We start from the raw sequence: 113,323 nt of genomic DNA, 5'->3' as shown, positions 1-113,323 counted from the left end.
CCGTGCCCTGAACGCCATCACCAACCCCGGCACGAACAGCTACAAGCGCCTGGTGCCCGGCTTCGAAGCCCCCGTGAAGCTGGCCTACTCGGCCCGCAACCGCTCGGCCTCGATCCGCATCCCGTACGTGGCGAACCCGAAGGGCCGCCGCATCGAGGCGCGCTTCCCCGATCCTTCGGCCAACCCGTACCTGTGCTTCTCCGCACTGATGATGGCCGGCCTGGACGGCGTGGAAAACAAGATCCATCCGGGCGAAGCCGCCACGAAGGATCTCTACCATCTGCCGCCCGAGGAAGACAAGCTGGTGCCGACCGTGTGCCACAGCCTCGACCAGGCGCTCGAGTACCTGGACAAGGACCGCGCGTTCCTGACCAAGGGCGGCGTGTTCTCGGACTCCATGCTGGATGCCTACATCGAGCTGAAGATGGGCGAAGTCACGCGCTTCCGCATGGCTCCGCACCCGGTCGAGTACGACATGTACTACTCGCTGTGATCCACGTGGCCCCGGCGTCATGCCGGGGGCGCAGGATGCGACGGGGCGGCTTCGGCCGCCCTTTTTCATGGGCGCCGGCCCGGGCGAAGACCCTCCGGCCCGGGGCGGTCCGTGGCGGCGGGCGGGCGATTGGGGGATACTTCCGGACAGCTTCCGCATGCCTGCGGCATGCCCTGCGAGGACTTTGAATGACGAAAACTCTTACCGTGCTCCTGGCGCTGGCCGCCCTGGCGCCGGCAGCCTGGTCCCAGGACCGCATCTACCGCTGCGGCAACGAGTACACCAACAATGCATCCCAGGCCCGGGAACGGGGCTGCAAGCTCGTGGAGGGCGGCAACGTCACCGTGGTGCAGGGAACGCGCCCCGCATCGGCCGCCGCGTCCCCCCAGGGCGGTGGCGCGGCCACGGCGGCGCCTGCCGCATCGCCCTCCAACGCACCGCGCGTGGACGCCAACGACCAGCGGGCCCGCGATTCGGACGCGCGTGCCATCCTGGAGGCGGAACTGCGCAAGGCGGAAGCGCGTCTGGCCGAACTGAGCAAGGACTACAACAACGGCGAACCGCAGCGCACGGCGCTGGAACTGCGCAATCCGCAGGTCTACATGGAGCGGACGGCGGAGCTCAAGGCGGCCGTGGCGCGCGCCGAGAGCGACGTCGCCGGCATCAAGCGCGAACTCGCCCGCCTGCCGGGCGGGGCGGGCCGTTGAGCGTGGCTCCCGCATCCGCTGCGCGCCCGTCGGAGCGCTATCTCGCCCTGGATCTGGTGTCCACCCTGGTGGCGGTGCTCCACCGGGACGGTTCCGTGATGTTCGCCAACGCCTCCCTCGAGGACACGCTGGGCCTGTCCCGCCGCACGCTGGAGACGACCGACTTCTCGACCCTGTTCACCGATCCCGCGTTGCTGCAGACCGCGCTGGCGGGCGCCCGGGAGCAGGACTTTGCCGCCCTGCGCTTCGAGGCGGGCCTGCGGCGCGGGCCGCTGCAGGAGCAGATTCCCGTGCACGTGCATGTGGCGGTGGCCGAGCAGACGGGCGAGATCCTTGTGGAGATGTGGCCACTCGAGGCCCAGGCCCGGCAGGACCGCGAGGAGCGCCTGCGCGAACAGGCCCTGGCCAACAAGGAGCTGATCCGCAACCTGGCGCACGAGATCAAGAACCCGCTCGGCGGCATCCGCGGGGCGGCGCAGCTGCTCGAGATGGAGCTCGACAACCCGGAGATGACCGAGTACACGCAGGTCATCATCCACGAGGCGGACCGGCTGCAGAGCCTGGTGGACCGGCTGCTCGCGCCGCACCGGCATCCGCACCTCGTGGGCGACGTCAACATCCACGAAGTGTGCGAACGCGTGCGGTCGCTGATCCTCGTCGAGTACCCGCACGGGCTGCGCGTGCAGCGCGACTACGACATCTCGATCCCCGAGTTCCGGGGCGACCGGGCCCAGCTCATCCAGGCGGTGCTGAACATCGTGCAGAACGCCGCGCAGGTGCTGACCGACCGCATGGCGGCGGGCGATGCCACGATCACGCTGCGCACGCGCGTCGCGCGGCAGGTGACCTTCGGGCGGCAGCGGTACCGGCTGGCACTGGAATTGCATGTCATCGACAACGGACCGGGCGTCCCCGAAGCGATCAAGGAGCGGATCTTCTATCCGCTGGTCACGGGGCGTGATGGAGGATCGGGGCTGGGACTGACGCTCGCACAGACTTTCGTGCAGCGGCACGACGGCTTGATCGAATGCGACAGCATGCCGGGTCGCACCGATTTCCGCATCCTCATTCCCTTGCCTTGAGGTCCGGAGACATTCATTTCCGAGACAAGGTAGAACCACCACATGAAGCCGATCTGGATAGTAGACGACGACCCATCGATCCGCTTCGTCCTCGAGAAGGCGCTGGCGCGCGAGAACCTGCCCACGCGCAGTTTCACCCATCCCCGTGAAGTGCTGGACGCGCTGGCCGACGTGGCCGCGGGCGACCCCGCCCGGCAGGGGCCGCAGGTGCTGGTCAGCGACATCCGCATGCCCGGCGGCTCGGGCCTGCAACTGCTGGAGCAGGTGCGCCAGCAGTTGCCCGGCCTGCCCGTCATCATCATGACCGCGTATTCGGACCTCGACAGCGCGGTGTCGGCCTTCCAGCGCGGGGCTTTCGAGTACCTGCCCAAGCCGTTCGATCTGCCCAAGGCCGTGGAGCTGATCCGGCGCGCCGTGGAGGAGAGCCAGCGCGAGGAGGTGACCGAGGAGCGGCAAACCGCCACGCCCGAGATGCTGGGGCAGGCACCGGCCATGCAGGACGTGTTCCGGGCGATCGGGCGCCTGAGTCAGAGCCAGGTGACGGTGCTCATCACGGGCGAATCGGGCTCCGGCAAGGAACTCGTGGCGCGGGCGCTGCACAAGCATTCGCCGGTGGCCGAGGGGCCGTTCGTCGCCATCAATACCGCCGCCATTCCGAAGGACCTGCTGGAGAGCGAGCTGTTCGGCCACGAGCGCGGCGCGTTCACGGGCGCGCAGACGCAGCGGCGCGGCCGCTTCGAGCAGGCCGAGGGCGGCACGCTGTTCCTCGACGAGATCGGCGACATGCCGTTCGATCTGCAGACGCGGCTGCTGCGGGTGCTGTCGGACGGGCAGTTCTACCGGGTGGGCGGGCATGCCGCGGTGAAGGCGCACGTGCGGGTGATCGCGGCGACGCACCAGAACCTGGAGCAGCGCGTCAAGGACGGAGCGTTCCGCGAGGATCTGTTCCACCGCCTGAACGTCATCCGGCTGCGCCTGCCCGCGCTGCGCGAGCGGCACGAGGATGTGCCGATGCTCACGCGGCATTTCCTGCAGCAGAGCGCGCGGCAGCTCGGCGTGGAGCCCAAGCGCATCTCCGATGCGGCGCTGGCCCGCCTGGGACAGTTCGCGTTCCCGGGCAACGTGCGGCAGCTGGAGAACATCTGCCATTGGCTCACGGTGATGGCGCCCGCGCAGGTGATTTCGCTGCAGGACCTGCCGCCGGAAGTGCTGGAGGCGCCGATCGCGTCGGACCATGCCGCGACGGGGCTGGAGGTGCGGGGAGAAGCCCTGGCGCCGTCCTCCGGAGCGGGAGACGGTGCCGTGGCTTCCTCGGTGGCCCCGGGCCCGCGGGATGAGCGTCTCGCGGCCTGGCCCCCGGGGCTGGCCGCGGCGGGGCAGGGCCAGGTTCCCGGCAGCAGCAGCGGCTTCGCATCCGCCGGCTCGGTCGCCATTGCGGCGGCGGTGCCAGTGCCCCCCGGGGTTCCGGGCGTCGCTGTGTCCGACCTCGCCGGCTGGGAGCCGGCACTGGAGGCGGAGGCCCAGAAGCTGCTGGCGGCCGGCCAGGCCGAGGTCTGGGACGTGCTGACCCGGCGCTTCGAATCGCGCCTGATCCGCACCGCGCTCGCTGCCACGCACGGTCGGCGCATGGAAGCGGCGCAGCGCCTGGGCATCGGCCGCAACACCATCACGCGCAAGATCCAGGAACTGGGGCTCGACGCCGCCGAGGATCTGGGCGTTTAGACCCTCCATGCACCGCTGCCAGGGCAGCGTGTGCTATGGAATCTGGAGCAATGGAGCCAGGCGGGAAGCGCCCTGGCTCATCCACGCTGCTGGCTACGTCCTACAGGCCAGGAGTCTGCACGCCGACCCTCCGGAAAAACGGGACCTCCCAGAATGAAGGCACTGTTCAACCAACCGGAGCGAATTCATGTCGGATTTCAACGATGCAAACCGCGACCCCTTGACCAATGAACCCGGCGCCCATCCCGTGGGCACCGGCGTTGGTGCGGCGGGCGGCGCTGTGGCCGGCGCGGCAGCCGGGGCCTTCGGTGGCCCGATCGGCGCGGCCGTGGGCGGCGTCGCAGGTGCCGTGGTCGGTGGCCTGGCCGGCAAGGCGGCCGCCGAATCCGTGAACCCCACCGTGGAAGATGCCTACTGGCGCGAGAGCTACCAGCGTGAGCCCTACTACCGTGGCGGCCGCACGTATGACGAGTACCGTCCGGCGTACGAGCTGGGCTGGAGCTCCGTGGGCCGCTACGAAGGCGACTTCGACACGGTGGAACCGCATCTGGCACGTGACTGGGGCCAGGCCCGCGGCACCAGCGGCATGGAGTGGGACGAGGCCCGCCCCGCCACCCGCGCCGCCTGGGAACGCGCCGGCCGCGGCTATACCACCGACATGGACCGTGGCATGACCACGGCAGGCGGTGCCGGCGTTGGTGCCGCCGTGGGCGGCATGACGCAGTCCACCACGGGCGATACGGCCATGGTGGACAACGACGACGTCGTGGACGTGCTGGACGACCTGCTGGAATCCTGCCGCGACGGCGAATACGGCTTCCGCGCCTCGGCCGAGCATGCCGAATCGCCCGAGCTGAAGGGCATCCTGCTGCGCCACGCCAGCGAATGCGCCTCGGCCGCAGCGGAACTGGAGCGCGAGATCCGCAACCACGGCGGCGAGCCGTCGAGCGGCGGCTCCGTGTCCGGCGCGCTGCACCGGGGCTGGGTGTCCGTGAAGACGGCCCTCAGTACCAGCGACGACAAGGCCGTGCTGGAAGAGTGCGAGCGCGGCGAGGATGCCGCGGTGGCCCGCTACCGCAAGGCGCTGAAGTCGTCGCTGCCGGCCAACGTGCGCACGCTGGTGGAGCGCCAGGCCGAAGGTGCCCAGCGCAACCACGACGAGGTGCGCGACCTGCGGGATCGCTACAAGGCCATGCCCTGATTATTGGGGTTTCGTGCCCCACGTCAAAACGCCGTGGCAGTGCCACGGCGTTTTTCGTTGGGAGGCGGGCTTCGGGGTGTGGTACCGACCCGCTCAGAAGAAATGCAGGAACGCGTTACCCGAGGGTGACGACCACGGGCGCATGATCGCTGGGCTGCGGATTCTTGCGGGGTTGGCGGTCGATGCTGCAGGCACTCACCCGCGCCCTGAGAGCGTCACTCACGAGGATGTGATCGATGCGCAGGCCGCGGTTCTTCTGGAAGCCCAGCATGCGGTAGTCCCACCAGGAGAAGCTCTTTTCCGGCTGCTCGAACAGCCGGAAGGCGTCGGTCAGGCCCAGACCGAGCAGCGCCTGGAAGTGCGTGCGCTCCTCCACCGTGTGGTGGATCGTGTCCTTGAGGCCCACGGGATCGAAGGAGTCACGGTCTTCGGGCGCGACGTTGAAGTCCCCCACCAGCACGAGGCGTGGATGGGCCGCCATTTCTTCCTTCAGCCAGCGGTGCAGCGCGCCCAGCCACAGCATCTTGTAGGCGAACTTGTCCGAACCGGGCGCCTGGCCGTTGACGAAGTAGCAGTTGACCAGCCGCAACGGGCCTTCGGGCGTGTCGAGCGTGGCGGCGATGACCCGCGCCTGGGCGTCTTCGTGGCCGGGAATGTTGCGCACCACATCGCGCAGGGGCGAGCGGCTCAGGAGGGCGACGCCGTTGTAGGTCTTCTGGCCGAAGCTCGCGGCATGGTAGCCGGCGGCCTGCAGGGCGTCGAAGGGAAACTTCTCGTCGACCAGCTTGAGCTCCTGCAGGCCGATGGCGTCCACGGGGTTGTCGGCGAGCCAGGCCAGCACCTGCGGCAGCCGGACGGAGAGGGAGTTGACGTTCCAGGTGGCCAGCTTCATGGGGCAGTTCGGTGGACGGACAAAAGGGGCAGCGGGCGGCGTGCGAGCAGGGCTCAGCGCCGCCGGTAGCTCACGAAGGAGAACGGCAGGCCGCTGCCCGCCGACTGCTGCACGGGGCTGCGGGCGACTTCGTGCCATTCCGGCCCGAGGACGGGAGCGAACGCATCGCCGTCGAAGTCCTGGTGGATCTCGGTCACCTCGACGCCGTCCGCGAGCGGCAGCGCCTGCGCATAGATCTGGGCGCCGCCGATGATCCAGGCCACGCCGCCGTTCGCCCGGGCGATGCCGAGGGCTTCGTCCAGGCTGGCTGCGCGCAGCGCGCCGTCCGCGTTCCAGTCCGCCTGCCGCGTGACGACGATGTTGGCGCGGCCCGGCAGGGGGCGGAAGCGCGGCGGGAGCGAATCCCAGGTCTTGCGGCCCATGACGACGGTGGCGCCCAGGGTCAGCTGCTTGAAGTGCGCCAGGTCTTCGGGCAGATGCCAGGGCATGGCGTTGTCCCGGCCGATGGTGCCATTGGCGGCGCGCGCGTAGATGACTCGCAGGTCCATGGGGATGCGGCGCCGCTTCAGATGTGGAAGAACGCCAGGGCGCCGACGGCCAGGCCCACGGCCGCGACGCCGTACATGCCCCGCTCCAGCCACTTGCGGCGCGTGAGCAGGGCGATCGCGGCCAGCGCGATGGCGACCTGCAGCACGGTGGTGGCCTGGGCCCAGCGGTGGTGCTGGTGCATCTGCTCCTCGCTCTGGTGGTCGAGCGCGAGCGACTGCGCCTCGAGCGATTCGGCGCTCTTTCGGATGTCGTTCTTCTCCTGTTCGTAGCGGTCCAGCTTCGCCTGCAGCTCGGGTTTGCGGGCTTCGGGTGCCAGATCGCGCGCGAGTTCGGTCACCGACTGCTTGGTGCTCTTGGACTGGTAGTAGGCCCACTGGTTGGCCGCCTCGGTCTTGCGGATGGCGGCATCGTTCTTGATCAGGCCGGCATTGGCCTGCGTGGCGCCGCCCATGTACGAGAAGATGGCGCCCACCGTGGCGATGATCGCCGTGGCCATCGCGATGCGGCTGGTCATGGTGCCGTGCCCGGCATCGGAATGGGCGTGCTGGGCGGCGTGCTCGACGGCGTGGTCGTGCGGTCCATGGACGTGGAAGCCGTGGGAGGACATGGATGTTCGGAAGAAATGGCGGAGCCGGAAAGGCGGGAGGAAGGGGCCGGAGGCCTGCGGTCAGACGGCGACGGGAGCCTTGATGGCGGGATGGTGCTGGTAACCCGTGACCTCGAAGTCGTCGTACTCGTAGTCGAACAGGCTCGCCGGCCGGCGGCGCAGCTGCAGCGTGGGGTAGGGGTGGGGATCGCGCGACAGCTGGAGCTGCACCTGCTCCACATGGTTGTCGTAGATGTGGCAATCGCCGCCGGTCCAGATGAAGTCGCCGACGTCGAGGTCGCACTGCTGCGCCACCATGTGGGTGAGCAGCGCGTAGCTGGCGATGTTGAACGGCACGCCGAGGAAGATGTCGGCGCTGCGCTGGTAGAGCTGGCAGCTGAGCCTGCCCCGCTCGCCCGGTGCCTGCGGAGGCGCCACGTAGAACTGGAAGAAGGCGTGGCAGGGCATGAGCGACATCTGGTCGAGCTCGGCCACGTTCCAGGCGCTCACGATGATGCGGCGCGAATCCGGGTTCTTGCGCAGCGTGTCGATCACCTGCTGGATCTGGTCGATGTGGCCGCCGTCGGGCGTCGGCCAGCTGCGCCACTGCACGCCGTAGACGGGGCCGAGGTCGCCGTCCTCGCGCGCCCATTCGTCCCAGATGGTGCAGCCGCGCTCCTGCAGCCAGCGCACGTTGCGGTCGCCGCGCAGGAACCACAGCAGTTCCAGAATGATGGACTTGAGGTGGACCTTCTTGGTGGTCACCAGCGGGAAACCCTCGTTCAGGTCGAATCGCATCTGGTGGCCGAACACGCTGCGGGTGCCGGTGCCGGTGCGGTCTCCCTTGGCCACGCCATGCGTGAACACATGGCGCATGAAGTCTTCGTACTGGTGGCGGATGGGGCGGTCGGTCATGGCAATCCGGGCTGGGCGGGCAACCCGCGATTCTAGGGCGTCCGGCCCGGGCCCGCCCCGGGGCGGGCGGTTTCCCGTCAGGTACGCTGCGCCAGCACGCGGCCGGGGTTGAACAGGCCGCGCGGGTCCAGGGCCTGCTTGATCGACCGCATCATGGACAGCGCCACCGGCGACTGGTAGGCCTCGAGCGTGGATACTTTCAATTCGCCGATGCCGTGCTCGGCCGAGAACGAGCCGCCGAAACGCGCCACGGCCTCGTAGACGAGGTGGTTCACGCGCTTCTCTTCGTCGCGCAGGAAGGCCTTGGCATCACCCTCGGCCGGGGCCTGCACGTTGTAGTGCAGGTTGCCGTCGCCCAGGTGGCCGAAGTTGACCAGCCGCACGCCCGGGATCTCGCGCACGAGCAGGTCGTCGGCATAGGCGACGAATTCCGGGATGCGCGAGATCGGCACCGAGATGTCGTGCTTGATGTTCAGCCCCTCCTCGGCCTGGGCGAGGGGAATGTTCTCGCGGATGTGCCAGAGCTGGTGCGCCTGCGCGAGGTTCTCCGCCACGACGGCGTCGCTCACGCAGCCGTCTTCGAACGCGGTTTCCAGCAGGGCTTCGAACCGGCCGCGGGCGTGCTCTTCCGATTCGCTGTCGGCGTTCTCGAGCAGCACCGCATAGGGCACGTCCTCCTGGTCGACGAAGGGCACGCGCAGCTGCGGCATGTGGCGGGCCACGAGGCCGAGCGCGAAGCGGCCCATCACTTCGAAGCCGGTGAGACCGGCACCCAGGTGGCGGTGCGCGAGGCCGAGCAGGCGCACGGCCGCCTCCATCGACGGCACCGCGGCCCAGGCCGTGAGGCTCGCGGCGGGCCGCGGGTAGAGCTTCATGGTCGCGGCGGTGATGATGCCCAGCGTGCCCTCGCTGCCGATGAACAGGTCGCGCAGGTCGTAGCCGGTGTTGTCCTTGCGCAGGCCCTTCAGGCCATTCCAGACTTCGCCCTGCGCGGTGACCACTTCGAGCCCGAGGCAGAGATCGCGCGTGTTGCCGTAGCGCACCACCTGCGTGCCGCCGGCGTTGGTGGCCAGGTTGCCGCCGATGGTGCAGCTGCCTTCGGCCGCCAGGCTCAGGGGGAACAGCAGGCCCGCCTTTTCGGCCACGTCCTGCAGGTTCTGCAGCACGCAGCCGGCCTCGACGGTCATGGTGAGGTTGTCGGCGTCCACCGCGCGCACGGCGGCCATGCGCGACAGGCTGAGCAGGATCTGCGTGCCCGAGGCATCGGGGATCGATCCGACCGCGAGGCCGGTGTTGCCGCCCTGGGGCACGATGGGCACGCCGGCCTCGGCGCAGGCCCGCACGACGGCCGCCACCTCCGCGGTGGTGGCCGGTCGCACCACGGCGCGGGCCTTGCCGCGGGCGCGGCGGCGCCAGTCCTGTTCCCAGGCGGTAAGGTCGCCTTCGGTGAGTACGTGGGCATCGCCAACGATCTGGCGCAGGTGGTCGAGCAGGAAGGAGGGCATGGCGTTCGGTGGGAAGGCTGCGGAGCGGACGGAGAGTGTCGGTCGGCAAAACGGCGGGCCGCAGGGGCCCGCGGAGCGGATCAGTGGGAGGCGGCGGCCCCGGTATGGGCACGGACATGGCGCTGGCGCAGCCGCACGTGCAGCGCACAGGCCGTGAACAGGCCCAGGCAGAGCACGATCTCGGCGCAGGCCAGCCAGCGGCCGGGAGGCGCGTCGCTCCAGGCGCGCACCACCCCTTCGGTGAAGTAGAGCCACACCACCAGGCTGACCCAGCGGTAGGTGTACATGCGGTGCTTGAGCAGGCCCGCCAGCGGCAGGGCCAGCGGCAGGGCCTTGAGCGCCAGCCACGAGCCGCCGGGCCGCAGCGGCGCGAGCCAGAGCTCCCACGCCAGGCTGAGCACGATGAGGCCCAGCAGGCTGCCGACCGCGAGCCAGCGGGTGGCGGCCACGGTCGGGTCGGGGGCGGGCGCGGCCGCGGCCGTCGCGAAGGAAGATGTCATCGGAGTGGCATCATATCGGCCATGCCCATTGCCCCACTCGCGAAGCGCTTCGAAAGCGTGCTTTCGGACCTGTCGCGCTTTCCCTGGCGCACGACCGCGCAGACGCTGCGCGAGCGCTTCCGGGAAGACCGGCTGGGCCTGACGGCCAGCAGCCTCACGTTCACCACGCTGCTGGCGCTGGTGCCGTTCTTCACCGTGGCGCTGGCGATCTTCACCGCGTTCCCCATCTTCGGTGCCCTGCAGACGGGGCTGCAGCGCTGGCTCGTGGACAGCCTGGTGCCCGACAGCATCTCCCGCCAGGTGCTGGGCTACCTCACCCAGTTCGCGGCCAAGGCGAGCGGGCTGGGCGTGGCGGGCTTCTCGATCCTGCTGGCCACGGCGCTGGCGCTCATCCTCACGATCGACCGCACGCTCAACAACATCTGGCGCGTGCCCCGCCTGCGCCCGCTGGGGCAGCGGGTGCTGATCTACTGGGCCGTGATCACGCTCGGGCCGCTGGTGCTCGCGGCGAGCCTGGCGCTGACCACCTCGGTGGCGTCCAGCGCGTCCCGCGGCCTCGAAGGCGCGCTGCCGGACAGCGCCCGGCTGCTGTTCGATTCCATCGAGTTCCTGCTGCTGGCGGGCGGCACGGCGGCCCTCTACCGCTACGTGCCCAATACGCAGGTGCATTGGCGGCATGCGTGGTCCGGTGGGGTATTCGTCTCCGTGGGGATCGAAGTGGCCAAGAAGGTGCTGGGGCTCTACATCGCCTCGGTGCCGACCTATTCGGTGCTGTACGGGGCGTTCGCCACGCTGCCCATCCTGCTGGTCTGGATCTACGTGGCCTGGGTCATCGTGCTGCTCGGCGCGGTGGTGGCGGCCTATCTGCCCAGCCTGCTCACCGGAGTCGCGCGCAATGCCAGCCGGCTGGGATGGAGCTTCCAGATCGCGATCGAGGTGCTGCAGCAGCTGCACGCTGCCCGGGGCTCCGCGCGGCGCGGGCTGCCGGCGGGCGAGCTGGCCCAGGCGCTGCGCGTGGACGTGCTGCAGCTGGAACCCGTGCTGGAGGTGCTGACCGGCATGGACTGGGTGGTGCAGGTCAATGAGGCCGCGCACGGGGCGGTGGACGCCGAGGAGCCGCGCTACCTGCTGGTGGCGGACCCGGCCACCACGTCGCTGGAACCGCTGGTGCAGCGGCTGCTGATCGAGCGGGACGGCAGCCTGGAGCGTTTCTGGGGGAACACCGGCATGGCGGTGCTGAAGCTCGCCGACGTGCTGCCCCGGCCGGGCGGCGAGCCGGCCGTGGCGTTGGGCTTTTCGGGCTAGGCCGCGCGGCTTCAGGACGCCCCGAGCGGAGCCTGTGCCTGCGCCTGGCATCGCGGCAGCGCCCGGCCGGCCGCGGTGCCCGAGAGCACTGCGCCCTCCAGCGTGGCAGGGTAGGGGCCCGCCACGTAATCGCCGCAGGCCAGCAGCCCCGCGGCGATGGGGGCGCCCGGGCGCTCCAGCGCGGGCACGCAGGCGAAGGTCGCGCGTTTTTCCACCACCGTCTGCAGGATGCGCACGCCGGGCAGGGCCAGCTGGCGCGCAGCCTGCCTGACCACGGCGTCTTCCAGCGCAGCGCGTTCCCCTTCGAAGGCACTCGCGACGAAAGCGAGCTGCCCTGCGCCGGAGCCGAGGCGGCCCCGGTCGAACACGAACTGCGCCGGGGCATCCGGGCCGTGGCGCAGTGCCAGCATCGGTGCGGGCAGCGTGGCCGCGCCGGGGCCCGGGGCGGAGGCCTCGGCATACACCGTGGCGATGGCCGTGAACCGCAGGGCCCCGGCCCGTGCGGCCCAGGCCTGCAGGGGGCTGGCCGCCATGGCGGGAAGCGCCTGTGCGGCCCCTTCCACCAGCCGTGCTGCCTCGGTGCTGGGCGTGGCCAGCACCACGGCGTCGAACGCGTCGCCGTCCACCCGCCAGGGCGTGGCGGCATGCGCACCCGGCACGGCGACGGCTTCGAGGCGTTGCACGCGCCGGCCCGGGTGCACGGCATGCCCGCGCGCGCGCAGCCAGTCGGCGGCGGCCTCGGGCCACAGCGCGCTCAGGTCGCGCCGGGGCAGCAGGAGATGCGATCCGCCCCGGCCGCTGAAGAGGCTGTCGCGCAGCACCCGCAGAAACACCGTGCCGCTCGCTTCGCCGCACGGCGTATTGAGCGCGGACACGCAGAGCGGATCGATGAATTCGCGCAGCAGCCGCTCGGGGAGGCCCGCGCAGAGGTCCGCCACCGTGGCACGGGGATCGCACCGGAAGCCGCCGAGCCGCCACCGCGCCGCGCGCGCCAGCAGCGCCGCACGCTCGGACACGCTCCAGCCCCGTGCGGTGGCGATGCCCCAGAGCGCATCCCAGGGCGGAGGGGCGTCGGGAAAGCGCAGCCCCGAGCCGTCCGGGAAGGTGAGCGCGAGCGGCAGGCGCAGCAGCGCCTGTTCCGGATCGATACCGACCAGCCGCAGGAGCCGCAGGCATTCCGCATAGGCGCCGATGAGGATGTGCTGGCCGTTGTCGAGGCGGGTGGGGGCGTCGGCGCCAGCGGCTGGAGCAAGGGCGCGTGCGCGCCCGCCGAGCATGCGCGCGGTTTCGAACACCGATACGGCGTGCCCTGCCTGCGCGGCAGCGATCGCGGCGGCGAGGCCGGCCCAGCCCGCTCCGATGACGGCCACACGCATGGGCGTCAACCGTGTGCGGGAGGAAGAGGAGGGCAGGCCCGGGAGCCCATCACATCCGCCCGAGGGCCTGCATCTTCCAGGCCAGCCACAGCTTGCGCAGCGGCGTGAGCGCGATGCGCTGGTGCAGCACCTGGAACTGGTCGCGCTCGATCTCGCGCAGCAGCGTGCGGTAAATGCTCGCCATCATCAGCCCCGGCTTCTGCGCGCGCCGCTGCTCGGGCGGCAGGAGCGCGAGCGCCTTGTCGTAGAGGCCGTGGGCGCGCTCGGCCTGGAAGCGCATGAGCGCGGCGAAGCGGTCCGAGTACTGGCGCTTGGTGATCTCGTGGGCCTTCACGTCGAACTGCTGCAGCTCGGAGACGGGAAGGTAGATGCGGCCCATCATCGCGTCTTCGCCCACGTCGCGGATGATGTTGGTGAGCTGGAAGGCGAGGCCCAGGGTGTGGGCGTACTGCACGGTGCGCTCGTCGACCGGGCCGAAGATCCGCGCCGCCACTTCGCCCACGACGCCGGCCACCAGGTGGCAATACCGCGAGAGGCCGGCGAAGTCCAGGTAGCGGGTCTGCTCCAGGTCCATCTGGCAGCCGTCGATCACCGCCTGCAGGTGGCGCTCTTCGATGCCGTAGAGGGCGGTGTGCGGCATCAGTGCCTGCATGACGGGATGCGTCGGGGGCTGTCCGGCGAACGCGCGGGCCACTTCGGCCTGCCACCAGGCCAGCTTGGTGCGCGCCACACCGGCATCGGACACCTCGTCCACCACGTCGTCCACTTCGCGGCAGAACGCATAGAACGCCGTGATGGCCGCACGCCGGGCCGGCGGCAGGAACAGGAAGGCGTAATAAAAACTGCTGCCGGACGCCGCGGCTTTTTGTTGGACGTACTGTTCCGGTGTCATGGCGGGGGATTGTCCCATGCGGGAGACGGTGGACCCGGCCGGCGCCCGCAGGAGACTGCAGGCCCACGGACGGAGGGCGGGGGAGAGGGGGCCGGGCTTTCCCGGCATGCACCGACCGGGCAACAAAAAAGGCCCCGAAGGGCCTTCTTGTGTTGAACAGCGCATGTGCGTGTTCAGGAATTGGAGCGGGAAAAGAGTCTCGAACTCTCGACCTCAACCTTGGCAAGGTTGCGCTCTACCAACTGAGCTATTCCCGCGTTTGCTGTTGATTCGTTGCCTCGTCAACAGCCTTGAATTGTAGCACCATTTTCTGGTGCTTTTGCCAAGTGGCTTGTCACCCCGTGGTGTGCAAGCCGCTTTCAGTATCTGGAGGCGCGGGCCGGAGTCGAACCGACCTACACGGATTTGCAATCCGGTGCATAACCGCTTTGCTACCGCGCCGAAGATGCTTTCCTTGGCAAAAAGGGGAAGCGGTGGCTTCCCCTTTTTTGGAGTCTGGAGCGGGAAAAGAGTCTCGAACTCTCGACCTCAACCTTGGCAAGGTTGCGCTCTACCAACTGAGCTATTCCCGCATTTACCGAAGCCTTGCATTCTACAACGTTTGGCATCGATGGGATGAATTGTAGCGCACTTTTTGGGTGGTTCCCAAAAAATTCGACATCAAGGCATCAATGTTTCACGGAGCCCGCGGCGGCGGCCGCCTCGCGGCTTTCGCGCGCGGAAACGGATGCGGCGATCTCCTCTTCGGTGAGGGCGATCGGCTTGCGCTCCAGCGCCACCTCGAGCACCTTGTCGATCCACCTGACGGGCACGATCTCCAGGCCGCTCTTCACGTTGTCCGGGATCTCCTGCAGGTCCTTCACGTTCTCTTCGGGGATCAGCACCGTCTTGATGCCGCCGCGCAGGGCCGCGAGCAGCTTTTCCTTCAGGCCGCCGATGGCGGTGACCTCGCCGCGCAGGGTGATCTCGCCGGTCATGGCGACGTCGCCGCGCACCGGAATGCCGGTGAGCGCGGAGACGAAGGCGGTGGTCATCGCGGCGCCCGCGCTCGGGCCGTCCTTCGGCGTGGCGCCGTCCGGCACGTGGACGTGGATGTCGCGCTTCTCGAACGCCTCGTCCTTGATGCCCAGGCGGTGGGCGCGGCTGCGCACCACGGTGCGGGCGGCCTCCACGGATTCCTTCATCACGTCGCCGAGCGAGCCGGTGCGCGTGATGACACCCTTGCCGGGCATGGCCGCCGCCTCGATGGTGAGCAGGTCACCGCCGACCTCGGTCCAGGCGAGGCCCACAACCTGGCCGACCTGGTTCTGCTGCTCCGCGCGGCCATAGGTGTGCTTGCGCACGCCCAGGTAGTCGGCCAGGTTGTCCGCCGTGACCACCACCTGGGGCTCCAGCTTCTTGAGCTGCAGGCCCTTGACCACCTTGCGGCAGATCTTGGAGAGTTCGCGTTCCAGCGAGCGCACGCCGGCCTCGCGGGTGTAGTAGCGGATCACGTCGCGCACGGCGCTTTCCTCGACCCGCAGTTCCTCGTCCTTCACGCCGTTGTTCACCATCTGCTTGGGCAGCAGGTACTTGATGGCGATGTTGGCCTTCTCGTCCTCGGTGTAGCCCGACAGGCGGATCACTTCCATCCGGTCCAGCAGGGCCGGGGGGATGTTCATCGAGTTCGACGTGGCGACGAACATGACGTCGCTGAGGTCGAAATCGACTTCCACGTAGTGGTCGCCGAACTTGTGGTTCTGCTCCGGGTCGAGCACTTCCAGCAGCGCGCTCGACGGGTCGCCGCGGAAGTCCGTGCCCAGCTTGTCGATCTCGTCGAGCAGGAAGAGCGGGTTGCGCGTGCCGACCTTGTTGAGGCTCTGCAGCACCTTGCCCGGCATGGCGCCGATGTAGGTGCGGCGGTGGCCGCGGATCTCCGCCTCGTCGCGCATGCCGCCGAGCGCCATGCGCACGTATTTGCGGCCCGTCGCCTTGGCGATCGACTGGCCCAGCGAGGTCTTGCCGACGCCCGGGGGGCCGACGAGGCACAGGATGGGGGCCTTCACCTTGTCCACGCGCTGCTGCACCGCGAGGTATTCGAGGATGCGGTCCTTGACCTTGTCGAGGCCGTAATGGTCCTCGTTGAGCACTTCCTCGGCGTTGGCGAGGTCGTGCTTGATCTTGGTGCGCTTGCTCCAGGGCAGGCCCGTGAGCACTTCGATGTAGTTGCGCACGACGGTGGCTTCCGCCGACATCGGCGACATGAGCTTGAGCTTCTTGAGCTCGGCCTCGGCCTTCTTGCGCGCGTCGGCCGGCATCTTGGCGGCCTTGATCTTCTTCTCGATCTCCTCGATGTCCGCGCCTTCCTCGCCTTCGCCCAGTTCCTTCTGGATGGCCTTGACCTGCTCGTTCAGGTAGAAGTCGCGCTGGTTCTTCTCCATCTGCCGCTTCACGCGGCCGCGGATCTTCTTGTCGACGTTGAGGATGTCGACTTCGCGGTCGAGCTGCTCGAAGAGGTTCTCGAGCCGTTCCTTCACGTCGGCCAGGTCCAGCACCGCCTGCTTGTTCTCGAGCTTGAGCGGCAGGTGGGCGGCGATCGTGTCGGCCAGGCGGCCCGGATCGTCGATGCTGGCGATCGAGGTGAGAATCTCGGGCGGGATCTTCTTGTTCAGCTTGACGTACTGGTCGAACTGCTGCATCACCGCGCGGCGCAGCGCCTCGATCTCGCTCGGCTTGTGGTCGCCGTCGGCCGGCGGCACGGGCGTCACCGTGGAAGTGAAATGCGTCTCGTGGTCCTCGATCGAGGCGACCCGCGCGCGCTGCTGGCCTTCGACGAGCACCTTCACGGTGCCGTCGGGCAGCTTGAGCATCTGCAGGATGGTGGACACGCAGCCGACGTCGAACATGTCGGAGACGAGCGGTTCGTCCTTGGCGGCCGTCTTCTGGGCGACCAGCATGATGCGGCGGTCCGCGTCCATGGCCAGTTCCAGGGCCTTGATGCTCTTGGGGCGGCCCACGAACAGCGGAATCACCATGTGGGGGAACACCACCACGTCGCGCAGCGGCAACAGGGGCAGATCGATCGGTGTGTCTGGCAGGGGGGTATGTCCGGACATGGGAATCCTTGTGAAGCTGAGTGGAATATGGTCCACCCGCCGATATTTTCAACCCGCGGCGCGCCTCGCCGGCCGCCACGGTCCCGGCCGGCCCACCGGGCCGGCCGTCGCAGGAATATCTGCCCTTACCGGAACGCGAGGCTGCTTCAGGCCTTCTTGGCGGCTTCCCGGTACACGAGCAGGGGGGCCTTGTTCTCTTCGATCGTGGACTCGTCCACCACGACCTTCTCTACGTTGCTGGTGTTGGGCAGGTCGAACATGGTGCCGATCAGGGACTGCTCCAGGATCGACCGCAGGCCGCGGGCGCCGGTCTTGCGGGCCAGTGCCTTGCGGGCGATCGCCTTGAGCGCCGCCTGCCGGATCTCCAGCTCGACGCCTTCCATGGCCAGCAGCTTGCTGTACTGCTTGACGAGCGCGTTCTTGGGCTCGGTCAGGATCTGCACCAGCGCGTCCTCGCTGAGCTCGGCGAGCGCCGTGACCACCGGCATGCGGCCGACCAGCTCGGGGATGAGGCCGAACTTGATCAGATCTTCGGGTTCGATCTCGGTGAACACCTCGGTCAGCGAGCGCTGCTTCTTGCTCTTGACGGCTGCGCCGAAGCCGATGCCGGAGGCCTCGGTACGGTTCTCGATGACCTTCTCCAGGCCCGCGAAGGCACCGCCGCAGATGAACAGGATGTTGGTCGTGTCGATCTGCAGGAAGTCCTGGTTCGGGTGCTTGCGGCCGCCCTGCGGCGGCACGCTGGCCATCGTGCCCTCGATGAGCTTGAGCAGGGCCTGCTGCACACCTTCGCCCGAGACGTCGCGCGTGATCGACGGGTTGTCGGACTTGCGCGAGATCTTGTCGATCTCGTCGATGTAGACGATACCGCGCTGGGCGCGCTCCACCTCGTAGTTGCAGCTCTGCAGCAGCTTCTGGACGATGTTCTCGACGTCCTCGCCGACGTAGCCGGCTTCCGTGAGCGTGGTGGCGTCCGCCATCACGAATGGCACATCGAGCATGCGCGCGAGCGTCTGCGCGAGCAGGGTCTTGCCCGAGCCCGTGGGCCCGATCAGCAGGATGTTGCTCTTGGAGAGCTCCACCTCGTCCTTGCCCGCCTTGTCCTTGTGGCGCAACCGCTTGTAGTGGTTGTAAACGGCCACGGCCAGCGTGCGCTTGGCCACCTCCTGCCCGATCACGTAGTTGTCGAGGTTGGCCTTGATCTCGGAGGGCGTGGGCAGGTCGCCACGGGAGTCGCGCGCCCCTTCGGCGGCGGGAAGCTCGTCGCGGATGATTTCATTGCAGAGATCGATGCACTCGTCGCAGATGAATACCGACGGGCCAGCGATCAGTTTCTTGACCTCGTGCTGGCTCTTGCCGCAGAAGGAGCAATACAGGGTTTTTTCGCTGGAAGAGCCTTTTTTCTCGGCCATGTGGGCATTGCCTCGTGTTGCAGGACGTTGCAGGGATGATAACGAAATGGAAAACGGCGCCGTGCCGGAGGGAGCCGGCAGGCGCCGCCGGAGGCAACGCCGCCTCGGATCAGGGCCGCTGGGCGACGACCTGGTCGACGAGGCCGTATTCCTTGGCTTCGTCGGCGGTGAGGAAGTAGTCGCGCTCGGTGTCCGCCTTGACCTTGTCGAGCGGCTGTCCGGTGCGCTCGGCCAGGATGCGGTTCATCTGGTCCTTGGTGCGCAGGATGTCGCGGGCGTGGATCTCGATGTCCGTCGCCTGGCCGCGGGCGCCGCCGAGCACCTGGTGGATCATGATCTTCGAATTGGGCAGCGAAAAACGCTTGCCCTTGGCGCCGGCCGCCAGCAGGAAGGCGCCCATGCTGGCCGCGAAGCCCAGGCACATGGTGGACACGTCCGGCTTGATGAACTGCATCGTGTCGTAGATGGCCATGCCCGCCGTGACGCTGCCGCCCGGGGAGTTGATGTAGAACGAGATGTCCTTGTCGGGGTTCTCGCTCTCGAGGAACAGCAGCTGCGCCACCACGAGGTTGGCCGTCTGGTCGTTCACCTCGCCGATCAGGAACACGATGCGTTCCTTGAGCAGGCGTGAATAGATGTCGTAGGACCGCTCGCCGCGGCCCGACTGCTCGATGACCATGGGGATCATGCCCAGGGCCTGGGTTTCCAGTGCGCTCATTTTTTCTCCAGTCATGCAGATACTGTACCGAGAAATGAATTGGGGCCTGTGCTCGCCAGCACAAGCCCCATGGGGACGGGAGGGCCGGCGCGCCGAAAAGGGCGGCACCGGCGCCGGGGCATCAGCCCTGGCCCATCAGTTCGTCGAAGGAGATGGCCTTGTCGGTGACCTTGGCCTTGTCCAGCACGAAGGCTGTGACGTTGTTCTCGACCACGACGGCCTCGACTTCGGCCAGGCGCTGGCGGTCGCCGAAGTACCAGCGGACCACGTCCTCGGGCTTCTCGTAGCTGGCGGCCAGCTCGTCCACGTGGGCCTTCAGCTGCTCGGGCGTGGCGTGCAGTTCGTTGGCACGCACGAGTTCGGCCACCACCAGGCCCAGGCGCACGCGGCGCTCGGCCTGGGGACGGAACACGTCCTCGGGGATCTCGGCCTTGTCGGCGTCCTTGATGCCGCGCTGCTTCAGGTCGGCACGGGCGCCTTCGAGCAGGCGGGCGATCTCGGACTGCACGCTGGCGTTGGGCAGGTCCAGCTCGGCCTTGGAGACCAGGGCTTCCATCACGGCCTGCTTGTTGCGGGCCAGCAGGCGGAACTTGACTTCGCGCTCGAGGTTCTTCTTGATGTCGGCGCGCAGGCCGTCGACGGTGCCGTCGGCGATGCCCAGGGACTTGGCCAGCTGCTCGTTGACTTCGGGCAGGTGGGCGGCCTCGATCTTCTTCACGGTGACGAGGAAGTCGGCGGTCTTGCCGGCCACGTCCTTGCCGTGGTAGTCCTCGGGGAACGCCAGCGGGAAGGTCTTGCTCTCGCCGGCCTTCATGCCGCGCACGGCGTCTTCGAATTCCTTGAGCATCTGGCCTTCGCCGACCAGGAACTGGAAGTCCTCGGCCTTGCCGCCGGAGAAGGTCTCGCCGTCGATCTTGCCTTCGAAGTCCACGGTCACGCGGTCGCCGTCTTCGGCGGCCGTGCCCTGGGCGCGCTGCGCGAACGTGCGGCGCTGCTTGCGCAGGATGTCGATGGTCTTGTCGATGGCGGCGTCGGTCACTTCGGCGGACAGCTTCTCGACTTCGGCGGTGGAGAGGTCGCCGATCTTCACTTCGGGGAACACTTCGAACACGGCGTCGAAGGTGATCTGGCCTTCGGGGGCGCCGTCCTTCTCGGTGATGCGGGGCTGGCCGGCGACGCGCAGGTTGGCTTCGTTGGCGGCCTGGGCGAAGGCTTCACCGACCTTGTCGTTCAGCACTTCGTACTGCACGGAGTAGCCGTAGCGCTGGGCCACGACGTTCATCGGCACCTTGCCGGGACGGAAGCCGTCCATCTTCACCGTGCGGGCCAGGCGCTTGAGGCGCGAGTCCACTTCCGTCTGGATGGTGGTCAGGGGCAGGCTCAGCGTGATCTTGCGCTCGAGCTTTTCAAGGGTTTCAACAGTAACGGCCATGGCTCTTCCTCTATGTAATGGGACCGTGACAGCCGTCCCGTGCCGGGACTGCCTCACCGTGTTGTGCGTGGTGCGCGGGGGGGGACTCGAACCCCCACACCATTGCTGGCGTCAGGACCTAAACCTGGTGCGTCTACCAATTTCGCCACCCGCGCTTTTTCCACTTGGCTTTCAACCGCCGTCTCCAGCGGACCACCGACAAAAAGCGGCGGACCGGGGAGGCCGCCGCTTTCCTGAAATTGGTTAGCCCTCGATTTTACCCTGTCGGCGGGCTGCGTTCCTTTCAGGCTGCAGGTGCAGGGGGCGTTTCGGGCCGCCGCACGCGGAACCAGGCCGCGTACATGGCCGGCAGGGCCAGCAGCGTGAGCACCGTGGCGACGACCAGCCCGCCCATGATGGCGACGGCCATCGGGCCCCAGAACACGCTGCGCGACAGCGGGATCATCGCCAGCACGGCGGCCGCCGCGGTGAGCACGATGGGCCGCAGCCGGCGCACGGCCGATTCCACGATGGCGTCCCAGGCGGGCACGCCGCGCGCCCGGTCGCTCTCGATCTGGTCGATGAGGATCACCGAGTTGCGCTGGATCATCCCCATGAGCGCGATCACGCCCAGCAGCGCCACGAAGCCGAACGGCCGGCCGAGCAGCAGCAGCGCGCCCGCGACCCCGGCGATGCCCAGCGGCCCGGTGAGGAACACCAGCACCGCGCGGCTGAAGCTGTGCAGCTGCAGCATGAGCAGCGTGAAGGTGATGAACAGCATGATGGGCACGCCCGCCGCGATCGAGGCGGAGCCCTTGGAGCTTTCCTCCACCGCGCCCGCCACCTCGATCCGGTAGCCGGTGTCGCCCGCGCCGTGCCACTGGGACTCCAGCTGGCGCAGGCCGGGCAGCAGCGATCCGGTGACGGTGGCGCCCTGCAGGCCCTCGACGACGTCGCCCTGCACGGTGATGGCGTATTCGCGGTTCTGCCGCCACATCACGCCCGGCTCCCACACGAACACCGGCCGCGCGATCTGCGTGAGCGGAATCGCCCGCCCGGACGCCGTGGGCAGGTAGGCGTTGGCGATGTCGGTGATGGCCTGGCGCTCGTCCGGCGGCTGGCGGAAGACGATGTCGATCAGCCGGTCGCCCTCGCGGTACTGGCCCACGGTGGTGCCGGTGAACACGGTGCGCGCGGCCTGCGCGATGGACTGGCTGGTCACGCCGAGGGCGCGCGCCTTGTCCTGGTCGATCTCCAGGCGCATCGTCTTGACGGACTCGTTCCAGTTGTCGTTCACGCCCTGCATCAGCGGATGCTCGCGCAGGATGGCGCGGACTTCGTCGGCATGCCGGCGCAGCCGCGCCGGGTCGCTGCCGATCACGCGGAACTGCACGGGATAGGCCACGGGCGGGCCGTTGGGCAGCAGCTTGACGCGGGCGCGCACTTCGGGAAATTCCTGCGCGAGCAGGGCGGGCAGCGAATGGCGCAGTTCTTCGCGCCGCGACAGATCCTGCGGCAGCAGGATGATCTGCGAGACGTTGCTCTGCGGGAAGACCTGGTCGAGCGGCAGGTAGAAGCGCGGCACGCCCGAGCCGATCCAGGTGCTCACCGAGGTCACGCCGGGCTCGGCGAGCAGGCGCTTTTCCATGCGCTTGAGCAGCTCTTCGTTGGCGGCGAAGGAGGTGCCTTCGGGGAACCAGGCATCGACCAGGATTTCCGGCCGGCTCGAATCGGGGAAGAACTGCTGCTGCACGCGTCCCATGCCCACGATGCCCAGCACGAACAGCAGCACCGTGACGCCGATGGTGATCCAGCGGTGTTCCACGCAGGCGTCCACGGCGCGGCGGAACGTGTTGTAGAAGCGGCTGTCGAAGACTTCGTGCGGGCCCTGCGCGGCGGTGGTGTCCGCGGCGCTGCCGGCTTCGGAGCCTTCGGCGGGCGGGTGCGCCTCCGCCTTCGGATGCGCGGGCGCCTTGAGGATCAGCGTGCCGAGGTACGGCACGAAATACACCGATACCAGCCACGACAGCACCAGCGCGATCACGGTGACCGCGAAGATCGCGAAGGTGTATTCGCCGGTGACCGACTTGGCCAGGCCGATCGGCAGGAAGCCGGCGGCGGTGATCAGCGTGCCGGTGAGCATCGGCATGGCCGTGATCTCGTAGGCGAAGGTGGCGGCGCGGACCTTGTCGTAGCCTTCCTCCATCTTCCGCACCATCATCTCGACCGCGATGATCGCGTCGTCCACCAGCAGGCCGAGCGCGATGATGAGCGAGCCCAGCGAGATCTTGTGCAGGCCGATCTTCCAGTACCACATGGCCAGGAAGGTGACGGCCAGCACCAGCGGGATCGTGATGCCCACCACGAGGCCGGGCCGCACGTCCAGCGTCCAGCGCCGCCAGAACGGATGGTGGCCGGGGCGCTGGTGCAGCCCCAGGCTCAGAAAGCTCACGGCCAGCACGATCACCACCGCCTCGATCAGCACCTTGACGAATTCGTTCACGGAGGAGGACACGGCGCGCGGCTGGTCCTGCACGTTCACGAGGCGCACGCCCGCAGGCAGGGTCTGCTCGATGCGCCGTGCGGCGGCATGGAGCGATTCGCCGAGCCGGATGATGTCGCCGCCCTTGGCCATGGACACGCCCAGCGCGACCACTTCCCGGCCCTGGTGCCGCACCTTGATGCTGGGCGGATCGACGTAGCCGCGGCGCACCTCGGCGATGTCGCCCAGGCGCAATTGCGCGCCCGAAGCGCCCCGGATCGGCATGGCGCGCAGGTCCTCGACGGCGCCGAACTGGCCCGCCACGCGGATCTGCACCTGGTCCTGCGGCGTCTGGATGGTACCGGCGCTCTCGACCGCGTTCTGCTGGCCGAGCTGGGACAGCACCTGGTTCATGTCCAGGCCGAGCTGGGCGAGCCGCTTCTGCGAGATCTCGATGTAGATCTTCTCGTCCTGGATGCCGAACTGCTCGACCTTGGCCACGTCCTTCACGCGCAGCAGCTGCTGGCGCACGTCGTCCGCGAAGTTCCGGACTTCGGCCGGGGTGAAGCCGTCCGCCTCCAGCGCGTAGATCACGCCGTAGACGTCGCCGAATTCGTCGTTGAAGAACGGGCCCTGCACCCCCTGGGGCAGGGTGGCGCGCATGTCGCCGATCTTCTTGCGCACCGTGTACCAGACGTTGGGCACCTCGCCGGGCGGCGATGAGTCCTTGAGCTCGAAGATGATCTGCGACTCGCCCGGCTTCGAGTAGCTGCGCATGCGGTCCGCGTACGGCACCTCCTGCAGCGTGCGTTCGAGCTTGTCGGTGACCTGTTCCGCCACCTGCTGCGCGGTGGCACCGGGCCAGTAGGTGCGCACCACCATGGCGCGGAAGGTGAAGGGCGGGTCCTCGTCCTGGCCGAGCTGGAAGTAGGCGCCCACGCCCAGCAGCATGAGCACCACCATCAGGTAGCGTGTGAGCGCGGGATGGTCCAGCGCCCATTTGGACAGGTTGAATCCGCCGGTGGGCGGCTGCTGCGTCGCGTTTTCCATGGGGGCCTCAGCGTGCGGTGGCAGAGGCCGCGGAGGCCGCGGGGGAGGCGCCGGATGCGGCCGGGGCCGGTGCGGAAGCGGGCGTGGCGGCCGGGCCTTCGCCGCCGCGGGAAGCGCGCGGCTGGTAGACCAGCACCTTCTGCCCCGGGGAGAGCACGTGCACGCCGGCGGACACCACCTGCATGCCCGGCGCGAGGCCGCTGCCCACCACCACCTCGTTGCCGTCCGCGCTCGCGATCTGCACGGCCTGCGAGCGCACCGTGCCGCTGCCCGGCTCGTAGACCCAGACGGCGGTCTGCGAACCTTCCTGGCGCAGCGCGCTCGTCGGCAGCTTGATGGCCTGCGGCGCTCCCTGCGCGGCCCCGTCGGGCGTCACGTAGGCCGTGGCGCCCAGGGGCGGGGGCGTGTCGGATTCAATGGCGACCTTGGCGAGGAAGGTGCGCGTGACCGGATCGGCGCTCGCGGCCACTTCGCGCACCCGGCCCGGCAGCACGCCGCCGCCCGTCCAGGTGCGCACGGTCACGGTCTGGCCGGGGCGGATGCGGGCGAGCCGGTCTTCGGGCACCGAGAACACCACGTCGCGCGGCCCGTCCTGGGCGATCCGCACGACCGGCGTGCCGGCCGCGACCACCTGGCCGGGCTCGGCGTCGATGCCGGTGACCACGCCGGCCGCATCGGCCACGAGCCGCGTGTACTGCGTCTGGTTGCTCTGCGAGGCCGCCTGGGCCCGCGCCTGTTCGAGCGAGGCTTCGGCCGCCTTCAGCGTGGCCGAACGCCGGTCGAGCTCGGCGCCGCTGATGAAGTTCTGCGCCTTGAGCGCGGAAAAGCGCTGGTAATCCGCCGCCGCCAGATCCCGCTGGGTCTGGGCCGAGGCCACCTGGGCGCGTGCCGCGTCCGCGGACAGCTGGTAGTCGCGCGGATCGATCTGCGCGAGCACCTGGCCGGCCTGCACGCGCTGCCCGAGTTCCGCCTGCCGCTGCACGATCTTGCCCGCCACGCGGAAGCCCAGACGGGACTCGATGCGGGCGCGCACTTCCCCGGCGTATTCCGCGCGGGTGTGCAGGGTCGACGTGCCGACGGTGAGCAGTTTGACCGAGCGCACCGGTTCCGGCGGCGGTTCCTTTCGCGAACAGGCGCCGAGCGCCAGGATCGCCGCGACCGATGCGATCACCACCCACTGCCGCCCGGGCGCGCGGCGCCACGAAAAAGCCCCACGTGGGGGCTGAGAGGGGCGAGGGCGCCTGGAGGTCCGGGGCTGCACGAGAAGCGGCATGGGAATTCCCGATAGGAACGGTTAATGACTGACTGGTTAGTAATCTAGGTGAAAGACCCGGCAGCGTCAAGCGACAATCGGCCGGTGACCACGCCACTTTCCACAGGACGCGACCCGGGCATTCCGGGCCCGGCCGAGCCGCCCGCAGCGCCCGGGGCGCCCGTGACTTTCGCGGCCACGCCGCCGCTGGCGGGGCCGCTCGCGCCCGCCGGCACGCCGCCTGCGCCGGAGGAGGGGGCGGCCGCGTGGCGCGCCCAGCCCGTCACGCATTACGAGAATTTCCCGGTGGCGTCCTGGCTGTGCCCGCCCGCGCTGCGCGCGCCGATCGCGGCCATCTACGGCTTCGCCCGGACGGCGGACGATCTGGCGGACGAGGGCGATGCGACGCCGCCGGAGCGGCTGGCGGCGCTGGCGGAGTACGGCACGGAACTGCACCGCATCGCCGCCGGCCACCCGCCCGGGGCGCGTTGGGCCGCCGTGTTCGGGCCGCTGCAGGGGGCGATCCGCGGGCATGCGCTTCCCGTCCCGCTGCTGGCGGACCTGCTGAGCGCGTTCACGCAGGACATCGTGCGGACGGCGGGCGGCCTGACCTATGCGGACCGGGAGGGGCTGCTGGACTACTGCCGGCGGTCCGCCAACCCGGTCGGGCGGCTATTGCTGCACCTCTACGGCATCCACGACGCCCGGGCGCTGGCCCGCAGCGATGCCATCTGCACCGCGCTGCAGCTCATCAATTTCTGGCAGGACTTCAGCGTGGACCTGCCCCGGGGCCGGCACTATCTCGCCGATGCCGACCTGGCGCGGTTCGGCGTGGAGCGCGCGCTCCTCCAGCAGCAGCCGCTCGACCCTCGGGCCCGCGCCCTGGTGGCCGACGCCGCGGCGTGGGCCCGGGCGCTGATGGACGAAGGCGCACCCCTGGTGCACCAGGTGCCGGGCCGCATGGGCTGGGAACTGCGCCTGGTGGTGCAGGGCGGGCTGCGCATCCTCGACAAGGTCGAGGCCCTGCGGGGGGACAGCCTGATTCGCCGCCCGGTGCTGGGCGGGTGGGACTGGATGCGGATGGTGGTCCGCGCCGTGGCGATGTAGGCTGGAGAGGTGGAGCGGCGACGGGAGCCCGGGCATCCGCTCCCGGTCTGCTCCCCGCCGCATGGCCGCCCGGCGGGGCCGAGCAGCCGCTCAGGGGCGTGTCGGATCCGCCGCCGTGTACGGGCCCGAGGCGGTGCGCGGCGGGTGCACGACGATGGTGCTGTAGCCGCGGTAGCTGCCGGTCTTGGACTCGTCGGACACCCAGACGATCCAGTCGGGTTTTTTGCCGCGGCCCTGGTCGACGGTGCCCACCACTTCCAGGCGGAAGCGCTGGTCCGGGGTGTCCACCGCCACGGCGCCTCCGTCGTATTCGGGCGTGCCCGGCAGGAGCGTCTTCAGCGTGTGCTTCTTCTCGTCCGCACGCTGGTGCAGCGACGACGGGAACGTGCGCAGGTCGAGTCGTTCGTAGAGCGCTTTCGCCTGGCGGCCGGCGGCCTTGGGTTTCTCCGCGGCGAAGGGCTTGCCCGCCGTGAGGCGCAGGGCATCGCACAGCAGGTACTCGCTGCGGATCTCGAAGTTGCGCGCCGACTCGGCGGGTGGGCCTTTCTGCATCAGGTCGGCGTACTCGTGGCAGTTGCTGGCCGACGCGCCTCCTTCGAAGGCGAGCGGCGTGCGCGCAGCCTGCAGCGCTGCCTCGGGGGCCTGCAATGCCGCCAGCAGTTCCGGGTTGGCGATGCGCACGGCAGGCGCTTGTCCGGCGGCGGCGTGCAGGGTTCCCGCGGCGAGCACCGCGGAGGCAAGGGCGATCCATCGCTTCATTTGATTTTCTCCAGCAGGGCGGCTTCCTTGCCGCGCCGGGTAGGGTAGGCATCCCCGAAGCTCTTCAATATCTTGACGGCTTCGGTCCAGTCCTGTGTGGTCACGGCCTTCCAGAACTTGGGCGTGGCGGCGTCGAGGTTGACACCATACTGGAACGACACCGAGGCGATGACGGTCTGCGCCTGCTCCGGCAGATCGACGAAGGATTTCGTGGAAGCGGAGTCGTACTTCAGCTTCAGGCTGGAGACGTGGCCGGCCTTGACCGCCTTGTCGATCGACTCGGCTTCCGCGGCGGTGATCGTCAGCGGGGTTTTCTCGATCAGCTTCTTGGCCTCGGCGCCCTTGGCATCCAGGTAGGGCTTGAGTTTCGCGACCAGCGTGCTGGCCAGGCCCAGGGCCTTCAGGTCGCTTTCCGACCGCTGGCCCAGATCGAACCCGGTCGCGATCGTCACGCCGCTCTTGCTGACATTCGCCGCCGGTACATAGCCGGTGGTTTGCGAGCCCCCTTCAAGGGCGCTCAGGAACGCATAGTCTATTTGTTCTGGCATGGATGGCTCTGTGGAGTAATCGGCCGCCCACGTATGCTCGAAAATGCAAAATCAGCATGCATACGAAGGCGGCAGGCATGGAGTACGCGGAACGTCGATATCCTGGGAGGCGCCCGGATATCCGCCGGTCCCTGTATGCCGGATCGCTGGATGTTGCATCTTTGAAACGGCGTACTGCGCATTCAAGCAGATGCAACGCTTTTTATTTATGCATGCAATAAAAAAGCCGGAGCCTTGCGAAGGCCCCGGCTTTCGGAGAAGCCGAAAGAATCAGGCTTCCTTGTTTTCCTTGACGTTCCAGCCGGCCGAGCTTTCCGCGCCCTTGCCGCCCTGGTTCGTCTGCTCCCAGTATTGGGTCTTGACCTTGGCGGCCTGGAATGCGTAATTCACCAGAACGGCGTCGCTGCCGTCGGTGCCGCTCACCGTCACGCTCGTGACCAGCACGTCGGTCAGCGTGATCTTGCCGAATTCGATCTGCGTGCCGCCGGCCTTGCACATCGAGATTTCGACCTGGCCGAGGTGCTTGCCGGTCGAGCAGTGCTTGAGCACGGCCGGGTAGGCCTTGTCCATCTTGGCCACGATGCTCAGGTCGTGGAACGTGACCTTGCCCGCGCCTGCGCCGCTGCCCGTGGCCATCGAGTTGGGCTGGGTCGCGCCCCAGCTGAAGGAGCGGATGTCGGTCCAGCTCTTGTGGTTGGAGTCTTGCGACTCGCCGCTGGCACCTTCAACCTTCATGAACATATCGACGGACATGGAATGTTTCCTTTTTAATGACTGCGCGTTGTGCGCTGTGGAAGATGAAATGGAGCCGCGTGGCTGTCGATGCGGTATGACGGCTCCTCACGAACGGGGCTTTTCTCGGAGGGCCAATTGCCATAATCGCCCAACGCTTCCCCCCTCCCGAGGGTTGCGCGAATGCGCCGCAGGCCGAGCTTCTCCGAATGCCTAGTTGCGCCGGCGATCATAGGTGCGCTCCCGTGCATTTGGAAATACCCCAGATTTCAACATTGTCCAGCGGCGGGAAACAAAGGAAACAATTTGTCTTTTTTCTCGACGTGCTGCGGGATATCGAAGACGTGTCACATGTTACCGTTACACTTGGCCCCTTCCCGTGGAGGCCTCGTCTGGGGTGCCCGGGCAGGAATGCACAAACACGGCGGATGGCGTGGCAATTCGCCGCCATCTCCATACAGAGTAGAAACAGCCGGCCGGGAGTGATGCGTTTGACACTGGTGCGCGACGTGCAGGAACCGGAAGCTCCGGACGGGCTGGATCCCGGTGCCCGGCGACGGTCGCGCCGCCTGCCGCGGTGCTTGGAAGCGTGAACCCATGCAGAAGGATTTCAGTGGCTCGGCGAACTGCCTAGGCCCCGGCGTGCAGGTCGGAGAGTACCGGCTGAGCGACGTCGTGGGCGAGGGCGGGTTCGGGATCGTCTACAAGGCGCGCGACCTGAGCCTGGATCGCATCGTGGCGATCAAGGAGTACATGCCCGCCACCCTGGCGGGGCGCAAGGACGGCAGCGAGGTGCACGTGCGCTCGCAGCACCGCGGCGCATTCGACGCGGGCCTGCGCAGCTTCATCAACGAAGCCCGCCTGCTGGCCAAGTTCTCCCATCCGGCCCTGGTGCACGTCTACCGCTTCTTCGAAGCCAACGGCACGGCCTACATGGTCATGCAGTACTACGAGGGCCAGACGTTCCGCTCGTTCCTGGCGCAGCAGCCCGTGATGGACGAGGCCTGGCTGTCGGCCGTGCTCGTGCCCATCCTGGACGTGCTGGAGATGCTGCACGCGGCCGACTGCTACCACCGCGACATCGCCCCCGACAACATCTTCCTGCAGGAATCGGGCATGCCGGTGCTGCTCGATTTCGGTGCCGCCCGCCGCATCATCGGCGACATGACGCAGGCGCTCACGATGGTGCTCAAGCCCGGCTTCGCGCCGATCGAGCAGTACGTGGACGACGGGGCCATGCCCCAGGGCGCATGGACCGACATCTACCAGCTGGGCGCCGTGCTCTACCAGGCGATCACGGGGCGCCCCCCCGCCACGTCGGTGGCGCGGATGATCAATGATCCGCTGATCGCGCTCACCCCCGAGAACTGCCCCGGCTTCAGCGCGCGCTTCCTGCAGGGGGTGCAGAGCGCCCTCGCCGTGAAGCCGCAGGACCGGCCGCAGACCATCGCCGAGCTGCGCCAGCAGCTGGGCCTGAAGACCGTGACGATTTCCTGGCCGCACGCGGCAGCGGCTGCGGCCGGTGCCGAAGTGGCCGTGCGCGCCGCCGGGGCCGGTGCCGATCCTGCTTCGGCCGAGGCCGCGTCCACGCTGCGTCCCATGGAGGCGGTGGCGTCCATCATCCCCTCCCATCTGCCGCAGCCGCCGGCCGACGGTGCCGGTGCCGGTGCACAGGCCGATGCCGCCGCACGCGGCTTTGCCTCCACCCGGCCGGCACCCCTGCCGGAGCCTCCCGTCGCCAGGGTCGAGCCTCCGATGCCCGCACCGGCGCCTGCGGACCCCGTGGCCCATGGGTCCGTGCCGCAGGCGCATTCCACGCCGGGGGGCCGTGCCTTCGAGTCCGGCGCGTCGTCGAAGCCGCGGCGAGCCGCGGCGGCCGCTCCCGCCGCTGGACGGGGCGCATCCGGCCGCCGCCCGGCATGGCTGGTCCCCGTGCTGGCGCTGCTGGCGGTGGTGCTCATCGGCGGGGTCTGGTGGACCGTGCAGGCGTCCAGCGAAGCGGCCGCCCGCGAGCGGATGGCGGTGCAGGAGGCCAGCCAGTGGGAGCTGGCATCGCGCATCAATACCGTGGAATCCGTGCAGGCCTATCTGAGCGCCTTCCCGAACGGCGTGCACCGGATGCAGGCCGAGGAGGCCCTGACCCGCCTGACCGCGCAATCCCTGCAGACGGCCGCCGTTCCCGCGGACGGTCCGGCGGCCCCGGCATCCACCCCGGGGGCCGCGGTCTCGGCTCCCGTGGCGGCGGCCCCCCCGGAACCCGCGGCGCGCGCCAGTGCCCCGGTCGCCGTGCCCGCGCCGCCCGTGCAGGCTGCACAGGCCGCTCCATCGGGCCCCGCGGCCGCGGCGTCCACCGCGGCGGCGGACGATGCGGGCCGCGCACAGCGCACCGCCACGCGCGACGCGGAAAACACCGGGCGCGTGATCCTGCGCGTCATGCCCTGGGGCAACGTGACCGTGGACCGCATTCCTGCCGGCACGACGCCGCCGCTGACGCAACTGACGCTGGCGGAGGGCTTCCACCGCATCGAACTGTCCAATCCGGCTTCCCAGACGGTGACCCGGATGGTGCAGGTGCGCAAGGGCGAATCCGTGATCCTGACCCACAAATTCGAATGACGGCCCGCCTGCCGTGCCCAGGCCTGGCGCGCGGCGGACGGTGCATGGACGATCAGCAGACGGCGGCCCCTGGCCGCAGGCCGGACGGCCACCTGCCATTTTGACGAGGAGAGCATGGGAACTACGACGAAGCTCATTGGGGTGGCCTGCCTGGCAGGCGTGCTGCTCGGGGGATGCCAGACGCCGCCGGCGGGCGAAGGTGCGGGCAACGGGCAGGCGGCGGCCGAAGCGGGTGCGGCGGACGGGAAGGATGCCGCGAAGCAGAAGGACCCGGCCGCTCTGAAGGAAGAGGCCCTGTCGCAGGCGGTCGACGTCTACACCGACGGCCGCTATGACGAGGCCATCGCGGCGCTGACGCCGCTGAGCACGGCGCCCGAGCTGCCGGTCGCTTCGCAGATCAAGGCCTACAAGTTCATCGCTTTCAGCCATTGCGCCTCCGGACGGCTGCGCCAGTGCCGCCAGACGTTCGAGTCTGCGCTGCAGCTCGATCCGAACTTCCAGCTGAGCGACGTCGAGAAGGGGCATCCGGTCTGGGGCAAGGAGTTCCTCGCCGCGCGTGCCGCGGCGGCCGCCGCCGCTGCGCGCAGCAAGCGCGCCGCGCCCGCCAAGAAGACGCCATGAGCCGCGCGGGCTGCAACCAACATGGATAAGGTCGAACTCAGGGTCGTGCGGCAGGCCGACGGCGAGGTGGGCCGCCTCTGGGCGGCGGTGTTCGGAGTGGCGGGCGGCACGATCGGCCGCGGCGGGCAGAACAAGCTCGTGCTGCCCGACACCGATGCCGGAGTGGCGCGCGTGCATGCGATGGTGCGCATGGAATCCGAGGCCGCGTACATCGCCAACCTCTGCGAGCGCCGCTCGATCTTCGTGGCCGGTGAGGAGGTCCGATCCGGCGAGGAGGTGAAGCTGGCGGTCGGCGACGAGGTCCGGATCGGGCCGTACACGCTGTACTCCGTCGTGCCGGGCGCGCCGTTCGTGGCGCCCGTGCCGGCGCCGTCCCCCTCTCCGTCCCCGTCTCCGGTGGCCGCTCCGGCCGATGCCCCGGCTCCGGTTCCTGCCCAGGCGGGCCACCCGGTGGCGGCTCCCGCACCAGTCCCGGCGGCGGGGGGGCTTCCGCCGGCCCTTCCCGCCGTGGGGGACCTGCCGGAGGGCGCCGCGCCAGCCGCCCACGTTCCGCAGCCCTCTGTCCTTTTCGAGGCGCCGCCCGCAAGCCCCGGGCAGCCCGTGGCTGGCCGACCGCCGCAGAGCCCCGTGGAGACCTTCCCGGCGGCGGAAGACGACAACAACCCCTTCGCGATGCTGGGGCGGGTGGAGTCGCCGGCCAGCCCCGCGCCCGTCCGCGCGCCGCAGCCCGCGGTGGCCCCGGCCGCCTCCGGCCCGGGCGCCATGCCCGTGCCGACCACCGGGCTGTCATTGCTGTCCGGCGTGGCGCCGACGGGCATTCCGGAACCGGCACTCCCCTCTTTCGCTCCCGCTGAAGCCTTGCCGCCCGCCGTACTGCCCGCGGTGCCGCCGGCAGCACCGGCTGGTGCCGGAGCGCTGCCGATGGATCCGGGCGCCGGTGTGTCCGGCACGCCGGCCCAGGCCGCCTCGCCGTGGAGCGTGCCGGTCGCTCCAGGTGCACCGGGCGCGCCCCTGGGCGCCCCGGTGCCCGCGGCCTCCAAGCCCGCGGCAGGCCCGCGTGCGCTGGTGATTCCCGAGGATTTCGACCTGTTCGCGGCCGATCCGCGGCGGGGCGAGGAGAAGAAGGACGTCTGGGGCGGCGGCCTGCAGGGCAAGAGCCTGAGCGAGATCGCCAACCTGCGCCACGACGAACTGCTGCAGTCGCTGCCGGCCAGCGGCACGAAGTTCGCGCACGACATGGACAACCCCTCGCACGCCGGTCTGCCCAAGGGGCTGGACCCGCGCAGCGAGCTGGACCCGCTGCGGCTCTTCGGCGGGGCTTCCGGGCCCGCGCTGCACGACCCGGAGCGCGGCGCGGTCGCGCTGGGGTCGGACCTGTCCCAGTCATTCAGCCTGCCCAAGGGGGTTCCGATGCCGGAAGGGGGGCACGAGGCTCCGGCCATGAAGCCTCCGGAAGGCCCTGCGCCGCTGCCTCCGCTTCCGGTGCCGCAGGCTCCCGCCCTGGGCGGGGTGGCGGCCGGACTGGCCATGGCCTCCCAGCCTCCTTCCGGCGCGCAGATGCCTGCCGCGGAGCCGTCCATGGCGGGCCCGGCGTCCGCCGCCGCCTCACCGGCCGCGCCCCTGGAGGGGTTGCTGCGCGTGGAAGGGCTGGACCTCGGCGCGTTCGGCTCCGAGCCCGCCCCGGCGGATCGCCTGGACTGGCCTATGGTGGGCACGGGGCCCGTGGCGGATGCCGCCGGCCCTGCGGGCGAGGCGGAGGGCGACTGGCCTGCTGCAGTTCCGGCTCCGACGGCGGCGGCGCCCCTCGGTGCCGGCCAGGATGCCGCGTTCCCCCCTCCGGACGCGCAGGCGCTCCCGATCGGGGGGCTGGGCCTCGAAGGCTCCGGCATGCTGTCTGGCGGAAGCGGGCTCTCCGGGGCCTGGCCATCGCCATCGCCATCGGCGTCGGCACCGTCTCCGGTGCTGCCCGCGCCAGCGGCCGCGCCAGCGGCGGTGCCGGTGGGTGCGCCGACGCCCGCTCCTGCGCCGGTCCCGCCTCCGGCGGCCACCGCAGGGGAATGGCCAGGGCAGACCGCCACGGCGGCACGCTCGCCGCTCGCCCCCATGCTGCCGGAGCTGGAGGCGGCGTCGCCCGCCGAGCTGCAGTCGCTGATCGCCGCCTTCCTGGAAGGGGCTGGCGTGCTCTCCAAGAAGGTCGAGCCGCAGCGGCTCAGCCCGGAGTTCATGCGCTCCTTCGGCGAGGCGTTCCGGGTGGCCGTGCAGGGCACGATCGATCTGCTGGCCGCGCGGTCGGAGATCAAGCGCGAGTTCCGTGCGGGCGTGACGGTGATCTCTTCCGGGGCCAACAACCCGCTGAAGTTCCTGCCAACGTCCGAAGGCGTGGTGATGCAGATGATCGGGCAGAACTTCCCCGGTTTCATGAAGCCGATCCCCGCCATGGAAGAGGCCTACGACGATCTGCGCGTGCACCAGGTGGCGCTGATGGCGGGCCTGCGTGCGGCCTATGCGGAGGCGCTGGAGCGCTTCGATCCCTCGGTGCTCGAGCAGCGCACGGACGTGACCGGTGGCGTGTTCGGGATGCTGTCGGCCACCAGCCGCAAGGCGGCGCTGTGGGACGAGTACAAGCGCAGCTTCGCCGAGATCCGGCGCGGCGCCGAGGACGATCTGGCCGCGTTCTCCGGCCAGGCCTTCCTGGAGGCCTACGAAAACGCCGAGGCGGCGGCAAAGGCCCGGACGTGATCTTCCATATCGCAGGCGACGAATTCCGGCTCCGGGTCATGGCGGCCTCGCTCTCCGACAAGGGGGCGCGGGAAGTGAACGAGGATTTCCTCGGCCTCGTGGACATGGGCCACCGCGGGCTGTGCTGCGTGCTGGCCGATGGTGCCGGCGGGCACGGCCACGGCGGCCTGGCCGCGCGCATCACGGTGAACGCGGTGCTGGAGGGCTTCGGCCACAACCCGCTGTTCGCGCCGGCCGGCCTCGCCTCGCTGATCTCGCTGGCCGAGCATGCCGTGGCGGGGGCGCAGCCGCTGTCGATCTCGCGCAAGCACATGAGCGCCACCGTGGTGCTGCTGTGCATCGACCGCAAGACCGGCCGCGCGCTCTGGGCCCACTGGGGCGATTCGCGGCTGTACTGGTTCCGCGACCAGAAGGTGCGGCAGATCACCGAAGACCACAGCGTGGTGCAGCAGCTGCTGCATGCGGGCGTGTACCGCAACGAGGACCCGCGCCGCCTGCCCAACCGCAGCGTGCTGGCCGGTGCCATCGGGGCGGAGTCGCAGATTCCTCCCACGGTGCTGCCGAGGCCGGTCGAGCTGGCGGCGGGCGATGCGTTCCTGCTCTGCTCGGACGGCCTGTGGGAAGGCCTGCACGACGAGCAGATGGAGAGCACCCTGCGCCACAGCCAGTCCCCGCAGGAATGGCTGGAACAGATGGAAGCGGCCGTGCGCGCCCAGGCGCGGTCGTACCAGGACAACTTCAGCGCGCTGGCCGTGTGGATCGCGGCCAGCGAGGACGGCGGGGCCTGACGCGCCGCCGCCGCATGTTTCACCGAATCGAAGGGAGTCGACTATGCACCGGGATGCGATGGTACGGAAGGGATCGGTCGGCACGGCAGTGGCCGCAACGGCTGCCGGCCTGCTGCTGGCGGGCTGCGGAATGATCAGCAACCTGAACCGGCCGCAGGAAGCCCCGACGGCCGTGCCGCCCGCGGTGTTCGAGATCACCGCGGACCCGGGCATCAACCCGGACATGCACGGCACGCCCAAGCCGATCCTGCTGCGGATCTACGAACTGCGTGCCGGTGCGGCGTTCGACCGCGCGAGCTACCTCGACCTGCAGGACAAGGACGAAGCCCAATTGGGCGCCGACTTCGTGCGGCGCGACGAAATCCTGCTGCAGCCCGGCGAGCGCCGCACGATCGAGCGCAAGGGCAGCGCGGACGTGCGCACCTTCGCCGTGTTCGCGGGCTACCGCGACCTGGAGCGCAGCACCTGGCGCGCGACGGCCGGTGCGCCGAACTCCGTGGAGATGCGCCGCCGCTGGTGGGGCCTGGGCGAGACCGAGCGGCTCAAGCCCGTGCTCTACCGCATCACGGTGGGCAAGGACGCCGTGAAGATCCAGCCCGCCCCTTAACAGAACAACACCGACAAGAACGAAAGCCTCGCATCGATCATGGTTTGGCAGCGCAAGGTCGTCTGGGCCGAGGGCATGTTCCTCCGCCCCCAGCATTTCCAGCAACAGGACCGTTTCACCGATTTCCTCGTGCAATCGCGCACGTTGCCCGCCCAGTTCTTCTTCTGGGGGTTCTCGCGGCTCGCGCTCGATACCGAGCTGCTGGGCCTGGGCAAGGTCGGGCTGCTGTCGGCCGAGGGGGTGCTGCCGGACGGCACGCCGTTCAGCTGCCCGGGCCATGACGAGGCGCCCGCCGCGCTCGCGATCGGCAAGGACGTGAAGGACACCGTGATCCACCTGGCCCTGCCGATGCGGCGCCGCGCCGGGGCCGAGGTGACGCTCGGCGGAGCCGGCGGCGCGTCGGTGCGCTATGCCGCCGAAGTGGCCGAGGTGCCGGACGTCAACGACGTGGGCGCGCAGGCCGCCGAGGTGCAGATCGGCAAGATCCAGCTCTCGCTGCGCGCCGCTCAGGACGTGACCGACGGCTGGGTCAGCCTGCCGGTCGCGCAGGTGGTGGAGCGCCGGGCCGACGGCTCGGTGATGCTGGACCCGTCCTTCATCCCCACGGTGGTGAACAACTCGGAGATCTCGGGCCTGGCGGTCTTCTGCCGCGAGCTCTTCGGCCTGCTGCGCCAGCGCGGCGCGGCGCTGGAGGAGCGCCTGAGCCAGCCCGGCCGTGGCGGCGTGGGCGAGGTCGGCGATTTCCTGATGCTGCAGTTCCTGAACCGCTGGGAGCCCGCGGTGGAGCACTGGGTGCGCGTGCGCGCCATCCATCCCGAGCGGCTGTTCGACGACCTGCTCAAGATGGCCGGCGAGCTGGCCACCTTCACGCGCGAGCAGCGCCGCCCGGCGGCCATGCCCACGTACGACCACGACGACCTGCGCAGCTGCTTCCTGCCGCTGATGCTGGAGCTGCGGCGTGGCCTGTCGTCGGTGCTGGAGCAGAACGCGATCCAGATCGAGCTGCAGGAGCGCCAGTACGGCGTGCATGTGGCGCTCATCCCCAGCACCGAGCTGCTCACCAGCTGCGACTTCGTGCTCGCCGTGCATGCGCAGACGGCCGTGGAGTTCCTGCGCGCGCACTTCCCCACGCAGATCAAGATGGGGCCGGTGGAGCGCATCCGCGACCTCGTGAACCTGCACCTGCCCGGCGTGCCGCTGCGCTCGCTGCCGGTGGCTCCGCGCGAGATTCCCTACCACGCGGGCTATTCGTATTTCGAGCTTGATACGGGGCACGACCTGTGGCGCCAGCTGCAGAACTCCGGCGGTCTGGCGCTGCACGTCTCGGGGGGCTTCCCTGAGCTGCAGCTCGAGATGTGGGCCATCCGGCGCTGAAAGCGGCAACGTCCATGCAGAACTCCAACGTCTTCGCCTCCGACCAGTTCGGAGCCTCGCCGGGGCCGGCGCCCGCGGCCCTGCCGCCGGGCGATCCCGGTGCGGCCGCCGGGCAGCCCAAGGCCCCGGGCCTGCCCGACATCGTGAGCGGCGGCAACCCGCTCGTGGCCGCCGCCAACACGCTGCTCAACCTGATCCCGCAGATCCGCCGCATGGCGACCAATCCCGATCCGGCGGCATTCCAGCACTACCTGCTGGAATGCATCCGCCAGTTCGAGAGCCGCGCCGGCGGCGCGGGCGTGCCGATGGAGACCATCATCGGCGCGCGCTACTGCATCTGCACCGCGATCGACGAGGCGGCCGCGCAGACGCCCTGGGGCGGCTCGGGGGTGTGGCCGCAGTACAGCCTGCTGGTCGCGCTGCACAACGAAACCTGGGGCGGCGAGAAGTTCTTCCAGCTGCTGTCGAAGCTCGTGCAGACGCCGCACCAGCACATCGACCTGATCGAGCTGATGTATTTCTGCCTGATGCTCGGCTTCGAGGGGCGCTACCACGTCATCGACAACGGGCGCAGCCAGCTGGAGAGCCTGAAGGCGCGGCTGCTGCAGGTGATCGAGAGCACGCGCGGCGACCGCAGCGGGGCGCTGTCGCTGCACTGGCGCGGCGTGCAGCGCGCCGCGGTGCCGCCGTGGAGCCTGGTGCCGTTCTGGGTGGCCGCGGCGCTGACGCTGCTGATCGCGTTCCTGATCTTCCTGTGGTTCAACTACCGGCTGGCGTCGCAATCGGACGAGCTGTTCGCCGCCATCAACGGCATCCGCCTGCCGAAGATGCCCACGGTGGCCGCCGTCGCGCCGCCGAAGCCGCGGCTGCGCCAGTTCCTGGAGCCCGAGATCCGCGAGGGCCTCGTGGAAGTCAGCGACCAGCCGGACCGCAGCATCGTCACGCTGCGCGGCGACGGCCTGTTCGAGCCAGCCTCCACCGAGGTGAAGCCGCGCTACGTGGCGGTGATCCAGCGCGTGGCCGCCGCGCTCAACGAGGTGTCAGGCAAGGTGGTCGTGAACGGCTACACCGACAACCAGCCGATCCGCACGGCGCGCTATCCGTCCAACTGGCACCTGTCGCAGGAGCGGGCACAGGCCGTGTCGGCGATGCTGCAGCGCTCCATCACCGACGGCACGCGCCTGAAGGCCGAAGGCCGCGCCGAGAGCGACCCGATCGCGCCGAACTCGACGCCCGAGGGCCGCGCGCTGAACCGCCGCGTGGAGATCGTGCTGCTGGTGCCGCCGCAGGCGCGCGACGCCGAGCTGCAGCTGACCCCGGGCCCGGCGCCCGCGGGCCCGACCGCCCCCGGCACACCGAAGAACTAAAACATGCTGCGCAGAATCTTTTACTTTTTCTTCAACCGGTTCACGCTGGTGCTGTGCGGGCTGATCCTGCTCAGCCTGCTGGTCTGGTTCGTGGGCCCGCTGGTGTACATCCAGCCGTACCAGCCGCTGGAGAGCGCGGCGGTGCGCGGCTGGATCATCGCGGCGATCTTCGGCATCTGGTTCCTGCGGCTGCTCGTGCGCTGGTGGCGCGCCAAGGAGATGAACACGCGGCTGCTGGGGCAACTGGCGCGCATCGGCGCCTCGGACGCCTCCACGCCCGAAGCCGGGCCCGGCAAGGAGGAAGTGGCCGAGCTGGAGAAGCGCTTCAAGGAAGCGATCGACGTGCTGGGCAAGACCCGCTTCGGCCAGACCGAGCAGGGCTGGTTCGGCCGGCTCTCGCGCCGCTACGTCTACCAGCTGCCGTGGTACCTCATCATCGGTTCGCCCGGCTCCGGCAAGACCACGGCGCTGGTCAATTCGGGCCTGGATTTCCCGCTCGCCGCGCAGTTCGGCAAGGCGTCGATCCGCGGCGTGGGCGGCACGCGCAACTGCGACTGGTGGTTCACCGACCAGGCGGTGCTGCTGGACACGGCCGGCCGCTACACCACGCAGGAAAGCGATGCGGACCAGGACAGCGCCGCATGGTCCGGTTTCCTGAACCTGCTGCGCCGGTTCCGCGGCCGCCAGCCGATCAACGGCGTGCTGGTCACCCTGAGCGTGCAGGAGCTGCTGAGCGGCGGCGATGCCGAGCGCGAGCGGCTGGCGCGGCTGATCGGCCTGCGGCTGGCGGAGCTGTGCGAGGGGCTGTCGATCAAGTTCCCGGTCTACGTGCTGGTGACCAAGACCGACCTGCTGTCGGGCTTCAACGAGTTCTTCGGCAACATGAACCGCGAGGAGCGGGCGCAGGTCTGGGGTTTCACCAACCCGTACGTGGAGGGGCAGGCGCAGGACGACCCGGGGCTGCAGTTCAAGAAGGAATTCGACGCGCTCGCCGACCAGGTGAACCGGCTGCTGCCCCAGCGCCTGCTGACCGAGCCCGACCTGGCGCGGCGCGGCCAGATCTACGGGCTGCCGCAGCAGTTCGTGGGGCTGCGCGACGTGGTGCAGCAGACGCTCTCCACCATCTTCGCGTCGTCGCGCTTCAAGGAAAAGCCGCTGTTCCGCGGCGTGTACTTCACGAGCGGCACGCAGGAGGGCATGCCGTTCGACCGCGTGCTGTCGGCGCTGTCGCGGCGCTTTTCCGTGTCGCCGCCGGCCCAGGCCACGGAGCCGCGCACGGGCTCGGGCAAGAGCTACTTCATCGAGACGCTGCTCAAGGGCGTGATCTTCAACGAGGCCGGGCTCACGGGGCGCAACGCCAAGAAGGAGCGCCAGCTGCGCATCCTGCAGGCGGCGGGCTTCTTCGCGCTGGCCGCGGGGCTGGCCGGCGCCACCCTGGCCTGGACGATCAGCCACGGCAACAACCAGAAGTACCTGGACGAGGTGGCGGCCAAGGTGCCGGCGCTGCGCCAGGCGGTGGAGGAGTCGCGCGACGCCGACCCCGACAACATGGTGGCGCTGCTGCCGCTGCTCAACCACGCCGAGGCCCTGGCGGTGAGCCAGCGCTACACGGGTGATTCGCCGCCGCTCAGCTGGCGCTACGGCCTGCTGCAGGTGCCGAAGGTGCAGACGGCGGCCGACGCCACCTACATGCGGCTGCTGGAAGATGCCTGGCTGCCCCGCCTCGCGCGGCACCTGCGCAACTTGCTGCAGCAGGCCTCCACGTCGAACCCCGAGGCGAGCTACGAGGCGCTCAAGGTCTATCTGATGCTCTACGAGCCCGATCGCTTCAATCCGCGCGTGGTGAAGGCCTGGATGCTCAACGAATGGGAATCCACGCTGCCGCCCGCGCTGGTGCAGTCCGGCATGGTGGACCAGCTGGCGCACCATCTCGACCGCCTGATGGAAGACCGCGCGCTGGTCTCGCCGATCCCGATCGACCAGCCGCTGGTGGACGAGGTGCGCCAGCGCCTCGCGCAGCTCTCGCCGGCGCAGCGGGCCTACAGCCGTCTCAAGCAGCTGCTGACCTCGGGCACCGCGCTGCCGCCGGATTTCACGCTGGTGCGCGCCGCCGGCCCCGAGGCGCCGCAGGTGTTCACGCGGCGCAGCGGCCGGCCGCTCACGCAGGGCATCTCGGGGCTTTTCACCTACGACGGCTACTACGGCGTGTTCGCGCATGAACTGCCCAAGGTGACCGCGCTGCTGGCGCAGGAGGAGACCTGGGTGCTCGGCAAGGCGCAAGGCCAGCGCAGCGTGGCCAACGAGGTCATGACGGGCCAGCTCGCGCAGGAGGTCAAGCGCCTGTACCTGATGGAGTACGCCAAGGTCTGGGAGGATTTCCTCGCCGACGTGCGGCCGGTGCGCGTGGCCTCGCTCGATCAGGCGGGCGAGCAGGCGCGCCTGTATTCGTCCGCCAATTCCAGCCTGGAGCAGTTCATCCGCGCGGTGGCCCGGGAGACGACGCTCGCGCAGAAGCCCGGCTCGGGCGGCAGCACCAGCAGCTGGCTGGGCGAGAAGATCAACCGCATCAAGGAAGAGCAGGAGCAGCTCAGCCGCCTCACGGGCAAGCGCGTGAACGTCGGCGGGCTGGCCACCAGTTCCAACCTGGAAGCCGATCTGGTCGATTTCCGCTTCCGCGAATACCGCCGGCTCGCCGCCTCCAACGGCTCCGGCCCCGCGCCCATCACGGCCAGCCTGCAGGTGCTGAACGAGGCCGCGGCGGTGATCTCCTCCGCGCGGCAGCAGGTCGCCTCGGGCGGCACGGTGCCGCCGTCGCTCTCGCCCGCGCTGGAGCGCGTGCGCATGGAGGCCAAGCGCGTGCCGCCGCCGCTCAACACGATGTACGAGGACCTGGCGTCGTCCACCTCGGCACTCGTCGGCCGCGACGTGCGCGCCACCGTGGGCAGCAACCTCAACGCCACGATCGGCACGTTCTGCCGCCGCGCGATCGGCGGGCGCTATCCCTTCACCCGGGGCTCGGCCAGCGACGTGACGACGGACGACTTCGCGAGCCTGTTCGCCCCGGGCGGCATGATGGACGAGTTCTTCCGCACCAACCTGCAGCCGATGGTGGACATCTCCACCACCCCGTGGCGCTTCCGCCAGGGCGTGGACGGCACGCCGGTGGGCGGCTCGGCCGCGCTCGCGTCATTCCAGCGCGCCGCCACGATCCGCGACGTGTACTTCCGCGCCGGCGGCAAGGTGCCCTCGATCCGCATGGACATCAAGCCGCTGGAGATGGACGCCAACATCTCCCAGCTGGTGCTCGACATCGACGGCGAGGTGCTGCGCTACCAGCACGGGCCGCAGATCCCGAAATCGATGGTCTGGCCCGGCACGCGCGGCACCGGCCAGGTGCGGCTGCAGGTCACCACGGGCGGGGCCGAGAACACGGGCCTCGTCACCGAAGGGCCCTGGGCGCTCCACCGCTTCTTCGACAAGGCGCAGATCCTGCCGGGCAACACGCCCGAGCGCTTCGTCGCGGCCTTCGACATCGGCGGGCGCAAGCTGCGCTTCGAGGTCACCTCGGGCAGCGTGTTCAATCCGTTCCGTCTCAAGGCCATGGAGGAGTTCGCGTGTCCTGGCAATCTCTGATGCCGTGGTCGCACGCGCAGCCGCGCGTGGCCTGGTTCGGCAAGCTGCCCGGCCAGGGCGATTTCGTCGGGCGGCGCATGCCGCGCGCGATGAGCGGCGCCTGGGACGACTGGCTCAGCCACGGGCTCGGGCGGCTGAAGGCCTCGGGGCAGGGCGACTGGGAGCGCACCTTCACGCAGGCCCCCCTGTGGTCGTTCGTCGCCTGCGGCAGCAAGGGCGCGGCGCCGTCCTGCGGCGTGCTCGCGCCCAGCATCGACCGCGTGGGGCGCTGCTACCCGCTCACCGTGATCGCGGTGGGCGAGGGCAAGCGGCAGGCCCTGGAGGCCGATGGCGTGCTCGGACGGTTCTTCGAAGAAGCCTGCCACGCGGTGATCGAAGCGCGCCGGCTCGCGCTGCCCGCCGATGCGCTGGATTCGCAGCTGTCCCGCCTGCCCTGGCCGTTCACCGCCGCACCCGCGTCGCCCGCTGCAGCGTCCCCGGGACCGGCGTCCACCGCCGGCCAGGCCGGGGCGATGGCCGGCATCCTGTCCGACCTCGGCATGGGCCAGGGCAGTGCGCCAGGGCGTGGCGGTGCGGTGTTCTCCCGCGGACGCGAGATCCTGCGCGCGGGCCAGCCCGCGAGCTTCTGGTGGGCGCATGCGGCCGGCCCCTTCGCCGGGCGCAGCTGCGAGCACTGGGGCGAACCCAACGAAAGCCTGTTCCTGCGCCTCTTCGGGGGCGCAGGCAGCGGCACCGCGGCATAGCCGCGGAGCCCGCGCACCGGCCTGCACAGCAACGACGGAGACCCATGATCGACAACGACGCCCTTCTCGAACCCACGGCCGACACGCCGCCCTGCGGGCAGGACCTGACCTACGACGCCGAATTCATCGCGCTCGAGAGCGCCGCCAGCGGCAAGCCGGAACAGCAGTTCGGCGAGACGGTGATCCCGGCGGAGCCGCCGGACTGGCGGGACGTGGAGCGGCGCGCCTCCGCGCTGCTGGTGCGCACCAAGGATGCGCGCGTCGCGGCGCTGCTGTGCCGTGCGCTCACCAACACCAGCGGCGTGCGCGGCATGTCCGCCGGCATCCAGCTGATGGCGGGGCTGTTCGCGCGGTACTGGGACGATCTGCATCCGCTGCCGGAGGACGGCGACCATTTCATGCGCATGAACGCGGTCGCTTCGCTGAACGACGTCACCGGCCAGCTCCGGGAGTTGCGGCAGCAGGACTTCGTGCGGCTGCCCGCCGGCCCGATCAGCGTGCGCGACGCCGAGGCGGTGGCGCGCGGCAACACCGGCGAGGGCGGCACCCGGATTTCCCTCGACCAGCTGCGCGTGGCGCTGGCGCAGGCATGGCAGCAGGGCGATGAATCGCTGCGCGCCTGGAACGCGGCCTGCGAGGCCCTGCGCAGCCTGCAGACCACCTTCCGCGACCGGCTCGGCGCATCGCAATTGCCGGACATGGACCAGATCCAGCCGCTGCTGGTGGCGCTCAACGACCTCGTGCCCCATGCCCCGGTGGGCGTGGCCGATGCCGGGGTGGCGGCGGCGGAGGGGGCGGAGTCCGCCGACGGCGGCATTGCCGTCGCCGCCGGGCAGATCGCCTCCGCCGGCGCGCCCGCACAGCCCCGGGGCCTGCGCACCCGCGACGATGCGATGGCGCAGTTGCTGGAGGTCGCGGCCTTCCTGGAGCGCACCGAGCCCACCAATCCCGCGCCGCTGCTGATCCGCCGCGCCGCCAAGCTGATGGGCCTGAGTTTCATCGACATCCTGCGCGAACTGTCGCCCGACAGCGTGGCGCAGGTGGAGACGATCACGGGAGGTTCGCAGCCGTCTTCCTGATTGGAAAACGAAATGTAACAGCGGTGTTCCTTCGGGGGCCGGATACTTGTCCAGCTGGCGTGTCGCGAGAGGAGGGGGAGCCCCCGCGACAGCCCCGTCGGCGCCATCCGGCCGATCTGTGTTTTCAAGCCTTACGAGAGAGAAGAGTTCAACATGGTGACCTTAACCAAGACCGGCAAAAGCGGTCAGAAGTTCATTGCCCGCAACCGTGCGCCGCGCGTGCAGATCGAGTACGACGTCGAGATCTACGGGTCCGAGAAGAAGGTGCAGATTCCCTTCGTCATGGGCGTCATGGCCGACCTGTCGGGCAAACCGGTGGACCCGCTGCCCGAGATCGCCGACCGCAAGTTCCTCGACATCGACATCGACAACTTCGATGCGCGCATGAAGTCGATCAAGCCGCGCGTGTCCTTCAACGTGCCCAACACGCTGACGGGCGACGGCCGCCTGCACATCGACCTCACGTTCGAGAGCATGGACGACTTCTCCCCGGCCGCGATCGCGCGCAAGGTGGGGGCGCTCAATTCGATGCTCGAGGCCCGCACCCAGCTGCACAACCTGCTCTCGTACATGGATGGCAAGCAGGGCGCCGAAGAACTCATCAGCAAGGTGCTGAAGGACCCGGCGCTGCTGAAGTCGCTGGCGGCGATGCCGAACCAGCCCGCGGGCGGCGGCACGGCCGAGAAGACCAACGACGCTCAGTGAAAGGGACAGCCGCATGAACACGACGACCTCTCTGGACGCGGTGCAGGGCACCCAGGTACTCGAAGGCAACGAATTCACGTCGCTGCTGCAGAAGGAGTTCAAGCCCAAGACCGATCAGGCCCGCGAAGCGGTCGAATCGGCCGTGCAGACGCTCGCGCAGCAGGCCCTGGCCGCCTCGGCCACGCTCTCGGACGACGCCTACCAGACGGTGCAGGCGATCATCGCCGAGATCGACCGCAAGCTCTCCGAGCAGATCAACCTCATCATCCACCACACCGAGTTCCAGCAGCTCGAAGGCGCGTGGCGCGGCCTGCACCATCTGGTGCACAACACCGAGGTGGACGAGCTGCTCAAGATCCGCGTGATGAACATCTCCAAGAAGGAGCTGCACCGGAACATGCGCCGCTACAAGGGCGTGGGCTGGGACCAGAGCCCCATCTTCAAGAAGGTGTACGAAGAGGAATACGGCCAGTTCGGCGGCGAGCCGTTCGGCTGCCTCGTGGGCGACTACTACTTCGACCACAGCCCGCCGGACGTGGAACTGCTCGGCGAGATGGCCAAGGTGTCGGCCGCGGCGCACTGCCCGTTCATCGCCGGTGCCTCGCCCGCGATGATGCAGATGGATTCCTGGCAGGAGCTCGCGAACCCGCGCGACCTGACCAAGATCTTCACCAACACCGAATACGCCGCATGGCGCAGCCTGCGCGACTCGGACGACTCCAAGTACATCGGCCTGGCGATGCCGCGCTTCCTGGCGCGCCTGCCGTACGGCGCCAAGACGAACCCGGTGGACGAGTTCGACTTCGAGGAAGAGACCGCCGGCGGCGACCACAGCAAGTACGCCTGGGCCAACTCGGCCTACGCGATGGCGGTGAACATCAACCGCTCGTTCAAGTACTACGGCTGGTGCACCTCGATCCGCGGCGTGGAGTCCGGCGGCGCGGTGGACAACCTGCCCGCGCACACCTTCCCGACGGACGACGGCGGCGTGGACATGAAGTGCCCCACCGAGATCGCGATCAGCGACCGGCGCGAGGCGGAGCTGGCCAAGAACGGCTTCATGCCGCTGGTGCACCGCAAGAACTCCGACGTCGCGGCCTTCATCGGCGCGCAGTCGCTGCACAAGCCCGCCGAGTACTACGACCCCGACGCCACCGCCAACGCCAACCTGTCGGCGCGGCTGCCCTACATGTTCGCGTGCTGCCGCTTCGCGCACTACCTGAAGTGCATCGTGCGCGACAAGATCGGCTCGTTCAAGGAGCGCTCGGACATGGAGCGCTGGCTGAACGACTGGATCCTGAACTACGTGGACGGGGACCCGGCCAACTCCTCGCAGGAAACCAAGGCCCGCAAGCCGCTGGCCGCGGCCGAGGTGCAGGTGGCCGAAGTGGAGGGCAACCCGGGGTACTACACCTCGAAGTTCTTCCTGCGCCCGCACTACCAGCTCGAAGGCCTGACCGTGTCGCTGCGGCTGGTGTCGAAGCTGCCGTCGGTGAAGCAGGCCGGCAACTGACCGGCTCCGGGGTGCGCGGGCGCGGCGGCGGCATGCCGCCGGTCTCCACCCGCGTGGCGCTGGGCGTGGCAGGGGCGTGGCAGGGCGCCGCTTCCGCTGCCCTGTGTCTCCCATGTCTCCGACGTCCCCGATGCCTCCAGCGCTTCCCGATGCCGCAGCCCCTGCGCGCGATCCCATAACGATTTTGCGGACCACCGCAACCACTTCCATGAATTTCGATTTCAAGCGGCCGCTGGACCGCCAGATGGCCGAACTGAAGGACGCGATCCGGGCCAAGCCGCAGGACGCCACGCTGCGCGTGTTCTATTTCCAGGTGCTGGCGGTCATCGGCGAATGGCAGAAGGCGCTCGACCAGCTGCAGATCTGCGCGCAGCTCGACCGCAAGACGGAAACCATGGCGCGCGCCTACCGCGAGGTGATCCTCTGCGAGGTCGCGCGGCGCGAGGTGTTCGCCGGCAGGCGCACGCCCAACATCCTGGGCGAGCCGCCGGAATGGCTGGGCTGGCTGCTGGAGGGCCTGCAGAGCCTGGCTGAAGGCCGTGCGGAGCAGGCGGCGGAACTGCGGGCCGCCGCTTTCGAGCAGGCCCCGGCATCGCCCGGCGAGATCGACGGCGAGCCCTTCGAGTGGATCGCCGACTCCGATGCGCGCCTCGGGCCGGTGTGCGAGCTGTACGCCAACGGCAGCTACTACTGGGTGCCGTTCTCGAGCGTGTCGCAGATCGCCTTCGAGAAACCGCAGGACCTGCGGGATCTGGTCTGGTCGGCCTGCGAGGTGACGCTGCACAACGGCGGCACGATGCACGGCTTCATCCCCACGCGCTACCCCGGCTCCGAAACCGCGGAACGCGACGAGATCCGCCTGGCGCGTGCCACCGAATGGCGCGATCTGGGCGACGACCAGGCCACGGGCTGGGGCCAGCGCGTGTGGGTGACCGACCAGGCCGACGCCGCGCTGCTGGACGTCCGCCGCGTGAAGTTCTCCGCCGCCTGAACGGAGCATCCGGGCGATGGCGACGCAGCAGGGCAGGGATGGGGGCTACGGGCACGGCAAGGACCGGCTGCAGCCCGCGCTGCTGGACCGCCTGACCGACCACGAACCGTCGCGGCGCACCGAGCGGGCCGAGTCCGTCTACGTGACCGAGCCGCGGCTGCGGCAGGCGCTGCTGCGCGATCTGAACTGGCTGCTGAACGCATCCGACGCGTCCTCGCACATCGATTTCGAGGGGCTGCCGCACGCCGAACGGTCGGTGCTGAACTTCGGCATGAAGCCGCTGGCGGGGCAGTTGCTGTCGGAGCTGGACTGGAAGGACGTGGAGGCCGCGATCCTGCGCGCGATCCTGCAGCACGAGCCGCGCATCCTGGCGGACACGCTGTCGGTGTCGCTCGCGCCGTCGAGCAAATTGTTCGGCCACCACAACATGCTGCAGTTCGAGATCCGGTGCCAGTTCTGGTCGTCCCCCTATCCCCTGGAGCTGTTGCTGAAGACGAGCCTCGACCTGGAGACGGGGCAGGTCGCCGTGTCCGAGCAGCGGTGATGGTGCGCGCCGCCGGCCGGCCGGGGCGCGTTGGCATGAATGTCCGCGATGGCGCGGAGGGAGCCTGATTGAGATGAATCCGCGGCTGGTCGAGTACTACAACCGGGAACTGAGCTACCTGCGCGAGCTGGGGGCGGAGTTCGCCGCCGCCTTCCCGAAGGTGGCGGGGCGGCTGTCGCTGCGGGAGCTGGAGGTGGCCGACCCGTACGTGGAACGGCTGCTGGAGGGCTTCAGCTTTCTGACGGCGCGCATCCAGATGAAGATGGATGCGGAGTTTCCGCGCCTGTCGCAGCGCATTCTGGAGATGGTCTGCCCGCACTACCTGGCGCCCACGCCGTCGATGGTGGTGGTGCAGATGGAGCCGAGCGGCACCGAGGGCAGCCTGGCGGAAGGCTACACGCTGGAGGCCGGCAGCGTGATCCGCGCGCGCAAGACCGCCGAGGACCAGACCCCCTGCGATTTCCGCACGGGGCATGCGATCACGCTGCGGCCGATCGACCTGCTGCAGGCGCGCCTGGGCGGGCCGCCGCTCGATCTGCCGCTGTCGCGCTTCGGGCTGGCGGAAGAGGCCGCCGGGCACCTGCGCTTCACGCTGGGCGTGCGCGGTGCGGCGCAGTGGCGGGCGCTGCGCATGGACCGGCTGGACCTGCACATCTCCGCCGTCGACACCGTCGCCTCGCACCTGCAGGAGCTGATCCACGATTCGGTCACCGGCGTGATCGTGCACGACGCGCAGGACCCGTCGCGCGTCTGGGCGCAACTGCCGGCCGACGCCGTGCAGCCCGAAGGCTACGAGCAGTCGCAGGCGCTGCTGCCCTACACGCACCGCAGCTTCCAGGGCCACCGGCTGCTGCACGAGTACTTCGCATTTCCCGCGCGGTTCCGGTTCTTCTCGATACGGGGCCTGCGCGAGGCGCTGGAGCGGGCACCCGGCGCCCAGGTGGCGATCACGCTGCTGCTGCGGCGCGCCCAGCCGTCGCTGGAAGCGCAGGTGGACCGCCACAAGTTCCTGCTGCACTGCGTGCCGGCGATCAACCTGTTCGAGCGGTCCGCCGACCGCATCCACGTCTCGCCGGGCGTGAACGAATACCACGTGGTGCCCGACCGCACGCGGCCGCGCGATTTCGAGGTGTACTCCGTGCTCGGGGTGACGGGCCACCGCGAGGGGCAGTTGAAGGACCAGGAGTTCCTGCCGCTCTTTTCCTCCATCCACGGCATCCGCGCGAACGAGCAGGCGTACTTCGCGGTGCGCCGCGAGCCGCGGCTCTTCTCGGAGCATGCCGCGCGCTTCGGGCCGCGCACGCAGTACCTGGGCAGCGAAGTGTTCCTCTCGCTGGTGGACCAACGCCAGGCGCCGTTCGCGGACGATCTCAAGCAGCTCAGCGTGCGCACGCTGTGCACCAACCGCGATCTGCCGCTGCTCATGGGCGGGCGCGGCGAGCAGGGCGAATTCACGCTGGTCGAATCCGCGCCGGTCGCCTCGGTGAAGACGGTGGCGGGCCCGACGCGGCCCACCGCGAGCGTCGCCGAGAACGAGATCACCTGGCGGCTGATATCGCATCTGTCGCTCAACTACCTCGCGATGAACGACCTGTCGGAGGAGGAGGGCGCGGCCACGCTGCGCGACCTGCTGCGGCTCTACATCGACCTCGGGGACCGCGACCTCTCGGGCCAGATCGCCGCCATCCGCTCGGTGGGCATCGCGCCCGTCACGCGGCGGCTGCCGCAGCACGGGCAGCTCGTGTACGGCCGCGGCGTGGGCATCACCCTCGGCGTGGACGAAGGGCCGCTGGCGGGCGTGAGCCCCTGGCCGCTCGCGGCGATCCTGGAGCGCTTCTTCGCGCGCCACGTGGGCATCAACAGCTACACCGAGCTGACGCTGCGCTCGCGCCAGCGCGGCGCGGTCGGGCGCTGGCGCGTGCGCCCCGGCCAGAGGCCCAACACGTGAGCGGCGACCGCCTGCCGCTGGAGTCCGGCGCTGCGCCCGGGGCGCAGGCGGAGCCGTATCCGCAACCGCATCCGCACTCCCAGCCGCAGGGCGACGCACCCGACAGCGGCCCGGACGCCGCCGGCTTCTGGCAGCGGCTGCGGCAGGACCCGCATCCGTTCGATCTGTTCTTCGCGCTGCGCGTGCTGCAGGCGCGCAGCCGGCGGCAGCCGCGCTTCGGCAAGGCCCTGCGCCCGCGCGACGAGCCGCTGCGGCTGGGGCAGGACCCGTCGCTGGCGTTCGCGCCCGCGACGCTGGCCGAGGTGCTACCCGGCACGGCGGGGCAGCCCGAGCGCCTGACGGTGTGGAACTTCGGCCTCTACGGGCCGAACGGGCCGCTGCCCACGCACCTGACCGAGTACGTGCGCGAGCGCCTGCGGCAGTACGACGATCCCACGCTGGCGCGGTTCTCGGACATCTTCCACCACCGGCTGCTGATGCTGTTTTTCCGGGCGTGGTCCGATCCGCAGCCGGTGACCTCGCTCGACCGGCCCGACAACGACCTGTTCGGCCGGCACCTGCGCAGCCTGATCGGCTACGGCGAGGCCACGCAGCGCGAGCGCGACGCGGTTCCCGGCCATGCCAAGCAGTACCTGGCCGGGCACCTCACGCGCTGGACGCGCAACCCCGAAGGGCTGGCGTCCGCGATCCGGCTCTTCTTCGAGGTGCCGGTGGAGCTGGTGGAGTTCACGCTGCACTACCTCGCGCTGGAGCCGGACCAGCAGACCGCGCTGTCGCGCGTGCCGCGCAATTCCCGCCTGGGCGTGGACACGGTGGTGGGCAGCCGCGTGCCCGACGCACAGGGCAAGTTCCGGCTGCGCATCGGGCCGCTGCCGCTGGCGCAGTACGAGCGCTTCCTGCCCGGCGGCGAGGATTTCCAGGCCCTGGTGGACTGGGTGCGCAACTACGTGGGCATCGAGTTCGCGTGGGACTACGAATTGATCCTGCGCCGCGAGGACGTGCCGCCCTGCCAGCTCGGCGGCACCGTGCGGCTCGGCTGGACGACGTGGTCGTTCGCCGGGCCGGCGCAGCGCGATCCGGACGACTTCCGGCTCGATGCCGAGCAGTGGCTGGCGGAGCGCAAGGCGTCCCGGCAGGCCGCACGGCCTGCGGCAGGCGCGGGGCGGCCCGCTGAGGCTGTGGGCGCGGAGGTGTCCTGACGGCCCGAGCCTTTGTCCTGTCCGGCACCGCACTGCCGTTGTCGTTTTTTCCTTTCCCTGTCTCCTTTTCCAGAACCGTTTCCATCCATCTCCGCGAGGTCCCATGTCTGAAATCAGCCGGCAAGCCCTTTTCGGCAAGCTCAATCCCCTGCTCTTCAAATCGCTGGAGAGCGCGACCGTGTTCTGCAAGCTGCGCGGCAATCCGTACGTGGAGCTGGTGCACTGGCTGCACCAGCTGCTGCAGGAGACGGATTCCGACCTGATCCGGCTGCTGCGCCATTTCGCGGTGGATTCCGACCGGCTCGCCGCCGACGTGCTGCAGAGCCTGGACCGCCTGCCGCGGGGCGCGACGTCGATCAGCGATTTCTCGGCGCAGATCGAATCCTCGATCGAGCGCGGCTGGGTGTATGCCACGCTGATGTACGGCGAATCGCAGATCCGCAGCGCGTACTGGCTCTCCGGCATGCTGCGCACGCGCGTGCTGGCGAACGAGCTGCGCGCGATCTCGGCGGAATTCAACAAGCTGGGCGAGCCCGCTCTGAGCGAGGTGTTCGGCCGCCTGCTGCCGGATTCGCCCGAGTCGCGCCTGAAGGCCGCGGACGGCAGCGGCCTGGGCGGCGTGCCCGGCGAGGCGAGCGGCGCCACGGCCGAGGCGGCGGGGCCCGGCGAGGCATTGAAGCGCTATACGGTGGACCTGACGGAGCGCGCGCGCCTGCAGGAACTCGATCCGGTCACCGGCCGCGACGAGGAAGTGCGCCAGATGGTGGACATCCTCATGCGCCGCCGCCAGAACAACCCCATCCTGGTCGGCGAGGCCGGCGTGGGCAAGACGGCGGTGGTGGAGGGCCTGGCGCTGCGCATCGCCGCGGGCGACGTGCCGCCGCCGCTCAAGGACGTGCAGCTGCGCGTGGTGGACATCGGCCTGCTGCAGGCCGGCGCGAGCATGAAGGGCGAATTCGAGAACCGCCTGCGCTCGCTGCTCGACGAAGTGCAGGCCAGCACCGTGCCGATCGTGCTGTTCATCGACGAGGTGCACACGCTCGTCGGCGCGGGCGGGCAGGCGGGCACGGGGGATGCCGCCAACCTGCTGAAGCCGGCGCTGGCGCGCGGCGTGCTGCGCACCATCGGCGCGACCACCTGGGCCGAGTACAAGAAATACATCGAGAAGGACCCGGCGCTCACCCGCCGCTTCCAGCTCGTGCAGATCCATGAGCCGGACGAGGCCAAGGCGGTGCACATGCTGCGCGGCGTGGCGGCGAAGCTCGAAGGCCACCACAAGGTGCGCATCGGCGAGGACGCCGTGGCCGCCGCGGTGACGCTGTCGCACCGCTACATTCCGTCGCGCCAGCTGCCCGACAAGGCCGTGAGCCTGCTGGACACCGCCTGCTCGCGCGTGGCGCTGGGCCTGCATGCGACGCCCGCGCGGCTGGAATCGGTGGTGCGGCAGCTGGAGGCGCTGGCGGTCGAGAAGGACATCGTGCAGCGCGAAATCGACCTGGGCGTGGGCGACGCGGAGCGCTTCGCGGCCATCGGCACGTCGATCGAGCGCCTGCGTGGCGAGCAGGCCGAACTGCAGGAGCGGTTCGAGCGCGAGAAGGTGCTGGTGCAGCAGATCGTGGAGGCGGAGGCGGCGCTGCTGAAGCCGGCCGGCAAGCCCGCGGGGAACGGGGCGGCGGCCGGTTCCGCGGAGACGGCTGCCGCATCCGCAACCTCCGAGCCCAACCGCGCGGGCGAAGCCGCCGCATCCGCCGCGACCCCCACGGGCACCGGCGCGGCCCAGGGCACTGCGCCGTCCCCGGCCGGCACCACGCCGCAGGCGCTCGGCGCGCTGCGCGAGGAACTGGCCCGCCTGCAGGGCGAGGACCCGCTGCTGCAGCCCGTCGTGGACGCGGGCGTGGTGGCGGCGGTCGTGGCCGAGTGGACGGGCATCCCGGTGGGCCGCATGGTGCGCGACGAGGTGCAGTCCGTGCTGACGCTCGCCGACACGCTGGAGAAGCGGGTGATCGGCCAGCGCCACGGCCTGGAGGCGATCACGCGGCGCATCCAGACGGCACGCGCCCAGCTGGACAACCCGGGCAAGCCGATCGGCGTGTTCCTGCTGGCGGGCCCCTCGGGCGTCGGCAAGACCGAGACCGCGCTGTCGCTGGCCGAGGCGCTCTATGGCGGCGAGCAGAACCTCATCACCATCAACATGAGCGAATACCAGGAGGCGCACACCGTCTCCACCCTCAAGGGCGCGCCGCCCGGCTACGTGGGCTACGGCGAAGGCGGCGTGCTGACCGAGGCGGTGCGCCGCCGGCCCTACAGCGTGGTGCTGCTCGACGAGATCGAGAAGGCGCACCCGGACGTGCACGAGCTGTTCTTCCAGGTGTTCGACAAGGGCTGGATGGAGGACGGCGAGGGCCGCTACATCGACTTCAAGAACACGGTGATCATCCTGACCTCGAACGTGGGCTCGGAACTGATCGCCGGCATGTGCCGCGACCCGGAGCTGGCGCCGCAGCCCGAGGCGCTGGCCCAGGCGGTGCGCAAGCCGCTGCTGGAGAAGTTCCCGGCCGCGCTGCTGGGCCGGCTGGTGGTGGTGCCGTACTACCCGATCTCGGACACGATGCTCGAGCAGATCATCCGCCTGCAGCTCCAGCGCATCCAGACGCGGATCGCCGAGCGCCACGGTGCGGTGCTGGAGATCGACGACGCGGCCGTGCAGCTCATCCGCCAGCGCTGCACCGAGGTGGAGTCCGGCGCGCGCATGGTGGACGGCATCATCACGCAGAACCTGCTGCCGCGCCTGGCGATGCGGTTCCTGCAGAGCTCGGTCGACGGGAAGTCGATCCGCCACATCCGCCTGGGGGTGGAGGGCAGCGATTTCGCCATCGCCTACGAAGAGGCCTGAACCGGGCGCAGCGCGGCGCGGCAGGCTCCATTGCCGCCCGGCGGGGCCGCGCACTCTGCAGGGCAGGGTCGCGCGGCGAGGCCCGGAGCGGTTTGGTACATAATGAGGGGTTTTCCGCGGCCGGGGCCCATGCCCCGCCGGCCGGAGCCACTGCCGGGAACCCCAGGTTCCCACCCATTCGACGAGGGAAGCCGCGGCTTCCCTTTTTCCTTTGCCGTGCAGGCCATCCGCCTGCAGGCCCCTCCCGGAAAGGCCGGGCGGGCGTTGCACGGTCCCCGCTCCGGGGTTACGCTGCGATGCGGAACCCGGGCGGCGCAGCCGGCGCCCCGATGGTGAAATTGGTAGACACTGCGGACTTAAAATCCGCCGCTTCCTGCGAAGGGGCGTGCCGGTTCGATCCCGGCTCGGGGCACCACTACGATTCGATCATGTCAAGTTACAACGCTCCTTTTGAAATCCATGTCCACGGCCAGGTGCAGATGCGTGCCGACACCACGTTCGAGCAGCTGCAGGACGCGCTCAAGCCGCTCTGGAAGTACGCGGGCGCCCGGTCGCTGGCCGACGGTGCGGCGAGCGCCTACGAGGAAGAGCCCGGCATCGAGTTCGACGCCAAGGAGCACGTGCTGAACATCTGCTGGACGGTGCACGGCGACGAGGATTTCCGCCAGTCGCTCGACGAGATGTGCATGAGCCTCAACGAACTCTCGGAGCAGGGCGCGGCCATCGAGGTCACGTTCTACGACACCGAGTTCGACGAAGAGGAAGAGGACGACGGCACCGAAGCGCGCGACGATTTCGTGATGCTGTTCGTGGGCCCGACGCCCGCGGCCATCATGCAGGTGCAGCGCGACCTGCTGGTGCAGGACGTGGTGCACCTCATGGAGCGCCATTTCGACGGCGCCGAGCTGGGCGGCGTGGTGGCGGAAATCGACAAGCTGTTCTCGCAGCGCTTCGACGCGCTGGTGAATTCGCTGGAGATCGGCAAGCCCCCGCGCGGCACGGGCGGCCCCGGCAGTGGCGGCCACGGCGGCAGCGGTGGCCGGCGCCCCCGCCACCTGCACTGATACGCACTCCTGTCGATTGATCGATCGGTTGATTGATTGACTGAGGGCCGGCCGCGGCCTGGCCGGTTCCCATGCTTCCTGCTCCCCACCCGCTGCCCTATCTGCAGGGCTACCCCGAGCCGCTGCTCGCGCAGGTCGCGGCCCTCGCGGACGGCGACGGGCTGGGCGGCCTGCTGCTGCGGCGCTACCCGCAGGCGCACGCGATGCGCGACGACAAATCCCTCTACCGCTACGCCGCCGAGCTGAAGGCGCGCCATCTGCGCCACGCCGCGCCGGTGAACAAGGTGGTATTCGACAGCAAGATCCACGTGATGCGGCACGCGCTGGGGCTGCACACGGCCTCGGCGCGCGTGCAGGGCGGGCGCCTTTCGGCGCGCCACGAGATCCGCGTGGCCTCGATGTTCAAGCGGGTGCCCGAGGAGTTCCTGCGGATGATCGTCGTGCACGAACTGGCGCACCTGCGCGAGAAGGACCACGGCAAGGCGTTCTACCAGCTCTGCGAATCGATGGAGCCGCGCTACCACCAGTACGAGTTCGATACACGCGTGTACCTCACCCACCTGGAACGCGGCGGCGAGCCGCTCTGGCGGGATTGACGGCCGGGTCCGGGGAGCGCGGGCCATCTCCCGCCGTGCCATGCCCGCCCCGGAGCAGGGGCCGGCAGGCGATGCGGTCCCCCGTCACGCCGCGGTGCGCGGCATCCCGTCGATCAGCTTGTCGAGCGTGACGGGATAGTCCCGCACGCGCACGCCGGTCGCGTTGTAGACGGCGTTGGCGATGGCTGCGCTCACGCCGCAGATGCCCAGCTCGCCCACCCCCTTGGCCTTCATCGGCGAGGCACGCGGATCGGTCTCGTCGAGGAAGACCACCTCCTGGTGCGGGATGTCGGCATGCACCGGCACCTCGTAGCCCGCCAGGTCGTGGTTCGCGAAGAAGCCCAGGCGCGTGTCCACCGCGAGTTCTTCCATCAGCGCGCCGCCCACGCCCATGGTCATGGCGCCGATCACCTGGCTGCGGGCCGACTTGGGGTTCAGGATGCGGCCCGCCGCGCAGACGGCCAGCATGCGGCGCACGCGCACCTCGGCAGTGAACGCATCCACGCCCACCTCGACGAAATGCGCGCCGAAGGTGGATTGCTGGGTCTCCTTCTCCAGCACGCCGAATTCGATGGTGTCCTCGGCCTTCAGCTCGCCATCGCGGGCGGCATCGGCGAGCGCCGCGCTGCGGCCTCCCGCCGATACCTGGCCATCGGCGAACCGGGCCGTGGCCGGGTCCAGGCCCAGTTTGCTGGCGACGGCCTCGCGCAGTTTCACGCACGCGGCATAGACGCCCGAGGTGGAACTGGCCGCGCCCCACTGCCCGCCCGAGCCGGCCGAGACGGGGAAGTCGGAATCGCCCAGCCGCACCGCGACACGCGAGAGCGGCACGCCCATCATCTCGGCGGCGGTCTGCGCGATGATGGTGTAGGTACCGGTGCCGATGTCGGTCATGTCGGTCTCCACCAGGATGCGGCCTTCGCCATCCAGCCGCACGCGGGCGCCGGACTTCATCACGGGCGCGCCGCGGTAGGCCGACGCCACGCCCAGGCCGATCCACCACCGGCCCTCGCGGCGCTGGGCCGGCAGGGGGTTGCGCGCGTTCCAGCCGAAGCGCTCCGCGCCCAGGCGCAGGCATTCCACCAGCTGGCGCTGCGAGAAGCGCTTCTCGGGGCGCTTGCCTTCGCCTTGCTTGTCGCCGCCGCCCTTCTCGCCCGTGGTGTCGGGCACGACCTGCGTGTCGTTGCGGATGCGCAGCTCCACCGGGTCCATCCTGAGCTTCTCGGCGAGTTCGTCCATGGCGACCTCGAGCGCCATGTGGCCGGTGGCCTCGCCGGGCGCGCGCATGGCATTGCCCTCGGGCAGGTGCAGTTCGGCCAGGCGCGTGGCGGTCATGCGGTTCGCGCCCGCGTAGAGCCTGCGGGTCTGGTCCACCGCGCCGTCGGCCTGCCCGCCGGGCAGGTCTCCCGACCAGCACTCGTGGCCGATCGCGAGGATCGTGCCCTGCGCGTCGGCGCCGATGCGCACGCGCTGGATGGTGGCCGGCCGGTGCGTGGTGTTGTTCATCATCAGCGGGCGCTGCAGGGCCACCTTGACCGGCCGCTTCGCTGCGCGCGCGCCCAGGGCGGCGAGCAGGGCGTCGGCCCGCAGGAAGAGCTTGCCGCCGAAGCCGCCGCCGATGAAGGGCGACACCAGCCGCACCTTCTCCTTCGGGATGCCCAGGGTCTTGGCCAGTTCGCCCTGGCCCCAGGCGATCATCTGGTTCGACGTCCAGACGGTGAGCTGGTCGCCCTTCCACGCGGCGATGGTGGCGTGCGGCTCCATCATGGCGTGCGACTGGTCGGGCGTGGTGTAGGTGGCATCGACCTGCACGGGCGCGGCGGCGAAGGCGCCCGCGAAGTCACCCACCGCCGTGTCGGGGGCATCGCCGTTGATGTCCTTGGGCTTCTTGGCCGAATCCTTGCCGGCGGCGAGGTCGTAGTTGCCGGGCTGGCGGTCGTAGTCCACGCGCACCAGCTGGGCGGCGGCCCGGGCCTGCTCGAAGGTCTCGGCCACCACCAGGGCCACGGCCTGGTGGTAGTGGTCGACCTGCGGGCCGGCCAGCAGCGGCGCGGTGTTCATCTTGCCCTGGCCCAGCTTGCCGGCCGATTGCGCCGTGACGATGGCGAGCACGCCGGGTGCGCGGCGGGCGCGGTCCAGGTCGATGCGGCGGATGGTGCCGCGCGCGATGGCCGAGCCGACGACGAAGCCGTAGGCCGCATCGGGCGCCACGTCGTGCCGTTCATAGGCATAGGGCGCGGTGCCGGTGGTCTTGCGCAGGCCGTCGATGCGGTTCACCGGCTGGCCCACGACCTTGAGCTGGTCGATGGGGTTGGCGGTGGCGGGGGTGTCGAACTTCATGGCGGTCAGCTCCGGGCCTGGGAAAGGGCTGCGGCCAGCGTGCGCTCGGCCAGGGGCAGTTTGAAAGCGTTCTCGTGCGTGGGCCGGGCGCCGGCCAGCAGCCGTTCGGCCACGGCCTGGGCGCCCTGGGGCAGGGCGGCTTCGGCGGCTTCGACGCGCCAGGGCCGGGGCGCCACGCCGCCGAGGGCCACGCGGCCCGTGCCGTCCCGCTGCACGATCGCCGCCACCGAGACGAGCGCGAAGGCGTAGGAGGCGCGGTCGCGCACCTTGCGGTAGACGTGGGTGCCGCCCACGGGCGCCGGCAGCGTGACCGCGGTGATGAGTTCGTCCGGCTGCAGCGCGGTCTCGATGTGCGGGGTGTTGCCCGGCAGGCGGTGGAAGTCGGCGATCGGAATGACGCGGGTGGCGCCATCGGCGCGCACGGTCTCCACCGAGGCGTCGAGCACGCGCATCGCCACCGCCATGTCGCTCGGGTGGGTGGCGATGCACTCCGCGCTGCCGCCGATCACCGCGAGCTGCCGGCTGAAGCCGCCGAGGGCAGAGCAGCCGCTGCCCGGCTGGCGCTTGTTGCAGGGCGTGTTGGTATCGTAGAAATAGGGGCAGCGCGTGCGCTGCAGCAGGTTGCCGCCGGTGGTGGCCATGTTGCGCAGCTGGCCCGAGGCGCCCGCCACCAGGGCCCGCGTGAGCACGCCGTAGTCGCGCCGCACGCGCGGGTGGGCGGCCAGGTCGCTGTTGCGCACCAGGGCGCCGATGCGCAGGCCGCCCTGCGGCGTGGGCTCCACGGTGTCCATGCCGATGCCGTTGACGTCGACCAGATGGGCGGGTGCCTCGATCTGCAGCTTCATCAGGTCCAGCAGGTTGGTGCCGCCGGCGATGAACTTGGCGCCCGGCTGGGCGGCGACCGCGGCCGCGGCCTGCGCGGGCGAAGTGACGCGTTCGTAGCTGAAGGGTTTCATGCCTTGGCCTCCGCCACTTCGGTGATCGCGTCCACGATGTTGGAATAGGCGCCGCAGCGGCAGAGGTTGCCGCTCATGCGCTCGCGCAGTTCCTCAGCCGAGAGCATCGGCTGGGCGACGATGTCCGCGCTGACGTGGCTGGGCGCACCGCGGCGCAGTTCGTCGAGGGCACCCACCGCCGAGCAGATCTGCCCGGGCGTGCAGTAACCGCACTGGTAGCCGTCGTGCTGGACGAAGGCGGTCTGCAGCGGATGCGGCGCGGCGGGCGTGCCCAGGCCTTCGATCGTGGTGACCTGGGCGCCCTGGTGCATCACCGCCAGGCTCAGGCACGACACCACGCGCCGGCCGTCCACCAGCACCGTGCAGGCGCCGCACTGGCCGTGGTCGCAGCCCTTCTTGGTGCCGGTGAGGTGCAGGTGCTCGCGCAGCGCGTCCAGCAGGGTGGTGCGGGTGTCCAGGTCGAGATCGTGCGCGGACCCGTTCACGCTGAGGCGGACGGGGGCACGGACCGGGGACGGGACCGCATCCGGCGGGGTGGCCGCAGAAACCGGCACGGCGGAAGCCGCAGCCGAAGAGGCGCTGGCGATCAGCAGATCGCGCCGCGAAAGGGGGAACTGGGCGTTGGTTTCCATCGTGGTTCCGTGGGGTGTTGTCGCAATGCCGGGAGGGCTGCGTGCGCATGGCACGCGCTCCATGGCAGAGCGTCGACGACCTCGCGGCCGGGCCGTGTAGGCCATGTGCTGAAACCGCCGTGGGCCCGGCCGCGTTCGCGGGCGGTGCCGGCCGTGGTCCCCGCTCCAGCCGGCAGCGGGGGCGAAAAGACACCTGTAACGGAAGGGACCTGCCCGGCGCCCCTTCGGAAAGCCGCCGCTCTAGGTGCCCGTCTCCCGCCATGCCGCCGCGGCATCCTCCCGGGGCACGTCGACCAGCGCGCAGGCCGATGCGGGCAGCTGGAGCCAGCGGTGGGCGGCCGCCTGCAGCAGGGGCAGCGAGCCCGTCGTGAAGAGGCGGGTCGTGTCCGCGGACGTGGGAGCATCTGCCGGGGCCAGCGTGCCCGCCGCTTCGAGCAACCGGCGGGTCTGGCGCGCCACCGGCTCGCCCGTTTCCACCAGGCGCACCTGCGGGCCGGTGTGCGTGCGCAGCGCGGCCTCGGCGAACACGTAGTGGGTGCAGCCGAGCACGAGGGTGTCGATCTCGCCGGGCGCGGTGCCGAGGGGGCCGAGCGCCGCGGTGTAGCGGGCGCAGAGCGCGCGGATCTCGGCGGTGGCGGGATCGTCCGGGTGGGTGTCGGCGGTGCTGCGCTCGATCGCATGGGCCAGCCCGTCGCACGGCTGCACCGCGAAGGCGACCTCGCCCTGCAGGGAGGCGAGCAGCCGCTGGAACTTGGCGCTCGCCAGCGTGCCCCGCGTCGCGATCACGCCCACGCGGCCGGTGCGCGTGAGCGCCAGCGCGGGCTTGAGGGCCGGCTCCACGCCGACCAGCGGCAGGCCGGCATGCCGGGCCCGCACTTCATGGATGGCCGCGGCGGTCGCGGTGTTGCAGGCCACCACCAGGCCCTTGATGCCGTGCATGCGCTGCAGGTACCCGGTGATGGCGTGGGTGCGCTCCGCCACGTAGGCATCGCCGCGCTCGCCATAGGGCGCATGCGCGCTGTCGGCCAGGTAGACGAAGTGCTCGTGCGGCAGCTCGGCGCGCAGCGCGCGCAGCACGCTCAGGCCGCCGACGCCGCTGTCGAACACACCGATGGGGCGCTGCGTGGCGGAGGGCACGTCAGGCGGCCACGAGGCCGATCGACTTGAACTCGCCGGTGGCGATGCGCTGGCTCCATTCGGCCGGGCCGGTGATGTGCTTGCTGGTGCCGCCGGCATCCACGGCCACGGTGACGGGCATGTCCACCACGTCGAATTCGTAGATCGCTTCCATCCCCAGGTCTTCGAAGCCGACCACCTTCGCGGTCTTGATCGCCTTGCTGACCAGGTAGGCGGCGCCGCCCACGGCCATCAGGTAGGCCGACTGGTGCTTCTTGATCGCCTCGATGGCGACCGGGCCGCGCTCGGACTTGCCGATCATCGCGATCAGGCCGGTCTCGGCCAGCATCATCTCGGTGAACTTGTCCATGCGGGTGGCCGTGGTCGGGCCGGCGGGGCCCACGGCCTCGTCCTTCACCGGATCGACCGGGCCGACGTAGTAGATGACGCGGTTGGCGAAATCGACCGGCAGGGGCTCGCCCTTGGCCAGCATGTCCTGGATGCGCTTGTGCGCGGCGTCGCGGCCGGTGAGCATCTTGCCGTTCAGCAGCAGCGTGTCGCCGGGCTTCCAGCTGGCGACCTCTTCGCGCGTGAGCGTGTCGAGGTTGACGCGGCGGCTCTTGTTGTAGTCGGGCGCCCAGTCGATCTTCGGCCACAGGTCCAGCGACGGGGCCTCCAGGTACACGGGGCCGGAGCCGTCCAGCACGAAATGCGCATGGCGCGTGGCCGCGCAGTTGGGGATCATGGCCACGGGCTTGGAGGCCGCGTGCGTGGGGTACATCTTGATCTTGATGTCCAGCACGGTGGTGAGGCCGCCCAGGCCCTGCGCGCCGATGCCCAGGGCGTTGACCTTGTCGAACAGCTCCAGGCGCAGTTCCTCCACCTGGTCGAGCTTCTCGCCGCGCGCGGCCTTGGCCTGCAGCTCGTACATGTCCAGGTCGTCCATCAGGCTTTCCTTGGCGAGCAGCACGGCCTTTTCCGCCGTGCCGCCGATGCCGATGCCCAGCATGCCCGGCGGGCACCAGCCGGCGCCCATGGTGGGCACGGTCTTGAGCACCCAGTCGACCAGGTTGTCGCTGGGGTTCATCATGACCATCTTCGACTTGTTCTCGCTGCCGCCGCCCTTGGCCGCGACGGTGATGTCCACGGTGCTGCCCGGCACGATCTGCGTGAAGATCACGGCGGGCGTGTTGTCCTTGGTGTTCTTGCGCAGGAACTGCGGATCGGCCACGACGCTCGCGCGCAGCGTGTTGTCCGGGTGGTTGTAGCCGCGGCGCACGCCCTCGTTGATGGCGTCTTCCAGGCCCTGGCCGGCGGGGAAGCCTTCCCAGCGCACGTCCATGCCGATCTTCAGGAAGACGTTGACGATGCCGGTGTCCTGGCAGATCGGGCGCTGGCCCGTGGCGCTCATCTTGCTGTTGGTGAGGATCTGCGCCATCGCGTCCTTGGCGGCCGGGCTCTGCTCGCGCTCGTAGGCGCGGGCCAGGTGGGCGATGAAGTCGGCGGGATGGTAGTAGCTGATGTACTGCAGGGACGCGGCAATGGATTCCACGAGGTCGTGGTACCGGATGGTCGTGGTCATGGTGGGGGAGCTTGTTGTGGAAGAACTGACGCCCCCGATTATCGCGCCGCGCCCGCAGCGGCGCTCGCGGCGCGCGCGCCGCTTCAGGCCGGCGCGGCCCCGCAGGGCTGCGGCGTCCCGGACAGCTCGGCATAGCTGCCGATCATGGACGGGCTGAAATCCGCCGCGCCCGCGGGCTTGTCGCCGCCGGCCCAGGCGAGCAGGGCGTCGGCCGGCATGGGCCGGGCGAAGAAGAAGCCCTGCAGTTCGTCGCAGTGCATGGCCGTGAGGATGTCGCGCTGGCCCGCCGTCTCCACGCCCTCGGCCACCACGCGCAGGCCCAGCGCGTGCGCGAGCCGCACCACCGCGTCCACCACCGCGCGGGCGTCCTCCTGCTCCTCCAGGTCGCGCACGAAGCTGCGGTCGATCTTGAGCTGGCGCGCGGGCAGGCTGCGCAGGTAGTAGAGGCTGGAGTAACCGGTTCCGAAGTCGTCGATCGACAGGTACACGCCGATGCGCCCGAGTTCCTCGATGGTGCGCTGGGTGGCGCGCGTGTCTTCCATCGCGACCGACTCGGTGATCTCGCACAGCAGGTGCGAGGCCGGCACGCCGTGGCGCCGCAGCGCATCGCGGATGCGTTCGGCCAGGCCGCTTTCGCGCAGCTGGTAGGCCGAGAGATTGATCGCCACGCGCATGCGCAGCCCGTCCCAGTTCCATGCCGCCATCTGCCGGCAGGCCTCCTCGATCACCCAGTTGCCGAGCTGGGCGATGAGCCCGAAGCGCTCGGCCACCGGGATGAATTCCGCGGGGCTGACGTTGCCGCGCTGGGGGTGCCGCCAGCGCAGCAGAGCCTCCACGCCGTTGATGCGGCCCCGCCGGGCGTCGATCTTCGGCTGGTAGTGCAGCGCCAGTTCGCCGCGCGCGATCGCCCGGCGCAGGTCCTGCTGCAGCGACAGCTGGGCGGTGGCGTCGGAATCCATGTGCGATTCGAACAGCGCATAGCCGTTGCCGCCGGCGCGCTTGGCGGCGTACATGGCGGCATCGGCGTTGGCGACGAGCTTGTCGCGCTCGCCGTGGTCGGGATACACCACGATCCCGATCGAGCAGGCGATCTGCACGGTTTTGCCGGCCACCTCGAACGGCTGGCCCAGCGCGTTGAGCAGCCGGTTCGCCACGGCGAGGCAGTCGGCCGGATCGTCCACGTTCTCCAGCAGGATCAGGAACTCGTCCCCGCCCACCCGCGCCACGGTGTCGCTGTCGCGGGCCTGCTGCCGCAGGCGTTCGGCGGCGCTGCGCAGGATCGCATCGCCGGCCGCGTGGCCGAAGGAGTCGTTGATGGGCTTGAAACCATCCAGGTCCACGAACATCACGGCCAGCCGCGGTGCGGCGCTCCGCTGCCGGCTGCGGTCCAGCAGCCGCAGCGCGTGGGCGAGCCGGTCTTCGAACAGCAGCCGGTTGGGCAGCAGGGTGAGCGGGTCGGCGAACGCCTGCTTCTGCAATTGGGCGTTGGCGGCCGTGAGGCGGGCGTTGCTTTCCTGCAGCGAGGCATTGAGCTGGCGCGCGGTGCTCTGCAGGCGCGCGTCCAGCACGGAGGTGAACAGGGTGCTCAGCAGCAGCATGCCGGTGGAGAGCACGACCATGGCCGTGAGTCCCGCACCGCCCAGGCCCCCGGCGCTCAGGCAGACCGCGCCCTCGGGGAACGAGGCCGCGGCCATGCCCGTGTAATGCATGCCGCAGATGGCGAGGCCCATCACCAGCGCGGCCACGGCCTGGTACCACGCCCGCCGCCGGTCCTGCCGCAGATGGATCAGCCAGCGGAAGATGAGCAGGGCCGTGGCGGAGGCGACCACGGCGATGGCGATCGACAGCACCACCAGTACCGGGTTCCAGATGATGTCGATCGACATCTTCATGGCCAGCATGCCGATGTAGTGCATGCCGCTGATGCCCGCACCCATGAAGGCCGCTCCGACCAGGATATGCCAGCGTCCCACGCGCGGCAGGCTCGCGAGCCCGAGCGCCATCGCCGACGCTGCTACCGCGGCGAGCCACGACGCCAGGGTGAACCCGCCGGTGAAGCCCAGGGCCACCGGCAGCTCGAACGCCTGCATGCCCAGGAAGTGCATGGCCCAGATGCCCGTGCCCATCACCACCGAGCCCGCCGCCCACCAGACCACGCCGATGTGCCGCTGCGCCGCATGCACGCGGCGCGCCAGATCCAGCGTGACGTAGCTGGACAGCACCGCGATCGCGAACGAGGAAGCCACCACCAGCGGGTCGTGGCGCGAGGGCATGAGTGCCGTGGCGTCGGGCAGGGGAGGAAACGACATGGACGGGAAAAAAGAGGCGGACCGCATGCGGGACCGGCCCGAAGTGTATCCATTCGTTACTTCCCCTGTCGGTGCGCGGGTTTACCCTGAGCCGCGGGATGAGAATCGTTCCGGCTGGCGTATGCTGGCGGGCACGCCGCCGCAGGCCGGCTGCCGGTGCCCGCACCGGGACCTGCGCGCTTTTCTCCATCCATCGGAATTCCACATGACCACCCGTACGGAACGCGATACCTTCGGCCCCATCGAGGTCCCCGCCCACCAGCTCTGGGGCGCGCAGACGCAGCGCTCGCTGCAGAACTTCGACATCTCCGGCGAGCGGCAGCCGCTGGAGATCCTGCGTGCGCTCGCGCAGGTCAAGCGCGCATCGGCCCGCGTGAACCACGCCCTGGGCCTGCAGGACGCGAAGAAGACCGAGGCCATCGTGGCCGCCGCCGACGAGGTGATCGCGGGACGCCACCCGACCGAATTCCCGCTCGTGGTGTGGCAGACCGGCTCCGGCACGCAGACCAACATGAACATGAACGAGGTGCTCGCCAACCGCGCGAGCGAAATCCTCGGCGGCGAGCGCGGCGAGGGCCGGCTCGTGCATCCCAACGACGACGTGAACCGCAGCCAGTCGAGCAACGACGTGTTCCCGACCGCCATGCACGTGGCGGCCGTGGAATCGCTCACGCACCGGCTGCTGCCGGCGATCGGCAAGCTCCGCGCCACGCTGGAGCAGAAGGCGGCGGATTTCGACGGCATCGTGAAGATCGGCCGCACCCATCTGCAGGATGCCACGCCGCTCACGCTCGGCCAGGAGATCTCCGGCTGGGTGGCGCAGCTGCGCCACGGCGAGCGCCATGTGCGCGACGCGCTGCCGCACCTGTGCGAACTGGCGCTGGGCGGCACCGCCGTGGGCACCGGACTGAACGCGCCCAAGGGCTATGCGGAAGGCGTGGCGAAGGAGCTGGCCGAGCTGACCGGGCTGCCCTTCGTCACCGCGCCCAACAAGTTCGAGGCGCTGGCTTCCGTCGACGCCCTGGTGCATGCGCACGGCGCGCTGAAGACGCTGGCCGCCAGCATGATGAAGATCGCCAACGACGTGCGCTGGCTCGCGAGCGGCCCGCGCAGCGGCATCGGCGAACTCACCATTCCCGAGAACGAGCCCGGCTCCTCGATCATGCCCGGCAAGGTCAACCCCACGCAGAGCGAGGCGGTGACGATGCTGGCCGCCCAGGTGTTCGGCAACGACGTGGCGATCAACATCGGCGGCGCCTCGGGCAATTTCGAGCTGAACGTGTTCCGCCCGATGGTGGCCCACAATTTCCTGCAGAGCGTGCGCCTGCTGGCCGACGGCATGGTGAGCTTCAACGACCACTGCGCCGTGGGCATCGAGCCGAACCGCGAGCGCATCCGCGAGCTGGTGGACCGGTCGCTGATGCTGGTGACCGCGCTCAACACGCACATCGGCTACGACAAGGCGGCCTTCATCGCCAAGAAGGCCCACAAGGAAGGCACCTCGCTGCGCGAAGCGGCCGTGGCGTCGGGCCACCTCACGGGCGAACAGTTCGACCAGTGGGTGGTGCCGGGCCACATGGTGGGGCGCTGAGGCCCCTGCCGCGCGCGGCCTAGGACTTGCGGGGCGTGCGCTTGCGCGCCCGCGCCGTGTCCTTGAGGAAGGCCATCAGCCGGCGCTCGACCGCGCTGAGGCCGCGGCCGCCCGCGCCGGTGCTGCGCTCGCCGATGCGCTCCCAGACCGCCTGCATGTCGGGCCCGGCGTCCGAGGCGAGCCGCGAGCCCAGCTCCAGCACGGCCGGGTGGATGTACGACTTCTTGCAGACCGCCGGCGTGTTGCCGAGCTGGCGCGCCACTTCGGCGAGGATGTGCTTCGCGGTGGAGACGGGGGCGCCCTCCGGCTGGGTGCAGGCGATGCGCGTGAGCTCCAGCGCCTGGGCGGTGCCGTGCCAGGTGCGGAAATCCTTGGCGGTGAAGCGCATGCCCTCGCCATCGCCGCCATCACCTTCACGGCCCTTGCCGCGCCCGTTGGCGATCTCGTGCAGGTAATCGTTCACGTCGCTGGAGCCGACCGTGTGCCGCGTGCCGTCCTCGTCTTCGTACTGGAACAGCTCCTGCCCCGGCAATTGCTGGCAGCGGCGCACCACGCGGGCCACGCGCGGGTCTTCCAGCGTGGCCTGCTGTTCCACGCCGCTCTTGCCGCGAAAGCGCAGCGTGAGCCGGCTGCCGCGCACGCCGGCGTGGCGGTTGCGCAGCGTGGTGAGGCCGTAGGAGCGGTTGGCGGCGGCGTATTCCTCGTTCCCCACGCGCATGAACGTGGTGTCCAGCAGCCGCACTATCGTGGCGAGCACCACGGTGCGCGAGAGGGCGGGCTCGCCGCGGCGGGGCTTCAGGTCGCGCGCCACCCGCGCGCGGATGCGGGGCAGGGCGCGGCCGAAGGCCTGCATGCGCTCGAACTTCGCCTCGTCCCGCTGCAGGCGCCACTCGGGGTGGTAGCGGTACTGGCGGCGGCCGCGCGCGTCCAGTCCGGTCGCCTGCAGATGGCCTTCCGGCAGCGGGCAGATCCAGACGTTCGTGTAGGCCGGCGGGATCGCCAGTTTGCGGATGCGGGCGATCTCCTCTTCGTCGGTCACCCACTGCCCGTCGGGCCGGCGGAACTTGAAGTGCTTGCCGCGCAGCACGCGGGTGAGGCCGGGCAGCGTGTCGGGCTGCACGTACCGCAGGCCGCCGGGCAGGCGCGCGGGACGGGGCCGGGACGTGGAAGAGGGCAGGGATTCGGCAGGGACGGACATGGCAGGCTGGAGTGCGGGACTGTGCACATCACACCCCGATCCGCGCCGCCCGTGTGTAGGAAGGACCGGAGCCTGCCGGTGGGAAAAAGGCGCCCCGGCGCCGTCAGTCCGCCGGAGGCTCGAAGGAAAAGCCGACCCCGTACACCGAGCGGATCCATTCGTGGTCGCTGCCGTCCGCGGCGCGCAGCTTGCGGCGCAGGTTCTTGATGTGGCTGTCGATCGCGCGTTCGTTCACGTCGAGCGTGTCGTCGTACGCCATGTCGAGCAGCTGGGCGCGCGAGAAGATGCGGCCGCGCTGGCTCGCCAGCGCCTGCAGCAGCCGGAATTCGCGCGGCGTGAGGGCCACCGGCGTGCCGCGCAGCATGACCTGCCAGAACGCCTCGTCGAGCACCAGGAGCGGGTCCTGCGCCGCGGCGGCGCTGGCGTCGCCGGCGGCGGTGCGGCGCAGCACCGTGCGCACGCGGGCCACCACCTCGCGCGGGGAGAAGGGCTTGCAGATGTAGTCGTCCGCGCCCAGCTCCAGGCCGATCAGGCGGTCGACCTCCTCCACGCGCGCGGTGACCAGGATGACGGGCCGGTCGGTATGGCGGCGGGCCTGGCGCAGCACGTCGAGCCCGTCCATGCCGGGCAGCATGATGTCCAGCAGGGTGAGGTCGGGCGGCGTCGGGCCGGACAGCCGCTGCAGCGCGGTGGTGCCGTCGGCCACGTGTTCGGCCTCGAAGCCCGAGTGGCGCAGGTAGTCGATCACGACGGCCGCGATATCGGGCTCGTCTTCGACCACGAGGATGCGTGGGGGAGCGTCGTTCATGGACGGGGAGTCTCCAGCAGGGGAAGGATGAGAAGGATGCGCAGGCCGCCGAGCGGCGAGGCCTCGGCGGTGATCCGGCCGCCGTGGGCCTGCACGATGGCCCGGCAGATCGCGAGGCCCAGGCCCGATCCGCCGGTGTCGCCCGCGGCCCGCGTGCGGGAGGCTTCGGCGCGGTAGAGGCGGTCGAACACGCGCGGCAGTTCGTGGGCGGGCACGCCGGGCGCGGTGTCGTCCCATTGCAGCACGAGCCGCGCGCCGCCCTCGCCGGAGGAGCGCTCGATGCGCGCCGCGATGCACAGCCGGCCGCCGGCCTCGGTGTAGCGCAGGCTGTTCTCCAGCAGGTTGAGGTACACGCGGTGCAGCTGGGCCGCATCGCCCCGCACCAGCGCGTCCGCGCTCTGAGCGGGGTCGGCGGCCCAGGCGTCGAGCGCCGAAGTGTCGAGCGCGATGGCGGCGTTGTCGAACCGGGCCTGCATCGAGGCGACCGCCTCGGTCAGCAGCGGAAGCGGGCGCACGGGCACCAGGGCCGCGGGCGTGGCCTCGCCGGCGGCATCCAGGCTGGCGCGCAGGTCGCCGACCAGCTGGATCAGCCGCATCACCTGCCGGTGCAGGCGCAGCGCGGTGCTGCCGTCGAACGGCCGGATGCCGTCCTGCACGGCCTCGATCTCGGCGCGCATCGCGGCCAGCGGGGTGCGCAGCTCGTGCGCCACGTCGCCAATCCACTGGCGGCGCGAGGCCTCCATGCCGGCGAGCTGTTCGGCCATGTCGTTGAAGGTGGATGCCAGGTGGGCCAGTTCGTCGTCGCCATCCACCGGCACGCGCGTGTCCAGCCGGCCAGCCGCCACCTGGCGGGCTCCGTTCACCAGCGCGCCCACCGGGGCGAGCCAGCGCCGCGCCAGCCACCAGGACAGCCCCAGGGCGAGCACCAGGCCGGCGGCGCCCGTCCAGGCCACGAACACCAGTTGCTGGCGCAGGAAGGCCTGGTCCGCATCGGTTTCCACGTCCAGCGGCGGCAGCAGCACGAGCTGGCCGATGGCCTCGCCGCGCGGGCCGCGCAGCACGCGCCGGGCGGAGCCGGGCTGCGGCTCCATGCCCGCGACGACGTTGCGCTGGCCGTCGATCAGGCCCAGCCGCATCGAGAGCGCATGGCCCGACGGGTCGGGCGGTGGCTGGGCCCCCGGTGGCCGGCCCGCCGCGGCGCCCTCGCCGGCGGGCGCACCCGCGGAGGGCGGCAGGCCGCCGTCGCCGGAGGCCGCGGGATCGCTGCTGCACATGGAGGACGCGCTGCCCGTACCCCGCTGCGCCGCGGATGCGCCGCTGCCGGTCCCCGTGCCCGGCCCGTCGCGTTTTTGGGGAGGCGTCGGGCCGAAGGTCGCCCGGGGCAGCTCGCCGGGCTTGTGCATCTGCCGCCAGAGTTCGGGCTGGGTGCGCAGCGTGTCCCAGCCGCCGTGCAGCACGTAGGCGCGCTCCAGCCGTACCGCGAGCCAGTCCAGCCGGCCCAGTTCGATTTCCGCGATGTAGGGGCCCAGGCCCCGCTGCAGGCCCAGCCGGGAAAATCCCATGAAGAGCGCCAGCAGCACGGCCAGCAGGATGCTGAGCGCGATGAAGGCTTTGCTTTGCAGGGTGAGGCGGGGCATCGGCGAACGGGGCGGAGCGGCGGTGTGTCAGCGGGCGGGCGGGGGGCCGCCGGCGCCCGGCGGGCCGCCCGCGGGCTGGGCCACGAGGGAACCGGCCATTGTGCGGCAAGTGCCCGGCAGTGTCTTGCCGTCCGGCATGGTGAGCGTGACGGACGCGCCTTCCGTCTGGCCCGTGCAGGCCGTGTACGCCTCGGGCGGGGGAGGGGGCGGCCGGTGGCCTTCCCCGGCAGCGGGTTGGGCGGTGGCCATGCCCGCGTAGAGAAGCGCCGCCACGGCGAAGGCTGCCAGCGGCAATTCGCACGCCGACGGTGCGGCCGCCGTGCGACTGCGGCGGCGGGCGGTGGCCGCCGGAACGGATGCGGTGGCAGGCAGGTCGTGGAAGTCGGGCGGCAGGGCCATGGGTTCTCCTGGAAAGTGGCGAAAAGCCCGACTGTGCAGGCCAATCCGGGAGAAAAATTGCGCCCTGCCGAGCGCCGCCGCTAGGGCGCCGCCACCTCCGGGGCCCTCGCATGCGCCCGTGCGATGTCCTGCGTGGCGGCCAGGAAGCGGTCCACGTCGGCCGGGGTGTGGCAGTGCAGCGGCGACACGCGTACCGCGCCCGCGATGCCGAACGAATCGAGCATGCGGCGCGAATAGATGCTCGCGGTGCTGCGCTCGTACACGGTGATGCCGCGCTGCGCGTATTCGCGCACGGCATCGGTGCATTCCAGGTGGTCGAAGCCGATGGCGATGATGAGGTCGCGCCGCACGAGGTCGTCGTGGTCGAGGAACACCTGCACGCCCGGCTGCGCCCGCAGCCCCTTGGGGCCGCCGTCGCCGCCGCCCGCGAGCAGGCGCCGCAGCAGGGCCCGCTCGTGCAGCTCGATGCTCTCGATGCCGGCCGCGAAGCGTTCGCGCCGCGGCGCATCGGCGGCCACCCCGCCGCCCTGGGAATGGGTGCCGATCCAGCACACGTAGTCCACGATCTCGGTCATCACCGCGAACTGCCAGGGCGAGGTGCTGCCCAGGTCCCAGTAGCCCGCGGGCTTTCCGGAAAGCTTGTGGTGCGGCAGCGCGGCCGCCCGGTCGGACAGCCAGGCGAAGCCCGAGCCGCGGCAGCCGAAGAACTTGTAGGGCGCGATGTTGATGCCGTCCACCGGCGCGGCCTGCAGATCGATCAGGCCGTGCGGCGCGTGCTGCACGGCGTCCACCAGGATGTACAGGTCGGGCCGGATGGCGCGCGCGGCGCGCACGATGGCGGGCAGATCGAGCTTGGCGCCCGAGATGTTGGAGGCATGGATCACGTTCAGCACGCAGGTGCCGTCGTCGATGAGCCGCGCGATCGCCTCCACGTCCACCCCGCCGGTGGCGGGATTGCTCGGCGCCACGCGCAATTCGCGCCCGGTCTGGCGGGCGTAGCGTTCCATGGCGTCGTAGGCGGACGGGTGCTCCAGCACGGTGGTGACCATGTTGGTGCCCGGCACGTTCTCGGCCACGGCTCGCACCATGTCGAACATCGCGCCGGAGGCGGTGAGCGCGGCGTACACGCTGCCGCCGCGGGCGTTGAGCAGCATGCGCAGGTCGTCCGCGCCGCGGGCCTGTACGTCCTGCAGCTCGCGCGCCGTGTCGTGGATGCGCTCGGTGTTGTCGGGCACCGCATCCACCTGGGCGAAGCGCTCCACCGCGGCGCGCAGGCGCAGCGAGCCGCCCGCGTTGTCGAAGTAAAGCCGCTCGCGGCCATGGTGGTCGCGGTCCACGTGCAGGAAGCGCCCGCGCACCTCGGCCATCAGCGCGGGCGGGAACAGCAGGCCCTGCGGGTAGGCGGCACCCGCGCCATGGATGTGGGCCGCGCTCATTGCACGCCCTTGTTGTTGGGGTTGCGGTAGGCCTCGCGCACCGCGTCGGTCATCGGGAAATTGAGGTTCACGTTGCTCGGCGGGATCGGCTGCGTGAACCAGCGCGCATAGAGCTTTTCCATTTCGCCCGATTGCATGAGCTGGGTGACGGCCTGGTCCACCACGGCCTGGAAGGCCGGATCGTTCTTGCGCAGCATGATCCCGTAGGGTTCCTGGCGCAGCACCACGTCCTTGAGGATGCGGTAGTCGCCCGGATTGGGGGCGGTGGCGATCAGGCCGGCGAGCTGCACGTCGTCGAGCACGTAGGCCTGCGCCCGGCCGTTGGCCAGCAGCAGGAACGCGTCGGCCGTGTCCTTGCCGGAGACCTCCTGCACGTCCATCTTCTCGGAGCGGCGCAGGCCGCGCAGCAGCTGCATCGAGGTGCTTCCGGCCACGGTGGCCACCGTCTTGCCGCCCAGGTCGGCGAGCGACTGGATGCCGGAGTCCTTCTTCACCGCGACGGTGATGTTGGTCACGAAATGGCTGGGCGCGAACGCCACCTGCTGCTGGCGGGCCACCGAGTTCGTGGTGGTGGCGCAGTCGAGGTCCACCGTGCCGTTCTGCATCAGCGGAATGCGGTTGGTGGAGTTGAGCAGCATGTACTGCACGCGCAGCGCGGGCAGGCCCAGCCTGGCCTTCACCGCATCCACGATCTTCAGGCAGATGTCGTTGGAGAAGCCCACCGGCTCGCCGCTGCCCGTCGGCTTGTACGAGAACGGAATGGAGCTGTCGCGGTTGCCGATCACGATGGTGCCGCTCTCCTGGATCTTGCGCAGCGTGTCGATCTCCTGGGCGGAGGCGGGGGCGGCCGCCAGCAGGGCCGCGAAGGCGGCGCACAGCGCGGGCAGGGCGGAAAGGATCGGTCGGCGGATGGTCATCGGGGTCTCCTGGGGTCACGGGGCCGGGCGGTGCCTGGGCTGGATGCATTCTGAAAGCCGCGATGATTGGAAAAAAGCGATTTTTTGTGCTCGAATCGCATGAGAAAAATCGATGTTGAATGCGGCGCTCCGAGAGCCTGCGCACCCCCGCACGCATTCCGCCGTGAAGAGGCCTTCCCCATGATGACTTTCAAGCAGCTTGAAGCGCTCTACTGGATCGTGCAGCTCGGCGGCTTCGGGCCGGCAGCCCACAAGCTGCACACCACCCAGTCGGCCGTGTCCAAGCGCATCCAGGAGCTGGAGCAGCTTTTCGACACGCCGTTGTTCGACCGCAGCCTGCGCACGGCGCGGCTGACGGAAAAGGGCGAGGAGATGTTCGTCATCGCGCGCAAGCTGCTCGATCAGCGCGACGCGGCCGTAGAGCAGTTCGGCAAGCCCGGCGTGGTCGAGCGGCGGCTGCGCCTGGGCGTGACAGAACTCACCGCGATGACGTGGCTGCCGCGGCTCGTGGCGCAGGTGCGCGCGCACTACCCGAAGGTGATCCTGGAGCCCGACGTGGACGGCAGCCTGCCGCTGCGCGACAAGCTCCTGGCCGACGAAGTGGACCTGGCGATCCTGCCCGACGCGTTCGACGACGCGCGCCTCGTCGCCACCCGCGTGGGCCGCGTGGACAGCGCGTGGATGGGCAAGCCCGGCCTGGTGCGCGCCCCCGGGCGTGGGCCGGTGCGCCTGCACGAACTCGCGCGGCACCGCATGCTGGTGCAGGGCAGCAATTCCGGCACGGGGCGCATCTACGACGCATGGATGGCGGAGCGCGGCGTGGAGCCCGCCGACTCGATCGTGGTGAGCAACCTCGTCGCGCTGACGGGGCTCGCCGTCTCCGGCCTGGGCGTGGCCTACCTGCCGCGGGATTGCCTGGCGCCGCTGGTCGAGGCCGGCATGCTCGAAGTGCTGCAGGTCGAGCCCGCGCTGCCGCCGGTGCCCTACGTGGCGCTGCACAAGGGCGGCCACCGCAGCGCGCTGGTGGCCTCGATCGTCATGCTCGCCCAGGCCTGCTGCGATTTCTCGCGCGTGTTCCAGACGGGCGGCGAGAGCGCCTGACAGGGCCCCACGCCGCGGGCGGAAGGGCGGGGCCGTGGGGCCGTACCGGGCGTGTGGCCCCCTAACGCGCAGCGGCTTCGCGGGCCTGCCGGATCCAGCCGTCGAACGCGGCCTGGTGCGCGCGGATCCAGCCGTCCACATGGCGCTCGATGTCGGCCTGCCGGGCCTGGCCGTTGCGCATCGCGAGGTTCTGCGCATTGATGTCGGCCACGGGCAGCTCCATCACTTCGAAGAGCTTCGCCGCCGCCGGGTTCCGGTCGGCGAAGGCCCTGTTCGCGACGATCTGCTGCACGTTCGGGATGAAGCCGTAGTTCTTGCCGTCCGGCAGCTTCGTGTCGATGCCGGCCTGCTCGCCGGGCAGCGAGGAGCGGGGCACCTGCAGCCACACCACGTCCCGGCCGGGGCGCAGCACGCCGCTCACCCAATAGGGCGTCCAGGTGTAGTAGAGGATGGGCTTGCCCTGCCTGTAGCGCGCGATCGTGTCCGCCATCAGTGCCGCGTAGCTGCCCTGCACGTGCGTCACCGTGCGCGAGAGCCCGAAATCCTTCAATTGGTGATCGATCACGCCTTCGCAGCCCCAGCCCGGGTTGCAGCCCGTGAGGTCGGCGCGGCCGTCGCCGTTGGCGTCGAACAGCGCGGCGATCTTCGGGTCCTTCAACTGGTCGATGTGCGTGATCCGGTACTGCTCGGCGGTCTTGCGGTCGATCAGGTAGCCCTGCACCGCATTGGGCGAGTAGGCGCCCTTGCGCCAGAGCTTCGCGTCGCCGCCGGCGTTCTTGTAGAAGTCGGCGTGCAGCGGATCCCAGTGATCGGCCATGAAAGTCGCGTCGCCGTTGGCGATCGCCACGTGGGCCGTGGCGTACTCGATTTCCTTGATGGGCTGCGTCTCGTAGCCGAGCTGCTGCAGCGCGCGCGAGACGAGCAGCGTCTGGAAGGTCTCCTCGGCGTTGGAGCTCTGCAGCGGCTGCACCTGCACGCCCTTGCCGGGCAGGGCGGCGGCATCCCCGGCGGCAGGCGCGGCCAGGGCGGGGGCCAGCGACAGCGCGCCCGCCAGGATGCAGGCGGCGGCGGCGGCGGTGCGGCGGGTGCGGTGCCCGAAGGATCGGAAGAGGGAAGGCATCGGTTTCTCCTGGAGTGCAAACGGGTGTGCGGGCTTCAGCGGGCGGCACCTGCGAGGGGCGGCGCGTCCTGCGCGGCGGAGGGGGCGGCCGCACCGGGCTGGACGGATGCGGCGGGCGTGCGGCGCCGCAGCGCGGCCCCCACCAGGCCCACCGGGCCCGTCTGCCACCAGTGGCGCGATCCGCGTTGGGGCTGGCCCAGCGCCTGCGTGATGCGGTCCAGCGTGATCGCGAGCAGCACGATGCCCAGGCCGCCCACGGTGGCCAGCCCCATGTCGAGCCGGCCGATGCCGCGCAGCACCATCTGGCCCAGGCCGCCCACGGCGATCATCGAGGCGATCACCACCATCGACAGCGACAGCATCAGTGCCTGGTTCACGCCGGCCATGATAGAGGGCAGCGCGAGCGGCAACTGCACCTTCCAGAGCATCTGCAGCGGCGAGGCCCCATAGGCCCGGGCCGCTTCCACCAGATCGGGCCGCACCTGCCGCAGCCCCAGGTTGGTGAGGCGCACCAGCGGCGGCAGCGCGAACACGATGGTCACCACCACGCCGGGCACGTTGCCGATGCCGAACAGCATCACCACGGGCACCAGGTAGACGAACGCGGGCGTGGTCTGCATCGCGTCGAGCGCCGGCCGCAGCAGGCGCTGCGCACGGTCGCTGCTGGCCAGCAGGATGCCCAGCGGCAGCCCGAGCACCAGGCAGAAGGCCAGCGAGGTGAGCACCAGCGACAGCGTCACCATCGCTTCCTGCCAGATGCCGAGCATCGCCACCAGCAGCAGCGAGACCACCGCCCCCAGCGCCAGCGCGCGCCCCGCGAACTGCCATGCCAGCAGGCCCACCACGGCGACCATGCCCAGCGTGGGCAGGCCGGTAAGCAGCGCATGCACGCCGCCGAGCGTGGCGTCCACCGGCGCGCGCACGGCCTGGAATGCGGGACGGAAGTGCTGAACCGTCCAGGTCAGGCCCTGGTTGATCCAGTGCTCCACGGGAAGCGATCCGTCCCAGAGCTGCGACAGGTGCAGACCTCCGGCCGCCTGCGACGGATCGGCCGCGCCGGCCAGCGCATCGTGGGGCAGCGAGGACGAAGCCGGGGCACCGGATGCCGCGTCGGGGGCCGCGTTCAGCCAGTCCGCGCCGCCTCCGGCATCGGCATCGGCTCCGGCGGCCGAGGTCGCGGCCCAGGGGTCGGCCGAGAGGTCGGCGGACGGCGCATCGGCCGCGGGCGGCTGCGGCGCGACCGCGGAAGCCACCTCGGCGGGGCCCTCGCCCGCGGCGGCCCAGGGGTTGGCGTCGGGTGCCGGCGCGGGCACCGGGCCGGCCTGCGCGATCTGGGTCGCCTGCGTGGTGTGGGCATGGAGGCCGCTGCCGGCTGCGGTGGCGGCGGCGGGAAGGGAATGCGTGGCGGTGGCGTTCATGCGAGGCTCCTGGCGGTGTCGGATTCGGCGGGGGCTGTGGCTGTGGCCGTGGCAGTGGCGAGCGCGGCGGCCGGCGCGCTGGGAGGCACCGGCGGCGTGTCGCGGTCCAGGAAGCGCAGCAGCGCCGTCTTGCTGACCACGCCCCGGAAGCGGCCGTCGGCCTCGACCACGGGCAGCGCGCAGGGCGCCTGGGCGACCTGGCCGAACAGGTCGGCCACGGGCGCGTCGGCCGGCACCGTGCCCACCTCCGGAATGAAAGCGTGCTGCAGCCCGAGCGGGCCCGAATGGCCATGCAGCGCGGCGCGCAGCGAATCGGCCGACACGGTGCCCAGGTAGCGCTGCGAGGGCGTGACCACGTACGCGAAGTTGTCGTCGTGCCCTTCGATCAGCTGCAGCGCGGGGCGGCAGCCGCGGTCGGTGTGCTCGCGCACCACGGTCAGCCGCTTGCGCGCGATGTCGCCGGCCTTGAACACGGCCGCCGCGTCCACGCCGCGCACGAAGCTGCGCACGTAGTCGTTCGCCGGGTTGCGCAGGATGTCGTCGGGCGTGCCCACCTGCACCACGTGGCCGTCCTTCATGATCGCGATGCGGTCGCCGATGCGCATCGCCTCGTCCAGATCGTGCGAGATGAAGACGATGGTGCGCCGGCGGATCTGCTGCAGCCGCAGCAGCTCGCTCTGCATCTCGGTGCGGATGATCGGGTCCAGCGCCGAGAACGCCTCGTCCATCAGCAGGATGGACGGATCGGATGCGAGCGCGCGCGCCAGGCCCACGCGCTGCTGCATGCCGCCGGAGAGCTCGTCGGGATAGCTCTGCCCCCAGCCGGCCAGGCCCACCTGCTCCAGCGCGGCGGCGGCCTGCCGCTGGCGCTCGGCGCGGTCCACGCCGGCCAGCTCCAGGCCGAAGGCGGTGTTGTCGAGCACCGTCATGTGCGGCATCAGCGCGAACGACTGGAACACCATGCTGATGTCCTTGCGGCGCAGCGCGCGCAGCGCGCGGTCCGACAGGCCGTTGATGTCGGTGCCCTCGACCAGGATGCGGCCGGCGGTGGGCTCGATCAGGCGGTTGAGCATGCGCACCAGCGTCGACTTGCCGGACCCCGAGAGCCCCATCACGACGAAGATTTCGCCGGCCTCGATGGTGAAGGTGGCGTCGAAGACGCCGATGGACTGGCCGGTGCGCGCCAGGATCTCCTGCTTGCTGCAGCCCTGGCGCACGAGCGCGAGCGCATCTTCCGGCGCGTCGCCGAATACCTTGAATACATGGTCGATGGTGATTTGCTTGGCCACGTCGTGGGTCCTCCCTCGGTTGGAACGGGTTGAACGAACACGCCCGGGGGGCGCCCTGATGGACAGGGCGCACCCGGGCACGGGCCGGTCCGCGGCGAAGACCTGATGCGGCGGCCCCGCGCGGTGCGCCCGAAGGGCATGCACCGGCGTTGCCGGAAGGAAGGGGGGCGGAGGAACCGGCCCGGGTTTGGCCCGCATGGCACGCGAAGGCGGTGCGCAAGGGCGAGGGGCGCGCGGCGGAGAGGTCGGGCTGCGAGGACTCCGCCGGTGCCCCGTGGGGCATCAGGGCCGGGAACCGGCCGAGGCGCCGGCAGCGGCAGCCTGGGCTGCGGCGGTGCCGGCGGGATGATCCAAATCCGCGGAACGGCGGCGTATCAAAAAACGCACGCGGGGCGGAGCCGGATTACCTGCGCTGCAGGTTGTAAAACACCGCTAAAGTGTAAGCATTTGGTGTTTTTGAGTCAAAACACCGGGTTTTACGGATGTGTTAAGCGCGGGCGCGACCGTGGCGCCGGGGTGCGGCCCGCGCAGCGGTGGTCAATGCTTCTCGTGCGAGACGTGCAGCAGCCGGTCCGTGTAGGCGATCGCGATGGCGCTGGCCAGGAACGCCACGTGGATGATGGTCTGCCACATCAGCACCTTGGTGTCGTAGTTGGCCGCATTGATGAAGGTCTTGAGCAGGTGGATCGAGCTGATGCCGATGATCGACAGGCCCAGCTTCACCTTCAGCACCGACGCGTTCACATGGCCCAGCCACTCCGGCTGGTCGGGATGGGTGTGCAGGTTGAGCCGGCTCACGAAGGTTTCGTAGCCGCCGACGATCACCATGATGAGCAGGTTGGAGATCATCACCACGTCGATGAGCGCCAGCACCACCAGCATGATTACCGTCTCGTTGAGCGCGACGATTTCCACGCCCGGCTTGTAGCCGATGCTGGTCACCAGCGCCTGCAGCGCCGGCTGGTGCCCGAAGGCGGCCTCCACCAGGTGCCAGAGTTCCACCAGGAAGTGCCAGACGTACACCCCCTGGGCGACGATGAGCCCCAGGTACAGGGGCAGCTGCAGCCAGCGGCTCGCGAAGATGAGCGAAGCGAGCGGGCTCAGGGCAGGCCCCTGCGGGCGCGGGACGGAGTCTTTGGGGAAGGCCATATCGGTGGGGAAGGGGATGGATGGAAACCCGGAGGGCGGGAGGATCGCGGCGGGATTCTAGGGCCTGCCGTAGAGCTGCCGCGCCGTGGGGCTGCTGCGCGGCGGGAGCGGGCCGGCACGCCGGTGCCGGGAGTAGCATGGAGGCCGTGCCGGCGGCAGGCCGGGCCCTGCGTGGCGCGCGCTGGCGGCATGCGTCAGTGGCCTGTAAGTGCGCCCGCCCACAGTACCGCCGAAAACCCGTTCCAACGACTCCCTGGAGACACAAGCAAATGAGTGCGTCAACGTCCACGATCGAATCCGTGCTGGTGGAAAACCGCGTGTTCCCCCCGCCCGCGGCCTGCGAGCAAGCCGCCCGCGTGTCCGGCATGGCCGGCTACGAGGCCCTGTGCGCCGAGGCCGAGCGGGACTTCGAGGGCTTCTGGGCGCGCCTGGCGCGCGAGAACGTGCAGTGGACCAAGCCGTTCACCCGCACGCTCGATGAATCCAACGCGCCCTTCTTCCAGTGGTTCGCCGACGGCGAGCTGAACGCCAGCGCCAACTGCCTGGACCGCCACATCGGCACGCCGGTCGAGAACAAGACCGCGATCATCTTCGAGGCCGACGACGGCGCCGTGACGAAGGTGACGTACAGGGAACTGCTGGAGCGCGTGGCCCGCTTCGCCAACGCGCTCAAGGCCGAGGGCGTGAAGAAGGGCGACCGCGTGCTCATCTACATGCCCATGACCATCGAGGGCGTGGTCGCGATGCAGGCCTGCGCGCGCATCGGCGCCACGCACAGCGTGGTGTTCGGCGGCTTCTCGGCCAAGGCGCTGCAGGAGCGCATCATCGACGCCGGCGCGGTGGCCGTGGTCACCGCCAACTACCAGATGCGCGGCGGCAAGGAACTGCCGCTCAAGGCCATCGTGGACGAGGCCCTGGCCATGGGCGGCTGCGACACCATCCGCAGCATCCTCGTCTTCCAGCGCACGGCCACGGCCTGCAACATGGTGGCGGGCCGCGACAAAACCTTCGAAGACGCCCTGGCCGGCCAGAGCGCCGAGTGCGCGCCGGAGCCGGTCGGCGCCGAACACCCGCTGTTCATCCTCTACACCAGCGGCTCCACGGGCAAGCCCAAGGGCGTGCAGCACTCCACCGGCGGCTACCTGCTGTGGGCCAAGCTGACCATGGACTGGACCTTCGACCTGAAGCCCCAAGACGTCTTCTGGTGCACGGCCGACATCGGCTGGATCACCGGCCACACCTACGTGGCCTACGGCCCGCTCGCCGCGGGTGCCACGCAGGTGGTGTTCGAGGGCGTGCCCACCTACCCGAACGCCGGCCGCTTCTGGCAGATGATCGAGCGCCACAAGGTGTCGATCTTCTACACCGCGCCCACGGCGATCCGCTCGCTCATCAAGGCGGCCGAGGCCGACAAGGCGGTGCATCCGTCCAGCTCCGACCTGTCGAGCCTGCGCATCCTGGGCAGCGTGGGCGAGCCCATCAACCCCGAAGCCTGGATGTGGTACCACAGGAACGTGGGCGGCGAGCGCTGCCCCATCGTGGACACCTTCTGGCAGACCGAGACCGGCGGCCACGTCATCACCCCGCTGCCGGGCGCCACGCCGCTGGTGCCGGGCTCCTGCACGCTGCCGCTGCCGGGCATCACCGCCGCCATCGTCGATGAGTCCGGCAACGACATCGCCAACGGCACGGGCGGCATCCTGGTCATCAAGCGCCCCTGGCCGAGCATGATCCGCACCATCTGGAACGACCCGGAGCGCTTCAAGAAGAGCTACTTCCCCGAAGAGCTCAAGGGCTACTACCTGGCGGGCGACGGCGCGGTGCGCAGCGCCGACCGCGGCTACTTCCGCATCACCGGCCGCATCGACGACGTGCTGAACGTCTCGGGCCACCGCATGGGCACGATGGAAATCGAATCGGCCCTCGTCTCCAAGACCGACCTCGTGGCCGAAGCCGCGGTGGTGGGCCGCCCCGACGACCTGACCGGCGAGGCCATCTGCGCCTTCGTGGTGCTCAAGCGCCCGCGCCCCACGGGCGACGAGGCCAAGGCCATCGCCAAGGAACTGCGCGACTGGGTGGCCAAGGAGATCGGCCCGATCGCGAAACCGAAGGACATCCGCTTCGGCGACAACCTGCCCAAGACCCGCAGCGGCAAGATCATGCGCCGCCTGCTGCGCTCCATCGCGAAGGGCGAGGCCATCACGCAGGATACGAGCACCTTGGAAAACCCCGCGATCCTGGACCAGTTGGCGCAAGCCAACTGATCCGGGAGGGCCATCGCAGATGGCCCGCGCACAGCGCTCGCGGGGTTTGACGGCACTCATATCGCCGAAGGCGATGTGGGTGACGGCAGAACCCTCTCCTTTGAGGCGCAGCATGGGACGGGTTCACTGGTCATAAAGTCCGTCCTACCCCTGCTGGCGGCGTGCACCTACCAGGGCCGCGCCCGGCATCGCAGCGCGCTGCCGGATCCTGTAGGACGGAATCTGTTTCATCCCTCCCGCCTCACCGGGAGCACCATGGCCGGGTTACAACCGGGTGGCAACGCCGCCGCGCTCTTGCAGGCGCAGTGCGGCGCCCGATACCTTTCCCGGAGAATAACCATGGCCTTCCGATCCATCGTCATCCTGCTCGTCGTCGCGGCCATCGCCGTGCTCGCCGCGCTCAACTGGACCACCCTGGCGACGCCCTCGGCGATCTCGCTGGGCTTCACCTCGTTCCAGGCGCCGCTCGGCCTGCTGATGCTGGGGCTCACGGCGCTGCTGGGCGTCTTCTTCATCGCCTACGTGCTGTCGCTGCAGGGCTCCGTGCTGCTGGAGACGCGCCGCCACGTCAAGGAAATGCAGGCCCAGCGTGAACTGGCCGACCGTGCCGAGTTGTCGCGCTTCACCGAGCTGCGCACCTATCTGGAATCGCAACACCAGCAGGGGCAGGCCGCGCTGCTCGCGCGCATCGATGCGCTGGAATCGCACTTCGCCGCGCGGGCCCAGGAGTCCGACAACGCCACGGCAGCCTATGTGGGCCAGCTGGAAGACCAGATGCGCATGCGCCGCGATCCGGTGCTGTGAGCGGACCGGGGGTTTCCGCCCACGCCCCCGCGGCTGCACGACGGCCAAGCAAAAGCCGCCCGGAAGGGCGGCTTTTTTCGTGCCAGGCGAGACAAATTACTTGAGCGAAAGCACCCACGCCGCCAGTTTCTTCGCCTCGGCCTCGTTGACCTGGGAGTTGGCCGGCATGGGCACCGGGCCCCACACGCCCGAGCCGCCCTTCATGATCTTCACGGCCAGCTTGTCGACGGCGTCCTTCTGGCCGGCGTACTTGGCCGCCACGTCCTTGTAGGCGGGGCCCACCAGCTTCTTGTCCACGGCATGGCAGGCCATGCAGTTCTTGGCCGTGGCCAGCGCCTGGTCGGCCAGGGCGGGCGCGGCGGCGGAGAAGGCCAGCAGGAGGAGGGGGAGCGTGCGCTTCATCGGGTGACTTTCGGTGGGTTAGTATGCGGCTCAATGAAATTGTAGTGGCCGGGGTTGACAGGACGGGCCGGAGGGTTCTTTTCCGGAGACCCGTTCTGGCCGCCACCGCCCCGTCCTGGAGGTGGCACCATCATGTATACCCTGGCTCTCGGAATCCTGCTGGTGCTGCTCAAGTACCTGGAGGTCGGGCCCGTCGCCACGTGGAGCTGGTGGTGGGTGCTGTCGCCCTTCGCCGTCACCGCCGCCTGGTGGGCCTGGGCGGACGCCACCGGCTACACCAAGCGCCGCGCCATCGAGAAGATCGACCGGCGCAAGCGCGACCGCATCGACCGCAACAAGGAAGCCATGGGCGTGCGACCGCGCCGCAAATAGCGGGCAAGCCGGCGCGGGGGTGCCGCGCCCGGGCGGCCCGGCCAGGGCCTGCAGCCCGGCAGGGAAGGGCGGTGGAGGATAATTCGGTGTCGCCCGCGCGCGAGCGACCGAGCCCTCCAACCGCTTTCTCCCGACCCACGATGCCCGCATACCGTTCCAAGACCTCCACCGCCGGACGCAACATGGCCGGTGCCCGCTCCCTGTGGCGCGCCACCGGCATGAAGGACGACGACTTCAGCAAGCCGATCATCGCGGTGGTCAATTCGTTCACCCAGTTCGTGCCGGGCCACGTGCACCTGAAGGACCTGGGACAGCTCGTCGCGCGCGAGATCGAGGCGGCCGGCGGCGTCGCCAAGGAATTCAACACCATCGCGGTCGACGACGGCATCGCCATGGGCCACGACGGCATGCTGTATTCGCTGCCCAGCCGCGACATCATCGCGGACTCGGTCGAGTACATGGTGAACGCGCACTGCGCCGACGCGATGGTCTGCATTTCGAACTGCGACAAGATCACGCCCGGCATGCTGATGGCCGCCATGCGCCTGAACATTCCCGTGGTGTTCGTCTCCGGCGGCCCGATGGAGGCCGGCAAGACGCGCCTGGCCAACCCGGTCACCAAGACGATCGAGTTCAAGAAGCTCGACCTGGTGGACGCGATGGTGATCGCCGCCGACGACAAGTACTCCGACGCCGACGTGGCCGAGGTGGAGCGCTCCGCCTGCCCGACCTGCGGCTCCTGCTCGGGCATGTTCACCGCCAATTCGATGAACTGCCTGACCGAAGCGCTGGGCCTGTCGCTGCCCGGCAACGGCACCGTGGTGGCTACGCACGCCGACCGCGAACAGCTCTTCAAGCGCGCCGGCCGCCGCATCGTCGAGCTGGCCAAGGAGTACTACGAGCAGGAGAACGAACGCATCCTGCCGCGCTCGGTGGGCTTCGACGCCTTCGAGAACGCGATGACGCTGGACATCGCCATGGGCGGCTCCACCAACACCATCCTGCACCTGCTGGCCATCGCCCGCGAAGCGGAGATCGACTTCACCATGGCCGACATCGACCGCCTCTCGCGTTCCGTGCCGCAACTGTGCAAGGTGGCACCCAACACCAACAAGTACCACATCGAAGACGTGCACCGCGCGGGCGGCATCATGGCCATCCTGGGCGAGCTGGCGCGTGCCGGCAAGCTGCACACCGACGCGCCCACGGTGCACGCGAAAACGCTCGGCGAAGCGCTGCAGCAGTGGGACATCGCGGTCACGCAGGACGAGGCCGTGCGCCATTTCTACATGGCGGGCCCCGCCGGCATCCCCACGCAGGTGGCGTTCAGCCAGAACACGCGCTGGCCCAGCCTGGACCTGGACCGCGCCGAGGGCTGCATCCGCTCCTATGAACACGCCTTCAGCAAGGAAGGCGGCCTGGCGGTGCTGACCGGCAACATCGCGCTGGACGGCTGCGTGGTCAAGACGGCGGGCGTGGACGAATCCATCCACGTGTTCGAAGGTTCCGCCCACGTCACCGAATCGCAGGACGAGGCGGTGGAGAACATCCTGGCGGGCAAGGTGCAGGCCGGCGACGTGGTGATCGTGCGCTACGAAGGCCCCAAGGGCGGCCCCGGCATGCAGGAAATGCTCTACCCGACCAGCTACATCAAGTCCAAGGGCCTGGGCAAGGCCTGCGCGCTGCTGACCGACGGGCGTTTCTCGGGCGGCACCTCGGGCCTGTCGATCGGCCACTGCTCGCCCGAGGCGGCGGCCGGCGGCGCGATCGGCCTCGTGCGGAACGGTGACCGCATCCGCATCGACATCCCGAACCGCACGATCGACGTGCTGCTGAGCGACGAAGAACTGGCCCGCCGCCGCGCCGAGCAGGACGCCCGTGGCTGGAAGCCCGCGAAACCGCGCCCGCGCAAGGTGTCGGCCGCGCTCAAGGCCTATGCCAAGCTCGTGATGTCGGCCGACAAGGGCGCCGTGCGCGACCTGTCGCTGCTGGACGACTGACCGCTTCCCGCGGGAGCAAAAGAAAAGCCGCACCGTCGCCGGTGCGGCTTTTTTCCATGGGCGGCGCGCGGCGGGCGCTGCCGGAATCAGGGCGTGCCCGAAGCGGTCTGCGACTGCAGGTAGTTCTGCAGGCCCACGCGCTCGATCAGGCCGAGCTGCTTTTCGAGCCAGTAGGCGTGGTCCTCTTCCGTGTCCTTGAGCTGCGCGAGCAGGATGTCGCGGCTCACGTAGTCGCGCGCGCCTTCGCACAGGAACACGCCGGCCTGCAGCGCGGCGCGCACCTCGTACTCGGTCTGCAGGTCCTTGCGCAGCATCTCGGGCACCGTGGTGCCGGGCGTGAACTCGCGGGGGCGCATGTCGGGCAGGCCACCGAGGAACAGGATGCGGCGCAGCAGCGCGTCGGCGTGCTGTGTCTCTTCCTCCATCTCGTGGTGGATGCGCTCGTAGAGCTTCAGGAAGCCCTGGTCCTCATAGATCCGCGAGTGGATGAAGTACTGATCGCGCGCGGCGAGTTCGCCGCGCAGCAGATCCTTGAAGTAGTCGATGACCTGTGGGTTGCCCTGCATGTGCTGTTCCTGATTTTGCTTTTTTCAGCTGCGGAGTATCGCGCGGGCAGGGACATTTGTCGTGAAAGTCCCCGGCGCCATGGTATGCATGCGCACGGGGATCAGAAGCGTTCGCGTTGGAGGGACTTCAGAAATCCACCGCCGCCGACAGCATCAGCGTGCGCGGCGCGCCCACCGTCACGTAGTTGCTGACCACCCAGTAGTTCTTGTCGAACGCGTTCTCCAGGCTCGCGCGGAAAACCACCGGCTTGTTGGCCACCCTGGTGGCGTAGCGGGCGCCGATGTCCAGGCGCGTCCAGTTGCCCACGCGCAGGCGGTTGGCGGCGTCGGCGTACACGGACGAGGTGTGGATCACGCGGCCGTTCAGGCTCAGGCCCGGCACCCAGGGCGTGTCCCAGTCGAGGCCGAGGTTGAAGGTGCGGTCGGGCACGCCCGCGGCGTCGTTGCCCTGGTTGACGCCGCCCGCGGTGCGCGTGAGCTGGGCGTCGTTGAAGGCGGCACTGGCCATCAGCCGCAGGCCGCGCTGCACTTCGCCGTAGGCCGTCAGCTCCAGGCCGCGGTTGCGCTGTTCGCCGCCGAAGCTGTAGATGTTCGTCACCGGGTCGGTGAAGGCGCTGGGCCGCTTGATCTGGTAGATGGCGGCCTGGGTGGTGATGCGGCCCCAGTCCACCTTCACGCCCACTTCGTGCTGCTTGGATTTCTGCGGCGCGAAGGTTTCGCCCGCGTTGGCGGTGTCCACGCCGGCCGTGGCGCCGCGCGTGAGGCCGGCGGTGTAGTTGGTATAGACCGAGATGTTCTTCGCGGGCTTGAACACCAGGCCGGCGAGCGGCGTGACGGCGCTTTTCTTGTAGTGGCTGGTGGCGGCACCGCTCGCCGGGTTGAAGTTGTCCTGCTCCATGCTCTGGTCGCGCAGGCCGAGCGTGACCAGGAAGCGGTCGTTCGCGAACGACATCGTGTCGGCCACGGCGATGCTGTGCTGCTTCGTGACCGAGCTCTTGCCCGGCGCGCCGCGGGCGACGGTCATCGGGGGCAGGGGCGCCGGGTCGTACAGGCTCGAGGGGTTCGTCGTGGCCGAGGTGGCGTAGAAGTAGCCGGTCTCCTGGTCGAGGTAGTTCACGCCCACGGCCAGCGTGTGCTTCACGTCGCCCGTGGCGAAGCGGGTGCGCAGGCCGGCGTCGGCGGCCTTGGATTTGGTGTACTGGTCGTAGTAGGCGTTGGAGACGTTGAAGGCGCCCGCGGCGTTCGGGCGGCCGCTCGGGAAGGTCTGCTCGTAGTCCAGATCCATGTAGCCCACGCTGCCGTACACCGTGGTGCTGTCGCTGAGGTCGTGCTCCAGGCGCGACATCACGGTCTTCACGTTGTCCTGCAGCTTCGTGCCGGGGTAGAAGTTGAGGCGCGCGTCGGGCACGGCCGGCACCGCGGTCGCCGTGCCGGCGAAGTTGGTCTGCGGCCGGAACTCCTTCGTCTCGCCGCGCGTGGCGAAGGCGTCGAGCGACCAGCGCGTGCGCGCCCCGGCATAGTCGAGGCCGATGGAGCCGAGGTTGAGGTTCTGCCTGCCGCCGTCGATGTTGCCTTCGCCGCCGCGCACGAGGCCGTTGACGCGCACGCCCCACTGGTTGTCCTCGCCGAAGCGGCGGCCCACGTCGATGTGCGTGCCGAACTGCGCTTTGCCCATGTAGGTGCCGGTGACGCGCGTGAGCGGAATGTCGGAGGCGCGCTTGGTGACCACGTTGATGCTGCCGCCGATGCTGCCATTGGGACCGACGCCGTTGGCGAGCGCGCCCGGGCCCTTGAGCACTTCCACGCGTTCGATCATCTCGAGCGGCACGCGCGTGGAGGGCGCCAGGCCGAACAGGCCGTTCATGCTGATGTCGCTGTTGGAGACGGTGAAGCCGCGGATCTGGAAGTCGTCGCCGAAACCGCCGCGCGAGGTGAGCGTGCGCACCGAGGCGTCGTTCATCACCACGTCCGCGACGCTCAGCGCCTGCTGGTTCTGGATCAGTTCCGAGGTGTAGTTGGTGGTGCTGAACGGCACGTTCATGAGGTCGGTCGTGCCGAGGATGCCCAGGCTGCCGCCGCGCGCGAACTGGCCGCCCGAGTAGGTCTTCTGCAGCCCGCCGATGGCCTCGGCCTGTTCGGAGACCACCACCTCGTCCAGCGCCGTGCGGCTGGTGGCTTGCGCGGCCGCACCGGCGGCGGCGACGGCGAGGCCCGCGCCGAGGCAGCCGCGCAGCACGAGGGCGAGCGGTGTGGGGGTGAAACGGGGTGCGTGGCGGGAGGAGGCGTGGCGGGAGGGGCGGCGCGGAGCGGTCATGGTGCGGGCAGGAAAGCAGAAAAGAGCGGGGAGGCCAGGAAGCCGGGACCCGGGCGATCGGGGATGCGCCGGGCCGGCGGCATCGCGCGATGCGGTGCGGCGGGCGTGCGCATTCCCGTCCGGCGCGCCGAGGCGCCAGCCGGCCTGGTTTACTGAATGCGGAAAACAATGAGAATTGTTATCAATTATTTCTTGTGCGCGGGCGGATTCGCGGGTCCTTTCGCCGGATTCCATTTCCGGCTCGACCATGCGCGGGCTGCGGTTGCCGCCGCCCGGAGCCCGCCGCCCCCGGACGCGGCGGGCACAATACCGGCCACCATGCTCATGTACCCGCACATCGATCCCATCGCCCTGCAGATCGGGCCGCTCGCCATCCACTGGTACGGCCTGACCTACCTCGCCGCGTTCGGCCTCTTCATGTTCCTGGGCATGCGCCGGCTGCGGCACGAGCCCTATGCGTCGATGACCGGCGCGCAGGCATGGACGCGCAAGGACGTGGAGGACATCCTCTTCCTCGGCGTGCTGGGCGTGGTGGTGGGCGGGCGGCTGGGCTACTGCCTCTTCTACAAGCCGGGCTACTACCTCGGCCACCCGCTGGAGATCTTCTACATCTGGCAGGGCGGCATGAGCTTCCATGGCGGGCTGCTGGGCGTCATCCTGTCGATGGTGTGGTTCGCGCGCTCGCGCCACCGGCCCTGGCTGCAGGTGGCGGATTTCGTGGCGCCCTGCGTGCCGACCGGCCTCGCGGCCGGGCGCGTGGGCAACTTCATCAATGGCGAACTCTGGGGCCGGTTCTGCGATCCGTCGCTGCCCTGGGGCATGGTGTTCCCGCAGAGCGGCTCGATGCTGCCGCGCCATCCGTCGCAGGTGTACCAGTTCCTGCTGGAGGGCCTGTTGCTCTTCGTGCTGCTGTGGCTGTATGCGCGGCGCGAGCGCCGGCAGGGCGAGGTGGCTGCGGCCTTCCTCGTGGGCTACGGCACCTTCCGCTTCATCGCCGAGTATTTCCGCGAGCCGGATGCGTTCCTGGGCATCCTGTCGCTCGGCATGAGCATGGGGCAGTGGCTCTGCGTGCCGATGATCGTGGCGGGGGTGCTGCTGTGGACGTGGGCGCGGCGCCAGCCGCAGCGCGTGGCGGCGGCGCACTGAGGGTTCCAGCGCGGCACGGCTGTTCCGCGCAGGCAACGCACTGGATCCGGGTGGAAATCCTACGTGGATGTCCGCCTCCACCTGTTCATAATTATGAGAAATTACGGCGAGGGCGCCGCTGGCTTGGTCGCTGGCTTCCATGGCATCCCGCCGCTCTTCGGCTCATTGAAAGGCCTTCCCGGGCATTCGTGTCATGCGCCTACCGACCGCCTCCCTGCACGACAACGTCGCGGAACGCCTGCGCGAGCAGATCTTCGCGGGGGAGTTCGCGCCCGGTGCCTTCCTCGATGAGACGGCGCTGTGCGAGCGGCTCGCCATCTCGCGCACGCCGCTGCGCGAAGCGCTCAAGGTGCTCACGGCCGAGGGGCTGCTGCGCCACGAGCCGCGGCGCGGCTGCTTCGTGGCCGAGGTGACGGAGCGCGACCTCGACGAGATCTTCCCCGTGATCGCGTTGCTGGAGGGCCGCGCCGCGCACGAGGCCACGGTGCGTGCCGGCATGGCCGACGTGGCCGCGCTGGATGTGCTGCACGAGCGGCTGCAGGCGCATGCGGCGGCCGGGCGCATCGCCGAGTACTACGCCGCCAACCACGCCATCCACGAAGCCATCATCGTGCTCGCCGACAACCGCTGGCTGGCCCAGGTGATCGGCGATCTGCGCAAGATCCTGCGCCTCGCGCGGCTGCAGCAACTGCATGCGCCCGGCCGGCTGCAGCAGAGCCTCGCCGAGCACCTGGCGGTGTTCGCGGCGCTGCGCCGCGGCGATGCCGAGGCCGCCGAGCAGGCCATGCGCGACCATCTTCTCGCACAGCGCGTGGCGCTGCGCGACATCGCCCGCCACCACCACTCCAGGATCGCACCATGAATGCCGCCTCCGAATGGATCACGCGCAGCGTCTCCCGCCTGCGCACCGAAGCCCCGCTCGCCGATCTCGATGCCGCGGGCACCGAAGGGGGCGGCCGCCCGCCCGCGGAGGCCGCCCCGGCACCCGCGCCGTCCAAGGCGCCGCCGCCGCGTTCCACGTCCGAGCGCATGGCCGCCACGCTGCGTCGCGCGAACGAGGCGCTGTCCCCGCGCGCGCTGCGCCGGCTGCTGGCCGACCTGCAGGCGGTCGCGGCGCCGCAGTCGAGCGAAGTGGAAGGCGGCCGGCAGGCCGAGGCGGTGGCCGCCTGGTATGCGGAGGCCAAGCCGGAAGAGCGCCGCGACATGTGGCTGCTGATGTGCGAGCAGTTCGCGCCGGACGCCACGCGCTTCAGGACGGCGCAGAAGCGCTACGAGGCCGCCGCCGGCACCGAGGACGAGGCCCATGCGGAGGTGCACCTGCGCCGCGCGCTGGTGTCGCCGCGCACGCGGCTGCTGCAGCGCTTCGCGGTGTTCCCGCAGGGCATGCGCTTTCTCGTCGATCTGCGCGCCGAACTGCTGCCCCAGCTCAAGGGCGACAAGCGGCTGCTGCCGCTGAATGCGGAGCTGGAGCAGCTGTTCTCGACCTGGTTCGACGTGGCGTTCCTGCAGCTGCAGCGGCTGTCGTGGGACTCGCCCGCGTCGCTGCTGGAGAAGCTCATCAAGTACGAGGCGGTGCACGACATCCGCAGCTGGGCGGACCTGAAGAACCGGGTGGGCAGCGACCGCCGCTGCTACGGCTTCTTCCATCCGCGCCTGCCGAACGAGCCGCTCATCTTCGTGGAGGTGGCGCTGGTGAACGAGATCTCGGACAGCATCACGCCGCTGCTCGACGAGGACGGCGCGGCGGTGGACATCGCGCGCGCCAACACGGCGATCTTCTATTCGATCAGCAACACGCAGACGGGACTGCGCGGCGTGAGCTTCGGCGACTCGCTCATCAAGAACGTGGTGGAGACGCTGTCGGCCGAGTTCCCGCGGCTGCGCACGTTCGCCACGCTCTCGCCGATTCCGGGTTTCCGCGCATGGTTCGGCAAGCACTGCGCGGGCATGCTCGAAGCCATGGACGACAAGCGCCGCGCCGAACTGGGCCGTGCGATCGGCGCGGAGGCACCGCAGGCCGCGCAGGTGATCGCCGCGGCCGAGAAGGCGCTGGAGCTGCCCGTGAAGTCGCCGCTGCGGCAGTGGGTGCTGCACTGCGCGGCGCGCTACCTGGGGCGCGAGCTGCAGGACGGCCGCCCCGTGGATGCGGTGGCGCGATTCCACCTCGGCAACGGCGCGCGCGTGGAGCGGCTCAACTGGGCGGGAGACCCTTCGCCCAAGGGGCAGAAGCAATCGTTCGGCCTCATGGTGAACTACCTCTACGACCTGAAGCGCATCGACAAGCACCGCAGCCTGCTCGCGCAGGGCCGCGTGCCGGTGTCGGGCGACATCGAGAGCCTGTGCCGCGACTGAGGCATCGCGCTCCGCTCCGCCCGGCCGGTGGAGCGGTGGAGCGGTGGAGCGCTCGGCGCCTGCGGCACGGCCGTTGTGGGTGGTCCACGGGTTTTGAAAGGCGGCAGGGCCTGTGCCGCCCTTGCGTATCGGATCGGAAGAAGAGACGAAAGAGTGCCCCCGGCGGGCGCGGCGCTCCGGCGGCGCGGCCGACCTCTACAACGACGACAGGAGACAAGACCGATGCCAGTGATTCCTTCCCAGGCGCCCGATGCGGCGTTGCACCGCCGTGCCGTATTGCGCGGCGCCGCCGCCACGGGCCTCGCGCTCGCGGCGGGGCGTGCCTTCGCGAACGACCCGTGGCCGGCCAAGCCGGTGACGCTGGTGGTGCCGTTCCCGGCCGGCGGGGGCACCGATGCGTTCGCCCGGCCGCTCGCCGCGCAGTTCGCCAAATCCACCGGCAAGACGCTGGTCATCGACAACCGCGGCGGCGCGGGCGGCACGGTGGGCGCGAGCTACGCGGCCAAGGCCGTGCCCGACGGCTACACGCTCTTCATGGGCGGCACGCACCACGTGATCGCGCCGTCGATGTACCCGCGCCTCGACTACGACATCGAGAAGGACTTCATCCCGCTCGCACTGCTCGCCAATGTGCCGCAGGTGCTGGTGGTGAACCCGCGCAACGTGCCGTTCACCGCGTTCCCGGCGTTCCTCGACCACGTGCGGCGCAATCCGGCCAAGCTCAACTACGCCTCGGCGGGATCGGGCACCTCCCACCACCTGGCCGGCGAGCTCTTCAAGCTGCAGTCCAACACCTTCATCACGCACATCCCGTACCGGGGCGCGGGGCCCGCGCTGCAGGACCTGATCGGCGGCAACGTGGACATGATGTTCGACGGCCTGGGGTCGTCCGCCGCGCACATCAAGGGCGGGCGCATCCGCGCGCTGATGGTGTCGGGCAAGCAGCGCAACCCGGCGTTCCCGGACGTGCCCTGCGCGGCCGAGGTGGGACTGCCCGACTACACGGTGACCACGTGGTACGGCCTCTGGGCGCCGAAGGGCACGCCGGCGGACCTGCAGGCGCGCATCGTGGAGGAGGTGCGCCGCATCGGCACGGCCGACGACATCAAGGCCGTGTGGGCGAAGAACGGCGCCGACTACGGCGGCCTCACGCAGGCGCAGTTCGGCACGATGGTGGGCGCGGAGGTGAAGCGCTGGGCCCAGGTGGTGAAGGCCTCGGGGGCGAAGCTGGAGTGAGCCTCCCCTGAGGTACGGCGTCTGCTCGCATGGGCCTGCTCCGCGGCCATCGGACGAGCGGCGCCGTGGTGGTCCGTGCGCCGCTGGGCGGAGTGGCCTGGGAGGGTGGCAGTGGTCTTTGCAGAACGAGGGGATATGAATGGCGGGTGAGATCGGAGTGGTGTGGCCGGAGGGCGCGGCTCAGGACTGGCGGGGCATCGTGCGTGTCACGCTGCGGAATCCGGGGCGGCTCAATGCCATGTCGCGGGCGATGTGGCGGGAGTTGCGCGAGGTGTTCGAGGCCATCCAGGCCCGGGCGGATGCGCGCGCCGTGCTGATCGAAGGGGAGGGCGAAGCCTTCTGCGCGGGCGGCGACATTTCCGAATACCCGTCGTTCCGGTTCAACCCGGACAGCCTGCGCGATTTCCATGAAGGCGACGTGTGGGGCGGGCTGTCGGCGATGCTGGAGTGCGACGTGCCGATCGTGGCCGCGATCCGTGGTGCCTGCATGGGTGCGGGCGTGGAGATCGCGGCTTGCTGCGATGTGCGGTTCGCCGCGGAGTCCGCGCGCTTTGGTGCGCCCATCGCCCGGCTCGGGTTCCCGATGGCGCCGCGGGAGGCTGCGCTGGTCGCGCAGGCCGTGGGCGATGCGCTGGCTCGCCGCATGCTGCTGGAGGCGGCCACGTTCGGCGCCGAGCCCCTGGCTGCGCAGGGGTTCCTTGCGGCCGTGGTGGCGGATGGCGCGCTGGACGCGCACGCCTGGGCGGGCGCGGAGCGCATCGTCGCGCTGGCGCCCCAGGCGGCACGGCTCAACAAGCGGACGCTGCGCGCGTGCCGGCAGCCCGGAAACGGCGACGGCATGCAGGCCGCACCCGATCCTTATGCCTATGCGGCCGGTGCCGAGCACCGGGAAGGCATCGCGGCCTTCCTGGAGAAGAGGGCGCCGCGGTTCTGAGGCACGCACCGGCCACGCCTTCCTGCTCACCCTCCTTCCACGTTCCACGTTTCCTCTTTTTCTTTCTTTTTTCTTTCTTTCTGTCTTCCGCAACCATCCGCCCCACCATGTCGTTTCAACCGCTCGCATCGCCCGTTCCCACGCCGAATCCTGCAACGGCCGCTGGATCACAGAATCTCTACAGCACCCTGCGCTCTGCGTTCCCCGCGGACCTCGATGCCACCGCCGTCGAGGCCACGGCCCCCGACGGCACGCCGCTGCACTACAGCTGGCGCGACCTGGACCGCGCCAGCGCCCGCATGGCCAACCTGCTCGCGTCGCTCGCGCTACCCGAAGGCAGCCGCGTGGCCGTGCAGGTCGAGAAGTCGGTCGAGGCCATGATCCTCTACCTCGCCACGCTGCGCGCGGGCTACGTGTTCCTGCCGCTGAACACGGCCTACCAGAGCGGCGAGATCGAATACTTCATCGGCAATGCCGAACCCGCCGTGGTGGTGTGCACGCCGGCGAATTTCGGCTGGGTGTCGAAGATCGCCTTCACCGCCGGCACGCAGCACGTGTTCACGCTGGGCGAGGACCGCAACGGCAGCCTGCTGGAGCGCGCCGCGCACCAGGGCGACGAGCACACGCCCGCGGCCCGCTCGGCGGGCGACCTCGCCGCGATCCTCTATACGAGCGGCACCACGGGCCGCAGCAAGGGCGCGATGCTCACGCACGGCAACCTGCAGTCCAACGCCGAGACGCTCAAGGACTACTGGGGGTGGACGGCTACCGGAGGGCCTGAAGGCCGTGGCGACGTGCTGATCCACGCGCTGCCCATCTTCCACGTGCACGGCCTGTTCGTGGCCATCCACGGCGCGCTGATCAACGGCAGCAAGATGGTCTGGCTCGCGAAGTTCGACCCCAAGGCCGTGCTCGCCGCCATGCCGCGCGCCACCGTCTTCATGGGCGTGCCCACGCTCTACGTGCGCCTGCTGGCCGAGCCCGGCCTGACGCGCGATGCCGCGCGGAACATGCGCCTCTTCATCGCCGGCTCGGCGCCCCTGTTGATCGAGACCTTCAAGGAATGGCAGGAACGCACCGGCCACACCATCCTGGAGCGCTACGGCATGAGCGAGACCATCATGCTCACCAGCAACCCGTATGCGGCCGATGCGCGCCACGGCGGGCAGGACGAGCGCCGCGGCGGCACGGTGGGCTTCCCGCTGCCGGGCGTGGGCCTGCGCGTGGTGGACGACGCCGGCCAGCCGCTGCCCACGGGCGAGATCGGCAACATCCAGGTGCAGGGCCCGAACGTGTTCGCGGGCTACTGGCGCATGCCCGAGAAGACGCAGGAGGAATTCGCCACCGATGCGCACGGCGGGCGCTGGTTCAAGACCGGGGACGTGGGCCGCGTGGACGACCGCGGCTACGTCAGCATCGTCGGCCGCAGCAAGGACCTGATCATCAGCGGCGGCTACAACGTCTACCCGGCGGAGATCGAGGGATACATCAACGAGATGCCCGGCGTGGCCGAAAGCGCGCTGGTGGGCGTGCCGCATCCCGACTTCGGCGAGGTGGGCGTGGCGGTGGTGACCCCGAAGCCGGGCGCGCAGCTCGACGGCGACGCGATCGTCGCGCAGCTCAAGGGCCAGTTGGCCAACTTCAAGGTCCCCAAGCGCTGCTTCATCGCCGCCGAGCTGCCGCGCAACACCATGGGCAAGGTGCAGAAGAACCTGCTGCGCGAGCAGTACAAGGGGTTGTTCGGCTGAGCTGGCGCGCGCCGGCAGGCGTCAGGCGGCCTTCGGTGCATCCTCCGTGCAGAAGATGCATTCGGCCGCCGGCGCTCCCGCGGCCGTGCCGTGGCTGCAGCAGTGCTCCAGCCACGCGGCCACGAGCTTGTAGACCGACAGGTTGGTGCGGGCCGTGGGCGCGCACAGGTAGTAGCCCAGCGGGCTCTCGAACCGGCGCCGCAGGGGCTCCACCAGTGAGCCGGCCTGCAGTTCGTCTTCCACGAGGCAGGTGGGCACGATGCCCACGCCGAAGCCGGACACCGCGGCGCGGATGATGAGCGAGTAGAGGTTGAAGCCCGGCCCGAAGCGGCTGCCGGCGGTGTCGCACTGGTGCGCCTCCATCCAGTCGTGCCAGGCGAGCGGCACCTCGATGTGCTGCAGCAGCGTGGCGTGCTGCAGATCCTGCGGGGTGCGCAGGCGCAGCGTGTCGCGCAATTGCGGACTGCAGACGATGCTGGTCTCCTTGCCGATCAGGTAGCGGGCATTGGCGCTCGGCCAGTTGCCGTAGCCGTACTGGATGGCCGCGTCGAATTCATGCGGCACCGCGAAATCGTGCGCATGCTGGTAGCGCACGAAGTTGAGCGCCACCTGGGGCAGGGTGCGCTTGAAGTGGCCCAGCCGCGGGAACAGCCACTGCGCCGCGAACGTGGGCGGCACCGAGAAATTGAGCGCGCCGCCGCTGCCGCCGTACGACATGAGCTGCGCCGTCGCCGACTCCAGCGCCGCCATCGCGGGCCGCGTGGCGTTGAGATACGTGGCGCCCGCATCCGTCAGCTCCAGCCCGCCCGCCTTGCGGATGAACAGCTTCTGTCCGAGGTAGTCCTCCAGCGATGCGATGTGGCGGCTGATGGCGCTCTGCGTCACGCACAGCTCGCGCGCGGCCATGGTGAACGCCTGGTGCTTTGCCGCGGAGTGGAAAGCGTTCAGTTCGGAAATGGTCGGGCAGAGGCGGCGCATAGGGCGTATGAGTACTGCTCATGGGACAGTGAGATTTTAGGCGTTGCAGCCGGGTGGCTCTGGCCCGATAAATGCGTCCGTGACACCCGTGTGACTCCCGTGCGCCCGACGCAGCCGCCCTCGCACCAGCGGGGTGCGGCACCGCCTGCGGCTCCGGCCGCGACCCGCGGCGCCATGAGTAATTGCGAAGCCGATCCCTTCTATCCAACGACATCCTTCATGACTTCCCTGCTGATCGAAAACAGCCGCGTCCTGGACGTGCACGCGCTCACGCTGCGCTCCGGCGTCTCGGTCCTGGTGACGGACGGCCGCATCGCCGCGGTGGGCGAGCAATTGCAGCCGCCGGAGGGCACGCAGAAGATCGATGCCCGCGGCATGACGCTCATGCCCGGCCTGATCGACTGCCACGTGCACGTGGTGGCGTCCTCGTTCAACCTGGGCACGGTGGCGAAGATGCCGAACGTGTTCACCATGCTGCGTTCGCTGCCGATCATGCGCGGCATGCTCGATCGCGGCTTCACCACGGTGCGCGATGCGGGCGGGGCGGACTGGTCGCTCGCCGAAGCGGTGCGCACGGGCCTGGTGCAGGGCCCGCGCATCTTCCCTTCGGGCAAGGCGCTGTCGCAGACGGGCGGCCATGCGGACTTCCGCCAGCGAAGCGACGACTTGGACGTGTGCTCGTGCGCGTACAAGCTGGGCAACATCGGCCGCGTGGTCGACGGCGTCGATGCCTGCCGTCTCGCGGTGCGCGAGGAGATCCTGAAGGGCGCCACGCAGATCAAGGTCATGGCCTCGGGCGGCGTGGCCTCGCCCAACGACCCGATCGGCAACCTCGGCTACTCCGAGGCCGAACTGCGCGCCATCGTCGAGGAGGCCTCCAACGCCAGCACCTACGTGATGGCCCATGCCTACACGCCGCGCGCCATCGCCCGCGCCGTGCGCTGCGGCGTGCGCACCATCGAGCACGGCAACCTGGTCGATGCGGCCACCGCCGACCTGATGGCGGAGATGGGCGCGTTCATGGTGCCCACGCTCATCACCTACGAAGGCCTCGCGAACGAGGGCGAGCGCTACGGCCTGCCGGCGGTATCCATCGCCAAGATCGACGCGGTGCGCGGGCAGGGCAGGCAGGCGATCGAGATCCTGGCCAGGGCCGGCGTGAAGATGGGCCTGGGCAGCGACCTGCTGGCCGAGACGCACTACCTGCAGTCCGACGAGCTGCGCCTGCGCGCCGAGGTGCTGGGCAACGGCCCGGTGCTGCAGCAGGCCACGCTGGTGGGCGCCGAGATCCTGGGCCAGCAGGGCCAGCTCGGGGAGATCACCCCGGGCGCCATCGCCGACCTGCTGCTGGTGGACGGCGACCCACTCGCCGACATCGCCTGCCTGCTGGGCCAGGGCGAGCGCATCCGCGCGATCGTCAAGGACGGCGCCTTCGTCAAGAACACACTCTGACTTCCAACCCGCATCCAGACCGGAGACACACCATGCAACGTAGAAACCTCATGAAGCTCGGCGGCGCCGCGGCCGTCCTGCAGTGCCTTCCCTCCCTCGGCTTCAGCCAGCAGGGCGATGTGTTCCGCATCGGCTCGCTCACGCCGATCACGGGCGCGGGCAGCCCCTACGGCCCGGGCATGCAGCAGGCGATCCGCCTGGCGGTGGACGAAGTGAATGCCGCCGGCGGCGCGGGGGGGCGCAAGCTGGAACTCTTCACCGAGGATTCGCAGACCAAGCCCGACGCCGCCGTGCTCGCCGCCAAGAAGCTCATCGAGGTGAACAGGGTGCAGGCGGTGCTGGGCACCTGGGCCTCGGGCGTGTCGCTGGCCGTGCTGCCGCTCACCGAGGCGGCCGGCATCATCGAGATGAACGTCTCGGGCGCGCCGGCCATCTCCACGCTCGACACCAAGGACCTGGTCTGGCGCTTCCAGGCGACCAACGACCGCTTCGGCGCGGCCTTCGCCGAGATCTGCGCCAAGCGCGGCTTCAAGCGGCCGGCCACGATGGCGTTCAACAACGCCTCGGGCCTGGGCAACGTGGAAGGCTTCACGCGCGTGTGGGAGAAGCGCGGCGGCAAGGTGGCGGCCCACGTCACCTACGAACCCAGCCGCCCCAGCTACCGCAGCGAGCTGCAGAAGATCCTGGCGGCCAAGCCCGACGTGATCGTGATGGGCTCGTACCTGCCGGATACCACCATCATCCTGCGCGAGTGGTTCCAGTCCGGCGCCGAGAACAAATGGGTCATCCCGGGCTGGGCGGCCAACCCCGACCTGGTGAAGGCCCTGGGCCCCGAGGTGTGCGAGGGCATCATCTCGGTGGACACGGTCTCCAACGAAAAGAGCCCGTCGTTCGCGAACTTCGACGCGGCCTTCACCAAGGCCACCGGCAAGTCCGCCGCCACCAACATCTACGCCGCCATGGCCTACGACATGGTGATTTCGCTGGCGCTGGCGATGGAAGCCGCGGGCGCCAAGGCCACGGTGGAGCAGGTCAACGCGAAGATCCGCGACGTCTCCAACGCGCCGGGCACCGCCGTCCACACCTTCGCGGAAGGCAAGGCGCAGCTGGCCAGGAAAGCCAAGGTGAACTACGAAGGCGCCTCCAGCAAGCTCGACTTCGACAAGTTCGGCGATGCGACGCCGGACTTCGGCGTGTACGTGATCGAGAAGGGCCAGCTGGTGCGCCGCGACGTGGTGTCCATCTCGGTGTGATCTTTTTTACTGCTTCCGAAAGGCAATGGCGGGGCGCCCACGGCACCCGCCAGGGACGATGCACGAGATGACGCAATGACCTGGATCGACTTCGCGAACCTCCTGATCAACGGCTTGATCGAGGGCCTGGTGGTGGCCCTGCCGGCGCTGGCCATGACCCTGGTGATGGGCGTGAACCGCTTTCCCAACGCCGCCACGGGCGACCTGATGACCACCGGCGCCTACGCCGCGGTGGCGGTGCAACTGCTGGGCGGCGTGCCGCTGTGGCTGGCGGCCATCGCCAGCGTGGCGGTCACGGCGGTGGTCTCGGCGGGCTCCTACCAGCTCATCTTCCGCAAGCTGGCGGGACGGCCGATGGTGGCCTCCATGCTCGCGGCGATCGGGCTGGGCTTCCTGCTGCGCAGCCTGATCTCGTTCTTCGCGGGGCACGACCAGCGCACGTTCGAGATGCCGCTGGTGCGCGCCTGGAACTTCGGCGGCATCCGCATCCTGCCGACCGACCTGCTGATCGCGGCCATCGCCGCCGCGTGCCTGGCGGTGGTGTTCGTGCTGATCTACCGCACCAGCTTCGGCCGCCAGCTGCGCGCCGTGGCCGACAGCGCCGACCTGGCGCGGGCCAGCGGCATCCGTGCCGGCGGGCTGATGCTGTGCCTGTGGCTGCTGGTGGGCGCGCTCTCGTCCATCGGCGGCGTGCTGCTGGGCATGAAGGCCATCGTCACGCCCGAGATGGGCTGGGAGAGCCTGATTCCCGCGTTCGCCGCCATGGTGCTCGGCGGCATCGGCAGCCCGGTGGGCGCGGTGCTGGGCGCGCTGGTGCTATGCGTGGTGCAGGAGCTGTCGGTGCCGCTGCTGGGGCCGTCGTACAAGCTCGTGCTGTCGTTCGTCGTGCTGGCGCTGGTGCTGCTGCTGCGCCCCGCGGGGATCATGGGCCGCGTGCAACTGGTGCGCTGAAAGGAGCGAAGAACAACATGCTTGCCTATCTCTGTGCCATCGGCATCGTGGCCCTCATCTACTGCCTGCTGGCGCTCGGCCTGAACCTGCAGTTCGGGCTGACGCGGCTGGTCAACTTCGGCGTGGTGGCGTTCTTCGCCGTCGGCGCCTACACCTCGGGCCTGCTGTCGCTCCAGGGGCTGCCGCTGCCGGCATGCTTCATCGCGGCGGGCGTGCTCTCGGGGCTGCTCGCGCTGCCGATCGGGCTGCTGTCGCTGCGGCTGCGCGACGATTACCTCGCCATCGTCACGCTCGGGTTTTCCGAGGCGGTGCGCATCACGATCCAGCAGGAGAGCTGGCTCACCCACGGCGTGCAGGGCCTGCCGGGCCTGCCCAAGCTGTTCGCGGCATGGGGCCCGGGCGTGTCCGACACGGCGATCTTCGCGGTGCTGGCCTTCATCGTGGGCCTGGTGTGCTGGGGCACGGTGCGCCTCACGCGCAGCCCCTTCGGCCGGCTGCTGAAGGCCATCGGCGACGACGAGGCCGCGCTTTCCGCGCTCGGCAAGGACCCGGCGCGCTTCAAGGTGCAGGTGTTCATGCTGGGCGCGGCGCTGGCCGGCGTGGCGGGTGCCTTCTACGCGCACTTCATCACCTTCATCACGCCCGAGCAGTTCATCCCGCTGATCACCTTCTACGTGTGGATGGGGCTGGTCATGGGCGGTTCGGGCACGGTGCGCGGTGCCATGTTCGGCTCGCTGCTGCTGATGGTGTTCCTGGAAGGCTCGCGCTTCGCCAAGGACTGGGTGCCCGGCGTGTCGGAGGTCGGCATGGCCAGCCTGCGTCTGGCCGCCGTGGGGCTGGCGCTGATCCTGGTGACGCTCTACCGGCCGAACGGCCTGTTCGGAGGCCCGTCGAAATGAGCATGCTGCAAGTGGAGGCCGTGACGCGGCTGTTCGGTGGCTTCAAGGCGGTGGACGGTGTCTCGCTGCAATTGGCCGATCGGGAGATCCTGGGCATCGCCGGCACCAACGGCGCGGGCAAGAGCACGCTGTTCGCCGCGATCGCGGGCCAGCAGCCGGCCAACGCCGGGCGCATCGCGTTCGCGGGGCAGGACATCACCCGCATGCCGCCCTACCGGCGGGCGCGGCTGGGGCTGGTGCGCACCTTCCAGATCCCGCGCGAATTCAAGAGCCTGACGGTGCACGAGAACCTGATGGCCGCGGCCGCCAACCCGCAGGGCGAGCGGCTGCTGAACGCCTTCTTCCAGACGCGCGGCCTGCGCGAACACGAGGAGCAGCTGGCGGCCAAGGCCGACGGCATCCTCGCGTTCCTGAACCTGGCGCGCGTGCGCGACGTGCCGGCCGGCGGCCTCTCGGGCGGGCAGAAGAAACTGGTGGAGCTGGGCCGCGTGCTCATGCTGGACCCGCGCTGCATCCTGCTGGACGAGCCCTTCGCGGGCGTGAACCCGGTGCTGATCGACGAGATCTGCGAACGCGTGCGCGCGCTGCAGGGCCGCGGCATCGCCTTCATCGTCATCGAGCACCATCTGCAGGCGCTCAAGGCGCTGTCGCACCGCATGATCGTGATGGACCGGGGCCGCATCCTGGCCGAGGGCGATCCGCACACGGTGCTGGACGACCCGCGCGTGCAGGAAGCCTACATGGGAGGGGTGGTATGAGCGCAGCGGCCATGAACAACGAGACCCACGGCGAGAGCCTGCTGCGGATCGGGCAGCTGCGCGGCGGCTATTCGGAGGTGGACATCATCCACGGCATCGACCTGGCCGTGGCGCCGGGGCAGATCGTGACCATCGCCGGCACCAACGGCGCGGGCAAGTCCACGCTGGTGAAGGCGCTGCTGGGCCTGCTGCCGCGCGTGGCGGGCAGCATCCACCTCGATGGCCGCGACATCACGCGCCTGTCGGCGGAGGACCGGTTCGACGCCGGCCTCGCCTACGTGCCGCAGGTGGCGAACGTGTTTCCCTCGCTCACCGTGCGCGAGAACCTGCAGGTGGTGCGCGGCGTGAAGCACCTCCGGCAGCGCATGGAAGAAGTGCTGGCCGATTTCCCCGCCCTGGTGGAGCGGCTGCCGCAGCCGGCCAGCAACCTCTCGGGCGGCGAGCGACAGCAATTGGCCTTCGCCCGTGCGCTGATGCCGTCGCCGCGCATCATGGTGCTGGACGAGCCCACGGCAGCGCTCGCGCCGTCGCTGGTCGGCAAGGTGTTCGACATGGTGCAGAAACTGCCCGCCGCCGGCGTGGCCGTGCTGATGGTCGAGCAGCGCGCGCGGCAGGCGCTGGCCATCAGCCAGCAGGGCTACATCCTGGACCAGGGCCGCTGCGTGCTGCACGGCCCCGCACAGGAGCTGCTGGAAGACCAGCGCATGGCGCAGCTGTATCTGGGCAGCCACTGAGCCACCCGCACGGCGGCGCGGCTTCAGCGCAGCACGAGCACGGGCACCGTGGAGTGCGTGAGCACGTGCTGGGTCTCGCTGCCCAGCAGCAGGCGCTTGACGCCCTTGCGGCCGTGCGAGGCCATCACGATCAGGTCGCAGTCGTGCTTGGCGGCCGCGGCGATGATCGCCTCGGCGACGAGGTCCGACTTGGCCACCACGGGCTTGACCTTCACGCCCTGCGCATCGCCCAGCTGCCGGATGCCGTCCAGCAGTGCCTGGGCGCCGGCGGCCCACTGGCTCTCGATGCGCCGCGCCTCGGCGGCATCCACCGGCGAGCCGCCCTCGAAGTAGCTGCGCGGGTAGCGCGGCACGACCTTGAGCGCGACCACGCGGCCGCCAGAGATCCGGGCCAGCGACAGCCCGTGGTCGACGGCTTTGCCGGACAGGTCGGAGCCGTCGGTGGCGATGAGGATGCGGCGGTAGGACATCTTCGTTCTCCTGGAAGAAATGGGGAGATGGCGCGGCCGGTACGGCCTTGGCGCATACCTGCAGAGTAGGGCGGGAAGGTTGCGCGTGTCTTGACATGGGTCAACGTGGACCGGCGCCATGGGGCCTAGCCTCCCGGCCATGATTTCCGATCCTTCCGTGCCGCCGGCCGCGGCCGATTCCGCCGCCGCGCTGCTCGACGATCCGCAGGAATGGTCCGCCTTCGGCCGGCCGCTCCCCGTGCCGGGCGGCACGCCCGATGGCGCACCGCCCGGCGCGGCGCAGCAGGGCGTGTGGGAATCGCACGTGGTGCTCGGCGGCATGCACTGCGCGGCCTGCGCGCTCACCGTGGAGGATGCGCTGCGCGCCGTGCCTGGCGTGCAGCAGGCCGAGGTGAGCGCGGCCACGCACCGCGCGCGCGTGGTGTGGGATGCGGGGCAGGTGCGCCCGTCCGGATGGATGGCCGCCGTGGCGCGCGCCGGCTACCCGGCCCTGCCGGCCTTGGACGCCTTCGCGCGCGAGCAGCGCCGGCGCGAGGGCCGCCGCGCCCTGTGGCGCTGGCTGGTGGCGGGCTTCTGCATGATGCAGGTGATGATGTACGCATGGCCCGCGTACGTCGCGCAGCCGGGCGATCTCACGGCCGAGATGGAACGGCTGCTGCGCTGGGCCTCGTGGGTCATCACGCTGCCGATGATGATCTTCTCGTGCGGCCCGTTCTTCGCGAGCGCGCTGCGCGACCTGCGGCTGCGCCGCGTGAGCATGGACCTGCCCGTGGCGCTGGGCATGGGCATCACCTTCGCCGTCAGCACGGCCGGCACCTTCGATCCGGCGGGCGTTTTCGGGCGCGAGGTCTATTACGACTCGCTCACCATGTTCGTGTTCTTCCTGCTCACGGGCCGCTGGCTGGAGATGCGTCTGCGCGACCGCACGGCGGGTGCGCTGGAGGCGGTGATGAACCGCCTGCCCGACAGCATCGGGCGGCGCGGCGCCGACGGCACGTTCACGCGCGTGGCCGTGCGCCGGCTGGCGGCGGGCGATGTGGTGCGCGTGCTGCCGGGTGAGGCTTTTCCGGCCGATGGCCGCATCGCGCGCGGCAGCACGCAGGTGGACGAGGCCCTGCTCACGGGCGAATCGACGCCGCTGCCGCGCGGCGAAGGCTCGGCCGTGGCGGCCGGCAGCTACAACCTGCGCGCGCCCGTGGAGGTGCGCATCGAGCGCGTCGGCGGCGACACGCGGTTCGCGGAGATCGTCGCGCTGATGGAGGCCGCCTCCGCGCAGAAGCCGCGGCTCGCGCAGCTGGCCGACCGCATCGCGCGGCCGTTCCTGCTGGGCGTGCTGCTGGCCGCCGGCCTGGCCGCCGCCTGGTGGTGGCCCACGGACCCGGAGCATGCGCTGATGGTCGCGGTGGCGGTGCTCATCGTCACCTGCCCGTGCGCGCTGTCGCTGGCCACGCCGGTGGCGATGCTCACGGCGGCCGGAGCGCTCGCGCGGCAGGGCGTGCTGGTGCGCAATCTGCAGGGCCTGGAGGCCCTGGCGGCCGTGGACACGGTCGTGTTCGACAAGACCGGCACGCTCACGCAGGACGGCATCCGCATCGCCGGCGTGCACCCGGCGCCGGGCTTCGCGCCGGCCGATGCGCTGGGGCTGGCGGCGGCGCTGGCGCGGCACTCGCTGCATCCGCTGTCGCGCGCGCTGGTGGAAGCGGCCGGGCCGCACGGCGAGGGCGCCGCTGCGCGCTGGAAAGTGAGCGACGTGCGCGAGGTGGCGGGGCAGGGCCTCGTCGCGCGCGTGGACGATGGCGAAGGCCGGCTCGCGCCCGCGTTGCTGCGGCTCGGCCGGGCGGCGGAGAGCGAGCCTGAATCAGTGCAGCAGATGGCGTTGTGCGCGGAGCCGCTGCCGGAAGGCACGGCTGCGGTGGTCGACGCGGACGGCACGCCGCACGCAGCCTGGCCCGCCGAGATCGCGCGCTTCGACTGGCGTGAAGACCTGCGCGCCGATGCGGCCGGCGTGATCGCCCGCCTGCGCGGTGCCGGCATCGCGGTCGAGTTGCTTTCCGGCGACCGGGCCGATGCCGTGGCGCGCGTGGCCGCGAGCGCGGGCATCGCGGTGGCGCGGGGCGACTGTTCGCCGCAGGACAAGCTCGACCGCATGCGCGCGCTGCAGGCCGCGGGGCACCGCGTGGCGATGGTGGGCGACGGGCTCAACGACGGGCCGGTGCTCGCTGGCGCGCACGTGTCGTTCGCCTTCGGCCGCTCCGTGCCGCTCGCGCGCTCGCGCTCGGACTTCGTGGTGATGGGCGACCGGCTCGCGATGGTCGAGCGCAGCGTGCGGCTCGCGCGGCGCACGCTGCGCGTGGTGCGGCAGAACCTCGCCTGGGCCGCGGCCTACAACGCGCTGTGCGTGCCGCTCGCGGTGGCGGGCTGGATGCCGGCCTGGCTCGCGGGCCTGGGCATGGCGCTCAGCTCGCTGCTGGTGGTGGCCAATGCGGCGCGCCTCGCACGCAGCGGGCGCGGGGAGGGCAACGGGCCGGACACCCCGGCCACCGCACCGGGCGCGGCCGTGCCGCAGGCCGGCGCAGCGCTCGCGCAGGGAGCCGTGTGATGGACATCCTCTACCTGCTCATTCCGCTGTCCGTCGTGCTCGTGCTGCTGATCCTCGTGGGCCTCTGGTGGGCCATCGACCGCGGCCAGTTCGAGAACGTCGAGCAGGAAGGCGAACGCATTCTTCGGGACGATTGATGCTCGTCAAATGCTCCCTGCCTCCCTCTCGTCAGAATTTGTAAGCAAACCAAAGAGGTGCCCGATGGATTCTTCTGTCTCGAACGCCGCGCACTACAACGACACGGTCGTGCGGCAGTTTTCAATCATGGCCGTCGTGTGGGGGGTGGTCGGCATGCTGGTCGGCGTGCTCATCGCCGCCCAGCTCGCCTGGCCTGAACTCAACTTCGGCGTTCCGTGGCTCAGCTACGGCCGCCTGCGTCCGCTGCACACCAACGCGGTGATCTTCGCGTTCGGCGGCTGCGCGCTGTTCGCCACCAGCTACTACGTCGTGCAGCGCACGGGGCAGGTGCGCCTGTTCGCGGGCCGGCTCGCCTCGTTCACCTTCTGGGGCTGGCAGGCGGTGATCGTGGCCGCGGCCATCAGCCTGCCGCTGGGCTACACCACGGGCAAGGAATACGCCGAGCTCGAATGGCCCATCGACATCCTGATCACGCTCGTGTGGGTGTCGTACGCGATCGTGTTCTTCGGCACCGTGGGCAAGCGCCGCGTGCGCCACATCTACGTGGCCAACTGGTTCTTCGGCGGCTTCATCCTCGCGGTGGCTCTGCTGCACGTGGTCAACAGCGCGGAAGTGCCAGCGGGCTGGATGAAGAGCTACTCGGCCTATGCCGGCGTGCAGGACGCGATGGTGCAGTGGTGGTACGGCCACAACGCCGTGGGCTTCTTCCTCACCGCCGGGTTCCTGGGAATGATGTACTACTTCATCCCCAAGCAGGCCGGCCGCCCGGTGTACAGCTACCGCCTGTCGATCGTGCACTTCTGGGCGCTGATCTTCACCTACATGTGGGCCGGCCCCCACCACCTGCACTACACCGCGCTGCCCGACTGGACGCAGTCCGTGGGCATGGTGTTCTCGCTGATCCTGCTGGCCCCCAGCTGGGGCGGGATGATCAACGGGATCATGACCCTGTCGGGCGCCTGGCACAAGCTGCGCGACGACCCCATCCTGCGCTTCCTGATCGTGTCGCTGTCGTTCTACGGCATGGCCACGTTCGAGGGCCCGATGATGTCCATCAAGACGGTGAACGCCCTGAGCCACTACACCGACTGGACCGTCGGCCACGTGCACGCCGGCGCGCTCGGCTGGGTCGGCCTGATCACCATGGGCTCGCTGTACTACCTCGTGCCGCGCCTGTTCGGCCGCGAGAAGATGCACTCCATCAAGGCGATCGAGCTGCACTTCTGGATGGCCACCATCGGCATCGTGCTCTACATCGCCGCCATGTGGATCGCCGGCGTCATGCAGGGCCTGATGTGGCGCGCGGTGAATGCCGACGGCACGCTCACCTACACCTTCGTCGAGAGCGTCAAGGCCACCTATCCCTTCTACGTCATCCGCTTCGCCGGCGGCCTGCTCTACCTCGCGGGCATGGTGGTGATGGCCTGGAACGTATGGAAGACCGCCATGGCCGGCCGCTCGGTCAAGGTGCAGATCCCGGCCGTGGCACCCGCCCACGCCTGAACCCCTGGAGCGCTTTCATGTCCGACAACACAACGACAAAAGCCGGTTTCTCCCACGAGAAGATCGAGACCAACAACTTCCTCATGATCGTGCTGATCGTGCTGGTGGTGGCCATCGGCGGCCTGGCGGAGATCGTGCCGCTGTTCTTCCAGAAGTCGACCACCGAGCCGGTCGAGGGCGTGCAGCCCTACACCGCCACGCAGCTGCTGGGCCGCGACATCTACCTGCGCGAGGGCTGCTACAACTGCCACTCGCAGATGATCCGCCCCTTCCGCGCCGAGACGCTGCGCTACGGCCATTACTCGGTGGCGGGCGAGTTCGTGTACGACCACCCCTTCCAGTGGGGCAGCAAGCGCACGGGCCCGGACCTGCACCGCGTGGGCGGCAAGTACAGCGACGAGTGGCACCGCATCCACCTGAACAACCCGCGCGACGTGGTGCCCGAGTCCAACATGCCGGCCTATTCCTGGCTGGAGAAGACCGCGGTGGACCCGTCCGTCGCCGCGCCCCGCATGAAGGCGCTGCGCGTGGCCGGCGTGCCCTACACCGACGAGCAGATCGCCGGCGCGGCCGAAGAGGTCAAGGGCAAGACCGAGCTGGACGTGCTGGTGGCCTACCTGCAGGTCATGGGCCGCGCGCTCAAGTAACGGGAGGCCGCCATGGACATCACCACGGTGCGCATCATCGCGACGCTGGTTTCGTTCGCGCTCTTCCTCGGGATCCTGGTCTGGGCGTTCTCGCGCGGCAACCGGTCCCGTTTCGAGGAGGCCGCGCAGCTGCCGTTCGCCGAGCAGGACGCTCCCCTGAATTCTTTGAAGAACGAGAAGAACCATGAGTGACTTCACCCACAATTTCTGGTCGGTGTACGTCGTCGCGCTGACCCTCGGCGGCATCGCCGGCTGCCTCATCCTGCTGTGGATCACCTCGCGCAAGAAGGTCGAGCCGCGTGCGGACAACACCACGGGCCACGTCTGGGACGGCGACCTCACCGAGATGGACAACCCGATGCCGCGCTGGTGGATGTGGCTGTTCGTCATCACCATCGTGTTCGGCCTGGGCTACCTGGCCGCCTATCCCGGCCTCGGCCGCTTCACCGGCCAGCTGGGCTGGTCGCAGCGCGGCGAGTACGAGAACGAGATGGCCAAGGCGAAGGCCGAGCTGGAGCCGCTGTATGCCCGCTTCGCGGCGATGTCGACCGAGCAGGCTGCCGCCAGCCCCGAGGCGATGGCGATCGGCGAGCGCCTGTTCATGAACAACTGCTCGCAGTGCCACGGCTCCGATGCGCGCGGCAGCAAGGGCTTCCCGAACCTGGCCGACGGCGACTGGCTGCATGGCGGCGCGCCCGCCAACATCCGCGAGACGATCGAGAAGGGCCGCATCGGCATGATGCCGCCCATGGCCGCGGCCGTCGGCTCGCCCGAGGACGTGCGCAACCTCGCGCACTACGTGCTGAGCCTGTCGGGCAGCCCGCACGATTCGCTGCGCGCCTCGCTGGGCAAGTCCAAGTTCACGGCGTGCGCTGCCTGCCACGGCATGGACGGCAAGGGCAACACCGCGCTGGGCGCGCCCAACCTGACCGACGATGTCTGGCTGCACGGCTGGGGCGAGGGTGCCATCACCGCCATGATCAACCACGGCAAGACGAACCAGATGCCCGCGCAGGCCGGCAAGCTCACCGATGCGCAGATCGGCGTGCTCACCGCCTACGTGTGGGGCCTCTCCAACCGGCCGGGCGCGAACACCGCAGCGGCCGCTCCGGCCCGCTGAACGAAGGGACCGCACGGGGAGCGCCGCCGGCCGGCGCGCCGCTCCCTTTTCGGCCCCGATGCGCGATGCGCAACGACCCGCTCCCACGACACGAGACCGCCGGCCGGCAAAGCAAAGCAGAACCCCATGAAGCCCCCTGACGGACAGCCGCGCAAGGTCATCCCGATCGCCCCCGTTCCGGCGGACGGCGGATCGGCACAGGCCGAAGTCGTCTCCCTCTACGAAGCCCAGAAGAAGATCTACCCGCGGTCCATCGCCGGCGTGTTCGCGCGCTGGCGCTGGGCCATGGTCGCTTTCACGCAGCTGGTGTTCTACGGTCTGCCGTGGCTGCAGTGGGGCGAGCGGCAGATGGTGCTGTTCGACCTCGGCGCGCGGCGCTTCTACCTGTTCGGGCTGGTGCTCTACCCGCAGGACTTCATCTACCTGACGGGCCTGCTCATCATCTCGGCGCTCTCGCTCTTCCTGTTCACCGCGGTGGCGGGCCGGCTCTGGTGCGGGTTCGCCTGCCCGCAGACGGTGTACACCGAGATGTTCATGTGGATCGAGCACAAGGTGGAGGGCGACCGCAGCGCGCGCCTGCGGCTCGACAACGGACCCTGGACCTTCGAGAAGGTCCGCAAGAAGGCGCTCAAGCAGTTCCTCTGGATCGCCGTCTCGGCATGGACGGGCTTCACCTTCGTGGGCTACTTCGTGCCGATCCGCGAACTGGGCGCAGAGGTGATGGCGCTGCAGGGATCGTGGCAGCTCTTCTGGGTGGCGTTCTACGGTTTCGCCACCTACGGCAACGCTGGCTTCCTGCGCGAGCAGGTCTGCAAGTACATGTGCCCGTACGCGCGCTTCCAGAGCGCGATGTTCGACAAGGACACCCTCGTCGTCACCTACGACGACGCGCGCGGCGAGCCGCGCGGCCCGCGCAACAAGTCGGTGGACCACCGCGCGAAGGGCCTGGGCGACTGCATCGACTGCACTCTGTGCGTGCAGGTCTGCCCGGTGGGCATCGACATCCGCAACGGCCTGCAGTACGAATGCATCGGCTGCGGCCTCTGCGTGGATGCGTGCAACACCGTGATGGACAAGATGAAGTACCCGCGCGGGCTCATCCGCTACTCCACGCAGAACGGCGTGGCGAACCGCTGGACGCAGTCGCAGATGCTGCGCCGCGTGCTGCGGCCGCGCGTGCTCATCTACACCGCCGTGCTGGTGGCGCTCAGCGCCGGCATGATCACGAGCCTGGCGCTGCGCACGCCGCTCAAGGTGGACGTGGTGCGCGACCGCGCGGCGCTCTCGCGCATCGTCGCGGGCGGGCGGCTGGAGAACGTCTACAGCCTGCAGATCATGAACGCGACCGAGGCGCCCCAGCGCTACCGCATCGCGGCCACGGGCATGGAAGGGCTGGTGGTGGCGTCCGACGCCGAACTGGAGATCGGCGCGGCGCAGTCGCGCTGGGTGGCCGTGCGGCTGCAGATCCCCTACGGCTCGGCCGCGCCGGGATCGCATCCGGTGGCGTTCGACATCGAGGCACTGGGCACGCATGCCCACGTGCGCGAGAAGTCCATCTTCCTCGTGCCGCGCTGAGCGGCATGCAGAGGGTGGGGATTGGTGTTATTCGGTATTGGCGTGCCCCGCGACCGCATGGTGTGATGGGCGCGCGACGAGGAAGAAGGAGCCAGATCATGACGACAGCAACCCATGCAGCGGCGACGGCCGGCGGCAGCGCGGCCGGCACGGCAGCCCAACCCTGGTGGAAGTTCGGCCACGTGTGGATGGTGATCGCGGGCCCCGCGATCGTGGTGGTGGCCGGCACGGCCACCGCATGGCTCGCCGTGCGCCAGCCCGACCCGGTGGTGGCCGAGGACTACTACCGCCAGGGCATCGAGATCAACCGCACGCTCGCGCGGGAACGCGCGCGTGCCGGCATGGAGCCGGCGATGAAGGCACGCAACCACGCCGCCACGCCGCAGCAGGACCAGCCGCGCTGAAGTGGCCTCGCCCCGGCGGGCCGCCGCTTCCGGTAGCAGCAGATGCAACGCAAAGGAGGAGATCGCGATGAAAGCCCAGCGCCTGATGTGGATCGCCTGGCCCGCCTTCCTGGTGGCCGGCCTGATCGAAATGGTGGTGTTCGCCTTCGTGGACCCGGCCGCCCTGCACTGGGCCGACCAGCCCCTCGCCCTCTCGCGCGAGGGCGTCTACACGGTGGCGTTCTTCGTGTTCTGGGCGCTGTGCATGCTCTCGGGCGCGCTCACCACGCTGCTGTCGATGTCGCCGTTCGAACTCAACCGCTGCCCCGTGCCCACGGGGGAGCGCCCGCTGGAATGCGGCAAGTTCATGCAGTGATGCGCACAAAGCACGGTCGTCGAACACGCATTGCCTCACCCGCCAAAAGGCCGCGGAGCAGGCCATGCCGGCAGACGCCGTGGAGCGGGCTTCGCCCGGCCACCGGCGCCTCAGGGGGATGTCAGTGGCAAGCCTGGCTGTTGACTATCCGCTTGAGCGCATCCGGCTCGACGATGCGCACGTGCCGCTGCTTGACCTCGACGATGCCTTCCTCGACGAACTTCGAGAACGTGCGGCTCACGGTCTCCAGCTTGAGGCCCAGGTAGCTGCCGATCTCCTCGCGCGTCATGCGCAGCACCAGTTCGGACTGCGAGAAGCCGCGCGCATGCAGGCGCTGCACGAGGTTGAGCAGGAACGCGGCCAGGCGCTCCTCGGCGCGCATGCTGCCGAGCAGCAGCATCACGCCGTGCTCGCGCACGATCTCGCGGCTCATGATCTTGTGCACGTGGTGCTGCAGCGCGGTGACCTCGCGCGACAGCTCCTCGATGCGGTCGAAAGGCATCACGCAGACCTCGGCGTCCTCCAGCGCGACGGCATCGCAGGTGTGGTGGTCGCTCACGATGCCGTCGAGCCCGATGATCTCGCCGGCCATCTGGAAGCCCGTCACCTGGTCGCGCCCGTCCTCGGTGGCCACGCAGGTCTTGAAGAATCCCGTGCGGATGGCGAAGAGCGACGTGAAGGCCTCGCCGTTGCGGAACAGCGTGGCGCCGCGCTTGACCTTGCGGCGCGTGGCCACGATGTCGTCGATGCGCTGCAGCTGCTGGTCGTTCAGGCCGAGCGGCATGCAGAGTTCGCGCAGGTTGCAGTTCGAACAGGCGACCTTGATGGTGTGAGGATTCATGGATGAGTGGCCTTCCCTTCGAGGCATTCCGGCCACTGCACGACTGCCGTGTACGGAGTGGACACGCGGTCAATGTGGCATACAACTGTGATGCGTCAATTGTGGCAGCGACACGCTTCCAAATGCTTGACCGATGTCAAGGACGCGGGCGCGGCACCTGGTGCACATTGTGGACCGACAAGGAATTCCGCACCATGAACGCTGTGACTCCCGAGCTTCTGCGCCGCTTCGACGTGCCGGGGCCCCGCTACACCTCCTATCCGACCGCCGACCGCTTCGTGGAGGCCTTCGGCCCGGACGAGTACGTGCTGGCCCTGCAGCAGCGCCGGCTCGGCTCGGCCGCCAAGGCCGTGCCGCTCTCGCTCTACGTGCACATCCCGTTCTGCGAATCGCTGTGCTACTACTGCGCGTGCAACAAGATCATCACGCGCCATCCCGAGCGCGCCGACGTCTACCTGCGCTACCTGAGCCGCGAGATCGATCTGCACATGGCCCACTGCGCGCCGGGCCAGGCCGTGAGCCAGCTGCACATCGGCGGCGGCAGCCCCACCTTCCTGAGCGACGACGGGCTGCAGGAACTCATGAACATGCTGCGGCGCAGCTTCACGCTCGTGCCCGGCGGCGAATACTCGATCGAGGTCGATCCGCGCACGGTGGACGCGCAGCGGCTCGCCAGGCTCGCGCAGCTCGGCTTCAACCGGCTGAGCTTCGGTGTGCAGGATTTCGACCCGGCCGTGCAGAAGGCCGTGCACCGCGTGCAGCCCGCCGAGCAGGTGTTCGCGCTCGTGCAGGAGGCGCGCCGGATCGGCTTCGAGTCGATCAACGTGGACCTGATCTACGGCCTGCCCCGGCAGACCCCCGAATCGTTCGACCGCACGCTCGCCCAGGTGGCAGAGCTGCGGCCCGACCGCATCGCGCTCTATGCCTATGCCCACCTGCCCGAGCGCTTCAAGCCGCAGCGGCGCATCGTGTCGGCCGAGCTGCCGATGGCCTCCGCCAAGGTCTCGATGCTGTCGCGCTCGCTCAACGCCTTCCAGGACGCGGGCTACGTGTACGTGGGCATGGACCATTTCGCGCTGCCGGACGACGCACTGGCCGTGGCCAAGCGCCAGGGACGGCTGCACCGCAACTTCCAGGGCTACAGCACGCAGCCCGACTGCGACCTCATCGCGCTGGGCGTCTCGGCGATCGGCCGCGTGGGCGCCACCTACAGCCAGAACGCCAAGACGCTCGACGAGTACTACGACCTGATCAACCAGGGCCGCCTGCCGGTGGTGCGCGGCCTGGCGCTCACGCGCGACGACCTCGTGCGGCGCTCGGTCATCATGGCGCTGATGTGCCAGGGCGAAGTGCTGTTCGAGCCGATGGAGCAGTCGTGGCTGATCGACTTCCGCCGCTACTTCGCGGCCGAGCTGGAAGTGCTGGGCGGCATGGCCGGGGACGGCCTGGTCACGCTGGGCGACGATGGCATCACGGTGACCGAAATGGGCTGGTTCTTCGTGCGCGGCGTCGCCATGGTGTTCGACCGCTACCTGCAGGCCGACCGCACGCGCGCCCGGTTCTCGCGGATCATCTGAGCCGCCGCGCACGCCTTCGAGCGACCGAGCACCGCCGAGCCGCACCATGCCCGATGCCCTGATCTGGACGGCCTTCGCCATGGGACTGGCGGGCGGACCCCACTGCCTCGCGATGTGCGCGGCACCCTGCGGCGCGATCATCGGCGGCGCGGGCGCGGGCGCGGGCGCAGGACGCCGGGACGGGCGCCGCGTGCAGTGGATGGCCGTGGCGCCGGTGGCCGGCCCGCAGACGGGGGGCGCTGCCGGAGCCCGTGCCGGCATTGCCGGCCCGGGAGGGGGTGTCGTGCGGGCGGCGTGGTTCCACCTCGCGCGCCTGGCCGGCTACGCGCTGGCCGGCGCCACGGCCGCGCTGGCCATGGACCGGCTCGCCTGGCTCACCCAGCAATCCGCCGCGCTGCGCCCCGCGTGGACCCTGCTGCACGTGGCCATGCTGGCCTGGGGCGTGCTCATGGCGCTGCAGGCGCGGCAGCCCGCCTGGGTGGAGCGCGCCGGCCGGTCGGCATGGGCCCGGCTCGGGCCGGTGGTGCGCGCGCCGGGCGGCGTGGCGGCGGCGGGCCTTGCCTGGGCCCTGATGCCGTGCGGCCTGCTTTACTCGGCGCTGCTGGTGGCGGCGCTCGGCGGC

94 protein-coding genes and 5 tRNA genes (1 of these 99 cut by a window edge) are annotated in these 113,323 nt (G+C 69.9%); 56 read left to right on the top strand and 43 right to left on the bottom strand.

The genetic code is table 11. The annotated features are described in order from the left end of the window. The 5 genes from glnA to Q9R47_RS17830 form a co-directional block, all read left to right on the top strand. Positions 1–493 carry the 3' portion of a type I glutamate--ammonia ligase gene (glnA, locus tag Q9R47_RS17850; protein WP_311234522.1) on the top strand. 923 nt of this gene lie to the left of the window's left edge, so the window shows 493 of its 1,416 coding nt (coding positions 924–1,416); its start codon lies beyond the left edge, outside the window; its stop codon occupies positions 491–493. Between the two features lie 188 nt (positions 494–681). Then, a complete protein-coding gene (locus Q9R47_RS17845; protein WP_311234521.1) occupies positions 682–1,200 on the top strand; it encodes a hypothetical protein in 519 nt (172 codons plus the stop codon). 56 nt (positions 1,201–1,256) lie between these two features. Then, positions 1,257–2,282, top strand: coding sequence for a nitrogen regulation protein NR(II) (glnL, locus tag Q9R47_RS17840; RefSeq protein ID WP_311234529.1), 1,026 nt, complete (start codon positions 1,257–1,259; stop codon positions 2,280–2,282). 42 nt (positions 2,283–2,324) lie between these two features. Then, the gene (gene ntrC / locus Q9R47_RS17835; RefSeq protein WP_311234520.1) at positions 2,325–4,004 is read left to right on the top strand and encodes a nitrogen regulation protein NR(I); all 1,680 of its coding nucleotides are present in this window, start codon (positions 2,325–2,327) and stop codon (positions 4,002–4,004) included. Positions 4,005–4,191: 187 nt separating this feature from the next. After that, positions 4,192–5,205 carry a PA2169 family four-helix-bundle protein gene (locus Q9R47_RS17830; protein ID WP_311234519.1) on the top strand — a complete coding sequence of 338 codons (1,014 nt, stop codon included), beginning with the start codon at positions 4,192–4,194 and terminating at the stop codon, positions 5,203–5,205. 115 nt (positions 5,206–5,320) lie between these two features. On the opposite strand, the gene xth is transcribed toward Q9R47_RS17830, so the two are convergent. From xth to Q9R47_RS17800, 6 genes are all read right to left on the bottom strand, one after another. Beyond that, positions 5,321–6,097 (bottom strand): exodeoxyribonuclease III, encoded by a 777-nt coding sequence (gene xth, locus Q9R47_RS17825; RefSeq protein WP_311234518.1) that lies wholly within the window; start codon positions 6,095–6,097, stop codon positions 5,321–5,323. Between the two features lie 53 nt (positions 6,098–6,150). After that, positions 6,151–6,645, bottom strand: a complete 495-nt coding sequence (locus Q9R47_RS17820) for a dihydrofolate reductase (RefSeq protein ID WP_311234517.1) — start codon at positions 6,643–6,645, stop codon at positions 6,151–6,153. A gap of 17 nt (positions 6,646–6,662) precedes the next feature. Further along, positions 6,663–7,253, bottom strand: a complete 591-nt coding sequence (locus Q9R47_RS17815) for a DUF4337 domain-containing protein (protein ID WP_311234516.1) — start codon at positions 7,251–7,253, stop codon at positions 6,663–6,665. 60 nt (positions 7,254–7,313) lie between these two features. Beyond that, a complete protein-coding gene (locus Q9R47_RS17810; protein ID WP_311234515.1) occupies positions 7,314–8,147 on the bottom strand; it encodes a thymidylate synthase in 834 nt (277 codons plus the stop codon). Positions 8,148–8,224: 77 nt separating this feature from the next. Further along, complete coding sequence (locus Q9R47_RS17805) at positions 8,225–9,652, bottom strand: FAD-binding oxidoreductase (protein WP_311234514.1); 1,428 nt, start codon at positions 9,650–9,652, stop codon at positions 8,225–8,227. Between the two features lie 80 nt (positions 9,653–9,732). Beyond that, on the bottom strand, positions 9,733–10,152 hold the full coding sequence (locus Q9R47_RS17800; RefSeq protein WP_159967948.1) for a DUF2069 domain-containing protein: 420 nt from the start codon (positions 10,150–10,152) through the stop codon (positions 9,733–9,735). Between the two features lie 21 nt (positions 10,153–10,173). Between Q9R47_RS17800 and Q9R47_RS17795 the strand changes: the two genes are divergently transcribed. Then, positions 10,174–11,457, top strand: a complete 1,284-nt coding sequence (locus tag Q9R47_RS17795) for a YihY family inner membrane protein (RefSeq protein ID WP_311234513.1) — start codon at positions 10,174–10,176, stop codon at positions 11,455–11,457. A gap of 11 nt (positions 11,458–11,468) precedes the next feature. Here Q9R47_RS17795 and hpnE read toward each other — a convergent pair whose 3' ends face one another. From hpnE to Q9R47_RS17735, 12 genes are all read right to left on the bottom strand, one after another. Further along, entirely contained in the window at positions 11,469–12,833 is a 1,365-nt protein-coding gene (gene hpnE, locus Q9R47_RS17790) for a hydroxysqualene dehydroxylase HpnE (RefSeq protein WP_311234512.1), read from the bottom strand. Between the two features lie 49 nt (positions 12,834–12,882). After that, positions 12,883–13,725 (bottom strand): presqualene diphosphate synthase HpnD, encoded by an 843-nt coding sequence (hpnD, locus tag Q9R47_RS17785; RefSeq protein WP_311234511.1) that lies wholly within the window; start codon positions 13,723–13,725, stop codon positions 12,883–12,885. Positions 13,726–13,906: 181 nt separating this feature from the next. Beyond that, positions 13,907–13,982, bottom strand: a tRNA-Gly gene (locus tag Q9R47_RS17780). A 110-nt stretch (positions 13,983–14,092) separates the two neighbouring features. Continuing rightward, a tRNA-Cys gene (locus Q9R47_RS17775) sits at positions 14,093–14,166 on the bottom strand. 55 nt (positions 14,167–14,221) lie between these two features. Next, positions 14,222–14,297 (bottom strand) — tRNA-Gly (locus tag Q9R47_RS17770). A 96-nt stretch (positions 14,298–14,393) separates the two neighbouring features. Then, the gene (gene lon, locus Q9R47_RS17765) at positions 14,394–16,820 is read right to left on the bottom strand and encodes an endopeptidase La (protein ID WP_311234510.1); all 2,427 of its coding nucleotides are present in this window, start codon (positions 16,818–16,820) and stop codon (positions 14,394–14,396) included. 146 nt (positions 16,821–16,966) lie between these two features. Beyond that, the gene (gene clpX, locus Q9R47_RS17760) at positions 16,967–18,232 is read right to left on the bottom strand and encodes an ATP-dependent Clp protease ATP-binding subunit ClpX (RefSeq protein WP_311234509.1); all 1,266 of its coding nucleotides are present in this window, start codon (positions 18,230–18,232) and stop codon (positions 16,967–16,969) included. A 109-nt stretch (positions 18,233–18,341) separates the two neighbouring features. Next, complete coding sequence (gene clpP, locus Q9R47_RS17755; protein WP_311234508.1) at positions 18,342–18,950, bottom strand: ATP-dependent Clp endopeptidase proteolytic subunit ClpP; 609 nt, start codon at positions 18,948–18,950, stop codon at positions 18,342–18,344. A gap of 121 nt (positions 18,951–19,071) precedes the next feature. Further along, positions 19,072–20,382, bottom strand: coding sequence for a trigger factor (gene tig / locus Q9R47_RS17750; protein ID WP_311234507.1), 1,311 nt, complete (start codon positions 20,380–20,382; stop codon positions 19,072–19,074). A gap of 68 nt (positions 20,383–20,450) precedes the next feature. Next, positions 20,451–20,537: transfer RNA gene (locus tag Q9R47_RS17745), tRNA-Leu, on the bottom strand. 128 nt (positions 20,538–20,665) lie between these two features. Beyond that, positions 20,666–23,893, bottom strand: coding sequence for an efflux RND transporter permease subunit (locus Q9R47_RS17740; protein WP_311234506.1), 3,228 nt, complete (start codon positions 23,891–23,893; stop codon positions 20,666–20,668). A gap of 7 nt (positions 23,894–23,900) precedes the next feature. Continuing rightward, the gene (locus Q9R47_RS17735) at positions 23,901–25,166 is read right to left on the bottom strand and encodes an efflux RND transporter periplasmic adaptor subunit (protein WP_311234505.1); all 1,266 of its coding nucleotides are present in this window, start codon (positions 25,164–25,166) and stop codon (positions 23,901–23,903) included. Positions 25,167–25,352: 186 nt separating this feature from the next. Here Q9R47_RS17735 and hpnC point away from each other — a divergent pair, with 186 nt between their 5' ends. After that, positions 25,353–26,252 (top strand): squalene synthase HpnC, encoded by a 900-nt coding sequence (gene hpnC / locus Q9R47_RS17730; RefSeq protein WP_404977169.1) that lies wholly within the window; start codon positions 25,353–25,355, stop codon positions 26,250–26,252. 90 nt (positions 26,253–26,342) lie between these two features. On the opposite strand, the gene Q9R47_RS17725 is transcribed toward hpnC, so the two are convergent. The 3 genes from Q9R47_RS17725 to Q9R47_RS17715 all read right to left on the bottom strand — a co-directional run bounded on the left by Q9R47_RS17725 (position 26,343) and on the right by Q9R47_RS17715 (position 28,312). Next, positions 26,343–27,011 carry a hypothetical protein gene (locus tag Q9R47_RS17725; RefSeq protein ID WP_311234503.1) on the bottom strand — a complete coding sequence of 223 codons (669 nt, stop codon included), beginning with the start codon at positions 27,009–27,011 and terminating at the stop codon, positions 26,343–26,345. Continuing rightward, on the bottom strand, positions 27,008–27,559 hold the full coding sequence (locus Q9R47_RS17720; RefSeq protein WP_311234502.1) for a pesticin C-terminus-like muramidase: 552 nt from the start codon (positions 27,557–27,559) through the stop codon (positions 27,008–27,010). The genes Q9R47_RS17725 and Q9R47_RS17720 overlap by 4 nt, the downstream gene beginning before the upstream one ends. A 270-nt stretch (positions 27,560–27,829) precedes the next feature. After that, positions 27,830–28,312: a type VI secretion system tube protein Hcp gene (locus Q9R47_RS17715; protein WP_311234501.1), complete on the bottom strand. Its 483-nt coding sequence runs from the start codon at positions 28,310–28,312 to the stop codon at positions 27,830–27,832. A 576-nt stretch (positions 28,313–28,888) separates the two neighbouring features. Here Q9R47_RS17715 and Q9R47_RS17710 point away from each other — a divergent pair. The 20 genes from Q9R47_RS17710 to Q9R47_RS17615 all read left to right on the top strand — a co-directional run bounded on the left by Q9R47_RS17710 (position 28,889) and on the right by Q9R47_RS17615 (position 55,311). Next, positions 28,889–30,907 (top strand): serine/threonine-protein kinase, encoded by a 2,019-nt coding sequence (locus Q9R47_RS17710; RefSeq protein ID WP_311234500.1) that lies wholly within the window; start codon positions 28,889–28,891, stop codon positions 30,905–30,907. 114 nt (positions 30,908–31,021) lie between these two features. Continuing rightward, positions 31,022–31,528, top strand: a complete 507-nt coding sequence (locus Q9R47_RS17705) for a TssQ family T6SS-associated lipoprotein (RefSeq protein ID WP_311234499.1) — start codon at positions 31,022–31,024, stop codon at positions 31,526–31,528. Between the two features lie 21 nt (positions 31,529–31,549). Beyond that, complete coding sequence (gene tagH, locus Q9R47_RS17700) at positions 31,550–34,267, top strand: type VI secretion system-associated FHA domain protein TagH (RefSeq protein WP_311234498.1); 2,718 nt, start codon at positions 31,550–31,552, stop codon at positions 34,265–34,267. Then, a complete protein-coding gene (locus tag Q9R47_RS17695) occupies positions 34,264–35,055 on the top strand; it encodes a protein phosphatase 2C domain-containing protein (protein ID WP_311234497.1) in 792 nt (263 codons plus the stop codon). Before tagH ends, Q9R47_RS17695 begins: the two co-directional genes overlap by 4 nt. Before the next feature lie 43 nt (positions 35,056–35,098). Beyond that, a complete protein-coding gene (gene tssJ / locus Q9R47_RS17690; protein ID WP_311234496.1) occupies positions 35,099–35,662 on the top strand; it encodes a type VI secretion system lipoprotein TssJ in 564 nt (187 codons plus the stop codon). A gap of 39 nt (positions 35,663–35,701) precedes the next feature. Next, positions 35,702–37,036 (top strand): type VI secretion system baseplate subunit TssK, encoded by a 1,335-nt coding sequence (gene tssK, locus Q9R47_RS17685; RefSeq protein WP_311234495.1) that lies wholly within the window; start codon positions 35,702–35,704, stop codon positions 37,034–37,036. A 14-nt stretch (positions 37,037–37,050) separates the two neighbouring features. Next, positions 37,051–38,403, top strand: coding sequence for a DotU family type VI secretion system protein (locus Q9R47_RS17680; protein WP_311234494.1), 1,353 nt, complete (start codon positions 37,051–37,053; stop codon positions 38,401–38,403). A gap of 3 nt (positions 38,404–38,406) precedes the next feature. Beyond that, positions 38,407–42,036, top strand: coding sequence for a type VI secretion system membrane subunit TssM (gene tssM, locus Q9R47_RS17675; RefSeq protein WP_311234493.1), 3,630 nt, complete (start codon positions 38,407–38,409; stop codon positions 42,034–42,036). After that, positions 42,018–42,779 carry a type VI secretion system-associated protein TagF gene (tagF, locus tag Q9R47_RS17670; RefSeq protein WP_311234492.1) on the top strand — a complete coding sequence of 254 codons (762 nt, stop codon included), beginning with the start codon at positions 42,018–42,020 and terminating at the stop codon, positions 42,777–42,779. The genes tssM and tagF overlap by 19 nt, the downstream gene beginning before the upstream one ends. A gap of 44 nt (positions 42,780–42,823) precedes the next feature. Continuing rightward, positions 42,824–43,858: a type VI secretion system protein TssA gene (gene tssA, locus Q9R47_RS17665; RefSeq protein WP_311234491.1), complete on the top strand. Its 1,035-nt coding sequence runs from the start codon at positions 42,824–42,826 to the stop codon at positions 43,856–43,858. Between the two features lie 153 nt (positions 43,859–44,011). Beyond that, on the top strand, positions 44,012–44,563 hold the full coding sequence (gene tssB, locus Q9R47_RS17660; protein WP_311234490.1) for a type VI secretion system contractile sheath small subunit: 552 nt from the start codon (positions 44,012–44,014) through the stop codon (positions 44,561–44,563). Between the two features lie 13 nt (positions 44,564–44,576). Continuing rightward, on the top strand, positions 44,577–46,076 hold the full coding sequence (gene tssC, locus Q9R47_RS17655; RefSeq protein ID WP_311234489.1) for a type VI secretion system contractile sheath large subunit: 1,500 nt from the start codon (positions 44,577–44,579) through the stop codon (positions 46,074–46,076). Between the two features lie 208 nt (positions 46,077–46,284). Further along, positions 46,285–47,067: a type VI secretion system accessory protein TagJ gene (locus tag Q9R47_RS17650; protein WP_311234488.1), complete on the top strand. Its 783-nt coding sequence runs from the start codon at positions 46,285–46,287 to the stop codon at positions 47,065–47,067. A gap of 16 nt (positions 47,068–47,083) precedes the next feature. Then, a complete protein-coding gene (gene tssE / locus Q9R47_RS17645) occupies positions 47,084–47,611 on the top strand; it encodes a type VI secretion system baseplate subunit TssE (RefSeq protein ID WP_311234487.1) in 528 nt (175 codons plus the stop codon). A 73-nt stretch (positions 47,612–47,684) separates the two neighbouring features. Beyond that, positions 47,685–49,559: a type VI secretion system baseplate subunit TssF gene (gene tssF / locus Q9R47_RS17640; protein ID WP_311234486.1), complete on the top strand. Its 1,875-nt coding sequence runs from the start codon at positions 47,685–47,687 to the stop codon at positions 49,557–49,559. Continuing rightward, positions 49,556–50,758 (top strand): type VI secretion system baseplate subunit TssG, encoded by a 1,203-nt coding sequence (gene tssG, locus Q9R47_RS17635; RefSeq protein ID WP_404977167.1) that lies wholly within the window; start codon positions 49,556–49,558, stop codon positions 50,756–50,758. Before tssF ends, tssG begins: the two co-directional genes overlap by 4 nt. Positions 50,759–50,861: 103 nt before the next feature. Beyond that, positions 50,862–53,651 carry a type VI secretion system ATPase TssH gene (gene tssH, locus Q9R47_RS17630; RefSeq protein ID WP_311234485.1) on the top strand — a complete coding sequence of 930 codons (2,790 nt, stop codon included), beginning with the start codon at positions 50,862–50,864 and terminating at the stop codon, positions 53,649–53,651. Positions 53,652–53,974: 323 nt separating this feature from the next. Further along, a tRNA-Leu gene (locus Q9R47_RS17625) sits at positions 53,975–54,066 on the top strand. Between the two features lie 13 nt (positions 54,067–54,079). Continuing rightward, positions 54,080–54,715, top strand: coding sequence for a DUF6806 family protein (locus Q9R47_RS17620; RefSeq protein WP_311234484.1), 636 nt, complete (start codon positions 54,080–54,082; stop codon positions 54,713–54,715). 71 nt (positions 54,716–54,786) lie between these two features. Then, on the top strand, positions 54,787–55,311 hold the full coding sequence (locus tag Q9R47_RS17615; protein ID WP_311234483.1) for a YgjP-like metallopeptidase domain-containing protein: 525 nt from the start codon (positions 54,787–54,789) through the stop codon (positions 55,309–55,311). A gap of 84 nt (positions 55,312–55,395) precedes the next feature. Here the strand turns inward: Q9R47_RS17615 and paoC are convergent, their stop codons facing one another. From paoC to Q9R47_RS17585, 6 genes are all read right to left on the bottom strand, one after another. Beyond that, the gene (gene paoC / locus Q9R47_RS17610; RefSeq protein WP_311234482.1) at positions 55,396–57,651 is read right to left on the bottom strand and encodes an aldehyde oxidoreductase molybdenum-binding subunit PaoC; all 2,256 of its coding nucleotides are present in this window, start codon (positions 57,649–57,651) and stop codon (positions 55,396–55,398) included. Between the two features lie 5 nt (positions 57,652–57,656). Beyond that, on the bottom strand, positions 57,657–58,607 hold the full coding sequence (locus Q9R47_RS17605) for a xanthine dehydrogenase family protein subunit M (RefSeq protein ID WP_311234481.1): 951 nt from the start codon (positions 58,605–58,607) through the stop codon (positions 57,657–57,659). Continuing rightward, a complete protein-coding gene (gene paoA, locus Q9R47_RS17600; RefSeq protein ID WP_311234480.1) occupies positions 58,604–59,239 on the bottom strand; it encodes an aldehyde dehydrogenase iron-sulfur subunit PaoA in 636 nt (211 codons plus the stop codon). The genes Q9R47_RS17605 and paoA overlap by 4 nt, the downstream gene beginning before the upstream one ends. 240 nt (positions 59,240–59,479) lie before the next feature. Further along, entirely contained in the window at positions 59,480–60,376 is an 897-nt protein-coding gene (gene murI, locus Q9R47_RS17595) for a glutamate racemase (protein WP_311234479.1), read from the bottom strand. A gap of 1 nt (position 60,377) precedes the next feature. Then, positions 60,378–61,937 (bottom strand): fumarate hydratase, encoded by a 1,560-nt coding sequence (locus Q9R47_RS17590; protein WP_311234478.1) that lies wholly within the window; start codon positions 61,935–61,937, stop codon positions 60,378–60,380. 83 nt (positions 61,938–62,020) lie between these two features. Then, positions 62,021–64,246 carry a bifunctional diguanylate cyclase/phosphodiesterase gene (locus Q9R47_RS17585; protein ID WP_311234477.1) on the bottom strand — a complete coding sequence of 742 codons (2,226 nt, stop codon included), beginning with the start codon at positions 64,244–64,246 and terminating at the stop codon, positions 62,021–62,023. A gap of 205 nt (positions 64,247–64,451) precedes the next feature. On the opposite strand from Q9R47_RS17585, the gene fumC reads away from it, so the two are divergent. Next, the gene (gene fumC, locus Q9R47_RS17580) at positions 64,452–65,837 is read left to right on the top strand and encodes a class II fumarate hydratase (RefSeq protein WP_311234476.1); all 1,386 of its coding nucleotides are present in this window, start codon (positions 64,452–64,454) and stop codon (positions 65,835–65,837) included. A gap of 19 nt (positions 65,838–65,856) precedes the next feature. On the opposite strand, the gene Q9R47_RS17575 is transcribed toward fumC, so the two are convergent. The 6 genes from Q9R47_RS17575 to Q9R47_RS17550 all read right to left on the bottom strand — a co-directional run bounded on the left by Q9R47_RS17575 (position 65,857) and on the right by Q9R47_RS17550 (position 72,232). Further along, positions 65,857–67,035, bottom strand: coding sequence for a DNA topoisomerase IB (locus Q9R47_RS17575; protein WP_311234475.1), 1,179 nt, complete (start codon positions 67,033–67,035; stop codon positions 65,857–65,859). A gap of 103 nt (positions 67,036–67,138) precedes the next feature. After that, on the bottom strand, positions 67,139–67,843 hold the full coding sequence (locus tag Q9R47_RS17570) for a response regulator (protein WP_311234474.1): 705 nt from the start codon (positions 67,841–67,843) through the stop codon (positions 67,139–67,141). Continuing rightward, positions 67,840–69,480 carry an ATP-binding protein gene (locus tag Q9R47_RS17565; protein ID WP_311234473.1) on the bottom strand — a complete coding sequence of 547 codons (1,641 nt, stop codon included), beginning with the start codon at positions 69,478–69,480 and terminating at the stop codon, positions 67,840–67,842. Before Q9R47_RS17565 ends, Q9R47_RS17570 begins: the two co-directional genes overlap by 4 nt. A gap of 27 nt (positions 69,481–69,507) precedes the next feature. Beyond that, on the bottom strand, positions 69,508–69,879 hold the full coding sequence (locus Q9R47_RS17560; RefSeq protein ID WP_311234472.1) for a hypothetical protein: 372 nt from the start codon (positions 69,877–69,879) through the stop codon (positions 69,508–69,510). 80 nt (positions 69,880–69,959) lie between these two features. Next, positions 69,960–71,315 carry an aminotransferase class V-fold PLP-dependent enzyme gene (locus tag Q9R47_RS17555; protein WP_311234471.1) on the bottom strand — a complete coding sequence of 452 codons (1,356 nt, stop codon included), beginning with the start codon at positions 71,313–71,315 and terminating at the stop codon, positions 69,960–69,962. Then, positions 71,312–72,232 (bottom strand): amino acid ABC transporter substrate-binding protein, encoded by a 921-nt coding sequence (locus Q9R47_RS17550; protein WP_311234470.1) that lies wholly within the window; start codon positions 72,230–72,232, stop codon positions 71,312–71,314. Before Q9R47_RS17550 ends, Q9R47_RS17555 begins: the two co-directional genes overlap by 4 nt. Before the next feature lie 183 nt (positions 72,233–72,415). Here Q9R47_RS17550 and Q9R47_RS17545 point away from each other — a divergent pair, with 183 nt between their 5' ends. Next, positions 72,416–73,333, top strand: a complete 918-nt coding sequence (locus Q9R47_RS17545) for a LysR family transcriptional regulator (protein WP_311234527.1) — start codon at positions 72,416–72,418, stop codon at positions 73,331–73,333. Positions 73,334–73,394: 61 nt separating this feature from the next. Here Q9R47_RS17545 and proX read toward each other — a convergent pair whose 3' ends face one another. The 4 genes from proX to Q9R47_RS17525 form a co-directional block, all read right to left on the bottom strand. Continuing rightward, positions 73,395–74,453 carry a glycine betaine/L-proline ABC transporter substrate-binding protein ProX gene (gene proX, locus Q9R47_RS17540; protein WP_311234469.1) on the bottom strand — a complete coding sequence of 353 codons (1,059 nt, stop codon included), beginning with the start codon at positions 74,451–74,453 and terminating at the stop codon, positions 73,395–73,397. A gap of 35 nt (positions 74,454–74,488) precedes the next feature. After that, complete coding sequence (proW, locus tag Q9R47_RS17535) at positions 74,489–75,871, bottom strand: glycine betaine/L-proline ABC transporter permease ProW (protein WP_311234468.1); 1,383 nt, start codon at positions 75,869–75,871, stop codon at positions 74,489–74,491. Then, the gene (gene proV / locus Q9R47_RS17530; protein ID WP_311234467.1) at positions 75,868–77,160 is read right to left on the bottom strand and encodes a glycine betaine/L-proline ABC transporter ATP-binding protein ProV; all 1,293 of its coding nucleotides are present in this window, start codon (positions 77,158–77,160) and stop codon (positions 75,868–75,870) included. Before proV ends, proW begins: the two co-directional genes overlap by 4 nt. A 537-nt stretch (positions 77,161–77,697) precedes the next feature. Next, the gene (locus Q9R47_RS17525) at positions 77,698–78,309 is read right to left on the bottom strand and encodes a TIGR00645 family protein (protein WP_311234466.1); all 612 of its coding nucleotides are present in this window, start codon (positions 78,307–78,309) and stop codon (positions 77,698–77,700) included. A gap of 269 nt (positions 78,310–78,578) precedes the next feature. Between Q9R47_RS17525 and acs the strand changes: the two genes are divergently transcribed. Next, positions 78,579–80,573 (top strand): acetate--CoA ligase, encoded by a 1,995-nt coding sequence (acs, locus tag Q9R47_RS17520; RefSeq protein WP_311234465.1) that lies wholly within the window; start codon positions 78,579–78,581, stop codon positions 80,571–80,573. 339 nt (positions 80,574–80,912) lie between these two features. Further along, positions 80,913–81,377 (top strand): LapA family protein, encoded by a 465-nt coding sequence (locus tag Q9R47_RS17515; protein ID WP_311234464.1) that lies wholly within the window; start codon positions 80,913–80,915, stop codon positions 81,375–81,377. Between the two features lie 96 nt (positions 81,378–81,473). Here Q9R47_RS17515 and Q9R47_RS17510 read toward each other — a convergent pair whose 3' ends face one another. Next, positions 81,474–81,779, bottom strand: coding sequence for a c-type cytochrome (locus Q9R47_RS17510; protein ID WP_311234463.1), 306 nt, complete (start codon positions 81,777–81,779; stop codon positions 81,474–81,476). A gap of 132 nt (positions 81,780–81,911) precedes the next feature. On the opposite strand from Q9R47_RS17510, the gene Q9R47_RS17505 reads away from it, so the two are divergent. Further along, entirely contained in the window at positions 81,912–82,151 is a 240-nt protein-coding gene (locus tag Q9R47_RS17505; protein WP_159502648.1) for a TIGR04438 family Trp-rich protein, read from the top strand. Between the two features lie 140 nt (positions 82,152–82,291). After that, complete coding sequence (gene ilvD, locus Q9R47_RS17500; protein WP_311234462.1) at positions 82,292–84,151, top strand: dihydroxy-acid dehydratase; 1,860 nt, start codon at positions 82,292–82,294, stop codon at positions 84,149–84,151. An 86-nt stretch (positions 84,152–84,237) separates the two neighbouring features. Here ilvD and bfr read toward each other — a convergent pair whose 3' ends face one another. Together bfr and Q9R47_RS17490 are read right to left on the bottom strand one after the other, a co-directional pair. After that, positions 84,238–84,717, bottom strand: coding sequence for a bacterioferritin (gene bfr, locus Q9R47_RS17495; protein ID WP_311234461.1), 480 nt, complete (start codon positions 84,715–84,717; stop codon positions 84,238–84,240). Between the two features lie 127 nt (positions 84,718–84,844). Further along, a complete protein-coding gene (locus tag Q9R47_RS17490) occupies positions 84,845–87,031 on the bottom strand; it encodes a TonB-dependent siderophore receptor (RefSeq protein WP_311234460.1) in 2,187 nt (728 codons plus the stop codon). Positions 87,032–87,349: 318 nt separating this feature from the next. Here Q9R47_RS17490 and lgt point away from each other — a divergent pair, with 318 nt between their 5' ends. The 6 genes from lgt to Q9R47_RS17460 all read left to right on the top strand — a co-directional run bounded on the left by lgt (position 87,350) and on the right by Q9R47_RS17460 (position 94,447). Continuing rightward, complete coding sequence (gene lgt / locus Q9R47_RS17485) at positions 87,350–88,177, top strand: prolipoprotein diacylglyceryl transferase (RefSeq protein ID WP_311234459.1); 828 nt, start codon at positions 87,350–87,352, stop codon at positions 88,175–88,177. Between the two features lie 193 nt (positions 88,178–88,370). Then, positions 88,371–89,039: a GntR family transcriptional regulator gene (locus Q9R47_RS17480; RefSeq protein WP_311234458.1), complete on the top strand. Its 669-nt coding sequence runs from the start codon at positions 88,371–88,373 to the stop codon at positions 89,037–89,039. Next, positions 89,036–90,529, top strand: a complete 1,494-nt coding sequence (locus Q9R47_RS17475) for a malonyl-CoA decarboxylase (protein ID WP_311234457.1) — start codon at positions 89,036–89,038, stop codon at positions 90,527–90,529. The genes Q9R47_RS17480 and Q9R47_RS17475 overlap by 4 nt, the downstream gene beginning before the upstream one ends. 222 nt (positions 90,530–90,751) lie before the next feature. After that, positions 90,752–91,765, top strand: a complete 1,014-nt coding sequence (locus Q9R47_RS17470; RefSeq protein ID WP_311234456.1) for a tripartite tricarboxylate transporter substrate binding protein — start codon at positions 90,752–90,754, stop codon at positions 91,763–91,765. 139 nt (positions 91,766–91,904) lie between these two features. Further along, positions 91,905–92,699: an enoyl-CoA hydratase/isomerase family protein gene (locus tag Q9R47_RS17465; protein WP_311234455.1), complete on the top strand. Its 795-nt coding sequence runs from the start codon at positions 91,905–91,907 to the stop codon at positions 92,697–92,699. 107 nt (positions 92,700–92,806) lie between these two features. Next, positions 92,807–94,447, top strand: coding sequence for a malonyl-CoA synthase (locus Q9R47_RS17460; protein WP_311234454.1), 1,641 nt, complete (start codon positions 92,807–92,809; stop codon positions 94,445–94,447). A 21-nt stretch (positions 94,448–94,468) separates the two neighbouring features. Here the strand turns inward: Q9R47_RS17460 and Q9R47_RS17455 are convergent, their stop codons facing one another. Continuing rightward, entirely contained in the window at positions 94,469–95,425 is a 957-nt protein-coding gene (locus Q9R47_RS17455; RefSeq protein WP_311234453.1) for a LysR substrate-binding domain-containing protein, read from the bottom strand. 219 nt (positions 95,426–95,644) lie between these two features. On the opposite strand from Q9R47_RS17455, the gene Q9R47_RS17450 reads away from it, so the two are divergent. From Q9R47_RS17450 to Q9R47_RS17425, 6 genes are all read left to right on the top strand, one after another. Continuing rightward, positions 95,645–96,877, top strand: a complete 1,233-nt coding sequence (locus tag Q9R47_RS17450; protein WP_311234452.1) for an amidohydrolase family protein — start codon at positions 95,645–95,647, stop codon at positions 96,875–96,877. A 32-nt stretch (positions 96,878–96,909) separates the two neighbouring features. After that, the gene (locus Q9R47_RS17445) at positions 96,910–98,130 is read left to right on the top strand and encodes an ABC transporter substrate-binding protein (protein WP_311234451.1); all 1,221 of its coding nucleotides are present in this window, start codon (positions 96,910–96,912) and stop codon (positions 98,128–98,130) included. A gap of 75 nt (positions 98,131–98,205) precedes the next feature. After that, entirely contained in the window at positions 98,206–99,081 is an 876-nt protein-coding gene (locus Q9R47_RS17440; protein WP_311234450.1) for a branched-chain amino acid ABC transporter permease, read from the top strand. A gap of 17 nt (positions 99,082–99,098) precedes the next feature. After that, positions 99,099–99,980: a branched-chain amino acid ABC transporter permease gene (locus Q9R47_RS17435; RefSeq protein WP_311234449.1), complete on the top strand. Its 882-nt coding sequence runs from the start codon at positions 99,099–99,101 to the stop codon at positions 99,978–99,980. Next, entirely contained in the window at positions 99,977–100,738 is a 762-nt protein-coding gene (locus Q9R47_RS17430; RefSeq protein WP_311234448.1) for an ABC transporter ATP-binding protein, read from the top strand. Before Q9R47_RS17435 ends, Q9R47_RS17430 begins: the two co-directional genes overlap by 4 nt. Positions 100,739–100,749: 11 nt before the next feature. Beyond that, the gene (locus tag Q9R47_RS17425) at positions 100,750–101,472 is read left to right on the top strand and encodes an ABC transporter ATP-binding protein (RefSeq protein WP_311234447.1); all 723 of its coding nucleotides are present in this window, start codon (positions 100,750–100,752) and stop codon (positions 101,470–101,472) included. 23 nt (positions 101,473–101,495) lie between these two features. On the opposite strand, the gene Q9R47_RS17420 is transcribed toward Q9R47_RS17425, so the two are convergent. Further along, on the bottom strand, positions 101,496–101,942 hold the full coding sequence (locus tag Q9R47_RS17420; RefSeq protein WP_160012649.1) for a universal stress protein: 447 nt from the start codon (positions 101,940–101,942) through the stop codon (positions 101,496–101,498). Positions 101,943–102,081: 139 nt separating this feature from the next. On the opposite strand from Q9R47_RS17420, the gene Q9R47_RS17415 reads away from it, so the two are divergent. The 9 genes from Q9R47_RS17415 (at position 102,082) to Q9R47_RS17375 (ending at position 110,283) form a co-directional block, all read left to right on the top strand. Then, complete coding sequence (locus tag Q9R47_RS17415) at positions 102,082–104,541, top strand: cation-translocating P-type ATPase (RefSeq protein WP_311234446.1); 2,460 nt, start codon at positions 102,082–102,084, stop codon at positions 104,539–104,541. Further along, positions 104,541–104,678, top strand: coding sequence for a cbb3-type cytochrome oxidase assembly protein CcoS (gene ccoS, locus Q9R47_RS17410; RefSeq protein ID WP_092954315.1), 138 nt, complete (start codon positions 104,541–104,543; stop codon positions 104,676–104,678). Before Q9R47_RS17415 ends, ccoS begins: the two co-directional genes overlap by 1 nt. A gap of 64 nt (positions 104,679–104,742) precedes the next feature. Further along, entirely contained in the window at positions 104,743–106,182 is a 1,440-nt protein-coding gene (gene ccoN / locus Q9R47_RS17405) for a cytochrome-c oxidase, cbb3-type subunit I (RefSeq protein WP_311234445.1), read from the top strand. Between the two features lie 17 nt (positions 106,183–106,199). Next, complete coding sequence (gene ccoO, locus Q9R47_RS17400) at positions 106,200–106,829, top strand: cytochrome-c oxidase, cbb3-type subunit II (RefSeq protein WP_311234444.1); 630 nt, start codon at positions 106,200–106,202, stop codon at positions 106,827–106,829. A 12-nt stretch (positions 106,830–106,841) separates the two neighbouring features. Beyond that, positions 106,842–107,021, top strand: a complete 180-nt coding sequence (locus Q9R47_RS17395; RefSeq protein ID WP_160018305.1) for a cbb3-type cytochrome c oxidase subunit 3 — start codon at positions 106,842–106,844, stop codon at positions 107,019–107,021. Further along, positions 107,014–107,949 carry a cytochrome-c oxidase, cbb3-type subunit III gene (ccoP, locus tag Q9R47_RS17390; RefSeq protein ID WP_311234443.1) on the top strand — a complete coding sequence of 312 codons (936 nt, stop codon included), beginning with the start codon at positions 107,014–107,016 and terminating at the stop codon, positions 107,947–107,949. The genes Q9R47_RS17395 and ccoP overlap by 8 nt, the downstream gene beginning before the upstream one ends. Positions 107,950–108,075: 126 nt before the next feature. After that, the gene (gene ccoG, locus Q9R47_RS17385; protein WP_311234442.1) at positions 108,076–109,524 is read left to right on the top strand and encodes a cytochrome c oxidase accessory protein CcoG; all 1,449 of its coding nucleotides are present in this window, start codon (positions 108,076–108,078) and stop codon (positions 109,522–109,524) included. Positions 109,525–109,622: 98 nt separating this feature from the next. Beyond that, positions 109,623–109,928 carry a FixH family protein gene (locus Q9R47_RS17380; protein ID WP_311234441.1) on the top strand — a complete coding sequence of 102 codons (306 nt, stop codon included), beginning with the start codon at positions 109,623–109,625 and terminating at the stop codon, positions 109,926–109,928. 67 nt (positions 109,929–109,995) lie between these two features. Beyond that, the gene (locus tag Q9R47_RS17375; RefSeq protein WP_311234440.1) at positions 109,996–110,283 is read left to right on the top strand and encodes a hypothetical protein; all 288 of its coding nucleotides are present in this window, start codon (positions 109,996–109,998) and stop codon (positions 110,281–110,283) included. A gap of 121 nt (positions 110,284–110,404) precedes the next feature. Here the strand turns inward: Q9R47_RS17375 and fnr are convergent, their stop codons facing one another. Further along, complete coding sequence (fnr, locus tag Q9R47_RS17370) at positions 110,405–111,124, bottom strand: fumarate/nitrate reduction transcriptional regulator Fnr (RefSeq protein WP_311234439.1); 720 nt, start codon at positions 111,122–111,124, stop codon at positions 110,405–110,407. A 194-nt stretch (positions 111,125–111,318) separates the two neighbouring features. Between fnr and hemN the strand changes: the two genes are divergently transcribed. Then, entirely contained in the window at positions 111,319–112,701 is a 1,383-nt protein-coding gene (gene hemN, locus Q9R47_RS17365; protein WP_311234438.1) for an oxygen-independent coproporphyrinogen III oxidase, read from the top strand. A 46-nt stretch (positions 112,702–112,747) separates the two neighbouring features. Next, on the top strand, positions 112,748–113,323 hold a 576-nt coding region (locus tag Q9R47_RS17360), incomplete at its 3' end, for a sulfite exporter TauE/SafE family protein (RefSeq protein ID WP_311234437.1).

Origin of the sequence: Acidovorax sp. PRC11 (genome assembly GCF_031844105.1) — a bacterium.
In the GTDB taxonomy this organism is placed as follows: domain Bacteria; phylum Pseudomonadota; class Gammaproteobacteria; order Burkholderiales; family Burkholderiaceae_C; genus Paracidovorax.
This window is presented reverse-complemented; position numbering and strand designations above follow the sequence as displayed.

What these genes read in the sequence shown, in the direction of transcription:
- Q9R47_RS17845 (WP_311234521.1), top strand. Translation starts at nt 682, where the DNA reads ATGACGAAAACTCTTACCGTGCTCCTGGCGCTGGCCGCCCTGGCGCCG.
- ntrC (WP_311234520.1), top strand. Translation starts at nt 2,325, where the DNA reads ATGAAGCCGATCTGGATAGTAGACGACGACCCATCGATCCGCTTCGTC.
- Q9R47_RS17830 (WP_311234519.1), top strand. Translation starts at nt 4,192, where the DNA reads ATGTCGGATTTCAACGATGCAAACCGCGACCCCTTGACCAATGAACCC.
- xth (WP_311234518.1), bottom strand. Translation starts at nt 6,097, where the DNA reads ATGAAGCTGGCCACCTGGAACGTCAACTCCCTCTCCGTCCGGCTGCCG.
- Q9R47_RS17820 (WP_311234517.1), bottom strand. Translation starts at nt 6,645, where the DNA reads ATGGACCTGCGAGTCATCTACGCGCGCGCCGCCAATGGCACCATCGGC.
- Q9R47_RS17815 (WP_311234516.1), bottom strand. Translation starts at nt 7,253, where the DNA reads ATGTCCTCCCACGGCTTCCACGTCCATGGACCGCACGACCACGCCGTC.
- Q9R47_RS17810 (WP_311234515.1), bottom strand. Translation starts at nt 8,147, where the DNA reads ATGACCGACCGCCCCATCCGCCACCAGTACGAAGACTTCATGCGCCAT.
- Q9R47_RS17805 (WP_311234514.1), bottom strand. Translation starts at nt 9,652, where the DNA reads ATGCCCTCCTTCCTGCTCGACCACCTGCGCCAGATCGTTGGCGATGCC.
- Q9R47_RS17800 (WP_159967948.1), bottom strand. Translation starts at nt 10,152, where the DNA reads ATGACATCTTCCTTCGCGACGGCCGCGGCCGCGCCCGCCCCCGACCCG.
- Q9R47_RS17795 (WP_311234513.1), top strand. Translation starts at nt 10,174, where the DNA reads ATGCCCATTGCCCCACTCGCGAAGCGCTTCGAAAGCGTGCTTTCGGAC.
- hpnE (WP_311234512.1), bottom strand. Translation starts at nt 12,833, where the DNA reads ATGCGTGTGGCCGTCATCGGAGCGGGCTGGGCCGGCCTCGCCGCCGCG.
- hpnD (WP_311234511.1), bottom strand. Translation starts at nt 13,725, where the DNA reads ATGACACCGGAACAGTACGTCCAACAAAAAGCCGCGGCGTCCGGCAGC.
- lon (WP_311234510.1), bottom strand. Translation starts at nt 16,820, where the DNA reads ATGTCCGGACATACCCCCCTGCCAGACACACCGATCGATCTGCCCCTG.
- clpX (WP_311234509.1), bottom strand. Translation starts at nt 18,232, where the DNA reads ATGGCCGAGAAAAAAGGCTCTTCCAGCGAAAAAACCCTGTATTGCTCC.
- clpP (WP_311234508.1), bottom strand. Translation starts at nt 18,950, where the DNA reads ATGAGCGCACTGGAAACCCAGGCCCTGGGCATGATCCCCATGGTCATC.
- tig (WP_311234507.1), bottom strand. Translation starts at nt 20,382, where the DNA reads ATGGCCGTTACTGTTGAAACCCTTGAAAAGCTCGAGCGCAAGATCACG.
- Q9R47_RS17740 (WP_311234506.1), bottom strand. Translation starts at nt 23,893, where the DNA reads ATGGAAAACGCGACGCAGCAGCCGCCCACCGGCGGATTCAACCTGTCC.
- Q9R47_RS17735 (WP_311234505.1), bottom strand. Translation starts at nt 25,166, where the DNA reads ATGCCGCTTCTCGTGCAGCCCCGGACCTCCAGGCGCCCTCGCCCCTCT.
- Q9R47_RS17725 (WP_311234503.1), bottom strand. Translation starts at nt 27,011, where the DNA reads ATGAAGCGATGGATCGCCCTTGCCTCCGCGGTGCTCGCCGCGGGAACC.
- Q9R47_RS17720 (WP_311234502.1), bottom strand. Translation starts at nt 27,559, where the DNA reads ATGCCAGAACAAATAGACTATGCGTTCCTGAGCGCCCTTGAAGGGGGC.
- Q9R47_RS17715 (WP_311234501.1), bottom strand. Translation starts at nt 28,312, where the DNA reads ATGTCCGTCGATATGTTCATGAAGGTTGAAGGTGCCAGCGGCGAGTCG.
- Q9R47_RS17710 (WP_311234500.1), top strand. Translation starts at nt 28,889, where the DNA reads ATGCAGAAGGATTTCAGTGGCTCGGCGAACTGCCTAGGCCCCGGCGTG.
- Q9R47_RS17705 (WP_311234499.1), top strand. Translation starts at nt 31,022, where the DNA reads ATGGGAACTACGACGAAGCTCATTGGGGTGGCCTGCCTGGCAGGCGTG.
- tagH (WP_311234498.1), top strand. Translation starts at nt 31,550, where the DNA reads ATGGATAAGGTCGAACTCAGGGTCGTGCGGCAGGCCGACGGCGAGGTG.
- tssJ (WP_311234496.1), top strand. Translation starts at nt 35,099, where the DNA reads ATGCACCGGGATGCGATGGTACGGAAGGGATCGGTCGGCACGGCAGTG.
- tssK (WP_311234495.1), top strand. Translation starts at nt 35,702, where the DNA reads ATGGTTTGGCAGCGCAAGGTCGTCTGGGCCGAGGGCATGTTCCTCCGC.
- Q9R47_RS17680 (WP_311234494.1), top strand. Translation starts at nt 37,051, where the DNA reads ATGCAGAACTCCAACGTCTTCGCCTCCGACCAGTTCGGAGCCTCGCCG.
- tssM (WP_311234493.1), top strand. Translation starts at nt 38,407, where the DNA reads ATGCTGCGCAGAATCTTTTACTTTTTCTTCAACCGGTTCACGCTGGTG.
- tssA (WP_311234491.1), top strand. Translation starts at nt 42,824, where the DNA reads ATGATCGACAACGACGCCCTTCTCGAACCCACGGCCGACACGCCGCCC.
- tssB (WP_311234490.1), top strand. Translation starts at nt 44,012, where the DNA reads ATGGTGACCTTAACCAAGACCGGCAAAAGCGGTCAGAAGTTCATTGCC.
- tssC (WP_311234489.1), top strand. Translation starts at nt 44,577, where the DNA reads ATGAACACGACGACCTCTCTGGACGCGGTGCAGGGCACCCAGGTACTC.
- Q9R47_RS17650 (WP_311234488.1), top strand. Translation starts at nt 46,285, where the DNA reads ATGAATTTCGATTTCAAGCGGCCGCTGGACCGCCAGATGGCCGAACTG.
- tssE (WP_311234487.1), top strand. Translation starts at nt 47,084, where the DNA reads ATGGCGACGCAGCAGGGCAGGGATGGGGGCTACGGGCACGGCAAGGAC.
- tssF (WP_311234486.1), top strand. Translation starts at nt 47,685, where the DNA reads ATGAATCCGCGGCTGGTCGAGTACTACAACCGGGAACTGAGCTACCTG.
- tssH (WP_311234485.1), top strand. Translation starts at nt 50,862, where the DNA reads ATGTCTGAAATCAGCCGGCAAGCCCTTTTCGGCAAGCTCAATCCCCTG.
- Q9R47_RS17620 (WP_311234484.1), top strand. Translation starts at nt 54,080, where the DNA reads ATGTCAAGTTACAACGCTCCTTTTGAAATCCATGTCCACGGCCAGGTG.
- Q9R47_RS17615 (WP_311234483.1), top strand. Translation starts at nt 54,787, where the DNA reads ATGCTTCCTGCTCCCCACCCGCTGCCCTATCTGCAGGGCTACCCCGAG.
- paoC (WP_311234482.1), bottom strand. Translation starts at nt 57,651, where the DNA reads ATGAAGTTCGACACCCCCGCCACCGCCAACCCCATCGACCAGCTCAAG.
- Q9R47_RS17605 (WP_311234481.1), bottom strand. Translation starts at nt 58,607, where the DNA reads ATGAAACCCTTCAGCTACGAACGCGTCACTTCGCCCGCGCAGGCCGCG.
- paoA (WP_311234480.1), bottom strand. Translation starts at nt 59,239, where the DNA reads ATGGAAACCAACGCCCAGTTCCCCCTTTCGCGGCGCGATCTGCTGATC.
- Q9R47_RS17590 (WP_311234478.1), bottom strand. Translation starts at nt 61,937, where the DNA reads ATGACCACGACCATCCGGTACCACGACCTCGTGGAATCCATTGCCGCG.
- Q9R47_RS17585 (WP_311234477.1), bottom strand. Translation starts at nt 64,246, where the DNA reads ATGTCGTTTCCTCCCCTGCCCGACGCCACGGCACTCATGCCCTCGCGC.
- fumC (WP_311234476.1), top strand. Translation starts at nt 64,452, where the DNA reads ATGACCACCCGTACGGAACGCGATACCTTCGGCCCCATCGAGGTCCCC.
- Q9R47_RS17575 (WP_311234475.1), bottom strand. Translation starts at nt 67,035, where the DNA reads ATGTCCGTCCCTGCCGAATCCCTGCCCTCTTCCACGTCCCGGCCCCGT.
- Q9R47_RS17570 (WP_311234474.1), bottom strand. Translation starts at nt 67,843, where the DNA reads ATGAACGACGCTCCCCCACGCATCCTCGTGGTCGAAGACGAGCCCGAT.
- Q9R47_RS17565 (WP_311234473.1), bottom strand. Translation starts at nt 69,480, where the DNA reads ATGCCCCGCCTCACCCTGCAAAGCAAAGCCTTCATCGCGCTCAGCATC.
- Q9R47_RS17560 (WP_311234472.1), bottom strand. Translation starts at nt 69,879, where the DNA reads ATGGCCCTGCCGCCCGACTTCCACGACCTGCCTGCCACCGCATCCGTT.
- Q9R47_RS17555 (WP_311234471.1), bottom strand. Translation starts at nt 71,315, where the DNA reads ATGAGCGCGGCCCACATCCATGGCGCGGGTGCCGCCTACCCGCAGGGC.
- Q9R47_RS17550 (WP_311234470.1), bottom strand. Translation starts at nt 72,232, where the DNA reads ATGACCATCCGCCGACCGATCCTTTCCGCCCTGCCCGCGCTGTGCGCC.
- Q9R47_RS17545 (WP_311234527.1), top strand. Translation starts at nt 72,416, where the DNA reads ATGACTTTCAAGCAGCTTGAAGCGCTCTACTGGATCGTGCAGCTCGGC.
- proX (WP_311234469.1), bottom strand. Translation starts at nt 74,453, where the DNA reads ATGCCTTCCCTCTTCCGATCCTTCGGGCACCGCACCCGCCGCACCGCC.
- proW (WP_311234468.1), bottom strand. Translation starts at nt 75,871, where the DNA reads ATGAACGCCACCGCCACGCATTCCCTTCCCGCCGCCGCCACCGCAGCC.
- Q9R47_RS17525 (WP_311234466.1), bottom strand. Translation starts at nt 78,309, where the DNA reads ATGGCCTTCCCCAAAGACTCCGTCCCGCGCCCGCAGGGGCCTGCCCTG.
- acs (WP_311234465.1), top strand. Translation starts at nt 78,579, where the DNA reads ATGAGTGCGTCAACGTCCACGATCGAATCCGTGCTGGTGGAAAACCGC.
- Q9R47_RS17515 (WP_311234464.1), top strand. Translation starts at nt 80,913, where the DNA reads ATGGCCTTCCGATCCATCGTCATCCTGCTCGTCGTCGCGGCCATCGCC.
- Q9R47_RS17510 (WP_311234463.1), bottom strand. Translation starts at nt 81,779, where the DNA reads ATGAAGCGCACGCTCCCCCTCCTCCTGCTGGCCTTCTCCGCCGCCGCG.
- Q9R47_RS17505 (WP_159502648.1), top strand. Translation starts at nt 81,912, where the DNA reads ATGTATACCCTGGCTCTCGGAATCCTGCTGGTGCTGCTCAAGTACCTG.
- ilvD (WP_311234462.1), top strand. Translation starts at nt 82,292, where the DNA reads ATGCCCGCATACCGTTCCAAGACCTCCACCGCCGGACGCAACATGGCC.
- bfr (WP_311234461.1), bottom strand. Translation starts at nt 84,717, where the DNA reads ATGCAGGGCAACCCACAGGTCATCGACTACTTCAAGGATCTGCTGCGC.
- Q9R47_RS17490 (WP_311234460.1), bottom strand. Translation starts at nt 87,031, where the DNA reads ATGACCGCTCCGCGCCGCCCCTCCCGCCACGCCTCCTCCCGCCACGCA.
- lgt (WP_311234459.1), top strand. Translation starts at nt 87,350, where the DNA reads ATGCTCATGTACCCGCACATCGATCCCATCGCCCTGCAGATCGGGCCG.
- Q9R47_RS17480 (WP_311234458.1), top strand. Translation starts at nt 88,371, where the DNA reads ATGCGCCTACCGACCGCCTCCCTGCACGACAACGTCGCGGAACGCCTG.
- Q9R47_RS17475 (WP_311234457.1), top strand. Translation starts at nt 89,036, where the DNA reads ATGAATGCCGCCTCCGAATGGATCACGCGCAGCGTCTCCCGCCTGCGC.
- Q9R47_RS17470 (WP_311234456.1), top strand. Translation starts at nt 90,752, where the DNA reads ATGCCAGTGATTCCTTCCCAGGCGCCCGATGCGGCGTTGCACCGCCGT.
- Q9R47_RS17465 (WP_311234455.1), top strand. Translation starts at nt 91,905, where the DNA reads ATGGCGGGTGAGATCGGAGTGGTGTGGCCGGAGGGCGCGGCTCAGGAC.
- Q9R47_RS17460 (WP_311234454.1), top strand. Translation starts at nt 92,807, where the DNA reads ATGTCGTTTCAACCGCTCGCATCGCCCGTTCCCACGCCGAATCCTGCA.
- Q9R47_RS17455 (WP_311234453.1), bottom strand. Translation starts at nt 95,425, where the DNA reads ATGCGCCGCCTCTGCCCGACCATTTCCGAACTGAACGCTTTCCACTCC.
- Q9R47_RS17450 (WP_311234452.1), top strand. Translation starts at nt 95,645, where the DNA reads ATGACTTCCCTGCTGATCGAAAACAGCCGCGTCCTGGACGTGCACGCG.
- Q9R47_RS17445 (WP_311234451.1), top strand. Translation starts at nt 96,910, where the DNA reads ATGCAACGTAGAAACCTCATGAAGCTCGGCGGCGCCGCGGCCGTCCTG.
- Q9R47_RS17440 (WP_311234450.1), top strand. Translation starts at nt 98,206, where the DNA reads ATGACCTGGATCGACTTCGCGAACCTCCTGATCAACGGCTTGATCGAG.
- Q9R47_RS17435 (WP_311234449.1), top strand. Translation starts at nt 99,099, where the DNA reads ATGCTTGCCTATCTCTGTGCCATCGGCATCGTGGCCCTCATCTACTGC.
- Q9R47_RS17430 (WP_311234448.1), top strand. Translation starts at nt 99,977, where the DNA reads ATGAGCATGCTGCAAGTGGAGGCCGTGACGCGGCTGTTCGGTGGCTTC.
- Q9R47_RS17425 (WP_311234447.1), top strand. Translation starts at nt 100,750, where the DNA reads ATGAACAACGAGACCCACGGCGAGAGCCTGCTGCGGATCGGGCAGCTG.
- Q9R47_RS17420 (WP_160012649.1), bottom strand. Translation starts at nt 101,942, where the DNA reads ATGTCCTACCGCCGCATCCTCATCGCCACCGACGGCTCCGACCTGTCC.
- Q9R47_RS17415 (WP_311234446.1), top strand. Translation starts at nt 102,082, where the DNA reads ATGATTTCCGATCCTTCCGTGCCGCCGGCCGCGGCCGATTCCGCCGCC.
- ccoS (WP_092954315.1), top strand. Translation starts at nt 104,541, where the DNA reads ATGGACATCCTCTACCTGCTCATTCCGCTGTCCGTCGTGCTCGTGCTG.
- ccoN (WP_311234445.1), top strand. Translation starts at nt 104,743, where the DNA reads ATGGATTCTTCTGTCTCGAACGCCGCGCACTACAACGACACGGTCGTG.
- ccoO (WP_311234444.1), top strand. Translation starts at nt 106,200, where the DNA reads ATGTCCGACAACACAACGACAAAAGCCGGTTTCTCCCACGAGAAGATC.
- Q9R47_RS17395 (WP_160018305.1), top strand. Translation starts at nt 106,842, where the DNA reads ATGGACATCACCACGGTGCGCATCATCGCGACGCTGGTTTCGTTCGCG.
- ccoP (WP_311234443.1), top strand. Translation starts at nt 107,014, where the DNA reads ATGAGTGACTTCACCCACAATTTCTGGTCGGTGTACGTCGTCGCGCTG.
- ccoG (WP_311234442.1), top strand. Translation starts at nt 108,076, where the DNA reads ATGAAGCCCCCTGACGGACAGCCGCGCAAGGTCATCCCGATCGCCCCC.
- Q9R47_RS17380 (WP_311234441.1), top strand. Translation starts at nt 109,623, where the DNA reads ATGACGACAGCAACCCATGCAGCGGCGACGGCCGGCGGCAGCGCGGCC.
- Q9R47_RS17375 (WP_311234440.1), top strand. Translation starts at nt 109,996, where the DNA reads ATGAAAGCCCAGCGCCTGATGTGGATCGCCTGGCCCGCCTTCCTGGTG.
- fnr (WP_311234439.1), bottom strand. Translation starts at nt 111,124, where the DNA reads ATGAATCCTCACACCATCAAGGTCGCCTGTTCGAACTGCAACCTGCGC.
- hemN (WP_311234438.1), top strand. Translation starts at nt 111,319, where the DNA reads ATGAACGCTGTGACTCCCGAGCTTCTGCGCCGCTTCGACGTGCCGGGG.